We start from the raw sequence: 113,710 nt of genomic DNA, 5'->3' as shown, positions 1-113,710 counted from the left end.
CATTTGGTCTCCACCTCGATCTGGTAGACAGGGATGCGCTCGGCCGGAGTGGCGGGTCTGTGCTGGTCGCGCTCGGCGACGAACTGGACGTCCGGATCGCGCTTGTCGCTGTTGATGAAGTGGCTGAAGCGCTGCAACGCTTCCTCTTCGTTGAGGGTGCGCGACCATTCGCACTCGTAGCTGTCGATGAGGGTCTGGATATCGCGCTCCAGCGTGTCGGCCAGCCCCAGCTTGTCATCGACGATCACTTCGCGCAGGTAGTCGACGCCCCCTTCCAGATTGCCGAGCCAGACCGAGGTGCGCTGCAGTTTGTCGGCGCTGGTGACGTAGAACATCATGAAGCGGTCGATCAGCTTGATCAGGGTCTCGCGGTCGAGGTCAGACGCCAGCAGGTCGGCGTGGCGCGGCTTCATGCCGCCGTTGCCGCCCACATAGAGGTTCCAGCCAGCATCGGTGGCGATGATGCCGACGTCCTTGCCCTGGGCTTCCGCACATTCGCGGGTACAGCCGGAGACGCCGAACTTCATCTTGTGCGGGGTGCGAATGCCCTTGTAGCGGTTCTCGAGGAAGACCCCGAGGCCAACGCTGTCCTGCACGCCGAAGCGGCACCAGGTGCTGCCGACGCAGGTTTTGGCCATGCGCAGTGCCTTGGCGTAGGCCTGACCGGTCTCGAAACCCGCCGCCAGCAGCTTGCGCCAGATGGCGGGCAGATCATCCTTCTGGGCCCCGAACAGACCGATACGCTGGGCACCGGTGATCTTGGTGTAGAGCTGGTAGTCGCGGGCCACTTCGGCCACCGCCAGCAGCCCTTCCGGGGTCACCTCACCACCGGCCATGCGCGGGATGACGGAGTAGCTGCCGTCTTTTTGCATGTTGCCGAGGAAGATGTCGTTGGTGTCCTGCAGCGGGATGTTGCGCGGGCTCAGCACATGCTCGTTCCAGCAGGATGCGAGGATGGAGCCGACGGTCGGTTTGCACACCTCGCAGCCATAGCCGTGACCATGCTTGGCCAGCAGCTCGTCGAAGCTCTTGATCCCTTCCACCTTGACCAGATGGAACAGCTCCTGACGGGAGTGGGGGAAGTGGGCGCAGAGGTGGTTGTTGACCTCTATGCCCTGCTTCACCAATTCGGCGTTGAGCACCTGGCTGATGAGGGGCACGCAGCCGCCGCAGCCGGTACCGGCCTTGGTGTGCTGCTTGATGGCGGCCAGGGTGGTGTGGCCCTCGGCCACCGCCTTGGCGATGTCACCCTTGGAGACGTCGAAGCAGGAGCAGATCTGGGCGCTCTCAGGCAGGGCATCCACCCCCAGGGTCGGTTTGGCCCCGGCGTAGGCGGGCAGGATCAGGGTGTCCGGGTGGCTCGGCAGCGGCAGGGCATTGAGCATCATCTGCAGCAGGTTGCCGTAATCTTCCACGTCACCCACCAGCACGGCGCCGAGCAATCGGCTGTTGTCTTCGCTCACCACTATCTTCTTGTAGACGCCGGCCTGATCGTCCTGAAACACATAGCTGTGGCTGCCCGGGGTGCGGCCGTGGGCATCACCGATGGAGCCGACGGAGACGCCGAGCAGCTTGAGCTTGGCGCTCATGTCTGCCCCCTCAAAACGGCTGTCGCCGCCGAGCAGATGGTCGACGGTGATCTGGGCCATCTTGTAGCCCGGTGCCACCAGCCCGAAGAAGCGGCCCTGCCAGGCGGCGCACTCGCCGATGGCATAGATGTCGGGGTCGGAGGTGAGGCAGTGATCGTCGATGACGATGCCGCCACGGTCGGCGATGGCGAGATCACCGTAACGGCCCAGGGTATCTTGCGGGCGAATGCCGGTGGAGAAGACCACCACATCCACTTCCAGCTGGCTGCCGTCGGCAAAGGCGAGGCGGTGTTTCGCCTGCTCGCCGCCATGCATCAGGATCTCGCTGGTGCTCTTGCTGGTGTGTACCTGCACGCCCATGGATTCAATCTTACGGCGCAACAGCTGGCCGCCCTGACCGTCGAGCTGCTCGGCCATCAGCACAGGAGCAAACTCCACCACGTGGGTTTCGAGACCCAGCGCCTTGAGGGCGCCGGCGGCTTCGAGGCCAAGCAGACCGCCCCCGATCACCACCCCGCTCTTGCCGCTCTTGGCGGCGCTGCGGATGGCTTTCAGATCCTCGATGGTGCGATAGACGAAGCACTCGTGGTGCTGACTGCCCGCAATGGGCGGCACCCAGGGGTAGGAGCCGGTGGCCAGCACCAGCTTGTCGTACTCGACCACTGTGCCCTTGTTGGAATGCACTTCGCGGTTGGCCCTGTCGATTTTTTTCACCGCTTCGCCGAGCAGCAGGCGGATGCCGTGCTTGTCGTAGAAGCCGGGTTTGACGAGGGAGAGATCTTCGCTGGTGTGATGGGTGAAGTAGGAGGAGAGATGGACGCGATCGTAGGCGGGACGGGGTTCTGCACCGAAGACGGTGATCTCGTAGCGGCCCGGATCGGCCCGCTCGATCAGCTCTTCGATGAAGCGGTGCCCCACCATGCCGTTGCCCACAACGACCAGTCTGACTTTGCTCATAGTTGCCTCAAGTTTGGAGTAATAAAACATCATTCTGGGGCTAGGCTACCCAGTCGGCAGAGGTGGGCGATTGATGCAAATCAAGTGTCTATTTATATATCTCCTTAGGGGTAATTCGAGAAAATTCAGTACTATGCAAAAATAGGTATACCAGTTAATGATTTCTGCGTTAGCTCGGGGTGAGGGATGGTGGAGGGTAAGCCCGGTTTACCAACTGCCGGGGAGTGAAAACTTATGTCGGAAAAAGGCCGGTCTCGCACTGGGCGAGACCGGCATCAGCTGATCAAGGCGGCACGTCAGGCGATATGGCGGCGGAACATGGCGAGCGCCAGCGACAGGGTGACGCCGGCGATGGCGAGCAGCGGCCAGAGCAGGGGCCAGGCGGCCGACCAGTCGAACCCCTTGAGGAAGACCCCCTTGAGCAGCACGATGAAGTGGGTGAGGGGGTCGATGGATGCCAGCCACTGGAACACCTGCGGCATGTTCTCCACCGGCGAGATGTAGCCCGAGAGGATCACCGCCGGGACGGTGAAGGAGAAGACCCCGAGAAAGGCCTGCTGCTGGGTCGAGCAGAACGAGGAGATGAAGAGCCCGATCCCGGCCAGTGCCAGCCCGTAGCAGACCATGCCCGCCATCAGCAGGCTGAGGCTGCCGGCAAAGGGGAGGTGAAAGACAAAACGGGCGGCCAGCGCGACTATGCATCCTTGCCCCACCGCCACCATGATGCCGGGCACCGCCTTGCCCGCCATGATCCAGCCCGCGGTGAGGGGCGAGACCAGCAGCTGATCAAAGGTGCCCTCTTCCCGCTCCCGCGCCACCGAGAGGGCGGTGACGATAAGACAGCCGGTGGTGGTGATGATGGCCACCAGCGCCGGCAGGATATGCCAGTGGAACTCGACGTTGGGGTTGTAGAGGTTACGTACCGCCAGCTCGGGTTGCCCCTTGCCCTCACTTTGCCAGCGGGCGATCACCTGACTGATGTAGCCCGCCGCCACCTGACCACCGTTGGAGCGGCGGCCATCGATAATCAGCTGCACCTTGGCCGGTTCGCCCCGCGCCAATCGGCGCGAAAAATCCCCCGGAATAATCAGCCCGAGCAGTGCCTGTTGCCCGGTGATGGCCGCGGTCATGCCCGCCTCGCCTTGCACCGGGATGATGGTGGTGAAGGCGGGCATATGGGTGAGGCGCTCCAGCAGCTCGCGGCTCTGGGCACCGCCATCCTGGTTGTAGATGGCCAGCGTGTTGCCGGTCACCTCCAGAGTGGCGGCGAACGGGAAGAGGGCGGTTTGCAGCAGCACCGGCATGATGAGCAGAAAGCGCCCCTGAGTATTGCCCATCAGGGCCTGCAGCTCTTTTCGGATCAGCCACCAGAGTCGGATCAGCATGGGTTACTCCAGGGTGCGCCGCGTCTTGCGGGCGGTCAGGGCTAGCCAGAAACCCGCCAGCAGCAGCAGACAGAAACCGTTGACCAGCAGGATCGAGAAGACGCTGCCCGCCTGATAGAGGGTCTGCAGGGAGCTCGCGAAGTAGCGGGCCGGAATGAGGTGGGTGATGGCCCGAAGCCAAGGCGGCATGCTGGCGATCTCGAACACGAAGCCCGACAGCATCACGGCGGGCAAAAAGGCGGCGATCAGCGCCGCCTGCGCGGCATTGAACTGGCTGCGCATCACGGTAGAGAGGAACAGCCCGAGCCCGAGGGCGCTGCCGAGAAAGACGCTGGTGACCAGAAAGAGCAGCAGCAGGGAGCCGCGCCACGGCACCGCCATCACCGCCACCGAGAAGAGCAGGCAGAGCAGCATGGCGATGATGCCAAGGCCATAGTAGGGCAGCAGCTTGGAGAGCAGCAGCTCCCCCTTGGTGACCGGGGTGGCGAGCAGCGCCTCCATGGTGCCGCGCTCCCACTCCCGCGCCACCACCAGCGAGGTGAGCAGGGCCCCAATGATGGTCATTACCACCGCAATGGAGCCCGGCACCAGAAAGTTGCGGCTCACCAGCGCCGGGTTGAACCAGGCGCGGCTCTCTATCGACACGGGCATGGCGACCCCTTCGCCCGCGAGCCACCCCTGCCAGATCCCCTGCACATAGTTGGTGACGAAGTTGGCGGTGTTGGGCTCGGAGCCGTCGGTCAGCAGCAGCGCCTGCGGCGTGCCATTGTCCTGACCGGCCAGCGCGCGGGAGAAGCCGTCATCGATCACCAGCAGGCCGCGGATCTCGCCACGGGCCAGACTGGCGAGCAGGGACTCCTTGCTCGGCCCGCTGTGGATCTCCAGCGCGGTAGAGCCGCGCAAGGCCTGCTCCAGCCGTACCGCCGGGGCGCCGCTGTCGGTGCGCCAGATGCCGAGGCGCAGATGGTCCACATCCAGATTGATGGCGTAACCCATCACCACCAGCAGTACCACCGGCATGATGAAGGCAATGAGGATGCTGCTCGGGTCACGGACGATTTGCAGCGTCTCCTTGCGGCAGAGGGCCAGCAGTCGCCGACGGTTGATGCTCATGCGTCCTCCTCGCTGGCCCGCTCGACCAGGGTGATAAAGGCCTCTTCCATTGTTGGCAAAGAACAGGTCGGCAAGGAACCGGTTGGCAAAGAGGTCGCCGCCTCTTTGGCGGCCAGCCCCTTGAGATCGTCCGGGGTGCCGAGCGCCAGCAGCTTGCCGCGATAGATGAGGGCGATGCGGTCGCAATACTCCGCCTCATCCATAAAGTGGGTGGTGACCAGCACGGTGACGCCGTGGTCGGCCAGCGCGTTGATGTGCGACCAGAACTCGCGCCGGGTTACCGGATCGACCCCGGAGGTGGGCTCGTCGAGGAACAGCAGCGGCGGCTCGTGCAGCAGGGCGCAGGCCAGCGATAAGCGCTGGCGCAGGCCGAGCGGCAGGGATTCCGCCTTCTGATCGAGCCAGGGGGCGAGGGCAAAAGCGGTCACCATGGCGTCGATCCGCGTCTGCTGGTGGCGGCCGAACAGGCCGTAGATACCGGCGAAGAAGGAGAGGTTCTGGGCCACGGTGAGCTGCTTGTAGAGGGAGAACTTCTGCGCCATGTAGCCGAGGCGCTGGCGCGCCGCCGAGGGGCTGTGGGCCAGATCGATGCCGGTCACCAGCGCCTGTCCCTCGCTCGGGCGCAGCAGGCCGCACTCCATCTTGAAGGTGGTGGACTTGCCCGCCCCGTTGGGGCCGAGCAGGCCGAAGATCTCGCCGCGGCGCACCGCAAAGCTGACGTCATCGGTGGCGGCAAAATCGCCGAACCGCTTGGTGAGGTGGCGCGCCTCGATCACCGCCTCGGGGGAGACCCCCTGCGGCAGTTCGGCTTCCCGCATCCCGGCTGCCAGACTCGACTCTCCGCCGGGGCCGCCGCCGAGCAGGTCGATAAAGGCATCCTCCAGCCGCGGCTGGGCCGGTTGAAAAGCGCCGTTGGCCAGCTGCAGCGGCGGGGGCGTCATGCCCGGGTGCAGCAGCAGGCGAACCCGCTCCCCCGCCACTGCGCCATCCATCACCGCCGGGTGAGCCAGTGCCCGGCGCAGCAGGGCGCGCCGCTCGCGGCCATCCAGTTGCCCCGCCTCCAGCAGCCAGCAGCGGCTGGCCATGGCCCCCATCAGATCGGCCGGCGTGCCGCTGGTGCGCACCTCGCCATCCGCCATCAGCAGCACGTGGTCGCACAGCTCCGCCTCGTCGAGATAGGCGGTACTCCAGAGCACCGTCATTCCCCCCTTGGCCAGCTCGCGCACCATCTGCCAGAGGGCGCGGCGGGAGATGGGATCGACCCCGACCCCGGGTTCGTCGAGCAGCAGCACATCCGGGGTGCCGAGCAGGGCGCAGGCCAGCCCGAGTTTCTGCTTCATCCCGCCAGAGAGCTTGCCTGCCGGTCGTGCGGTGAAGCGCGCGAGATCGGTGAAGGCGAGCAGCCTCGCGAAGGTGGGCGTGCGTTCGGGCTCCAGTACGCCGCGCAAGTCAGCGTAGAGGGTGAGGTTCTCCAGCACGCTGAGATCCTCGTAGAGGCCGAACTGCTGGGGCATGTAGCCGAGGCGCTGACGCAGCAGATCCCCCTCGCTCACCGGGTCCAGCCCCAGCACCCGGATGGTGCCTGCTTCCGGGATCAGCAGACCGGCCAGCAGGCGCAGCAAAGTGCTCTTGCCCGCGCCGTCGGGGCCGACCAGCCCGGTGATGCCACCGGTCGGAATGGTGGCCGAGATGGCGTTGAGGGCGACCCGCTCGCCAAAGCGTTTGGTGAGCCCCTCAAGGGAGATGGCGCTGTTCATGGAGCCAGCCTGACGGTGACCGGCATCCCTTGGCGCAGGGCCGGGTCGGGATCCTGCACCACGATACGTAGCCGGTAGACGAGGTGAGTGCGCAGGTCCGGCGTCTCCACCGATTTCGGGGTGAACTCGGCGGTGGGCGAGACAAAGCCCACCACCCCGTGATAGGGCTGGTCCGGCCGCGAGTCGGTGGTTAGGGTCACCTTGGCGCCGCTCGGGAAGTGGCCGAGCCAGGGCTCCTCCACATAGGCGCGCACCCAGACCGGCGCGGTCAGGGAGAGGTTGAAGGCGGTCGCTCCGCTCTGCACCATGCTGCCGTTCTCGATGGCGCGGCTGATGATGATGCCGTCGCTGGGGGCGGTCAGGCTGGCATCGGCCAGCGCCAGCTCGGCACTGGCGAGCGCCGCTTTGGCCCCTTCCAGCTGGGCATCGGACTGGGCAATTTCCTCCGGGCGGTAGCCGGTTTCGAGCTGGGCGAGCTGTTCGCGTGCCGAGCGTACCTGCGCCTGGGTCTGATCCCGCTGGGAGCGGGCAGTATCGAGCTGACCGCGGGAGATGGCGCCGGTGGCCGCCAATGCGCTCTGGCGGCGCCACTGCTGGTCGGCTTCCAGTGCAGCGGCGTCTGCGGCGGCAAGTGCGGCCCGGGCGCGGTCGGTCTCTTCGCTGCGATAGCCTTTGTGGATCAAGGTGTTGGCGGCAGTGAGCGCGGCCAGATTGGCGCGGGCGCTGTCGCGGCTGTGGGTGAGGGGGGCCGGATCCAGGCGGGCCAGCAGTTGACCCGCTTTCACGCTATCCCCCTCATCGACCAGCACCTGATCGACGCGTCCGCCGACCCGAAAGGCCAGATTGACGTCGCGAATATCGACGTTGCCGTACAGGATGGAGCCGTCGGCCGGGCGCCCCTGCCACCAGAGGTAGCCACCGATAACGGTTAGCAGCAGGGCCACGATTGCAATGCGTTGTTTCATGCTGCTTCTCCTTGAGGATGGCTCTGCAGCCAGAGGTCACCACCGAGAACGGCCAGCAGCAGAGCTAGCATCGCGATGCGTTGTTTCATGCCGTTTCTCCTTCTTTCATGTCGGTGGGGCGCAGGCCGCGCAGTGCCCATACCAGCCGCTGTCTGGCGGCCTCGGGGTTGTCTATCTGGGCGAGAAAGGGGGCGGCCTGTTCGGGCAGCCAGCCGAGCTGGCGACCGCTGCCGGCGATCACCAGCGGCAGGCCGACCGACCCCATGATGAAGATCATCAGCTGGAGCGGGTGACCCGCGACCAGCGACCCTTCCGCCTGTGCCATCCGTACCTGTTCGATCAGCAGCAGGGGATGACGGCGCGGCAGGCTGAGCAGAAAGCGCTGGGCCGCCCCTTCACCCGCCAGGGCATCGCCAAACAGGTGGTTGATGAAGCCGCGCTGGCGGGCCACCAGCCCGATCAGCGCCTCCATGGTCGCCTCGAACATGGCGATGGCAGAGGAGTAGGAGCCTTTGGCTGCCACCGCCTTGAGCTCGTCATAGAGGGGGGCGTACCAGAGCTCGACCAACTCGTCGATAAAGGCGTCGCGGTTGCCGAAGTGGTAGGCGAAGGAGCCGAGGTTCACCTCGGCCGCCGCCGCCAGCTCGCGCACCGTCAGGCCACGCAGCCCCTTCTCGGTGGCGATGGCGAGGCCGGTATCGAGCAGTTTCTGACGGGTGGGGTGCATCTGGCTGGTGCTCCTGGTGTATGCATTTTGTACGCAATTATACGTCCGTATAAAAAATGCGGAAGCGGGCGACAGGATCTTTTTGCCCGCAATGTGATCTGCCCCGCTCTGAGGGGCCGTGATCCCCGTCCGGCAGGGGGAAGGATCCACCACTTGTGCCCAAGCCACAGGCATGTCGGTGTGACGGGGTGGTGACAGGCGCTTCAGGCCCCGGGTGCGGGTGCCCGGGCCACAAGAGGCTGGTGATGGAGCCGGGAGCTGCCTGACCCGGATCAGGGGGTGTCGGTGGCCCCGGTGTGATAGGGGGGCCGGGCACAGGTGTCCCGTATCAGGGCGCGCAGCCAGCGGTGGCCCGGATCGGCATCCTGACTGGGGTGCCAGAGCAGGGCGACCCGGATCCCTGGCAGAGCGAAGGGCAGGGGCAGGGTGACCAGATCGCCGAGCAGGCTGGCGCAGTGCAGGTGCGGCACCGTCGCCACCAGATTGCTCTCCCTGACCAGGGCCAGCGCCGTCGCAAACCCGGGAACCAGGGTGGTGATGGTGCGTCTCTTCCCCTGGCCTGCGAGGATCTCGTCGATGGGGCTGTGAGGCTGGCCCCGGCGGGAGACCAGCACGTGGCGCGCGGCGGCATAGCGCGCCACGGTCAGGGTGCCGTCGCAGAGGGGGTGGTCCGGGTGCACCACGGCGACGAAGTGGTCCTGGAACAGGGCTTGGGTGCGCAGCTCAGGGGCCGTGGTGGTGCCGATGACCCCGGTCTCGAAGTCCAGCTCGCCACGGCGCAGGGGGCCGCTCTCCTTGTCGGGTTTGGCCAGAAAGTGCAGGCGCACCCCGGGGGCCTCGACGGCGAGGCGCGCCAGCAGGGCGGGGCCCACCGCCTCCACGAAGCCGTCGCTGGATCGCAGGCGGAAGGTGCGCTCCAGGCTCGCCGGATCTACTTCCTGCTGGGGGCGCAGCACGGCCCGGGTCTCCTGAACAAGGCGGGCGACCTCATCCCGCAGGATCTGCGCCCGGGGGGTGGGGATCAGGCCGCGTCCCGCCCGCACCAGCAGCGGATCCCCCGTGGTCTCCCGCAGCCTTGCCAGGGCCCGGCTCATGGCGGAAGCACTCAGGCCTAGCCGTCTGGCGGCGCCCGCCACACTGCCCTCTTCCAGCAGGGCATCCAGGGTGATCAGCAGGTTGAAATCCGGGGTCATGGTCGTCTCCTCGCAGGCGGCGCCTGACGGGCCGACCCCTTCATGATACGCGAGTTGCCGTCTCTTCATATGGCGTCTGATGCAACTATAAGCTGCAATCCGTGCGTCTTCCGCCTTGTCATCTCCCCCGCTAGCCTGAGTGCATCATCACTTGCCGGAGAGACTGCCATGTCCACACCACTTCTTGTTTCCCCTCCCGTGACGCGCCGTCTTGGTCTCGCGGGGCTCGGGCTCGCCACCCTGCTGCCCATGCTGGCGGGCAGCATGGCCAACCTGGTGCTGCCTGCCCTGGGGCAGGACTTCGGCGTGCCCTTCGCCAGCCTGCAATGGGTGCTGGTGGCCTACCTGCTTGGGATCACCAGTCTGACGGTGGTGGCGGGCCGGCTCGGCGATCGTCTGGGGCGGCGTCGCGTGCTGCTCTGGGGGACCGGGGTCTTTGCGCTGGCTTCCCTGCTGTGCGCCCTGGCCCCTTCCATTGGCTGGCTCATTGCCGCTCGCACCCTGCAAGGGGCGGGTGCGGCCTGCATGCTGGTGCTCTCGCTGGCCATGGCAGGAGAGCTGGTGCCGCCAGCCCGACGGGGCTGGAGCATGGGATTGCTCGGCACCCTGTCGGCCTGCGGCACGGCGCTCGGCCCCTCCTTTGGCGGCCTGTTGATCGGCGGATTTGGCTGGCAGGCTCCCTTCCTGCTGCTGCTCCCCCTGACGTTGCTTGCGCTGGGGTGTGCCTGGCGGGATCTGCCCCGGGATGAGGCGGGCTCTGCCGAGGGAGGCCTCCCGCTCACCAGTCTGTTGCTGCTGGTGACGGCGCTGCTCTGCTACGGGCTGGCACTGACCCGGGGCAGCCCGCTCGGGGTCTGGCCGGGGATAGGGGCGCTCGTCGCCATGGCGCTCTTCGTGCGTGCCGACTCGGGCGCCCGTCGCCCCCTGCTGCCCCTGGCGTTGCTGGGGGCGTCCAGGCGAAGAGGCGGGATCATCGCCAGTGCGCTGGTGGCCAGCGTCATGGTGGCGACTCTGCTGATCGGTCCTTTCTACCTGCACGGCGCCTTTGCCCTCGACATGGGGACGGTGGGGCTGATGATCTCCATGGGCCCCCTGCTGGCGGCGCTGTCCGGCATGCCCGCCGGCTGGCTGGTGGACAGGGTGGGGGCGAACCCTGTGGTGCGCCTCGGCCTGGGACTCATGGTGGTGGCCGCCGTCTTGCTGGCCTTGCTGGACAGGGCGCTCGGGCCCCTCGGCTACCTGCTGCCCATCCTGCTGCTCACCGCCGGTTATGCCCTGTTCCAGACCGCCAACAACAGCGCCGTGGTGGGGGAGGCGGAGGGGGCGAGCCGTGGCGCCGTGGCCGGGCTGCTGACCCTGTCGCGCAACCTGGGCCAGCTGACGGGGGCGGCGGGGCTGGGGGGCCTGTTCGCCGCCCTGGCGGGGCGGCCCGATCTCGCCCTCGCGACGGCGGACGAGCTGGCGTTTGCCACCCGGGTCACCTTCGCCCTGACGGCCTTGTTGCTGATGAGTGCGCTCTGGTTGGCGGGAAGGGAGGAGCGTGCCGTGCAGGGTGATGTGGCCCGGGACGGCTGCGAGTCGGGAGAACGCTGAAAACGAAGACGCCTCCAGAGGGGAGGCGTCTTGCTATGGGATTGAGCAGGATAGTAAACCGCTCAGCTCCTCGTTATCGATCAACCGGTTACAGAATGAAGCGGCTCAGATCCTCGTCTTCAATCAGCTTGCCGAGGTGGGCGTTGACGTAGTCGGTGTTGATGACGAAGGTCTCGCCTGACTTCTCGGAGGCGTCATAGGAGATGTCTTCCATCAGCCGCTCCATCACGGTGTGCAGACGACGGGCGCCGATGTTCTCGGTGCGCTCGTTGACCTGCCAGGCCGCTTCGGCCAGACGGCGGATGCCATCCTGGGTGAACTCGATGCTGACCCCTTCGGTGGCCATCAGCGCCTTGTACTGATCGGTCAGGGAGGCGTTCGGCTCGGTCAGGATGCGCTCGAAGTCTTCGGTGGTCAGGGCGGTCAGCTCGACCCGGATCGGCAGACGGCCCTGCAGCTCGGGGATGAGGTCGGACGGCTTGGCGATCTGGAAGGCACCGGAGGCGACAAACAGGATGTGATCGGTCTTGACCATGCCGTGCTTGGTGTTGACGGTGCAGCCCTCGACCAGCGGCAGCAGGTCGCGCTGAACCCCTTCACGGGAAACGTCCGGGCCCGAGCTCTCGCCGCGCTTGCAGATCTTGTCGATCTCGTCGAGGAAGACGATGCCATTGTTCTCGACGGAGGCGATGGCCTTCTGCTTCAGCTCTTCCGGGTTGACCAGGCGGGCCGCTTCCTCTTCGATCAGCGCCTTCATGGCCTCCTTGACCTTGATCTTGCGCTTCTTCTTCTGGTTCTGGCCCAGGTTCTGGAACAGTCCCTGCAACTGGTTGGCCATCTCTTCCATGCCCGGCGGGGTCATGATTTCGACACCCATGGGGGAGGCGGCCAGATCCAGCTCGATCTCTTTGTCATCCAGCTGACCTTCCCGCAGTTTCTTGCGGAAAATCTGGCGGGTGTTGGAGTTGTCGGCTTTCTCTTCCTCACCCCAGCTGTTGCGCGGGTTGGGCAGCAGGGCGTCGAGGATGCGCTCTTCGGCGGCTTCCTCGGCGCGGTATTTCATCTTCTCCATCTCGGTCTCGCGCACCAGCTTGATGGCGACATCGGTCAGATCGCGGATGATGCTGTCCACTTCCTTGCCCACATAGCCCACTTCGGTGAACTTGGTCGCTTCCACCTTGATGAAGGGGGCGTTGGCCAGCTTGGCCAGGCGACGGGCGATCTCGGTCTTGCCGACGCCGGTCGGGCCGATCATCAGGATGTTCTTCGGGGTCACCTCGTGGCGCATCTCCTCGGAGAGCTGCATCCGGCGCCAGCGGTTGCGCAGGGCGACGGCGACCGCGCGCTTGGCGTCGGCCTGACCAATGATGTGTCTGTCCAGCTCGTGGACGATTTCTCTCGGGGTCATCTCGGACATGATGGCGTTCCTGTATCCGGGGCGGGCAGGGCCCACCCCTTGGAAAATGGGGTTTGGCTGGCGGCCTTATTTGGCAGCCCTATTTCGCCGGCTTATTTGGCTGAATAATCCAGCACTTCGATGGTGTGGTTGCCGTTGGTGAAGACGCAGATGTCGCCCGCAATCTTGAGGGACTTCTCGACAATGCTCTTGGCGTCGAGCTCGGTGTTCTCCAGCAGGGCGATGGCGGCGGACTGGGCGAAGTTGCCGCCGCTGCCGATGGCGATGAGATCGTGCTCCGGCTGCACCACGTCACCGTTGCCGGTGATGATGAAGGATTTGTGCTCGTCGGCGACGGCCAGCAGGGCCTCGAGGCGGCGCAGTGCGCGATCGGTGCGCCAGTCCTTGGCCAGCGCCACGGCGGCGCGCTCCAGATTGCCCTGATGGGCCTGCAGTTTGGCTTCGAAGCGCTCGAGCAGGGTGAAGGCGTCGGCGGTGCCGCCGGCGAAACCAGCCAGTACCTTGCCGTTGTAGAGGCGATGAACCTTGCGGGCGTTGCCCTTCATGACGGTGTTGCCAAGAGAAACCTGGCCATCGCCACCGATGACGACCTGACCGTTGCGGCGAACTGAAACTATGGTAGTCACTTTACTTACCTCGCTTGAGCCGAATGACGGCCTGACTGTGCATGGAGGAAAAGATGGGGATGGCAAAACGGCTTTTCAAGCCTGTGCCGAGCACGGATCGCGGGGGAGGGATCGGGTGGGCGCGGGATGGCGCCAAAAGAAACAGGGCCGGGTGTTGCCACCCGGCCCTGTGCATGGACGCAGCGATCACCCCTTCTTGGGGATGCAGCCGCTGATGCCCGAGCCCTGCAGCTTGCGGTTGGCCGCGTCGGCCGCCGCCTTGCCGTTGAAGGGGCCCACCATCACCTTGTAGACGGCGCCACCGGCCCCGTTCACCACCTGCAGGCTGGAGGAGAGCCCGGCGGTGAAGGCGATGCGCGCCTTGAGGGATTCTGCGGAATCCTGGGAGCGCAGGGCGGCACACTGCATCATGTAGCGGCCGCCGTCGGCGGCTGCGGTCTGTGCAGTCTGGGTCGCTGCCTTGGCCCTGGCGGCCTCGGCACGCTCCCGCTCCAGTTCGGCGCGGATCTCCCGCTCCATCCGCTCACGCTCGGCCTTCTGGTCGATCACCTGCTCCCGGGCGCTGGCGACCGGGGCACCGGTGGCCGGCTTGGCCGGTTGCACCGGTTGCGGCTGATAGGGCTTCACCTGACCGATGGGGGTTCCCGGCTGGGGAATGTCGGTCGCGACCGGCTTGGGCAGCTTCTCCGGTTGCAGGGTCATGGTCTCGGCAGGCGGGGGCGGCAGCACGCCCGGCTGGGGCGGCGGCTCTATGATGTCAACCTGCTTGTTCTCCAGCCGCTCGATGTAGCTCCACTTCTCCTGGGGCAGGGTATTGCCCTGTGCCTTGGGTTTGTTGGCCTTCACCTGCTCTTCGATGGTGGGGGCATCGGCGCCCTTGCCGTTGATGAGGTAGAGGAAGGCGCCAAAACCGACGACCAGGGCCCCGGCCAGCAGTGCCGGGATAACAGGAAAGCGGCGAGGGGCCGCTTTCTTGATGTTACGGCCACCCGCCCGTCGTCTCGGGCTGTTGCCGACGTAATCCCGGGTCGCCATCTATTACATGCGCTCCAGGGTGTGGATGCCCAGCACGCCCAGGCCCAGCTTGAGCACCTTGGCGGTGGCGGCGCACAGCAGCAGACGGCTCTGGCGGGTCGCCTCGTCCACGCCGTCCTTGTTGATCGGGCAGGCTTCGTAGAAGGTCATAAAGTTGCCGGACAGCTCATACAGATAGGTACAGAGCAGGTGCGGCATCCCCTTGTCCGCCACGCCGTTGACCGCGTCGGAGAACTGGATCAGCTTCTGGGCCAGGGTCTCTTCGGCGTCTTCGCTCAGGACCACCTTGCCGCTCAGGGTATCGGCATCGACGCCAGCCTTGCGGAAGATGGACTGGATACGGGTGTAGGCGTATTGCAGGTACGGCGCCGTGTTGCCTTCAAAGGAGAGCATCAGATCCCAGTCGAAGATGTAGTCGGTGGTGCGGTTCTTGGAGAGATCCGCATACTTGACCGCGCCCATGGCGATGGCGTGCACCACCTGGGCCTTCTCTTCGGCAGAGAGGTCGCTGTTGCGGCTCTCCAGCAGGGCGCTGGCGCGCTCTTCCGCTTCGTTCAGCAGGTCAACCAGCTTGACGGTGCCGCCGGAGCGGGTCTTGTAGGGACGGCCGTCCTTGCCCAGCATCATGCCGAAGGCGTGGTGCTCGAGGGGCACGGACTCCGGCACATAGCCCGCCTTGCGGGTGATGGTCCAGGCCTGCATCAGGTGCTGGTGCTGACGGGAGTCGATGAAGTACATGACCCGGTCGGCGCCCAGGTTCTCGTAACGGTATTTGGCGCAGGCGATGTCGGTGGTGGTGTAGAGGAAACCGCCGTCGCTCTTCTGGATGATGACGCCCATGGGCTCGCCATCCTTGTTCTTGAACTCGTCCAGGAAGACCACGGTGGCCCCTTCGCTCTCGACCGCCAGCCCCTTGGCTTTCAGGTCGGCAACGATCTGCGGCAGCATGTCGTTGTACATGGACTCGCCCATGATGTCCTTGTTGGACAGGGATATGTTCAGGCGGTCGTAGTTGCGCTGGTTCTGCTCCATGGTCATGTCGACCAGCTTCTTCCACATGGTGCGGCAGTACTCATCGCCACCTTGCAGTTTCACCACGTAGTTGCGGGCGCGCTCGGCGAAGGCTTCGTCTTCGTCGTAGTGACGCTTGGCCTGGGTGTAGAAGGCTTCCAGGTCCTTGAGCTCCATGTCGGAGGCGTGCTCGTTGGCCATCTTCTCCAGATAGGCGATCAGCATGCCGAACTGGGTGCCCCAGTCGCCGATGTGGTTGGCACGCACCACCTTGTGGCCCAGGAATTCGAGGGCGCGGGCGGCCACGTCACCGAGCACGGTGGAGCGGATGTGGTGCACCGCCATCTCCTTGGCCACGTTGGGGGCGGAGTAGTCCACCACCACGGTCTGCGGCGCCGGCAGCTTCACGTTGGCGTTGTCGGAGGTCACCATGGCTTCCACCTGACCGGCCAGCCAGCTCGGGTCGAAGAAGAAGTTGATGAAGCCGGGGCCGGCGATCTCGACCTTGGCGATCAGATCGGAGGCAGGCAGGTGCTCGATGATGGCAGCGGCCAGCTCGCGGGGGTTCTTGCGGGCCGGTTTGGCCAGCAGCATGGCCAGGTTGGTGGCCAGGTCGCCGTGAGCCTTCTCCTTGCATCGGTCTACTTGCACCCGGGCTTCCAGGTCGGCCGGCAAGACGCCTGCGGACTTGAGATTGGCTACCGTTTGTTCAAGTAGATGATGAATATGCTCTTTCATAACTGACCACCGAGGTTGCGCGTCGAAAAGTGACTGACTGGATAAGGGCGTGAATTTTACCCGCATCGGGCCGAGAAAACTATAGGAACGGCCCGCACCCGTAGGTGTGGCGGATATTTCACTGCATTTTCCACCACATTGCAGGATATTGATTTGGGTAAGTGGTGGTTATCCATTTCTACTGCATAACGAAACGGCTTGTCCAGGCTATTTTCCCCTGATTATGACAGGGTTATTTATACCGATTCGATCTGAATGATCCCGCTTCCCGTGGCGGTCGTATCCTTTGAGGACGCCGTTGGAGGATGATTCCCATGACACTGGTACTGTTTCCACTCTCCGCTCACCTGCTGCCGGGCGGCATCATGCCGATGCGCATCTTCGAGCCCAGATACCAGCGCATGATCGCCGAGTCCCGGGAGCGGGAGTTCGCGCTCTGCATGCTGGACCCCCGCCAGCCCGACGCGCTGCGCAACATGTACCCCATCGCCACCCGGGTGCGCATCATCGATTTCGATCTGCTGCCCGATGGTTTGCTCGGCATCACGGTACTCGGGGTGGAGCGGGTGCGCATCACGGATCTCTGGCAGGAAGAGGACGGTCTGCGGGTCGGCGAGGTGGAGCCCCTGCCCCCCTGGCAGAGCGGCAGGCTCCAGGCGGATCAGCACTCCCTGGCCAAGGCGTTGCAGGACGTGTTCAACGACTATCCGGAGTACGCGGCCCTCTATCCGGAGCCGGACTGGGAGGATGCGAGCTGGGTCGCCCAGCGCTGGCTGGAGGTGCTGCCCATCCCGGTGGAACAAAAACAGTGGCTGGTGGCGGCCAAGGACAACCAGCCCACCCTCTCCCTGCTGAGCGGTCTGCTGGTCGCGAGCCATTGAATTCCCTTTCCCGGTGATCCATTTTCCTCGCTCACCGTATTGGGGGTGAACACCACACGCGAGGGATGGCGCAATGGCATATACTGGCCAACCACAATCGGCTCCACGCAGGACATCGCCCCCCATGGACAACCCAGACGGCGACCTCACATCTTTGCTGGTCCGGGTGGCCGAGCGGGCCGACAAGGCTGCCTTCGCCACCCTGTTCCACCACTTCGCGCCGCGCATCCGCAGCTACGGGCTGCGCCACCTCGGCAGCGAAGCCAACGCCATGGAACTGGTGCAGGAGACCATGCTGCTGGTCTGGCAGAAGGCACGGCTCTATCACCCCGACAAGGGCGCCGCCACCACCTGGATCTACACAGTGATGCGCAACCAGAGCTTTGACATGCTGCGCCGCCGCCGCGCCAGCAAGGAGGAGCTCTGCGCCGAGGAGATCTGGCCGTTGCTGGAGTTCCGGGCCGAAGAGGAGCACCTGAGCGGCGGTGAAGACGCGGTGCTGACCCGCCAGATGGCCCACTATGTCGCCACGCTGCCGGAGCCGCAGCAGCAGGTGGTGCGCGGCATCTACCTGCAGGAGCTCTCCCAGCAGGAGCTGGCCGACCGGCTCGGCGTGCCCCTTGGCACCATCAAGTCCCGGCTGCGGCTGGCACTACAGAAACTGAAGGAACAAGTGGAGCAAGGCCATGATTAAGACCCATCCGACTGAACCCATGCTGCGCGCCTTCGCCGCCGACGAGCTGCCCCTGCCGCTGGCCGTCGGTGTCTCCGCCCATTGCGAGTTCTGCCCCGAGTGCGCCGCCCGGGTGAAGGAATTTGAAGAGGCGCTGGCGTGCCAGCATCTCGCCCCTGACGCGCCGGACGAGGCGCTGCCCGCCGGATTCGATGCCATGCTGGCGGGCATACTGCAACAGCCGGTGGTGACGGAGGCGGCGCTCGCCCTTCCCGAGAGCCCGAGGCCAGAGCTCAGGGTGGCGGGTCACAGTTACCGGCTGCCGCGGGCATTGGCTCGGCATCATGCCCCCAGGTGGCGTCATCTCGGGGCCATCCGTCAGGTCAGCCTGCCCCTGGACGAGATGGGGGCGCGGGCCAACCTGCTCCACATCGAGGCGGGGGGGCGGATCCCGGAGCACACCCACAAGGGATATGAGCTGACCCTGCTGCTGGCGGGCACCATCGAGGATGGCGACACCCGCTATCAGGCGGGGGATTTCATCTGGCGTGACGCCAGCCACGCCCACAGCCCCCGTACCCCGGACGGCTGCCTCTGCTACACGGTGCAGGATGCCCCCGTGCAGTTCACCAAGGGGCTGTCACGGCTGCTCAACGGCATCAGTCAGCACCTCTATTGAGTTGGGCTCACGGCGGCTCGGTGATCGCGGGCTGCCGCGCGACTGAGGCGGTATCACGGCAACAAAAAAGGGACCCTCGGGTCCCTTTTGTGTTGCTTGGCGGCGAAGCCCATCAGGCCACGAAGACCAGGTAGACGACGAAGGCCAGCAGGAAGCGGTAGATGGCGAACGGGATGAAGTCGAGACGACGGATCAGCGCCAGGAAGGTCTTGATGGCGACCATGGCCACCACGAAGGCGGTGACGAAGCCCACCGCAAACATGGGGAAGTCCGCCATGGAGAGGAAATCGCGGCTCTTGTAGAGATCCAGGCCGCTGGCCGCGATCATCATGGGTACCGCCATGATGAAGGAGAATTCCGCTGCCGCGTGGCGGCTGATGCCCATCAGCATGCCGCCGCTGATGGTGGCGCCGGAGCGGGAGAAACCGGGCCAGAGTGCCAGGCACTGGAACAGGCCGATGCCGAAGGCCTGCTTGTAGCTGATGTCGTCCAGGGTCTCCGCGGTCACGGCGGGGCGGAACTTTTCGGCGATGATGAGCAGGATGCCACCGGCCACCAGGGCATACATCACGGTTTCCGGCCCGAACAGATTGGCCTTGATCCAGCTGTGGATAGCCAGCCCGACGACCACGGCGGGCAGCATGCCGAGGATGACGTGCACCAGGGAGAGGGTCGCGTGGCCCGGGGTCGGTTTCTGACCGAAGTGAATGCCGATGAGTCCGAACAGGCGGCGCCAGAACATGACGACCACTGCCAGGATGGAGCCGAGCTGGATCACCACCTCGAAGGTGGCGGCCTTGGGTCCTTCAAACCCGAGGAGGTGGCCGACGATGATCATGTGGCCGGTGGATGAGACGGGGAGGAACTCGGTCAGGCCTTCCACTATGCCCAGCACAAAGGCGACGAACAGGGCGTAGGATTCGGTCATGGTGCAGATCTCTTGGTTATGGGGTCTGGATAAAATCAACCCCGAACGGGTCGGGGCGGCCAATGATGGCGGAAAATCGCGCGGGCAACCAGTGAATATTGGGGATTTCAGCGCCCTGTTCCGGCCGGGAAAGGGCGCTGGCGGACCATGCAGGGCGCGGCTTGAAGCATGTTGTCAGAAACCATGACTGCCCCGTCACGTTCTGACAGGGCAGTCACGCCAGATGCCCTCGTCTTTATGACCTTTTTGTGCGGTCAGGCCAGTATGGACAGGATTTTCTGTTGAAGATCATCGTCCAGAGGGGGCTGCCCCAGGGCGTCGACGGCGCTCGTTATCTGTTGGGGATGGCTGGCGCCGATCAGGGCGCAGCTCACCACGGGGTCGCGCAGCACCCATTGCAGTGCGAGTTGCGACAGGGACTGACCCCGTTGCAGGGCCAGTGCATGCAGGGCGCGGACGGTGGCGAGCTTCTCCTCGGTGATTTGGTCCGCCGTGAGGAAGGGGCTGGCACTGGCGGCGCGGGAATCCGCGGGAATGCCCGCCAGGTAGCGATCGCTCAGCAGCCCCCCCGCCAGGGGCGAGAAGGCGACCACCCCCATGCCGTGCTCCCGGCAGGCTGGCAGGGTGTCGGGCTCAATATCGCGTTGGAACAGGGAGTATTTGAGCTGGTTGACCAGGCAGGGGGTGCCGAGCTCCGCCAGCCGGGCGGCAGCCTTGGCCGCGAGCGGGGCCGGGTAGTTGGAGAGGCCGATGTAGAGCGCCTTACCCTGGCGCACCATCAGGGCCAGGGCCTGGCAGGTCTCCTCGAGCGGGGTGCGGGGATCCGGCCTGTGGTGATAGAAGATGTCCACGTAGTCGAGGCCCAGACGGCGCAGGCTCTGGTGCAGGCTGGCGAAGAGGTACTTGGCGCTGCCGCCATCGCCGTAGGGGCCGTCCCACATCACGTAGCCCGCCTTGCTGGCGATGATGAGCTCGTCCCGATAGGGAGCCAGGCTCCTCTTGAGCAGCGTGCCGAAGGTCAGTTCGGCAGATCCCGGCGGCGGCCCGTAGTTGTTGGCGAGATCGAAGTGGGTGATCCCCAGATCGAACGCCTGATGCACCATGGCCTTCGCGGTGGCGGGATCGCTCCCGGCGCCGAAGTTGTGCCAAAGGCCCAGACCGATGCCGGGCAGGCGCAGGCCGTGGCGGCCCGCCGGTCGGTAGGGCTGGCGCTGGTAGCGGTCGGGGGCGGCGAGGTAGTTGTCATCCATCACGGTGCGGTTCCTTGGCTGGTGTGCAATGAGGAGCGACGGGCCCTGCGGCGGGCCTCACTCCGGCTGATTCGGCGGTGCCATCGGGGCCGCCATGACGTGGCGGCGCGCCCGGGCCCCTTCGTCTGCCCGAGCGGGGCTGTCAGGGGGCAGGAATAAAGCGATAACGGGTCTGGTGGCGATAACGCTGCCCCGGCAGCAACCAGGGATCGCCGAGGGCGGGCCGGTTCGGGCTGTCGGGCAATTGCTGGGCCTCCAGGCAGAAGCCGTCGTAATCCCGGTAGGGTCGGCCCTGACGATCCGGTGTGCCGGTCAGCCAGTTGCCGCTGTAGAACTGCAGGGAGGGCTGATTGGTGTAGACCGCCATGGTCAGCTTGCCATCCCCCGAGATCACCCGGGCGGCCCATGGCTGGCTGGACCCACCAAACGGCTCATCAGCAGGCACAAAAACGCTGTTGTTGAGCAGAAATGCGTGATCGTACCCCTTGGCCAACTGCTGCTGGGGGTGGTCCAGCCACGCCTGGCCGATGGGGCGGGGGGCGCGCAGATCGAAGGGGCCTTCCACCGGGGCGATGGCCAGCGGCAGGCTCTGGTCATCCGTGGGCAGGTAGCGGTCGGCGTCGAGGCTGATGGTGTGCTGGCGGATGTCGCCACCGCCATCCAGGTTGAAGTAGGCGTGGCTGGTGAGGCTGACCGGACTGGGGGCGTCCGTGCTGGCGCAGAAGTCGACCACCAGATCGCACTGCTCCAGCCGATACTCCAGGCTCACCCTCAGATTGCCGGGAAAGCCCTGATCCCCCGCCCGGGAGAGGAGCGCCAGCTTGACCCTGTCCGCCTCCTGCTCCTTGATCTGCCAGGTGCGGCGATGGAACCCGTCGCGCCCGCCGTGCAGGCAGTTGGCCCCCTGGTTGGCGTCCAGCGTCCAGCACTGGCCTTCCCGCTCAAGGCGGGCGCCGCCGATGCGGTTGGCAAAGCGCCCCGCCACGGCCCCCAGCCATACCTGCTGGGTGAGGTAGGCCTCGTCGGCGCAGCCCAGCAGCACCTCCCGCCGCTCTCCCGCCACCGGCAGGGTGAGGGAGGTGAGGGTGGCCCCGTATGCGAGACCGCGCAGCCGCAGTCCCTCCTCGTTTTCCAGCTCGAATCTCATCATGGTTTGCGGTTCCCCGTCGTGATCCCGTCGCCCCCTGTCGGCGTCGCAAGTGCCGGGCAGGGGGCGTCACCCGTTGTCAGGCGTGCGTTACAGTCTGCCTGCCCCTGCGCTGGCACGGCAGACGTAGCAGTCCGCCTTGAGGCCGAAGCGTGCCGGGTATTCCGCCTCCACCACGGCGATCACCTCGGCCACCTTCTCGGGGCGCAGCAGGGCGACCACGCAGCCACCAAAACCGCCGCCGGTCATGCGCACACCGCCTTCGCTGCCGAGCCGGGCCTTGATGATCTCCACCAGGCCGTCGATGGGGGGCACGGTGATCTCGAAGTCATCCCGCATGGCGGCGTGGGACTGGCCCATCAGCTCGCCGAGGCGCACCAGATCGCCCTGTGCCAGCGCATCGGCCGCCGCCAGAGTGCGGGCATTCTCGCCGACCACGTGGCGGGCACGGCGATAGCAGGCCTCGTCCAGACCGGCCTTGCCCGCTTCCAGAGTCGCCAGATCCAGGTCGCGCAGGGCCTTGACCCCGTAGTGACGGGCGGCGGTTTCGCACTGCTGACGACGGGTGTTGTATTCGCTGTCCACCAGGCCGCGGCGCACGTTGGAGTTGACGATGAGCACCGCCAGATCGGTGGGCATGGGGATGAGCCGGGTCTCCAGGGAGCGGCAATCGAGCAGCAGGGCGTGATCCTGCTTGCCGCTCGCGGAGATCATCTGATCCATGATGCCGCAGTTGCAGCCGACGAACTGGTTCTCCGCCTGCTGGCCGTTGAGGGCGATTTCCGCCTGGCTGATGGCCAGCCCCTGGGCCTCCTTGAAGGCCTGGCCGATGGCCACCTCCAGGGAAGCAGAGGAGGAGAGACCCGTACCCTGGGGCACGTTGCCGGAGACCACCAGATTGAGGCCACGCAGGGCGTGGCCCCGTGCCTGCAGGTGTTTCACCACGCCGCGGATATAGTCGCTCCAGCGCTGGCTGGGGTGGTGCTCGATGGGTTGATCGAGACTGAACCGGTCGCGCTGGTTGTCGTAGTCGGCGGCGATCACTTCGACCAGGTTGTCGCCGCGCAGGCCGATGGCGACGCAGGTCTCGTAGTCGATGGCGCAGGGCAGCACGAAGCCGTCGTTGTAGTCGGTGTGCTCGCCGATGAGGTTGACGCGGCCTGGAGCCCGTACCAGCAGGTCGGGTTGTTGCTCAAACTGCTCGGCAAACACGGCGCTGACGCGCTGGCTCGGGGTCATAGGGCCTCCTCGTTGGACTGGTTCTGGTCGTTGTAGTGGATGGGACTGAGGGCGCGCAGCCGTTCCGCCGCCTGTTCCGGGGTGAGATCGCGCTGGGTTTCGGCCAGCATCTCGAAGCCCACCATGAATTTGCGCACCGTGGCGGAGCGCAGCAGGGGCGGATAGAAGTGGGCGTGCAGTTGCCACGCCTCGGGGCAGTCGGAACGGGGCGGGGCGAAGTGCCAGCCCATGGAGTAGGGGAAGCTGCACTGGAACAGGTTGTCGTAGCGGCTGGTGAGCTCCTTGAGCGCGATGGCCAGGTCCTGTTGCTGTTCCCGGGTGAGATCCAGCATGGAGGGGGCATGGGCCTTGGGCAGCAGCAGGGTCTCGAACGGCCAGGCCGCCCAGAAGGGCACTACCGCCAGCCAGTGGGCGGTCTCCACCACGATGCGGGAGCGATCCGCCAGCTCCCGCTCCACATAGTCCAGCAGCAGGGGGCGGCCGTGTTCGGCCAGCCAGGCGCGCTGGTGCGCCTCTTCCCGGGCAATCTCGTTGGGCAGGAAGTCGCTGCCCCAGAGCTGGCCGTGAGGGTGCGGGTTGGAGCAGCCCATGACGGCGCCCTTGTTTTCAAAGACTTGCACCCATTCCCACTGGTCAGAGAGCTCGGCCACCTGGTCCATCCAGGTGGTGATCACCCCTTCGATGGCGGGCAGGGGCAGCTCGGGCAGGGTCTTGCCGTGATCCGGCGAGAAGCAGATGACCCGGCTGGTGCCCCGGGCGGCTTCCAGCTTCAGCAGGGGATCCGGCGCCGCGTCGGCGGCCGGGGTGTCCTGCATCAGGGCGGCGAAGTCGTTGGTAAAGACGAAGGTGCCCTGATAGTCGGGGTTGATATCGCCGGTCACCCGGGTGTTGCCCGCACAGAGGAAGCAGTCGGGAACATGGGCCTGGCTCGGCGCCAGGCTCACCTTCTCGACCTGGCCTTGCCAGGGGCGCTTGGCCCTGTGAGGGGAGACCAGCACGTACTGGCCGGTGAGCGGGTTGAAGCGGCGGTGGGGGTGATCAACGGGGTTGAACATCATCACTCCAGTGTGTGAGTTGAATACATCCGAAGGCGCAGGCCAGGGCCTACGCCTCGTAACCATTGGGGTTGGCTGACTGCCAGCGCCAGCTGTCGGCGCACATGGCGGCGAGATCCCGGCTGGCGTGCCAGTCCAGTTCCCGAGCGGCCTTGGCGGGATCGGCCCAGCACTCGGCGATGTCGCCGGGGCGCCGTGGCTCGATCCGGTAGGGAAGGGGCCGACCGCAGGCAGCCTCGAACGCCGCGACCATCTGCAACACGCTCTGGCCCTGGCCCGTGCCCAGGTTGTAGGCGTGGACACCGCCCCGTCCGGCGCAGTGTTCCAGAGCCTTGACGTGCCCTTCGGCGAGATCCATCACGTGGATGTAGTCGCGTACCCCGGTGCCGTCGACGGTTGGGTAATCGTTACCAAAGACCGAGAGGCAGTCGCGTCGGCCGATGGCGACCTGGGTCAAAAACGGCATCAGATTGTTGGGGATGCCCTGGGGATCCTCCCCCAGGGTGCCGGACTCGTGGGCGCCGACGGGATTGAAATAGCGCAGCAGGGTCATGCTCCAGTGGGGCTCGGCCCGCTGCAGATCCTCGAGGATCTCCTCGATGATCAGCTTGGATCGGCCGTATGGGTTGGTGGCGCTGCGGGGGAAATCCTCCCGGATCGGGGTGCTGGCGGGATCGCCGTAGACGGTGGCCGACGAGCTGAACACCAGATTGCGTACCCCGGCCCGTTTCATCGCCTGCAGCAATACCAGGGTGCCGCTCAGGTTGTGCTCGTAGTAGTCCAGCGGGATGCGGGTCGACTCGCCGACCGCCTTGAGGGCGGCGAAGTGGATCACGGCGTCGATGTGCTGCTCCCTGAAGATGCGATCCAGCAGGGCCGGGTCACGGATGTCCCCTTCGTAGAAGCGGGGCTCGCGCCCGCTGATGGCGGCGACACGGGTCAGGACGCCCGCCTTGCTGTTGCAGAGGTTGTCCACCACCACGGGCTCCATGCCTGCGGCCTGCAAGGCCAGACAGGTGTGGCTGCCGATGTAGCCGCAACCGCCGGTGACCAGTACTTTCATCCGTTGTTCCACCCTCAACTCCTCGCATCAGGAAAGCCTGAGCAGGAGTCTAGCCGAGGGGCTGACGGGCAAACTGTGAGCTGCTTAACAAATATGTGTAAACGATTACACTTGTTTTCATCGACCAATGTGGCAAGTTCTGATTTTTCCCCCTGTTATCAGTGACATTGAACGGTATAATGCGGCCAGTTGCAGCGTGAAATAAGTGAAAACAGCATGAGCACCATCAAGGATGTCGCCCGTTTGGCCAATGTGTCAGTGGCAACGGTTTCACGGGTGATGAACAACTCACCCAAGGCCAGTGCCGCCTCCCGCGAGGTGGTGCTGAAGGCCATGGCCGAGCTGGGCTATACCCCCAACGCCAACGCGCGGGCCCTGGTCAGCCAGACCTGTGACACCATGGGAGTGGTGGTGGGCGACGTGGCGGATCCTTTCTTCGGCGCCCTGGTAAAAGGGGTCGCGGCGGTGGCGGTGGAGCAGGGCTTGCATCTGTTGATGGGTAATGGTTTTCACCGCGCCCAGCAGGAGCGGGAGGCCATCGAGCTGCTCATCGGTAAACGCTGCGAGGCACTGGTGGTGCACAGCAAGGCGCTCGGCGACGAGGAGCTGGTCGACTACGCCCTGCGCGCCCCCGGCATGGTGCTGATCAACCGCGACATTCCGAGTCTGAGGGGGCGCTGCATCGCTCTCAACAACCGCCAGGGTGCGGCGACCGCCACCCGTCATCTGCTGGATCTCGGCCACCGCCATATCGCCTTCCTGAGCTCGGATCACGCCATCGAGGATGCGCTGTTGCGCCACCAGGGCTATCAGGATGCCCTGGCGGAGGCGGAGGTCTTCGCCGATCCCGAGCTGGTGGAGAGCGGCATGCCCAATGAAGAGGGGGGCGAGCGCGCCATGCTCAACCTGCTGGCCAAGGGGTTGCCCATCACGGCGGTGGTGGCTTACAACGACGCCATGGCGGCAGGGGCCATCTCTGTGTTGGCGGACAACGGCCTCAAGGTGCCGGAAGAGGTGTCTGTGGTGGGCTTCGATGACATCATCTACGCCAGATACCTGAGACCCAAGCTCTCCACCATGCGCTATCCCATCGAGCTGATGGCGGCCCAGGCGGCCAAGCTGGCGCTGCAACTCGCCGCAGGGGAGAGCGAATCGGTGCAGAGCCGCATCTATACCCCCACCCTGATCAACCGCCATTCGGTCGCTCCCGTCAGGTCCTGATCGCAGCGCTTGCGCCCCGTCGGCGCAAGCGCTGCACCTGGCGAACCCGTACTGCAGCATATAAAGCGCCCCCATAGCTCAGACGATAGGTAGCTTAGAGCATGGCTAGCGCAGACCATAAAGGACTGTCTGAGGAGTGAGAACCGTCCCCTCACGCTCCCTGCCTGCCGAACTCGGCAGCTCTTCCCGCTCGTCTGTCACGAGCCCCTCTCCCCCGGCCTGCCGAGCCTCACTTCCTGCCGGAACCTGCCAGACGCCCGCCATGGCTTTTCTCTGCGCCGGGCAGGGGCTCTCGTGGCCTCTGCGCGCTCCTTCGAGAGGCCGGGCTGCGTGCCCGGAACTGGGTTGGGGCGAGGGGGCACGATGTCGGGTCTTTGCCATGGCTTGCTCCGCTGGTTCGGCCATTGCCTCCCGGTTTCACACTCCCGGGCATCTTTTGCCCTTCCGAAGGTCCGCTTTTCCCCCCTTGGGGTCATTTACCCGGATTTATCCGATTTTTACTCCGTTTTACTTAACAAAACGAGTGTAATCGTTTACATCTGTGTGAGCGGGATCGCCGATCACCGGGCAAAACTCTCCTACACTGCAGTGGTTTTCAGCGTGAATGCAGGGAGAAGTGAAGCATGCTCAGGGAGATAGTGGCCCGTCAGGATTGGCAGACCCAGGGGATCACCGCCGTGAACCGGTTGCCAGCCCATACCCCCTTGTCCAGTTGGCGCAGTGAAGGGGAAGCCAGGATGGGGGGGTTGTCACCTTCCCGCCTGCTGCTGGACGGCGAGTGGCAGTTCTCCTGGTTCGAGGCCCCGGAGCGGGTGCCGGAGCAGTGGCTGGTGGAGGATCTGCCGGATGCCTGCCCCATCAAGGTGCCGGGCAACTGGCAACTGGCTGCGGCCTATCCGGGGGCGCGGCCCGTCACGGATGTGCCCATCTACACCAACATCAAGTACCCCTTTCCCTGCGACCCGCCCCGGGTGCCTGCCGAGAACCCCACCGGTTGCTACTCCCGCGAGTTCACCGTTGCTGCAGACTGGCTGGCCGAGGGGCAGACCCGGATCATCTTCGACGGGGTGGACAGCGCGTTTCATCTCTTCTGCAACGGCCGCTGGGTCGGTTACTCCCAGGACAGCCGGCTGCCGGCGGAATTCGATCTGACCCCCTTCCTCCAGGCCGGGGCCAACCGCCTCGCCGTCCTGGTGCTGCGCTGGTCTGACGGCTCCTATCTGGAAGATCAGGACATGTGGCGCATGAGCGGCATCTTCCGCTCCGTCAGCCTGCTGCACAAACCGACCCGTCATCTGATGGATATCCGGGTGACGCCCGAGCTCGACGCCTGCTACCGGGATGCCCGCCTCAAGGTTGAATTGCAGGCGGCCAACGGAGCCGGTCTGTCGGTGGAGGCCAACCTCTATGATGGCGACGAGCGGGTCGCGACCCTGCGCCAGCGGATCGGCACCCAGGCCATCGACGAGAAAGGGGTGTATGACGATCGCGCCGAGCTGTGGCTGATGGTAACGGCGCCACACAAGTGGAGCGCCGAGACCCCGCACCTCTATCGCCTGACCCTGACCCTGCTGGACGAGCAAGGAAGCGTCCTCGAGAGCGAGGCCCATGACGTGGGCTTTCGGGCGGTGGAGATCCGTGGCGGCCTGCTGCGGGTCAACGGCCAACCCCTGCTGATTCGTGGTGCCAATCGCCATGAACACCATCCCGCCACGGGTCACGTGGTGACCCCGGCCGACATGGAGCAGGATCTGCTGCTGATGAAGCGGCACAACTTCAACGCGGTGCGCTGCTCCCACTATCCCAATCACCCCGAGCTCTATCGCCTGTGCGACCGGCTCGGCCTCTATGTGGTGGACGAGGCGAACCTGGAGACCCACGGCATGACCCCCATGGGGCGGCTGGCGCGGGATCCCGCCTGGAGCAACGCCTTCCTGGAGCGTGTTACCCGCATGGTGGCCCGGGACTTCAACCACCCCTGCATCATCATCTGGTCCCTGGGGAACGAATCCGGTTATGGCCCGGCCCACGACGCCATGTATCGCTGGGTGAAGGGGGCGGATCCCTGCCGTCCGGTGCAGTACGAAGGGGGCGGGGCCGACACCCCGGCCACCGACATCATCTGCCCCATGTATGCCCGTACCCATCAGGATCAACCCTTCCCGGCGGTGCCCAAGTGGGCGCTGGCCAAGTGGATCGGCCTGCCGGAAGAGACCCGGCCGCTGATCCTGTGCGAATACGCCCACGCCATGGGCAACAGCCTGGGGGGCTATGCCCATTACTGGCAGGCATTTCGCGATCATCCGCGGCTGCAGGGTGGGTTTGTCTGGGATTGGGTCGATCAGGGGCTGGACAAGCAGACCGACGATGGCCGCCATTTCTGGGCCTATGGTGGCGACTTCGGCGACACTCCCAACGATCGCCAGTTCTGCTGCAACGGCCTGCTGTTCCCCGATCGCACCCCCCATCCCTCCCTGTTTGAAGCCCGGCGTGCCCAGCAGCCCTTTGTTCTTACCCTGCAGGGTCGCCAGCCGCTGACGGTGGAGATCCGCAGCGAATACCTGTTCCGCGAGACGGACAACGAACGCCTGCAGTGGCGTCTGTGTGAAGACGGCGTGGTGGTGAGCCAGGGTGAATACCCGCTCGAGCTGGCCCCCCGGGAGAGCGTGACGCTGACCCTGCTGGAGCAATTGCCGGCCTTTGCGCCGGGGGCGCTTGCCTGGCTGGATCTCGCCATCGTGCAGCCCACCGCCACGGCCTGGGCCGGAGCGGGTCACGAGGTGGCTCGCCAGCAATGCCTGTTGCCTGCGCCCCTGGCGCTGCCGTCGGCCTGCCCGGCGGTCAGCCTGACCGAGCAGCGCGATCACTGGGTGCTTGGCGCCGCAGATTCCCTGTGGCAGCTCGACAAGGCCAGTGGTCGCATCGTCAGCTGGCAGAAGCAGGGCCGCGAGCGGCTGCGCGACGCCATCGCCGATCATTTCTATCGGGCGCCGCTCGACAACGATATCGGCACCAGCGAGGCGGATCATGCCGATCCCAACGCCTGGATTGCCCGCTGGCAGGAGGCCGGACTCAATGATCTGCAGCACCGCTGTCTCGGCCTGGAGGCGAGTCCGGAGCAGGGTCTCATCACGGCGCACCACGGCTACTTCGTGGGTGACGAGCCGAAGATCCTGACCCGCTGGCATCACAGGATGGACGGGGAGGGCGCCATGCACCTCGCCATCGAGGTGGAGGTGGCCGCCGACATGCCCTCCCTGCCGCGCATCGGTGCCCGGCTCTGGCTGGCCGATGAACCGGCCGAAGGTGCCCCGGTGAGCTGGCTGGGGCTTGGCCCCCACGAGAATTACCCGGATCGCCGGCTCGCCGCCGATCTCGGTCGCTGGCAATTGCCCATCGAGGCGTTGCACACCCCTTATGTCTTCCCCACCGACAACGGCCTGCGCTGCGATACCCGCGCACTGCAACTGGGGGATCTGGCGGTGGAGGGGCGCTTCCACTTCAGCGTCAGCCGCTACAGTCAGCAGCAACTGGCCGAAGCCCGTCACCAGACCGATCTGGTGGCCCTGGGGGGCACGCACCTGTGCCTCGATGGCTTCCACATGGGGGTGGGAGGCGACGACTCCTGGAGCCAGAGCGTGCGGCCCGAGTTCTGGCTGTTGCCGGGGCGTTATCACTGGCACTGCCGTCTGAGCTAGCCGGACCCGCCGTCGCGAGATGGCGAGACCCAAAGGCAGTTTCTCACGTAACTATTTAATTTTTAACAATATTACGGCTATGTAACAGAGTGTAAACGTTTTCATTTTGTTGCCAGGATCACAGACCGCCTCACAACAAACTGATTACATTAGGCTGGCGCCAGTTCAAACGGTGTACAGCATTCCCTACAAAAAACAGATAGAGATCGGAGCATAACAATGAAAAAACTCACGACAGTTGCCACCTTGCTGATGGGACTGATGGCGGGAGCCCAAGCCCAGGCCGATACCCGTATCGGGGTCACCGTCTACAAGTACGACGACAACTTCATGGCCGTGGTGCGCAAGGCCATCGAGAAAGAAGCGGCGGCCACCCCGGGTGTGGAACTGCTGATGAACGACTCCCAGAACGACCAGTCCAAGCAGAACGACCAGATCGACGTGCTGCTGGCCAAGGGCGTGAAGGCCCTGGCCATCAACCTGGTTGACCCGGCGGCGGCCCCTGTCGTGATTGAGAAAGCCCGTGCGGACGAGATCCCCGTGGTCTTCTACAACAAGGAACCGAGCGCGGCCGACCTGGCCAGCTATGACAAGGCCTACTACGTGGGCACCGACTCCAAGGAGTCCGGCATCATCCAGGGCCAGCTGATCGCCAAGCACTGGAAAGCGCACCCCGAGTGGGATCTGAACAAGGATGGCGTCATCCAGTTCGTGCTGCTCAAGGGTGAGCCTGGTCACCCGGATGCGGAAGCCCGCACCACCTACGTCGTCAAGACCTTGAACGATGGCGGCATCAAGACCGAGCAGCTGCACATGGATACCGGTATGTGGGATACCGCCATGGCCAAGGACAAGATGGACGCCTGGATCTCCGGTCCGAACGCCAACAAGATCGAAGTGGTCATCGCCAACAACGACGGCATGGCGATGGGCGCCGTGGAATCCCTGAAGGCCCAGGGCAAGACCGCCATCCCGGTGTTCGGTGTTGACGCCCTGCCGGAAGCCCTGGCCATGGTCAAGAGCGGTGCCATGGCCGGTACCGTGCTGAACGATGCTGCCAACCAGGCCAAGGCCACCTTCGAGCTGACCAAGAACCTGGCCGAAGGCAAGCCGGCCGGTGAAGGCACCAACTGGAAGATCGACAACAAGGTCGTCCGCGTTGCCTACGTGGGCGTAGACAAAGACAACCTGTCCCAATTCGAGTAATTCCTCCCCTCAGGGCAAGGGAGATCCCCTTGCCCTCTTTTCAACCAGATGTGATGGCTGATATGACAACACGGCAACAATCAGAATGGCTGTTGGAGATGATTGACGTCAGTAAGAGCTTTCCTGGCGTCAAGGCACTCGATAATGTCAATTTACGGGTCCGTCCTCATTCTGTGCATGCGTTGATGGGCGAGAATGGCGCAGGGAAGTCCACGCTGCTCAAGTGCCTGTTCGGCATCTACGAGAAGGATCAGGGCAAGATCTTCTTCAAGGGACAGGAGATCAACTTCACCTCGTCCAAAGAGGCGCTGGAGAATGGCGTTTCCATGGTGCACCAGGAGCTGAACCTGGTACTGCAACGCACCGTGATGGACAACATGTGGCTCGGCCGCTATCCCACCAAGGGACTGTTTGTCGACCACGGCAAGATGTATCAGGACACCAAGCATATCTTCGAGGAGCTGGACATCGACATCGACCCCAGGGTCAAGGTCGGCACCCTGTCGGTTTCCCAGATGCAGATGATCGAGATTGCCAAAGCATTCTCCTATGACGCCAAGATCGTCATCATGGACGAACCCACCTCCTCCCTGACCGAGAAAGAGGTCAACCATCTCTTCAAGATCATCAACAAGCTCAAGGAGAAGGGGTGCGGCATCGTCTACATCTCCCACAAGATGGAAGAGATCTTCCAGCTCTGTGACGAGATCACCATATTGCGGGATGGCCAGTGGGTGGCGACCCAGCCCCTCAAGGGCATGACCATGGATCAGATCATCGGCATGATGGTCGGCCGCGAGCTCACCCAGCGCTTCCCGGAAAAAACCAACCAGCCCAAAGAGGTGATCCTCGAGGTCGAGCACCTGACGGCCAAGAACCAGCCTTCCATCAAGGACGTGACCTTCAACCTGCACAAGGGGGAGATCCTCGGCATCGCCGGTCTGGTGGGGGCCAAGCGCACCGACATCGTGGAGACCCTGTTCGGCATCCGCGATCGCAGCGAAGGGACCATCAAGCTGCACGGCAAAGAGGTGGCGAACCACAACGCCCACGAGGCGATCCAGAATGGCTTCGCCCTGGTGACCGAGGAGCGCCGCTCCACCGGGATCTATTCACGCCTCGACATCGCCTTCAACTCCCTGATCGCCAACATGGACAACTACAAGGGATCCATGGGGCTGCTCAGCGACAACAAGATGAAGAGCGATACCCAGTGGGTCATCGACTCCATGCGGGTCAAGACACCGACCCAGCAGACCCAGATCGGCTCCCTCTCCGGTGGCAACCAGCAGAAGGTGATCATCGGTCGCTGGCTGCTGACCCAGCCCGAGATCCTGATGCTGGATGAACCGACCCGGGGTATCGACGTCGGCGCCAAGTTCGAGATCTACCAGCTCATTCTGGAGCTGGCGAAGAAGGACAAGGGCATCGTCATCATCTCCTCCGAAATGCCGGAACTGCTCGGCATCACGGACCGCATCATGGTCATGAGCAATGGCCGGGTCGCGGGGATCGTCAACACCAAAGAAACTGACCAGAGCGAGATCCTGCGCCTGGCATCTCTGTACCTATAAAGACAGGAAGACATTATGGAGTCGGCTAAAAATTTCAATCTGATGCAGGCGCTCAAAGAGAACGGCATCTATGTGGTGTTGCTGGTGTTGCTCATGATCATCGTGATCAAGGAGCCCTCCTTCCTCAGCCTCACCAACCTCAGCAACATCCTGACCCAGTCCTCGGTACGGGTCATCATCGCCCTCGGGGTGGCGGGCATCATCATCACCCAGGGTACAGACCTGTCCGCCGGTCGTCAGGTCGGTCTGGCGGCGCTGATCGCGGCCACCATGTTGCAGGCCCTGACCAACGTCAACAAGGTCTTCCCCACCCTGGGGGAGGTGCCCATTCCGGCGGTGATCCTGCTGGTGTGCGTGGTGGGGGCCCTGATTGGTCTGGTCAACGGCCTGATTGTCGCCTACCTGAACGTGACGCCCTTCATCACCACCCTGGGCACCATGATCATCGTCTACGGCATCAACTCCCTCTATTTCGACTCCGTGGGGGCCTCCCCGGTGGCCGGGTTTGATCCTCGCTTCTCCAACTTTGCGCAGGGCTTCATCCGGATTGGCGGGTTCAAGCTCTCGTACCTGACCTTCTATGCGGCCATCGCCAGCGTCTTCGTCTGGGTGCTGTGGAACAAGACCCGCTTTGGCAAGAACATCTTCGCCATCGGCGGCAACCCGGAAGCGGCCAAGGTGTCCGGCGTCAACGTCGCCGTCAACCTGGTGGTCATCTATGCCCTGGCCGGTGTCTTCTACGCCTTCGGCGGCATGCTGGAAGCGGGGCGGATCGGCAGTGCCACCAACAACCTCGGCTTCATGTACGAGCTGGATGCCATCGCGGCCTGCGTGGTGGGCGGGGTGTCGTTTGCCGGCGGTGTGGGAACTGTCGCGGGTGTGATCACCGGCGTACTTATCTTCACGCTGATCAACTATGGTTTGACCTACATCGGTGTCAGCCCTTACTGGCAGTTCATCATCAAGGGCGGCATCATCATCCTGGCGGTAGCCCTGGACTCCATGAAGTACGCCAAGAAGAAGTAAGCATTGGCAGGGAGGGCCGGGTCATCCCGGCCCTTTCTCTTTGGAGGGACCCATACCATGGCATTCAAAGTCAAAATCAACGTGCTGTTGCTGCTCGCCATTCTGGTCACCATCGGTACCGCCTGGTTCAGCGTCAACCACTTCATCAGCGGCTACATCCGCACCCAGGCCACCCAGAACATCAACGAGCAGATCACCCTGGTCAGGGAGAAGCTGGCGGGTGACATCAACCAGAAGGTGCTGCTGGCCGCCAACCTCAACCTCGGGGTGACCAGCGTCAAGAAGGCGCTGCAGGAGACCGGCTTTCACAACATCGTCAAGCTCATTGGCGACATGGCATTCGACGCGAACGGGGTCATCGACGACAAGGCCAGGGTGGACGCCCTGCGCAAGCTGATCCCCGCCGCCAACAATCAGATCACCGTCAGCCCGCTGGAGCAGCTGGACGGCAAACCCGTCATCTCCATCCTGGTGCCGCGCGGTGCCGACTCCGCCTACCTCTACTACCTCGACATGAGCGAGTTCAAGACGCTGCTGACCAAGGTAAGCGGGGAAGGGCGTTACTTCTCCCTCACCGACAGTCAGGGACAGGTGCTCTACAGCAGCAAGCCCCAGGGAGAGAGCGAGAGCCGCCCCAACAAGCTGGATATTCGCGGCAGCGAGTGGACCCTGACCGGTTATGTGGATCTCGACTATATCCGGGCCATGACCCAGGCGCTCAACGGCAAGATCACCCTGGCCCTGCTCGGAGTGGCGGCGCTGGTACTGGCCCTCTCCATGGTGGCCCTCAACCTGGCCTATAGACCCATCCTCTCCCTGCGCGACCTGGTGCAGGAGCTCTCCCAGGGCAATGGGGATCTGACCCGCCGGCTCACGGTGACCAGCAAGGATGATCTCGGCCAGATCTCGGCGGGCATCAACCGTTTCATCGAGCAGTTGCAGGGCATGATGGGGGAGGTGAGACAAGCGAGCGGCCAGCTCAATGAAGGGATATCGGCATTGGCGAGGCAGACGGGGTCGGCCCAGGGCCTGCTGGCGGAGCATGTGCGGGAGACCGAACAGGTTGTCACCGCCATCAACGAGATGAGCCGTACTGCCGTCTCGGTATCGGAGAGCGCGGCCAATACTGCCCAGCTGACCGGCCAGAGCCAGCAACTGGCCAACCAGTCGCGTCAGGTGGTGGATCAGGCCATGGCCAGCGTCACTGCGCTGGTGACGGAGGTGGAGGCCACGGCACACTCCATCGAAGCCATGCAGCAGGATGTGCAGCAGATAGGCTCGATTCTCGGGGTCATCGGTGGCATCGCAGAGCAGACCAACTTGCTGGCCCTCAACGCCGCCATCGAGGCGGCCCGGGCTGGTGAACAGGGGCGGGGGTTTGCGGTGGTGGCGGACGAAGTGCGCTCTCTGGCGGGACGCACCCAGAAGAGCACTGCCGAGATCCAGACCATGCTGACCCGGCTGCAACGGGGCACCCAGACCGTGGTGGCCGCCATGGGCAACACCCGGCAGAGTTGCCAGGATGCGGCGGAAAACACCAGCAAGGTGAATGCGTCACTGGATCTGATGGCAGGAGAAGTGGTGGAGATCAACGATCTCATCAGCCATATCGCCACGGCCGCGGAGGAGCAGAGTGCCGTTGCCGAGGAGATCAATCGCAACATGAGTGCCATCGCCGAGGTGATCACCCAGCTCAAGGGGAATGGCGAGCGCACAGTGGACAGCTCGAACGCCATGCAGCGCACCTATGACAGGCTGCGGGAGATAGTGGGGCACTTCCGGCTGGAATAGCGCCGGCTGGGCGAGTCCCGGGTACCCTGGCCAGCAATATCGTGGCCGGGGTGACCCATCAGCGGGCAGACGTGAAAAATACCCAAAAAAGATGGGGGCGACTTGCGTCGCCCCCGATAGTCTTATCGCTCATATCCTTGAACGAAGTTGCTCCCTGCAATCCCTGACTATACCTCTTCCTTTAGGTTTCCCCTTCCCAATCCTTTGAGGTGTCCTTTAGCCATCATGGCCTGACGAGTCATCCGTTCCCGTCGCACTTTCTCCGTCCTGGGAGGTGTCCTTTACCACATCCTGTGGTGAGTCCATTTGCCCAACCCTGGCAGCCAGTCTTCCTGACCGACTTCATTGCGTCCGTGCAGGAGTAACTATAAGGATTTCGCGCAGGGCGACAATGACATGCTGAAAAACGTTTTATTCAAACTGGTTTCCCGCGAAAGGATAATGAAGTTATCTTTTTTAAAATCATGGTTTTAATGATCTCTCATGCTGTTTTTTTACGCGCATCTTCCGACTATGGCGAGAATTTTGTTGGCACTTTGCTTACGCAGTCGATGGCGAATATCTCACAAGGCGTTTAACTGCGGTTCAGAATCCGGGGAGACCGGTCAGTGTCGATCGCAGATGAGGGTGGAGGAGGGCAACGGGCATGATGCAGGTGGCGTGGTCCGGATCCCATTCAGGAGATAAAGGAGGGAAAGCGGGGGTGACCCAAGAGGAGATCGCCTCCCCTTGGGCGAGAGGGTCAGGGGTGCTGGCTGCCACCGTACCATTGGCATAGGTAGGCGGGTACCAGCATCTGGGGTGCCTGGTCAACGTGACAGACCACCAGCGGCATGGCGGGGGCTCCCTGGGCATGCACCAGGGCCGGTGTCATGGGCAGGACCAGGGCGACGAGCAGAAACAGCGACGGGATCTTCATGGTTATCTCCTTGGTGACGGGAACGAATGTGACAAGCATCACTTTTTGAGTTAAGGCGAACCCGAAATCGGTGCAAGGTGACTGAAAAAATTCAACTAATGAAAAAACTTTGAATCCCGGTTGCACACCGGTCGGTGAAAAAGTCGCCATCAGGATGCGTGCAAAATGCATATCCATATAAAAGAGATAGTGCACACGACTTGGCGATGAGGCTCGCCATCTGGCCCGGACGGGCCGCCATGATCTGGGACAAGAGATGGATTATTCAGCGATAAAGGAGCAGGTGATTATTTATGTGAGAGCAAACGGGATGATAAGCGAGGATAAATTCAAAGGTGGGTGAACTTTATTCAAAAAATGAGTGTTTTGGTTTTAATGCATTGATTTATTTGATTTTTTTATTGGTGGCTATCCATTTGTGGATACCGTAGATGAATGAAATTGCGCTCTTTGTGGAATATGTTGGGGCTTTATTGCGTATTTATGCCGGATGGAGGGTGAGGGAAATGTCAGATATGTAAACTCCATCATAAATTAACTTCTGAATTTATGCAGTCTAGGGTGAATGTGATCAATGTCCAAGTTTGGTGGAGTTGCCAGACCTAATCTCTGCGTCGAAAGGCAAGGGCAGGATAGAACACAAGCCGAGTACCATACATAAAGAATATCCCGCCTTAGCCACGAGCCTGAATAGAAGGAATCTATTCAATCACTCGCAGGGACCACTGCTAGACGGAATATCATCATGAGCAAATTTTATGTGGGTTCTGAAGTTGGCCAGTTGCGCCGTGTCATGTTGCACCGCCCCAACCTCAGTCTGAAGCGTCTGACCCCTTCCAACTGCCAGGATCTGCTGTTTGACGACGTCCTGTCCGTGGAACGTGCCGGTCAGGAGCACGACAAATTCGCTCAGGTACTGCGCGATCAGAATGTCGAAGTCTTCCTCCTGACCAATCTGCTGGCGGAAACCCTGGACGTGCCGGAAGCCAAAGCCTGGCTGCTGCAACACCAGGTCTCCGACTATCGCCTCGGCACTGCCCTGGCCAACGACGTGCGCTGCTTCCTGGCGGACATGCCCCACCGCGAGCTGGCCCGCATCCTCTCCGGCGGCCTCACCTACTCCGAGATGCCCTACAGCGGCGTCAACATGGTGGTCGGCATGCATGCCCCGACCGATTTCATCATCGAACCGCTGCCCAACCACCTCTTCACCCGCGATACCTCCTGCTGGGTCTATGGCGGCGTCTCCATCAACCCCATGGCCAAGGCCGCCCGTCGTCGCGAGACCAACCACGTGAAGGCCATCTACCGCTGGCACCCGCAGTTTGCCGGTCAGGAGTTCATCAAGTACTTCGGTGACGAGGAGCGCGACTACGACAACTCCACCATCGAAGGGGGCGACGTCCTGGTCATCGGCCGTGGCGCCGTGCTCATCGGCATGTCCGAGCGCACCACGCCGCAAGGGGTGGAGCATCTGGCCCGCAGCCTGTTCAAGCACGGTCAGGCCAAGCAGGTCATCGCCATGGAGCTGCCGAAACACCGTAGCTGCATGCACCTCGACACCGTCATGACCCACATGGATGTCGACACCTTCTCCGTCTATCCGGAAGTCATCCGCAAGGATGTGAACTGCTGGAGCCTGACCCCGGGCGGTGCCACCGGGATGAACATCAAGGAAGAGGGTTACTTCGTGACCGCCATCGAGAAGGCGCTGGGGGTGGATCAGCTCAGGCTCATCACCACCGGCGGCGACAGCTTCGAGGCCGAGCGGGAGCAGTGGAACGACGCCAACAACGTGCTGACCGTGCGCCCCGGCGTGGTGGTGGGTTACGAGCGCAACACCTACACCAACGAGAAGTACGACAAGGCCGGCATCACTGTGCTGCCCATCCCGGGTGAAGAGCTGGGACGTGGCCGCGGCGGCGCCCGCTGCATGAGCTGCCCGATGGAACGTGACGGCATCTGACAAGACGGCGTGGCGCCGGCAGAGGCTGGCGCCACACACACCCGAACTCGAGAGTAACACCCATGAAAAAACCAACTGTCGTCGTCGCCCTGGGGGGCAATGCCCTGCTCCGCCGCGGTGAACCTCTGGAAGCCGACATCCAGCGCAAGAACATCGCCACCGCCGCCAAGACCATCGCCCGCATCGCCGAGGATTACAACGTGGTGCTGGTGCACGGCAACGGCCCGCAAGTCGGCCTGCTGGCCCTGCAGAACAGCGCCTACACCAAGGTCTCCCCCTATCCCCTGGATGTGCTGGGTGCCGAGTCCCAGGGCATGATCGGCTACATGCTGATCCAGGAGTTGAAGAACCTGATGCCGAGCCGCAACGTCACCGCCCTGCTGACCCAGGTGCAGGTCGATCCCCAGGATCCGGCGTTTGCCAACCCGACCAAGTTCATCGGCCCCGTCTACGAAGAGGCGGAAGCACGCACCCTGGCAGAAGAGAAGCACTGGGTGGTCAAGGCAGACGGCAAGTTCTTCCGCCGCGTGGTGCCGTCCCCGCTGCCCCAGCGCATCGTCGAAGGCGACGCCATCGAAACCCTGATTGCCCAGGGTCACCTCATCATCTGTACCGGTGGTGGTGGCATCCCGGTGACCTGGGATGGCCAGAGCCTGACCGGCATCGAGGCCGTCATCGACAAGGACATGTCTGCCGCCTACCTGGCCAAGCAGATCAAGGCCGACGCCCTGCTGATCCTGACCGACGCCGATGCCGTCTATCTGGATTGGGGCAAGCCGACCCAGCGTCCGCTGCGGGTCACCAGCCCGGACGAGCTGGCTGGCGTCAAGTTCGATGCCGGCTCCATGGGGCCCAAGGTCGAAGCCTCCTGCGAATTCGTCAAGGCGACCGGCGGCATGGTCGGCATCGGCTCCCTGGAAGATGGCCTCGCCATCCTCAAGGGGGAAGCCGGCACCAACATCGTCGCCACCAATACCGTCAATGCCTGAGCCAAGGCTCTGGTCTGAACAACTGCGTAGTCAATGACACTGCCAAATTGGTCTGAACAAATATAGAGAGAACTCATCATGGCTTTTAATCTGCGTAACCGTAACTTCCTGAAACTGCTGGACTTCACCCCACGCGAAATCCAATACATGATCGATCTGGCCATCGACCTGAAGAAAGCCAAATACGGTGGCTATGAGCGCAAACACCTGACCGGCAAAAACATTGCCCTGATCTTCGAGAAGACTTCCACCCGCACCCGCTGTGCCTTCGAAGTGGCGGCCTTCGACCAGGGCGCCCAGGTCTCCTACCTCGGCCCGAGCGGTTCCCAAATCGGTCACAAGGAGTCCATGAAGGACACCGCCCGGGTGCTGGGCCGCATGTATGACGGCATCGAATACCGCGGCTACGGCCAGGAGATCGTCGAAGAGCTGGGGGCCCACGCCGGTGTGCCGGTCTGGAACGGCCTGACCAACGAATTCCACCCGACCCAGATCCTGGCGGACTTCATGACCATGCTGGAGCACGGCAAGGGCAAACGTCTGGATCAGATCAAGTTCGCCTACCTGGGTGACGCCCGCAACAACATGGGCAACTCCCTGATGGTGGGTGCCGCCAAGATGGGTATGGACATCCGCCTGGTGGCGCCGAAAGCCTTCTGGCCGGAAGAGGAGCTGGTTGCCACCTGCCGCCTCATCGCCGAAGAGACCGGTGCGCGCATCCACCTGACCGAAGACGTGAAAGAGGGTGTGCTGGGTGCCGACTTCCTCTACACCGACGTCTGGGTTTCCATGGGTGAAGCGAAGGAAGCCTGGGATCAACGGGTCAAACTGATGACCCCGTATCAGGTCAACATGGATGTCATCAACGCGACCAAGAACCCGGATGTGAGGTTCATGCACTGCCTGCCGGCGTTCCACAACGACGAGACCACCATGGGCAAGGAAGTGGCCGACAAATATGGCATGAAGGGCCTGGAAGTGACCGAGGACGTGTTCGAATCCGAGCACAGCATCGTGTTCGACGAGGCGGAAAACCGGATGCACACCATCAAGGCAGTGATGGTGGCTACGCTGGGCGACTGACGTCGTCAGTGGTGCCGGGGGGTGACCCCCGGCTTTTCAACCATGTGACAGCGGCATAATACCTCCAACCCTACGACCCGCAGCCTGCATGGATACCACACCCACAGAAGGAAGCTGGACCATGACCAAATTCAAGTTCCCGTCAGCCTACACGATACTGTTTGTGCTGATCGCCCTGGTGGCCGCCCTGAGCTGGATAGTGCCGGCCGGCAAATACGAGATGACCATGAACGAGGCCCTCGGCAAGGAAGTGCCGGTGGCCGGTACCTACAAACTGGTGGATGCCAATCCCCAGGGGATCGTCGACGTGCTGCTGGCACCCATCGACGGTCTCTACAACCACGACACCTACGAGGCTGGCGCCATCGACGTCTCCCTCTTCATCCTGATCATCGGTGGCTTCCTTGGCATCGTGACCAAGACAGGTGCCATCGATGCCGGCATCGAGCGCGTCACCGATCGCCTGCGTGGCCGTGAAGAGTGGATGATCCCCATCCTGATGGCGCTGTTCGCCGCAGGGGGCACCATCTACGGCATGGCGGAAGAGTCCCTGCCGTTCTACACCCTGCTGGTGCCGGTGATGATGGCCGCCCGCTTCGACCCCGTGGTCGCTGCCGCGACCGTGCTGCTGGGGGCCGGTATCGGTACCCTGGGCTCCACCATCAACCCGTTCGCCACCGTGATCGCTGCCAACGCGGCCGGCATCTCCTTCACCGACGGCATCTGGTTGCGGGTCGCCATGCTGGTGGCCGGCTGGCTGATCTGCGTGGCCTATGTGATGCGTTACGCCAAGATGGTGAGAAGCGATCCCAGCAAGTCCCTGGTGGCCGACAAGTGGGAAGAGAACCGTGCCCACTTCCTTGGCAACAAGAGCGACCAGATGCTGGAGTTCACCACCACCCGCAAGATCGTGCTGGGCATCTTCGTCGCCGCCTTCGCCGTGATGATCTACGGGGTGGCCGTGCTGGGCTGGTGGATGGCGCAGATCTCCGGCGTGTTCCTGGCTGCCGCCATCATCGTCGGCGTCATCTCCCGCATGAGCGAGGAGGAGCTGACCTCCAACTTCATCGACGGTGCCCGCGATCTGCTCGGTGTGGCCCTCATCATCGGTATCGCCCGCGGTATCGTGGTGGTGATGGACAACGGCATGATCACCCACACCATTTTGCACAGTGCAGAGGGGATAGTGACCGGCCTCTCCACCATCGTCTTCATCAACGTGATGTTCGTGCTGGAAGTGGTGCTCTCCTTCCTGGTGCCCTCTTCCTCCGGTCTGGCGGTGCTGACCATGCCGATCATGGCGCCGCTCGCCGACTTCGCCAACGTGGGTCGCGAGCTGGTGGTCACCGCCTACCAGTCCGCTTCCGGCCTGGTGAACCTGGTGACCCCGACCTCCGCCGTGGTCATGGGGGGGCTGGCCATCGCCAAGGTGCCCTATGTGCGCTGGCTGAAGTGGGTGGCCCCGCTGCTCGGCATGCTGACCGTGCTGATCGTGCTCTGCCTGAGCCTGGGCGCCGTGCTGGCATGAATGCCGACAGACATAGGGACAACAACGGGAGCCTGGGGCTCCCGTTTTTTATGGCAGGCAAGGCGGGGCGCCCGGCCTCTCCGGTGGCCTGACTCCTTGCCGCGCGGGCAACAAAAAGGCGACCCCGGGGTCGCCTTCTGGCATCCAGCAGGGGTCAGCGGGCGTTTTCCAGGGTGCGCACCACGGCAGCGTGAGCCTGGCGGGTTCGGCTGATGTGGCGCGGGGCGATCAGTACCACGTCGTTGCCGGCCACGGCCCCCAGGATCTCGGGATTGGCGTTGCGATCCAGCAGGCGAGCCACCACGGTAGCGGCCCCCGGGGTGGTATGCACCAGCACCATCTGCTGGTTGTGGACCACGGCGCGCACCATGTCGTGGATGGAGCGGGTGCTGCCGGCGGGCTCCAGCTGCTCGTCCACCAGGGTGTAGACCTTCTTGCCGTTGGCGTTCTGGGCCTTGGCGACCCCGAGACGGCGCAGCAGGCGGGAGATGGTGGACTGGCTGATGTCCGCAAAACCGCGGGCGGAGAGCTCGCGGCGGATCTCCTCCTGGGTGCTGTAGCAGTGCTGACCGATGATCTGGCGGCAGGCGTCGAGCTGGGCCAGATCGGACTCTGGTTCTGCTGGGCGGCTGAGGGTGTTGACCATGGCGACTTCCTTTGGCGATGAGCGATGGCGGTCTCGCCCAGTCTGTCGTTCCGGCTTTTCATAGCGAAAAACACTAATGAGGAGCACTCAAGCAGGGGATGAGCGAGGTATATCCATTACGGGATGGCAAATTATAACCAAAGGGGGAATAAGTGATGTGACAGGGTTCAAAAATGGGCCCGATGGGGCCCACATGGATATCCTTTGTCGGCAGGAAATCAGTAGCGTTCGCTGACGATGTCCTGGGTGAAGGACTTCTCGCAGTATTTGCACTTCATCCGCACCGCCCCTTTCACCTCGCGCACCCGGAAGTAGCTCTCCACCGGTTCGTTGTGGGAGATGCAGTTGGAGTTGGGGCAGTGGAAGACCCCTTCGATGAACTCCGGCAGCGCCAGCTGGTGCTTCTTCACCACCACGAAGTCTTCGATGATGTTGACGGTGGCCTTGGGGGCGAACAGGGCGAGCTGGTTGGCCTGCTGCTCGGTCAGACGGGTGTTCTCGATCTTGATGAGATCCTTCTTGCCGAGGGCGCCGGATTTGAGGTTGAAGCCGACGGTGATCCGCTCCTGGGTCTCGATCAGCTGGAACAGCTTGAGGATCTTGATGCCCTGGCCGGCGGGGACGTGGTCGATGACGGAGCCGTGACGGATGGCTTCGACTTGCAGTTGGTTCTTCTCGGACATGATGTTCCCCTTTCCCTTAGACGGTTTCGTTCAGTACCAGTGCCAGCAGTGCCTGGCGGGCATAGACCCCGTTCTCCGCCTGCTGGAAGTAGTAGGCGTGGGGGGTCTTGTCGACGGCGACCTCGATCTCGTCAACCCGGGGCAGGGGATGGAGGATCTTCATGGTGGGCTTGGCCCCTTCCAGGGTCGCCAGCTCCAGCACGAACTTGGCGGCCATGTGCTTGTACTCGGTCTCGTCGAAGCGCTCCTTCTGGACGCGGGTCATGTAGAGGATGTCGAGCTCCGGCATCACCTCTTCCATGGTCTCGTGCACGCTGAAGCGGATGCCCTTCTCTTCCAGCTCCTCGCAGAGGTAGTCCGGCATGGCCAGCGCCTCCGGGGAGATGAAGAAGAAGCGGCAGTTGAACAGGCTCAGGGCCTGGGCCAGGGAGTGGACGGTGCGGCCGTACTTCAGGTCACCGACGAAGGCGACGTTGAGGCCGTCCAGCTTGCCTTGGGTCTCGTGGATGGAGAAGAGGTCGAGCAGGGTCTGGGTGGGATGCTGGTTGGAGCCGTCACCGCCGTTGATGACCGGCACCCGGGAGAACTCGGAGGCCAGACGGGCTGCCCCTTCCTTCGGGTGGCGCATCACCACCGCATCGGTGTAGGAGCTGATGATCTTGATGGAGTCGGCCAGAGTCTCGCCCTTCTTGGCGCTGGTGTTGCCGCCGTCGGCGAAGCCGATGATGTTGCCGCCCAGGCGCTGGACCGCGGTCTCGAAGGAGAGACGGGTGCGGGTGGAGGCTTCGAAGAAGCAACTGGCGACCAGCTTGTCTTTCAGCAGGCGGCTGTCGGGTTCGGCCTTCAACCGCTGTGCGGTGGCGACCACCAGTTCCATGTCGGACCGGGTCAGATCCGAGATGGAGATGACGTGTTTGTTATAGAGTGGATTGGTCATCGTCTGCATTCCCTTTGGCATCAATGAAGGTTTTTCCGGCACAAAAAAAAGCCCCTGAAACAGGGGCTCTTTTCAAAAAAAACGGGGGATCTGTGGGACGGGAACCGGAAACAACGGGGCCGCTCTGGTGCGCTCCACCCGTCTGCAAGGCTGCTTTTTTCATCAAAAACGGCATTGTCCTGTCCCGACCTTTTTCAAAACCGCACCGATTATAGGGCTGGTTTTTGAATTGTCAAAAATTTATTTCAGAGGCAGGATTTGGCCGGAAAAACGTTTAAGTGTCGCGAACGGGTCGACAAATCCAGAGTGCGTGCTGCGCCTGCAAGGGGGCGCCATCGGCGGCCATGCTGCGCAGGTAGCCGAGCCTGTGGTGCCCCTCCAGCAGGCAGTAGGGATGGGGCAGGGGGTGACCGTCCGGGTAGCTGCTGCCCGCCTCCGATGCCAGCACTATGATGGGTTCGGACCAGGTGCCGAGACTCAGCATCTTCTCCCCGAGCCAGGAGCGGCGCACGTAGCGGTTGCTGCGCAGCATCTCGCCCCAGCGATCGATCACCTCCATGTGGCGGGAGTCTATCTGCTCGATAATCTGCGCGGTGGGCCAGTGCTCGCACTCGAACTGGTGGCTGGCGAGATCGATAAAGCTCCAGTTGGATTCAAAACCGCGCCAATGACGGTAAATCCACTGGGCGAGCACATTGGAGGGAATGGAGGGCACCAGGGGAGAGACTCTGTCCAGATAGTCGGCCAGGGTCTCCGTCTTGCGCTCATCCCGGAAGTTGAGGGGCGCAAGCTGTTGCAGCAGTCGGTAATTGAGCATGGGCAGCCTCCCTGAGCCTGGTTTCACCCTACCCCCATTTGTGTCCCATTCCTACCCCGCCGGGGCTGCAAATACAGCAGCTTACCCCCGCTCCTTGTTGGAATTGCGGGGATCTGCTCGTCATTTGTTCGATCGCATCGAAAGTGAGAAAAAAAGCCTTTACCTTTGACCTCCGCTTTGTATACTACGCCTCGTTTGTTGCAGGGGCGTAGTTCCAATTGGTAGAACAGCGGTCTCCAAAACCGATGGTTGCGGGTTCGAGTCCTGCCGCCCCTGCCATTTTTCAGAAAGGCCAGCTCATTGAGCTGGCCTTTCGCATTTCCGGCGTTTGCCACCGCCTCCGTTAGCCTCTTTTTCCCCGCTTCGCCGCTGCCATTTCTGCCAATGGAGGCCGCTTTTCCCCTGTGCTACACCTTGCTTCCTGCCAGATGGCGCCCTCAGGCGCATCGCATCCGGCGGGCCCAAGGCGCTTCAACAAGGAGAGAGCGATGAACAAGGCAGTGGATACGCGTCACCCCCATGCCCATGCCGGTGGCTGGGTCCCCCGGGATCAGGCCCATGTGGCGCGCTGGGTACAGCGGCTGCGTCAGGCGGTCACCCGCCAGCCTCGCCCGCTGGTGGCCCCGATCGCCGGATTGAAGGCGCTGGTGGAGCAGGATCCTCTCCTGCATCAGCAGGCCCAGGGGATGTTTGACGAGGCGTGGCAGCACGAGCACAGCACGCCGCTCGGCCAGGTCCAGGTGCGCAGCTTCGATGAGTTCCTGCAACTGCTCAACGGCATCATGACCACGGCCCCGGAAGCCTATCAGGATGTGCAGACCCAGGAGCCCGCCGGGCTGATCGGATTCCCCATCAATGCCCTGCTCAACTGGCCCATGGCGACGGCCGCCGGGTATGACTTCTTTGCCAATGCGCTGGTGAACCAGCAACTGCGCAAGATCCTCGGTTACTGGGCCGACTTCCTGCAAAGTTCCGCGTCCCGTTATGTGCTGACGGGGTCGGTGAGCCCCCTGGATCGCCAGGCCCTGATCGTCCCCTGGCTCGGGGAGGTGGCGAAACGGGAGATGGTCAAGGTGGCGCAGGGGGCGCTCGGGGCCGGCGACAACCCCACCCCAGAGCGCTTCGAGGGGATCTTCCACACCGTGCCGGGAGAGGAATACGAGGGCTTCGCCAGCTGGGACGACTTCTTCACCCGCCGCTTCTGCCCCGGCGTGCGGCCGGTGACGGCCCCGGACGATGACAGCGTGATCGCCAACGCCTGCGAGTCGGCCCCGCTGCAGGTGGTGACCGGGGTAAGGCGGCAGGACGCCTTCTGGCTCAAGGGGCAGCCCTATTCTCTGGACAACCTGCTGGACTTCGACCCGCGCGCCGCCGCGTTCGAGGGGGGCACCCTCTATCAGGCCTTCCTCAGCGCCCTCAGCTATCACCGCTGGCACAGCCCGGTGAGCGGCACGGTGCGCTCGGTCAAGGTGGTCAACGGCAGCTACTACCTGGCCAACCGCCACCAGGGTTTCGACAGCCCGGCGGGGCCCGACCCCAGCGCCCCGAACCAGTCCCAGCCCTTCCTCACCGCGGTGGCGACCCGGGCACTCATCTTCATCGAGGCGGACAACCCCAAAATCGGCCTGATGTGCGTGGTGCCAGTGGGCATGGCGGAGGTGTCGAGCTGCGAGGTGACGGTGCAGCCGGGGCAGCGGATCGCGAAGGGGGAGCAGCTCGGCATGTTCCACTTCGGCGGCTCCACCCACTGCCTGCTGTTTCGCCCCGGTGTCGAGCTGGCGTTCGACTTTTACGGCCAGCCGCCGGGGCTGGAGGCGACCAACCTGAGGATCAACACGGCGCTGGCGCGGGTGACATAACCCTGCTCCCTGATGGTACAAGGCCGCCCTTGAGGCGGCCTTGTTGTTTGTCCATCAGATGGCGCCGACCTGCGTCTTGAGGGTTTCCACCAGCCGCTGGTGGCGGGCGGGGAGCGGCCACTCGGCGCGGTAGATCAGCCAGAGGGTGTCGATCACCTCAATGCTGCTCTGGATCACCCGGATCTGCTCCTGTTGGGCAAAGGCGGTGACGGCGAAGCGGGGCAGCACGGTAAAGCCGAGGCCGCGGGCGACTGGATCCAGGATCAGGCCGATCTGGTTGGTAAAGCCGCGCAGCGGGATCTCGTCGAAGCGCTGGCCGGGATAGCGTCGTCCCAGCAGGCGCTGAGCCATGCTGCGGCCATCCGGGTGGTCAATAAAGCCGAGCTGACAGAGGTGCTGCCAGCTCGGCTCCTCGCCGTCGTTGGGTACTACCAGACAGAGGGGTTCGCGGGCGAAGGGCTCGGCGGCTATGCTGGGGTGCTCCGGCGGTTGATCCACCAGTCCCAGATCGCTGCGCCCCGCCAGTACCGCCTGCACTATGTCGGGGGTGGGGGCAAAGCGGTGCTGGATGGTGAGTCCGGGATGCTCCTGTTGCTGATCGAGCAGCAGGGGATAGAGCAGCAGGCCGATGCTGCCGGGGGTGGTGAGGGTGATGGCGCCGCGGTGAGGGTCGTCATCAGAGAGACGGGCTCGCAGCTGTTCGGCGGCCTGCGCCTGCTGGCGGGCGAAGTCGAGCAGCACCAGCCCGCGCGGGGTGAGCTCCAGCTGACGGGGCTTGCGTAGCAGCAGGGGGCCGAATTCGGCCTCGAGGCGCGAGATATGCTGACTGACGGCGGCCTGAGTGAGATCCAGCCGATCGGCGGCACGGGTAAAACTGCCGGTTTCATGCACCACCACCAGGGTGTGGAGCCAGAGTGGATTAACCATAAATTTAATTTATGTATTCCATTAGTTTGACCTTATTTTTCATTATGGCGTCTCTTCCTATCATGTCACCTGTTTCCCACACACAATTTCAAAGTGACTTATGACTTACCCGCGCAACTTCTCCCACATCGGCATCACGGTGACTGACCTCGACAAGGCAGTCGAGTTCTATACCAAGGTGATGGGCTGGTATCTCATCATGCCGGCGACCACCATCACCGAGGATGACTCCGCCATCGGCGTGATGTGCAACGACGTATTTGGCCCGGGCTGGGGCTCTTTCCGCATCGCTCATCTCTCCACCGGCGACAAGATCGGCATCGAGCTGTTCGAGTTCCCCAACAGCGAGCAGCGCGAAAACAACTTCGAATTCTGGAAGACCGGGGTGTTCCACTTCAGCGTGCAGGATCCGGATGTCGAGGGGCTGGCGGCGCGCATCGTCGCAGCGGGTGGCAAGCAGCGGATGCCGGTGCGCGAGTACTATCCGGGCGAGAAGCCCTACCGCATGGTCTACATGGAAGATCCCTTCGGCAACATCATCGAGATCTACAGCCACAGCTATGAGCTGACCTACTCCGCCGGTGCATATCAGGGGTAAGTGACAGGCCGCCTTAGGGCGGCCTTGTGGTGTCTGCGGGTGTCAGCATGGAATAGTGAACAGTCTGTTGCTGGTAGTGCGTTCTGTTGTTGATAGATGAAAAAATATCAGGATTCACTAAAGACCGTTCATGATTGTGCCGACAGAACTACCAAGATGGGGGTATTCCCGGCCCCCGGCTACCACAAGGATTCGTTGTCATGACTCTCTCGTTGCGCGGCAAGCTGCTCGCGGCCAGCCTGGGGGTAGTGCTGCTGATGGCAGCCCTGCTCGGTATCGTCGCCTTCCACACCCTCAAATCCCGCACCCTTGACGCCATCCAGAGCGAGGCGGTCAACTACGGCCACGCCCACTCGGTGGCCATCGGCAACTGGCTGGCGGATCGCAAGCACGCGGTCGACGCCCTGGCCGCCGTCATTGCGCGCGACCCCGACACGGCCCTGGTGCCCCACCTGTTGCAGACCCGCACCTCCGGCGGTTTCGGCCTCACCTATTTTGGTTCGGCGCAGGGGGAGATGACCCGCCACGATCCCGCCCTCAACACCGCCAACTATGACCCCAGGGCCCGCCCCTGGTACCAGAACGCCGACAAGGCGGGCAAGCTCATCGTCACGCCGCCCTATGTCAGCGTGACCATGCAGCAGATGGTGGTGACCCTGGCCGAGCCGGTGAGCCATCAGGGCCGGGTGATTGGGGTGGCCGGGGCGGATCTCTCCCTCGACGCCCTCATCGACGAGGTGCTGGCCATGAAGGTGCAGGGGGAGGGCTACGCCATGCTGCTCGATCGCACCGGCCTCATCGTCGGCCACCCGAACAAGGAGCTGGCGCTCAAGCAGGTGGCGGAGCTGGATCCCGGTCTCACCGGGGCGGCGCTGGATGCGTGGAGCCGCGACGGCGAACTGCACGGCGCCAACCTGAACGGGCGCGAGGTGCTGCTCTCGGTGCAGGGCGTGCCCGGCACCGACTGGCTGCTCGCCATGGTGATGTACAAGGAGGTGCTGGAGGCGCCGCTCGCCTCCCTGCTGTGGCAACTGGTGGGGCTGACCCTGGTACTGCTGCTGGTGTTCGGTGCCCTGCTCATCGCCATGTTCAACTACCTGTTCGCGGATCTGGGACGGGTCTCCAGGGCGCTCGCCGACATCGCCCACGGGGAGGGGGATCTCACGGTGCAGATCGCTACCCGCAGCCAGGATGAGGTGGGGCAGCTGGCCCAGAACTTCAACCAGTTCGTGGCGCGACTGCACGGCATCGTCAGCCGGTTGCGGGACGTCACCGTCGAGCTGGCGGCCCAGTCCCGCACTCAGGCGGCGGGGGCCGAGGCCCGCAGCCAGCGGGTGCGCCAGCAGCAGGACGAGATCGTCATGGTGGCGACCGCGGTGACCGAGATGGCCTCCGCCACCCAGGAGATCGCCGGCAACGCCGAGTTTGCCGCCAACACCGCCGGCGATGCGGTGCGCCTCGCGGTGGCCGGCCAGTCCCAGGTCGGCCAGAGCCAGCGGAGCATCACGGGGCTGGCGGGGGAGGTCTCCGACGCCAGCCAGACCATCCACGAGCTGGATGGCCACGCCCAGCAGATCAGCGGCATTCTGGCCACCATCAGCGGCATCGCCGAGCAGACCAATCTGCTGGCCCTGAACGCCGCCATCGAGGCGGCCCGGGCCGGGGAGCAGGGGCGCGGCTTTGCCGTGGTGGCTGACGAGGTGCGGGTGCTGTCGCGCCGCACCCACGACTCCACCGCCGAGATCCAGCAGATGATCGAGGCGCTGCAGCAGACCACCCGCAAGGCGGTGGGCGGCATGGAGACCAGTCGCCAGCTGGCGGGCACCAGCGTGGAGGACGCCGAAGCGGCGAATCTCAGCCTGGGCAGGATCAACGAGGCCATCGGCGCCATCAGCGACATGGCGACCCAGATCGCGGCGGCGGCCGAGGAGCAGACCTCGGTGACCGGCGAGATCAGCCGCAACACCGAGAATATCCGCCACGTCTCCCAGGCGCTGGCGGCCCAGGCCGGCGAAGAGGCCGCCCAGGCGGCCCAGCTCAAGTCTCTCACCGAGCGGCTGGAGCAGGAGATCGGGCGCTTCCGGCTCTAGGCTGCGACCCGGATGTGACAAAGGCGACCCCGGGGTCGCCTTTATTCATTCTGTGTATGGATATTATTTCGCCATGCACCCGCTGAATAATGCCGGGTCCTGGCCCGGCAATCGGCCAGGCCAGGGGCTCAAAGGGGCTTGATGTAGCTGTAGAACTCGATATCCCGCTGGTAGCCGTGCCCTTCGTAGAGGGCCTGAGCCTGCCCAGATGTGACAAAGGCGACCCCGGGGTCGCCTTTATTCATCCTGTGTATGAATATTATTTCACCATGCACCCGCTGAATAATGCCGGGTCCTGGCCCTGCAACGGGCGCAGGCAGAGGCTCAGAGGGGCTTGATGTAGCTGTAGAATTCGTTGTCCCGCTGGTAGCCGTGCCCTTCGTAGAGGGCCTGAGCCTGCCGGTTGTCGGTGGCGGTGCTCAGCATCAGGAAGGCGGCGCCCGTCTCCTGGCCGTGGCGATCGGCCCGCGCCAGCAGCGCCTGGGCCACCCCCTGCTGGCGGGCCGCCGGCGCCACGAACAGATCGTACAGCAGCCAGATGGGCTTCAGGGCGAGGGAGCAGAACAGGGGATAGAGGTGGGCAAATCCCAGCACCTCTCCCGCCTCGCTCTGGGCCACGAAGAGCACCGACTCCCCGGCGGTGCAGCGCTCCAGCAGGAAGGCTTCGGCGGCCTCGGGCCGGGCAGGCAGCCGGTAGAACGCCCGGTATTCCACGAACAGGGGGGTGACCCGGGGAATGTCCCCGGGGGTGGCCTGGAAGATCCTCATGGGGCGTTCCCCGCCGGATCCTGGCTGACCCAGATCAGCCGGTCGGTGGCAAAGCCGAGCCCCCGGGCCCGCTCGACCAGGGCCTCTACCTTCTCTTTGGGGGGATGGGGCGTGCGGGAGAGGATCCAGAGGTACTGGAGGTTGTAACTGCTCACCAGGGAGAGCTCATAGTCCGTCGCCAGCACGTTGTAGCTGCCGTAGAAGGGGCCGAAGAAGCTCACCTTGAGGCGCCCCTCGTCGCTGTCGCCCACGAAGTAGGCGCGCCCCTCGGCCTCGCGCCACTCCCCCTGTTCGTCCTGCCCCCGGTTGATCACCCTGACACCGCCGTCATCCCGCAGGCTGTAGGTGGCGGTGACCCGGTTCAGGCCGCGCTCGAAACCGTGATCGAGGCGGGCCACCTCGTACCAGGTGCCCAGGTAGCGGTCGAGCTGGAACGGCTTGACCACCTGGTGGCCGGGGGGAATGCCGGTGCAGGCGGTGGCCAGCAGGGTCAGAACGAGCAGGATCAGTGTGCGCATGTCATCCCTCCACGATACGCAGTTGTCCCGAGCGAAAGCGTGCCGCGTGTTCGCTCGGGGTGTTGCCAAAGAAGCGTTTGTATTCGCGGCTGAACTGGGAGCCGCTCTCGTAGCCTACCTTGTCCGCCGCCACCCCGGCCTTGAGGCCGTCGTGCAGCATCATCAGCCGCGCCCGGTGCAGGCGCAGGGTCTTGATGTACTGCAGGGGCGAGGTGGCGGTGGCCGCCTTGAAGTGGTGGTGGAAGGCCGAGACGCTCATGTTCGCTTCCCGGGCCAGCTCCTCCACCGTCAGGTTCTCGGTAAAGCGCTGCTCCATGATACGCAGCACCCGGGCTATCTGGCTCACCTGGCTGTGACGGCTGGCCATGGCCAGCAGGGCGGGGGCACCCCCTTCGTGCAGGGCGTGGAACAGGATCTCGCGCACTATCTGGGGCCCCAGCACCCGGGCGTGGAGCGGTTTGTCCATCACGTCGATGAGGCGCTCCACCGCGCAGAGCATGGTCTCGGAGAGGGGCACGGAGACGACGCCGCGACCCGGCTCCGCCGGGGCGGGGGCCGCGTCCCCCATCTCCAGCAGCAGGGCCTGCAGCGCCGCCACGTCGATCTCCACCGAGAGCCCCACCAGAGGGGATTCGGGGGAGGCGAAGCACTCGCACTCGCAGGGCAGCGGCAGGGTCATCATCAGGTAGTGCTCGGGGTCGTAGCGGAAGGTGAAGTCCGAGAGATAGCCCACCTTGTGCCCCTGCAGGATGATGATCATGCGCGGGCGGTAGAGCACCGGGATGCGGTCGTGATGCTCCGTGGTGTAGATGAGATGCACGCCGGGCACGGGGGCGGCGGTGATCCCCGGGTGGGGTGCCAGGGCGGCGAGTCGGCTGGCGAGGGCGGACTGGTGGGTCGCCGCGATGGGCTGATTTGTACTCATTTATCCAGGCTCAGTAGAAATAGGCAAGAAATCGGCAGAAAGCTCCCTTGATGGTAGGGGGTTATAAGAGAAAAATGCAACCCATACCTTACCGACTACGACCACCCCGGGAGATCCCATGAACAACTTCATCCTGCACACCCCCACCAAGGTGCTGTTCGGCAAGGGCCAGGTGGCCCAGCTGCGCGGCCAGATCCCCAGCGACGCCCGCATCCTCGTCACCTACGGCGGTGGCAGCGTGGTGCGCAGCGGCCTGCTGGACCAGATCCGCAGCGAGCTGGCCGGCCTGACCCTGTTTGAATTTGGCGGCATCGAGCCCAACCCCACCTACGAGACCCTGATGGGTGCCGTCGAACTGGCCCGCGCCGAGAAGATCGACTTCCTGCTGGCGGTGGGTGGCGGCTCCGTGCTGGACGGCTCCAAGTTCATCGCCGCGGCCGCTCACTACGATCCGGCCAGGGATCCCTGGCACATCCTCGAGACCGTCGGGGGCGAGGTGGCCTCCGCCATTCCTCTGGGCAGCGTGCTGACCCTGCCGGCCACCGGTTCCGAGATGAACATGGGCGCCGTCATCACCCGCAAGAGCACAGGGGACAAGCAGCACTTCTTCTCGCCCTTCGTGATGCCGCGCTTCGCCGTGCTCGACCCCGTGCTCACCTACACCCTGCCCGCCCGTCAGGTGGCCAATGGGGTGGTGGATGCCTTCATCCACACCCTGGAGCAGTACCTCACCTACCCGGTGGATGCCAAGGTGCAGGATCGCTTTGCAGAAGGGCTGCTGCTGACCCTGGCGGAAGAGGGGCCCAAGGCGCTGGTGGAGCCGGAAAACTACGACGTGCGTGCCAACATCATGTGGAGCGCCACCCTGGCGCTGAACGGCCTGATCGGAGCCGGCGTGCCCCAGGACTGGGCCACCCACATGCTGGGCCACGAGATCACCGCCCTGCACGGTCTGGACCACGCCCAGACCCTGGCGGTGGTGCTGCCCGCCTTGCTGCAGGCCAAGCGCGAGCAGAAGCGCGCCAAGCTGCTGCAATACGCCGAGCGGGTCTGGGATCTGCGCAGCGGCAGTGACGAGGCGCGTATCGACGGGGCCATCGCCGCCACCCGCGATTTCTTCGAGCGGATGGGGATCAAGACCCGGCTGCGGGATTACGTGGCCGACGCCCGGATCGACGCCCTGCTGGCCAAGCTCGAAGAGCACGGCATGACCGCCCTGGGTGAGCACGGCGACATCGACCTGGCCCAGAGCCGGCATATTTATGAGGCGGCCTGGTAAGCAGAGCGTGCCTGAAACGGGCCCAAGGCCCGGTTGCACCAGGGGGCCCGAACCCGCCAGCAGGCGGGGACGCGGCCCCCTGATCGTTGCAAAATGGTTACTTTTTCCCTTTTCATCTCATCAGATGAGCCAACGGCAGATTTCGTAAGAACAAAAAACGCTAAGGTAGAGGCTGGGTTAAACATTTTTTTTGACTGGTTGGATCACTTTTTTTAGCGCTTTTTGCTGGTATAAGCCCCTAATTTGGTTTGTTTTTTTTAATCATGGTCCGGGATGGGCTGAATTCTGTACCCGCCCGCCCGGGGTCGTGGTTGTAATAAAACTCCAAAATTTGATACTAATCACCCTCGCGCCTGAAAAGCGGGGGCCTGACCGTGACAGGAGGTCGAGGTGAAGCCTGCTGATTTTCATAACAAAGGGCCCGTGACCTGCACTTTGATCATGCCTTGTCCCCTCAGACATGAGAGACTTGGCGATGATTGTTTATTAACCATCAGGGAATAGTCATGCAGATTGGAATACCGAGAGAGAGTCTCGCCGGTGAGACCCGGGTCGCAGCGACCCCGGCCACTGTCGAGCAGCTGAAAAAGCTCGGCTTCGAGGTTGCCATCGAGGCCGGTGCCGGCCTGCGAGCCAGCTTCGATGATGCCGCCTTCGAGGCTGCCGGTGCCAGCGTGGTACCGAACGTCTGGCAAGCCGACCTTGTCTTCAAGGTCAACGCGCCGACCGAGGCCGAAATCGCACAAATTAAGGATGGTGCCACCCTGGTGAGCTTCATCTGGCCCGCCCAGAACCCCGAGCTGGTCAAGAAGCTTTCCGAGCGCAACATCAATGTGATGGCGATGGACATGGTGCCGCGGATCTCCCGTGCCCAGTCCCTCGACGCCCTCTCTTCCATGGCCAACATCGGTGGCTATCGCGCCGTCGTGGAAGCCGCGCACCAGTTCGGTCGCTTCTTCACCGGCCAGATCACCGCCGCCGGTAAAGTTCCGCCCGCCAAGGTGCTGGTCATCGGTGCCGGTGTGGCCGGTCTGGCCGCCATCGGGACCGCCGGTTCCCTCGGTGCCATCGTGCGTGCCTTCGATACCCGTCTGGAAGTGGCCGAGCAGATCGAGTCCATGGGTGGGGAATTCCTCAAGCTGGACTTCGGCGGCGAAGATGGCGCTTCCAGCGACGGTTACGCCAAGGTGATGAGCGAAGAGTTCATCAAGGCCGAGATGGAGCTGTTCGCCCAGCAGGCCAAGGAAGTGGACATCATCATCACTACCGCCCTGATCCCGGGCAAGCCGGCACCCAAGCTCATCACCAAGGAAATGGTGGACAGCATGAAGCCGGGCTCCGTCATCGTGGACATGGCGGCCCAGGCCGGCGGCAACTGCGAATACACGGTACCGGGTGAACTGCATGTCACCGACAACGGCGTCAAGGTGATCGGTTACACCGATCTGCCGGGCCGCCTGCCTGCCCAATCCTCCCAGCTCTACGGCACCAACCTGGTGAACCTGATGAAGCTGATGTGCAAGGAGAAGGACGGCAACGTCGCCATCGACTTCGAAGACGTGGTACAGCGCAACATGACGGTGGTCCAGGCCGGTGAAGTGACCTTCCCGCCCCCCGCCATCTCCGTCTCTGCCGCCCCGCAGAAACCGGCTGCCGCCAAACCGGCCGCCAAGAAGGAAGAGGCCAAGCCCTCCAACAAGAAGTTCGTGTTCGGTGCCCTCGGCATCGCCGCCTTCGGTTGGGTGGCCGCCGTGGCGCCTGCCGCCTTCCTCTCCCACTTCACCGTCTTCATCCTGGCCTGCGTGGTCGGTTACTACGTGGTGTGGAACGTCTCTCACGCCCTGCACACGCCGCTGATGTCGGTCACCAATGCCATCTCCGGCATCATCGTGGTCGGTGCGCTGTTGCAGATTGGACAAGGGTCGACCCTGGTCACCGTGCTGGCCTTTGTCGCCGTGCTGATTGCCAGTATCAACATCTTCGGTGGCTTCACCGTCACTCAGCGCATGCTGAAGATGTTCCGTAAGGATTAAGGGGGTTTAACGTGTCTCAAGGACTGGTAACAGCATCCTATATCGTTGCCGCCGTGCTCTTCATCCTCAGTCTCGCGGGACTGTCGAAGCAAGAAACGGCCAAGCATGGCAACCTGTTCGGTATCGCGGGGATGGCCATCGCCCTGCTCGCCACCGTCTTCAACCCGGAAACCAGTGGCGTCCACTGGATCATCCTGGCCATGGCCATCGGTGGCGCCATCGGCGTGCGGCTGGCCCTCAAGGTCGAGATGACCGAGATGCCCGAGCTGGTGGCCGTGCTGCACAGCTTCGTGGGCATGGCAGCGGTGCTGGTGGGCTTCAACAGCTTCATCGATCTGCACCCCTCCGCCCCCGCTGAAGTGGTGGTCTCCGTCGGCTCCAACCTGGATGCGACCCTGGCAGCCGCCCGGGCGGCGTTCGAGCAGGCGGCAAGCGTCGCCCAGGTCGAGCACCTCTCCGGCGCCATGCTGAACATCCACCTGGTGGAAGTGTTCCTGGGCGTCTTCATCGGTGCCGTGACCTTCACCGGTTCCGTGGTGGCGTTCGGCAAGCTGCGTGGCCTCATCTCTTCCAAGCCGCTGATGCTGCCCCACCGCCACAAGCTGAACCTGCTGGCCGTGGTGGTCTCCATCGCGCTGATGATCCACTTCGTCAACGCCGGTGGCTCCACCTTCGCCCTGCTGGTGATGACCCTGATCGCCTTCGCCTTCGGCTGGCACCTGGTCGCCTCCATCGGGGGTGCGGACATGCCGGTGGTGGTCTCCATGCTGAACTCCTACTCCGGTTGGGCGGCGGCGGCGGCGGGCTTCATGCTCTCCAATGACCTGCTGATCGTCACCGGTGCCCTGGTGGGTTCCTCCGGTGCCATCCTCTCCTACATCATGTGCAAGGCGATGAACCGCTCCTTCATCTCCGTGATCGCAGGAGGCTTTGGCTCCGACGGCGTGGCCTCCACCGCCGAGCAGGAGCTGGGCGAATACCGCGAGACCAACGCCGAAGACGTGGCCGACATGCTGAAGAACGCCAGCTCCGTCATCATCACCCCGGGCTACGGCATGGCGGTGGCGCAGGCCCAGTACCCGGTGGCCGAGATTACCCAGAAGCTGCGTGATCGCGGCGTCAAGGTGCGCTTCGGTATCCACCCGGTGGCCGGTCGTCTGCCTGGTCACATGAACGTGCTGCTGGCGGAAGCGAAAGTCCCCTATGACATCGTGCTGGAAATGGACGAGATCAACGATGACTTCGCCGACACCGACGTGGTGCTGGTGATCGGTGCCAACGACACCGTCAACCCGGCCGCCATGGAAGATCCGGGCAGCCCCATCGCCGGTATGCCGGTGCTGGAAGTGTGGAAGGCGCAGAATGTCATCGGCTTCAAGCGCTCCATGAACACTGGCTACGCCGGTGTCCAGAACCCGCTGTTCTTCAAGGAGAACACCCAGATGCTGTTTGGCGATGCCAAGGCCAGCGTCGAGGCCATCCTGAAGGCGCTGTAAGCGTTGACCGGATGAGACAAAAAGGGGGCTTCGGCCCCCTTTTTTTATGACCAGAGTGGATGACCGTGGCAGGGAACAGACAGGCGGTGGTGCCTGCCTGTCCGGACTGACTGGCGAGCCCTGGCTCAATTAAAGTTGAGCAAAAGCACCAAAAAACCACCTTGAAGGCCTCTCATGGGGCCTTTTTGTCATTTCAGTCGTGATTTTGCTCACATTTTGTGGTGTTGTCTCACCAGTCGGGCATAATGTCCGCGCAAAAAGCGGATTTGCTCAATTTTATTTGAGTCCGCTTTGAATATCCTTACCCAACGTTGACCGGATGACCCCATGACCGAGGTAGCTCCCTTGCGCGACGCCAGCACACTGACCGATGAAGAGCGCCATCTGATTGCCAGCTTCGAGCCTGCGGTGGCGGCGCTGTCCGCCCTGTTTGGCCCGGGCTGCGAGGTGGTGCTGCACGCCTTTGACAGTCTGCACGCCTCCGTCATCAAGATTGCCAACGGCCACATCACCGGCCGCCAGGAGGGAGCGCCGGTCACCGACTTCGCGCTCGACAAGTTGCACAGTGCCGCCGGCAGCCAGTGGAGCAGCTATTTTTCCCGCACCCGGGGGGGCTCCCTGCTGAAGTCCTCGTCCATCACCATCAGCAACCGCGAGGGCAAACCCATCGGTATGCTGTGCGTGAATTTCAGCCTGGACACGCCCCTTGGCAGCCTGCTCGACACCTTTGCTCCGCCCGCAGTGCCCACTGCCCACGGCACCGAGACTTTCGCCAGCTCGGTGGATGATCTGGTGGTGCAGGTGATCGCCAAGGTGGACAGGGATCCCGGGCTGGGCAGCAGCGTGCGCAACAAGGCGATCGTGCACCGGCTCTACGACATGGGCATCTTCGAGATCAAGGATGCCGCCCAACTGGTGGCCGAGCTGCTCGGTATCTCCCGCCATACCGTTTACCTGCATATCCGCAATCACAAGGCGGAACTGGCCGAACAACAATGACGAGCCCGCACGCGGGCGCCATGAACATGAGACACATCGCAATGAACGCACAATGGACCGACTTTATTACCCTGCTCAAGCGTGAAGTGGTGCCGGCCCTCGGCTGCACCGAGCCCATGTCGGTCGCCCTGGCGGCGGCCAACTGCCGCAAGCTGCTGGGGCAGGTACCGACTCGCACCCGCGTCTGGGTCAGCGGCAATCTGTTCAAGAACGGCATGGGGGTCGGCGTGCCCGGCACCGGCATGATCGGCCTGCCGGTGGCCGCCGCCGTCGGCATCACCGGTGGCAACCCGGATGCCGGGCTGGAGGTGCTCAAGAGCCTCACGCCGGATCAGGTCGAGGCGGCCAAGGGGCTGCTGCCCACCATAGAGGTGGATGTGAAGGATGTGCCCGACGTGCTCTACGCCGAGGTGCTGGCCGAAGTGGAGGGGCACAGCGCCCGGGTGGTGATCTGTACGGACCATACCCGCATCGTGCTGATGGAGAAGGATGGCGAGGTGCTGATGGTGCAGGACAGCGCCCCCGGGGTGCAGATCCAGCCCGCCAAGGCCGACAAGCCCGCCATGACCCTGAAGGAAATCGTGGCCTTCGCCCTGGAGGTGCCGCTGGCCGAGATCGACTTCATCCGCGAGGCGGCCACCATGAACCAGGCGCTGGCGGACGAAGGGCTGCAGGGCTATGGCCTGCGCATCGGCATGATCCTCACCGATCAGGTGGAGCGCAAGCTGCTTTCCGACGACCTGATGACCCTGGCCATGCGCCTGTCGTCTGCCGCCTCCGATGCGCGGATGGATGGCGCCATGCTGCCCGCCATGTCCAACTCCGGTTCCGGCAACCAGGGCATTGCCGCCACCATGCCGGTGGTCGCCGCCGCCCGCTTCCTCAAGGCCGATGACGAGCAGCTGGCCCGTGCCCTGGTGATGAGCCATCTGGTGGCCATCTACATCAAGGCCTACCAGAACAAGCTCTCCGCCCTGTGTGCCGCCAGTACCGCCGCCATGGGATCGGGGGCCGCCATCACCTGGCTGCTGGGAGGCCAGTTCGAGCAGATCAGCCACTGCATCAACAACATGATTGGGGATGTTTCCGGCATCATCTGCGACGGCGCCGGCAGCGCCTGCTCCATGAAGGTCTCCACCTCCACCTCGGCGGCGGTGAAATCCTCGCTGATGGCCATCAACAACCTGCGCGTGCCCCAGAGCGAGGGGATCGTCTCGGACGATGTGGACCAGACCATCGCCAACCTGGGTCGCCTCTCCAGGGAGGGGATGCTGGATACCGACATCGAGATCATCAACATCATGCGGGCCAAGCAGCAGGGTAAGCACCAGTGACCCCGGAGTGCCGCCGTCGGCCATAAAAAAACCGGAGCCAGTGGCTCCGGTTTTTCATTGTCCGTTCGCTACTCAGCCGCGACCGAGACGGTTGTCCGGGTAGTTCTTGGCCAGCACTTCTCGGGCATGCTGGGCCAGGGTCGGCATCTTCAGGGTGTCATAGGCGTTGACCATGATTTCCAGTGCCTTCTCGGTTTCCATCGTGTCGGGATAGGTCTCGACGATCAGCTTGGCGCGGTTGGCGGCGGCGATCAGGGCGTCACGCTTGACGTAGTACTCGGCTACCCCCAGGTCATAGCGGGCAAGACGGTTCTTCAGGCCGATCATGCGGGCACGGGCATCGGCTGCATAGCTGCTGTTGGGGTAGTTCTGCAGCAGGGTCTTGAAGTCCTGGAAGGCCTGACGGGCGTAGGAGGGGTCCTTGTCATCCCGATTGATGCCGAGGAAATCCTGGAAGAAGTTGTAATCCGCCGCCATGTTGGTCAGGCCGCGCATATAGAAGACGTAATCGATGTTCTTGTGCGCCGGGTTCAGGCGGATGAAACGGTCGATGTTGGCGATCGCCTGGGCGGTATCATCCTGCTTGTAGTAGGCATAGATGAGATCGAGCTGAACCTGGTTGGAGTAGGCGCCGAACGGGTAACGAGAGTCCAGCGCTTCCAGCAGTTCGATGGCATTGAGGTAGTTGCCGGTATCCAGTTTGATGCGGGCTTTCTGGTACAGAACTTCCGGCGGTTCGTCGGGAACCTTGGGTTTGGTGCTGGAACAGCCAGTGATCAGGGTAGCGACCAAGGCGAGCGACATCAGCAGGTGAGACTTCTTTCCCATCAACAACATCCGGTCCATTTCCACGAAATTGGCAAAGTATCCGTTATGCTTGGCTAAAAGAAAAGCTAGAATACCCGGATTATTTCGAATTGATACCCCCGCTCAAGAGACCATACATGAGCCAGCATATTGAACTGACAGGCGAATTTCAGGATCACCAATTCGGGCAACGACTCGACCAGGCCCTGGCCGAATTGTTTCCCGACTACTCCCGGACCCGCATCAAGGAGTGGATTTTACAGGACAGAGTGACCCTGGACGGTCAGGTTGCCAATACCCCGCGCGAGAAAGTGGTGGCCGGGCAGCAGGTACATGTGAATGTGGAACTGGCAGACGACACCCGCTGGGATGCCCAGAACATCGAGCTGAACATCGTCTATGAAGATGAACACATCCTGGTGATCGACAAGCCGGCCGGCCTGGTGGTTCACCCGGGCGCCGGTACGCCGGACGGCACCGTGCTCAACGCCCTGCTGCACCGCTACCCCGGCATCGCCGAGGTGCCTCGCGCCGGTATCGTGCACCGTCTGGATAAAGACACCACGGGGCTGATGGTGGTCGCCAAGACCATTCCGGCCCAGACCCACCTGGTGGAAGCCCTGCAGGCGCGCCAGATCACCCGTGAGTACGAAGCCATCGCCATCGGTCACATGACCGCCGGCGGCACCGTCGATGCCCCCATCGGTCGTCACCCGACCCAGCGTACCCACATGGCAGTGGTGCCCAACGGGCGCGAGTCCGTCACCCACTACCGGGTGCACGAGAAGTTCCGTGGTCACACCCGTCTGCGGTTGCGGCTGGAGACCGGCCGTACGCACCAGATCCGTGTCCACATGGCCCACATCAAGCATCCGCTGGTGGGGGATCCCGCCTACGGCGGTCGTCTGCGTCTGCTGCGCAACGCCACCCCCGAACTGACCGAGGCCCTGCGAGGTTTCCACCGTCAGGCGCTGCACGCCACCATGCTGAAGCTGGCGCACCCCATCACGGGTGAAGTGATGGAGTGGCACTCCCCCACGCCGCAGGACATGGTGGCGCTGATGGAAGTGCTGCGGGCGGATACCCTGGCCAATCCGGACGATCTGGTCTGGAACTGATCCCGGGGGCGGCCTTGCGACGATTCCTGCCGTAACCTGCCCTCCATGATCTGATGCGGGGCCCCTTGACTGGTTGCAGCCAAGGGGCCCCGTTTTCATATGAACGAAAGGAGCCACAGATGAACTGGATCGCACCCGACTGGCCCGCACCGGGCAATGTCAGGGCTCTCTCGACCACCCGGGACGGCGGTATCAGCGAAGGGGTCTTTGCCGGCCTGAACCTCGGGGCCCATGTGGGCGATGAACCGGCCAGGGTCGAGGCCAACCGCGCCCGGCTGCAGCAGGTGGCGGGGATCCCCGGCACTCTCAACTGGCTCAACCAGGTACATGGCATCGCCGTCCATCCGGTGAGCGACCGTTATGAGCGCGTACCGGATGCCGATGCCGCCTGTGCTCATGAGGCGGGGCAGGCCTGCATCGTGATGACTGCCGACTGCCTGCCGGTGCTGTTCTGCGATCGGGCAGGCACCGTAGTGGCGGCGGCCCATGCCGGTTGGCGCGGATTGCTGGGGGGCGTATTGGAGGCAAGCATCGCCGCCATGGGCTGCGAGCCTGGCGAGATCCTGGCCTGGCTGGGCCCGGCCATCGGTCCCGCCGCGTTCGAAGTGGGTGGCGAAGTGCGTGAGGCCTTCATGACGGAGCAGGCGGAAGCGGCGACTGCATTCGTGCCATCCCTCAACGAAGGTAAATGGCTGGCGGATATCTACCAGCTGGCCCGACTGCGCCTCGCCCGCGCCAGCGTCACCGCCATCTATGGCGGCGAATACTGCACCTTCAACGACAGCGAGCGCTTCTACTCCTATCGCCGCGATGGACAGACGGGTCGCATGGCCTCCCTTGTGTGGCTGGAAAAATAGCCGAAGAGGCGCTCGCGAGTGGCCGCAAGCGCCTCCTCACTCTCTGGTGATGGCCCTCCGCGACCATGTCTTGCTGCCGAGCAGGCTCAGGGTGCAGGCTGCCATTGCGAGGTCGTTTTCCCCCGGTCACCACTATTGAGGGAAAAATAAACAGCCACCCCTTGAAATTGCCCTTCAAGACCACATCTTCCTTGTCAGAAAGCGATGTTGTTGCCGCGCATGCGGCGTCTGTCTTGAAGGGGGAGTGCAATGCGCCTCGATCGCCTGACCAGCAAATTCCAGATTGCCATTTCCGATGCCCAGTCTCTTGCACTGGGTCGTGACCACCAATTCATCGAACCCGTCCATCTGATGAGCGCCTTGCTCAATCAGGACGGCGGATCCATTCGTCCGCTGCTCACCCTGACCGGGCTCGACATCAATACCCTGCGCTCGCGCCTCGGCGAGGAGCTGGATCGCCTGCCCCGCGTCAGTGGGGTGGAAGGGGACGTACAGCTCTCCAACGGCCTCGGCCGCCTGCTCAACGTCTGCGACAAGCTGGCCCAGCAGCGCAAGGATCAGTTCATCTCGTCCGAGCTGTTCGTGCTGGCGGCCCTGGACGAGAAGGGGACGCTGGGCGAGCTGCTGCGTGCCCAGGGGCTGACCAAGGAAAAACTCGAGGCAGCCATCGACAAGGTCCGTGGCGGCAAGAAGGTGGAGGATGCCAACGCCGAGGAGAATCGCCAGGCGCTGGAGAAGTACACCATCGATCTCACCGAGCGGGCCGAACTCGGCAAGCTCGACCCGGTGATCGGCCGGGATGACGAAATTCGCCGCACCATCCAGGTGCTGCAACGCCGCACCAAGAACAACCCGGTGCTGATCGGTGCCCCCGGCGTCGGCAAGACCGCCATCGTCGAGGGGCTGGCCCAGCGCATCATCAATGGCGAAGTGCCGGAAGGGCTCAAGAACAAGCGGGTGCTGTCGCTCGACATGGGGGCCCTGGTGGCCGGAGCCAAGTATCGCGGCGAGTTCGAGGAGCGGCTCAAGGCGGTTCTGAACGATCTGGCCAAGGAGGAGGGCAGCGTCATCCTCTTCGTGGACGAGCTGCACACCATGGTCGGTGCCGGCAAGGGCGAGGGTGCCATGGATGCGGGCAACATGCTCAAGCCCGCCCTGGCCCGCGGCGAGCTGCACTGCGTCGGGGCCACCACCCTCGATGAGTACAGGCAGTACGTGGAGAAGGATGCCGCGCTGGAGCGCCGTTTCCAGAAGGTGCTGGTGGAGGAGCCCTCGGTGGAGGACACCATCGCCATCCTGCGTGGCCTGAAGGAGCGCTACGAGCTGCACCACCATGTGCAGATCACCGACCCCGCCATCGTCGCGGCGGCCCAGCTCTCCCACCGCTACATCGCGGATCGCCAGCTGCCTGACAAGGCCATCGACCTTATCGACGAGGCGGCGGCCAGCATCCGGCTCCAGATCGACTCCAAGCCGGAATCCCTGGACCGGCTCGAGCGGCGCATCATCCAGCTCAAGCTGGAGCAGCAGGCGCTGATGAAGGAGGACGATGACGCCAGCCGCAAGCGCCTCGATCTGCTCAATCAGGAGCTGACGGAAAAAGAGCGGGAATACAACGAGCTGGAAGAGGTGTGGAAGGCCGAGAAGGCTGCCCTCGCCGGGACCCAGCACATCAAGGCGGCACTGGAGCAGGCCCGTCAGGATCTCGAGGTGGCGCGCCGCGCAGGGGACTTGGGCCGCATGTCCGAGTTGCAGTACGGCCGCATCCCTGAACTGGAGAAACAGCTGGATCTCGCCACCCAGGCCGAGATGCAGGAGACCAGCCTGCTGCGCAACCGGGTCACCGACGTGGAGATCGCCGACGTCCTGGCCCGCTGGACCGGCATTCCGGTGGCCCGCATGCTGGAAGGGGAACGGGAGAAGTTGCTGCGGATGGAGGATCAGCTGCACAGCCGGGTGATCGGCCAGGAAGAGGCGGTGGACGCCGTCTCCAACGCCATTCGCCGCTCTCGTGCCGGGCTGTCCGACCCGAACCGCCCCATCGGCTCCTTCCTCTTCCTCGGCCCCACCGGGGTGGGCAAGACCGAGCTGTGCAAGGCGCTGGCGGAGTTCCTGTTCGATACCCAGGACGCCATGGTGCGGATCGACATGTCCGAGTTCATGGAGAAACACAGCGTGGCCCGTCTGGTGGGGGCGCCTCCGGGATACGTGGGTTACGAGGAAGGGGGGTATCTCACCGAGGCGGTGCGCCGTCGCCCCTATTCGGTGATCCTGCTGGACGAGGTGGAGAAGGCGCATCCCGATGTCTTCAACATCCTGTTGCAGGTGCTGGACGATGGCCGCCTGACCGACGGTCAGGGGCGTACCGTGGACTTCCGCAACACCGTGGTGATCATGACCTCCAACCTCGGGTCGGATCTCATCCAGGAGCACCACTCCGAGAAGGATTACGACGAGATGAAGGCCATGCTGATGGAGGTGCTGACCCGCAGCTTCCGGCCGGAGTTCATCAACCGGATCGACGAGACCGTGGTGTTCCACCCGCTCGGTGAGGAGCACATCAAGTCCATCGCCCGCATCCAGCTCAAGAGCCTGATGAGCCGTCTGGAGTCCCAGGGCTTCGAGGTGGAGGTGAGCGAGGAGCTGCTGACCAAGCTGGTTCATGCCGGGTTCGATCCCGTCTACGGGGCGCGTCCCCTCAAGCGGGCGATCCAGCAGAAGGTGGAGAACCCGCTGGCCCAGGCCCTGCTCAGCGGTCGGGTCATCCCGGGCAAGACACTGCGGCTGGGGGCCGACAGCAACGGCCTCACCATGACCCAGTAATGGGATTGTCGATGAAAAACGCAGGCCTCGTGCCTGCGTTTTGTTTTCAGGGTGATTGAGATGCTGACGTTTTCCGTTTTGGTGGATGATGATGTTCATCTACCCGGCTGCCTGCCTGAAAAGGGACTGTCGTTGCTGTTGGAGTGCGATGGACTCAAGGTGCTGTTCGACAGCGGCCGTGGCCGGGCGCTGCGGCACAATGCCGAGGTGATGGGGGTAGATCTTGGCTCTCTCACCCATGTGGTGCTGTCCCACGGTCATTACGACCATGTGGGAGGCATCGGCTCCCTGCCCGTCTATTCCGATCCTATTCCATTGATCGCTTGTCCGGATGTGTTCAATGAGCGGGGCTACTTCCTGCCGTTGCTGCCCCGACGCTACAACCTCTACCGCCTCTCGGGCGACCTGGATCCGCGACAACTGGCGACGAGAGGGCTGCTCCCTCACTGTTCAGCTGAGCCGGTCTGGCTGTCCGAGCGGCTGGTGTTCCTGGGAACCATACTGCGACGGGAGCAGGCCAAACCCTCCTTGCTTGGTTACATGGTGCGGGGCGGGCGAGTGGAGAAAGACCTTATCAGCGATGATTCGGCGCTGGTCTACAAGAGCGAGCAGGGGCTCATCGTCTTTATCGGCTGTGGTCACGCCGGGGCCGAGAACATCATCGCGCGGGCCAAGGAGGTGTGTGGCGATGAGCGGATCCACGCCGTCATCGGCGGCCTGCATCTGAAATTTTCCGGCCCGCAGCGGGCGGTGGCGCTCGGCACTTATCTGCAGGAGGAGGCGGTAGAGAAGCTGTTTGCCTGTCATTGCACCGGCAAACGGAAGGCGGTGCTGCCGCGGCAGCGCCAGATCGGGGCCGGTTTCGAGTACCGATTTCCTGCATAAAAAAACGGCAATCCGAAGATTGCCGGGAGGAATGTATTCGATGCGATCTGACGTGGGTTGAGCGGATCGCAGGGGCAAGCCCCAGGGTCGGCAGGCACAGTCAGCGACCATGCCCGCCTTACAGTCAGTCGGGATACGCTCTCCACCCCGGCTGACCAGCTTCGCTATCGCGTCTGTCCCGCGCCGTGTTGCCGCGATAGGAGGACAGATGCAATCAAATCAATTCGTTACAGCATGCCTGGGATGGCAGCCTTCATTTCAGATGGCCAGACGCCGACCTGGACCTGACCGATGTGCTCTTTTTGCAGCAGCAGCATGGCGAGGCGGGATTGGCCGATGCCGCCGCCGATGGTTTGCGGCATCCGTGCTGCCAGCAGATCCTGATGCCAGTCGTACTGCAGGCGATCCTCGTCCCCGGTGATGGCGAGCTGGCGGCGCAGGGCCTCTGCGTCCACCCGGATCCCCATGGAGGAGATCTCGAAGCTGTCTTCCAGCACCGGGTTCCACACCAGGATGTCACCGTTCAGACCCGCCAGCCCCAGCTCGCTCTCGCTGCTCCAGTCGTCGTAGTCCGGGGCACGGACGTCGTGGCGTTCGCCGTGAGAGAGGGCGCCACCGATACCGATGAGGAAGACCGCTCCCAGCTCTTTGGCGATGGCGCGCTCGCGTCCCTTGGCATCGAGGTCCGGGTAGCGGGTCAGCAGCTCTTCACTGTGCAGGAACTGGATATCCGCCGGCAGGAAGGGGGTCAGCTCATGCTCGGCACAGACCGCGCGCTCGGTGGCCTTGATGGCGGCCCAGATGCCGCGCACCGTCTCCTGCAGATAGGCCAGATCCCGGCGCTCGCCCGGCATCACCTTCTCCCAGTCCCACTGGTCGACGTAGACGGAGTGAATGGGGCTGAGACGATCCTCGTCCGGACGCAGTGCCTTCATGTGGGTGTAGATGCCTTCACCCGGGCCGAAACCGAAGCGGCCCAGAGTCTGGCGCTTCCACTTGGCCAGGGAGTGGACCACCTCATAGCTGTGCTCCGGCAGGGTTTTCACCTTGACCTGCACTGCATGCTCGCAGCCGGAGAGGTTGTCCTGGGTGCCGTCACCGACCCGGCTCAGAATGGGGGCTTGTACCTCCATCAGGCCGAGTTGCAGTGCGAGTTGGCGGGAGAACATCTCCTTGACGAAGCTGATCTGCTGTTGGCTGCGGATGTAGTGCTGTTTCATGCTGAATTACCTGTCGTGAATCCGTTGAATGCGGTGATTCTTCAACAGAACGCCAACTAAATTCAATATTCGATAATTGAAATAGGCTTTGTGTGTTTTTTTCTTCAAAATAAGCCATCAATTAATGATGAATCATTAAAAGGAGTGCAAAAAAGTGTCAGAAAATTATCGGATCGATAATCTCGATCAGGCCATCCTCACCGCCCTGATGGAGAATGCGCGCCTGCCTTACGCCGAGCTGGCCAAACAACTGCTGGTGAGCCCGGGCACCATCCACGTGCGGGTAGAGAAGATGAAGCAGGCGGGCATCATCGAGGGAACGCGGGTGCAGGTGAACCCCAAGAAGCTGGGCTACGACGTCTGCTGCTTCATCGGGATCAACCTCAAGAGCGCCAAGGATTACCCGTCGGCCCTGGCCAAACTGCAGGCGCTGGACGAGGTGGTGGAGGCCTACTACACCACGGGCCACTACAGCATCTTCATGAAGGTGATGACCCGCTCCATCGACGAGTTGCAGACGGTACTGATCCACAAGATCCAGACCATCGACGAGATCCAGTCCACCGAGACGCTGATTTCGCTGCAAAACCCGATCCTGCGGGATGTGAAGCCTTGAGTCGGGTGGTCTGAGGGGGGCGTAGAGATCCCTCTCCCGTGCGAGACCCTGTTCGCGCAGCAGAATTTGACCCTGCGGGATAGGGCACCCTGACCGGTGGATCAGGGTTCGATATAGGGGATGCCGTATTTGTCGTAGAGGGCCTTGAGCCGGCCGTCCCGCTTCATGTGCAGCAGTTCGGCATCATAGGCGGCCATCAGGGCCGGGGTGTCGGCATCGGCCCGGGAACGGGTCCAGACATTGAAGTAGGGGCTGGTCTTGAGGGGTTTTGGCAGGTAGTCGAGCTTGCCTTCCAGTCCCTCCTCTCTTATCTGGGTGAAGGCGGTGACCAGGGACATGGGCACCACGTCGATGCGACCGGCGATGAGTTTGCGCAGTTGCAGCTGGTTGATGGGGATCTCCTGGAAGTGATAGCTCGGGTCTGTCATGGCCGCCGCGAGCTCGGGGGTATAGGAGAAGTCCCGGGTGACACCGATACGCCAGGGTTTGAGATCCGTCAGATGGTCATAATGGATCCGGCCCGCGGACTCCTTGCGTATGAAGAAGTGCCAGCTATGGAGCATATGGGCCTGTTTGGGGTAGAGCAGATAGGCCTCCCGCTCCGGTTTGTAGGAGTGGGTCAGCAGCAGGTCATAGAAGCCGCTTTCGGCATTGCGGGTGAGCCTGGCCCCCGAATCGATGAGCTCAATCCTGATGGGGGTATGGAGCGTGCCGAAGATGGCGGTGACGAGATCCACATCCAACCCGCGAGGGTGTCCCTGTGCATCCAGCCACTTGAGAGGGGGCTCCAGGATGCCACCAATGACCAGCTCCCTGGCTGACAGCCAGCAGGGCAGCAGCAAGCAGAATACGAGCAAGCGTCGCACGTTACATCTCCTGAGCACTCGGGACGGGGTCGCATCCGGCAGGGACTGTGACCGGCACCTATCTAACTAGAGACGACCACGGATGGCAAACCCTGAAATGGGGAGGGGACAAACGAACTGTGCCGGTGGGAGGGGGGCGGGCTGCCTCGACAGGCCGCCCCGTGGCAGAGTCGGGTGGGGTGGACCAGCCACTCGCCGGCTGTGGACGGGAGGGGGGTCTGCATGACACGTGTGCGAGGTGGCCTGCCTCAGGTTGCCTGACACTGTTTCATCTGGGTGTTGAGGGCCTTCATCACCTGACGACGGCTGATGATGCCCGTCACCTTGCCTCCCTCCATCACTGGATAGACCTTGGGTCTGGCCCCGGCCATCTGGCGGGCGAGATCCACGATGCTGTCATCAGGAGAGACGAACAGCGGGGCCCGGCTCATCAGATCTTCGACCAGAGTACGGGTGTCGCAGTGATAGCTGCCCGTGAGCAGGGCGGGAATGCAATCCTGCTCGGAGAGAAATCCGACGAGGTGCTGATGGTCATCCAGTACCGGCAGGCCCCCCAGGTTTGCCCGATGGAGTCTGTCCAGCGCCTCGGCCAGACCGAGGCCGGGATGCAGTGAGTGGGTCAATGGCTGCATATGATCGCGAATTTGTAGCATGATAGTGGCTCCATGGGGGTCGATGGGGCCACTATGCCCGGTGGCTGTGACAGGGGGCCAATGGGTTTTGCCTCGGACATCGATAGGTCATGGCCGATGAATGGGCCCTCCGTGCGATCCTGCATGGATCGGGGAGGGCGACAACCACAAGGAGAGGGTATGCGTGCATTGGTAACGGGCTGTGGCCGTCGCCTGGGATTCTATCTGTGCGAGCAGCTGGTGGCCGCTGGCTGGCAGGTGACGGGCAGCTATCGCAGCGAACGGCCCGAGCTGGATCGTCTGCGAGACGTGGGCGTCGAGCTGGTACAGGCGGACTTCACCCGGGAAGAGGAGGTAGGCGCCGTGGTGACGGCGCTGGCGGCCCATGAGGATCTTGCCCTGATCATCCACAATGCCTCCGCCTTCGAGCCCCAGGCGGCGGATCCTGCGGTGCAGCTGGCCCAGTTTGATCAGTTCTACCGGGTACACATGGCGGCTCCCTTCCAGCTCAACCGGGCGCTGGCCCCCGCCCTTGCCCGCCAGCCCAACGGGGGCATCATCCACATCACCGATATCTACATCCATGCCCCGGCGCCCCAGTTTGCCGCCTACGTGGCCACCAAGGCGGGAGCCCATTCCCTGGCCATGAGCTTTGCCCGCGAACTGGCACCGGCCGTGCGGGTCAACACCATAGAGCCTGGCCCCATCCTGTTTCTCGACGAGCACGGGGATGACTGGCGCCAGCAGGTGCTGGCGAAGACGCCGCTGGCGCGGGAAGGGGGTCTGGAGCCCATCTGGCAGGCGGTACAGATGCTGATGAAGAACGACTACATGACCGGGGCCAGCATCCGGGTGGACGGGGGGCGCGCCCTCGCCGTCATCTAGGGCAAGGCGGGCCGCCATGACATGAGGCGCCTTTGGGCGCCTCATGTGTGTGAACGGCTCAAGGGTGCCGGATGGCGGCGTGCCGGGAAGGGGGGCCGGGGTGGCCGCTGCCGGGAAGCAGGGCCTCGTCTTGCTGGCAGAGATGGATGGGGGCCTGGCCGATGCGCTGCTTCGCAAACACCTTGCTGCCCGGCAGGCCGAGGGTCACCTTGCCGGAGTCCACACTGCCGCCCTGATACATCTCCGCCAGCAGATCCCCCAGGTAGGCATCCACCCCGGCCTCGGCGAAGTCATCCCGTTCGCCGCAGGCCAGTATGTCGATGTCCAGTGGCCTGTCCGCCACCTTGCACAGGGGGTTGCTGCGATCCCGGCCATGGGCCAGCTCCATGGTGACAAACTCGGTCTTGAGCTGGACGGGGGAGAGGTCGCTCTGGACGACGAACAGGCAGTTGAGGAAGTCGTGGCGCGAATGCATGCCCACGGGCTTGGTCTGGATGACGGAACTCAGGTGAAGGCGACCAAAGCGGGCCAGCAATTCGGCGACGGCCTGACTGACGTGCAGGGCGGGGTCGAGATTGGATCCAATGCTACAGAGGTAAAACATGCTTTCCATTCCTTGGGTTGGGCTCGTCTGAAATATATACGCAGCTCACGGTTATGGGATTCACTATGAATTAACATGTCGTTATCTGTTGTGATCCAACGCTGATTGGCAGAAAGGAGGTTTGCATGAGCGTAGAAATGAAATGGGCACTGTTGGCCGCGTCAGGGGCCCTTGCCATGATCATTGTCATCTGTGTGGCGTCCGTCGGCCTGGCGTGAATCCGGCCTCGGTGAGCAATCAAACCGGCTTTATGGCCGGTTTTGCTTTTTGGGGCTGTGCGGATATGCTGGCTCCCCCATGACGAATCGAGACCGCAGAAGATGACCAAGGTTCGGCCCCGCTCCCTGCTCCAGGTAGTACTGATGGGCTTCGTGCTGGTGCTGATGCCCCTGGGGGGCATGATCTGGCACGACAGTCAGGCTCTCTCCCACCTGGGCCAGCTCACCAGCGACGAGATGGAACGTGCGGTGCGGGACACTCGCCGGGCGACGCTGCTCTCCACTCAGGCCATCGATCTCGAGCGCACCCTGCGCCGCTATGCGGTCCTGGGTGATGACCGCATCCTGGCCAGCTATCGGCAGCAGCTGGTGCGCTACCGGGAACTGCTCGCGACCCATCAGGACTCCATTCCGGATGCCGAGGTCTACGGAGATCTCGAGGCGGCGCTGGTCTGGCTCGACGGCCTGCAGGATCTGCGCAAGGCCAGGCAGGAGGCGACCAGCCCCCGTTTCACCGATTTCAACGAACTGAACCAGCAACTGGAGGTGGTCACCCGCAGCCAGGTGGATGATCACGTGACCCGCATGCGGGGCGCCATCGTGGAGCTGAAACAGCAGATCTGGTGGGTCAGCGGCTTCGTGGCCGGGCTCAGCCTGCTGCTGGTGTTGCTCTTTACCTACCTCATCATCCATCCGGTACGTCAGATTGAGTCGCGGATCCTGAGCCTGGGCGCCGGTGTCGAACCGGATCAGCGCCCGGTGGATGGCCCGGCCGAACTGGTGCTGCTGGGGGAGCGGATCAGCTGGCTGCACGACAAGCTCAAGGAGCTGGAACAGCAGAAATACCAGTTCCTGCGCCACGTATCCCACGAGCTGAAAACCCCCCTTGCCGTGCTGCGGGAGGGGGCTGATCTGCTCTCGGAGCAGCTAGTGGGGCCCCTCAACGGGGATCAGCAGGAGATCTGCCAGATGCTGGAGGAGAACAGCCGCCGTCTGCAGACCCTGATCGAGCGGCTGCTCGACTTCAATCGCCTCAGCCAGCAGGAGGTGTTCACCCTGTCCGAGGTGCCCCTGGCGCCCTTGTTGTCAGACTTGTCCGAAGAGTACCGGCTCGCGCTGGAATCCAAGCAAATCAGTGTACACTTGCCGCCCGAGCCCATCAGCCTGCGGGCAGAGCCCTACCGCCTGCGACTCATCCTCGACAATCTCTTTTCCAACGCGGTCAGCTATGGCGCCAGGGGCGGACAGATCTGGATCCGCGCCGGGGCGGGGGCGGGCGGCGGCTGGCTGGAGGTGGCCAACGAAGGGCCTGTCATCCCGCCAGACGAGCGGGAGCGCATCTTCGAGCCCTTTGAACAGGGCAGCATAGTGCGCCAGGGATTGCTGAAAGGCTCCGGCATGGGCCTCTCCATTGCCCGTGAGTCTGCCATGAGTCTGGGTGGCGAGCTCAGGCTGATCGAGGATGCCCAGGCGGATGTCTGTTTCCGGCTGGATTTGAACGTGCGCCCGAGCTGACGGGCGTGGCGGCGACCCCGCAGGTGCGGGTGGCGCCTTGACACCGAATATTGAGAGGAGCGGGCAGGTGCCTCTTCCCCACCAGGATCTGAAGTGACATTCAAGATGAAACGATTTGTGATTCCCGTATTGATGATAGGCCTGCTCGCTGGCTGTTCCCTGCTGCCTTCTACCAGCCTCACCGAGCCTTCCCAGGAGGCGATTGCCAGGCGGATGGAGTTTGCCAACAAGGAGATGCAGGTGCGCCTGCAATACTCGGACTGGCTGCTGGCCAGCCATCCCCAGCAGCGGATGCAGGAGCGCCAGCGACTGGCCGGCGCCACCGACCTCGAGAGCCGGGTCAGCCTGGCCATGGTCAACACCCACCCGTCCGAATCGGTGGCCAGCCGCCGGGCCGGGCTGGATCAGCTGAAGGCTCTGTTGCCGGAGCTCGGTCTCGATGCCCAGGCCTTCCTGCGCAGCTGGATCGCCCTCGGGGAGGAGCTGCTGGTGCGAGACAGCCGCCGCGACGATCAGAGTCAGGAGGTGAAGCGTCTGCGCCAGCAGATAGAGCAGCTCTCCGCCATCGACGAGCAGCTCAACCAGCGTAAGCTCAATGGGGGAGGTCAGCCATGACAGCTTCGGACCGCGCCGCAATGACCGCGTTTTTCGCCAAGAGGGGGTGAGAGCATGAGCCGTATTCTGCTGGTGGACGATGATGCCAGCCTGCTCAAGCTGATGAGCATGCGCCTGCGCAGCCAGGGTTACGAGGTGGATACCGCCGACAGCGCCGAAGGAGCGCTGGACAGGCTGCGCCAGCAACGGGCCGACCTGGTGCTGAGCGATCTGCGCATGGGGGGCATGGACGGGCTGGCGCTGTTCGAGCGGATCCAGTCCCAGTGGCTCGGCATGCCGGTGATCATCATGACCGCCCATGGCACCATTCCCGACGCCATCCAGGCGACCCGCTCCGGGGTATTCAGCTTCCTCACCAAGCCCATCGACAAGGACGAGCTGCTGGTCACCATAGAACATGCTCTCAGCCTGACCCGTCCGAAGCAGCAGCAGGAGTGGCAGTCCCTCATCCAGACCCGCAACCCGCAGATGGAGCAGTTGCTGATCCAGGCGAGCAGCATCGCCACCATGGACGTGCCCGTGCTGATCCTGGGCCCCTCCGGCGCCGGCAAGGGGGTGATGACCCAGGCGCTGCACCAGGCCAGCCACCGCCGCGACAAGCCGCTGCATACCATCAACTGTGCGGCTCTGCCCTGGCCCGTGCTGGACTTGCAGCTGTTTGGCGAGGATGGCCAGTCCGGCCTGTTTGCCGAGGCCAAAGGCGGCACCCTCTTCCTCGACGAGATAGGGGATCTGTCGGAGTCACTCCAGGCCAAGTTGCTCCAGGTGCTGGCGGAGTATGGTCAGGGTACCCCCGAGGTGCGGGTCATCAGCTCCAGCCATCAGGATCTGGTGACCGCCATGGAAGAGGGGCGTTTTCGCGAGGATCTCTTCTACCGCCTCAACGTGGCCAACATCACCCTGCCGCCGCTGAGCGCCCGCAGCGAGGACATCCCCCTGCTGGCCCGTCAGGCGCTGGACGATTACCGCAACCGTCACCCCGATTGCGCTGCCCTCGGCTTCTCGCCGGAGGCGCTGGCCCTGCTGGCCGCCGCGGCCTGGCCGGGCAACGTGCGCCAGCTCTGCGGGGTGGTGGAGCAGCTCGCCAGCCTCTGCTGCAGCCCGGTGATAGGCGCGGCCATGGTGGAGTCGGCCCTGAGTGGCGGCGGTGGCGGTATTCCCTCGTTCAACGAGGCGCGGGCCGAGTTCGAGAAGGAGTATCTGATCCGGCTGCTGCGCACCACGGAGGGGAACGTGACCCTGGCGGCCAACATGGCGGGGAGAAACCGCACCGACTTCTACAAGCTATTGAATCGGCACGGCATCGAGGCGGCAAATTTCAAGTCGAAGGGATAAATGACAGAGGGGCGGCCCGTCGATGACGGGCCGCCCCTCTGGTTTCCGACAGAATCGGCCTCAGGCCGGATCGCTGACGCCGCCGGTGGAGAGGGTCTTCTGGGAGAGCCAGAGGCCGCTCGCCTTCATCAGATAGCCAAACAGGGCGCCGATGATGAGGGAGGGCAGAATGAGCCGCCACTCGCCTGCGGCGCCGAAGGTGGCACAGCACCCGGCGAAGGTGCCGGGAATGTAGGCGAGCCACTGCTGCCGGGCCTGCACGCACATCAGGGTGGCCACCACCCCTGTCATCAGATAGCCCGCCATGCCAGCCCCCCACCAGGTCTCCCCGTGGATCAGCAGGAGTGCCCACAGCATGCCGGTGGTGTTGCACAGCAGGGTCTGCAACAGCGCCTTGTAACCGCCACTCGAGGCGAAGTAGCTGGTGCAGCCGAGGAAACCGACCCAGGAGATGAGACCGAGTGCGGCGGCCAGTCCACCCCAGACGGCGGAGAGGATCCCGGTCGTGATGGCGATGGCGAACAGTGGGCTCATGGGGTGACTCTCAGTGGTTGAATCCGGAAAAGGAGGCAGCCTACTCCGCGGTAGAGCGGCAGCAAGCGGGGGCCGGATTGTGTGTGATCACGATCACTCTTTGCAACTCTGGAATACGCTTGCGCTCGCGAAAAAAATTCATTGGAGGCGCCGCAGACCTTGTTCCATAGTTAGAGGCCCTGTCCTGCTCATGGAGTGAGTCTGATGGTGCCAAACGTGATCGTTCCTCTGCTGGTGTTCGTAGTGCTCTTCCTGGCCGGTACCATGGCCAAGGCACTGCCCCTTAACCAACTCATGTAATTCTGTGTGAAATAAAACTCGGCCGGGGCGGGTCTTATGGTTGTCAACCTCATCGTCCCGGGAGTTTTTTCATGTTGATCAAGCGCCGTACTTCTCATCACCCCACCGAACAGGATGTCACGCCGGAAACCGTCTATCAGGATCGTCGCCGCATCCTGAAAGGGCTGGGCCTGGGCGTCGGTGCCGCCACCCTGGCGTTTCCGGTGAAGGCCAGCCTGCTGGATCTCTTCGCACCGGACAAGCCGGCCACCGTGGCCCCCACCAGACCCCTTGACATCCGTGCCGCGACCCGGCCAGAGGGATTGATCCTCACCCCGGAGGAGAAGGCCACCACCCACAACAATTTCTACGAGCTGGGGACCGACAAGGGGGATCCGGCCCGCAACGGCCATTACCTCAAGCCCGAGCCCTGGACCCTGAAGGTGGAAGGGGAGGTAGCCAAACCCTTCACCCTGGATGTGTGGGATCTCATCAACAAGAGCACGCTGGAGGAGCGCATCTATCGGCTGCGCTGCGTGGAGGCCTGGTCCATGGTGCTGCCCTGGAGCGGCATTGCGCTGGCGGATCTGATCCGCCGTGCCAAGCCCACCAGTCGCGCCAAGTTCGTGGCCTTCGAGACGCTCTATGATCCGGAACAGTTGCCGGGGCAGGCCTCCCGTGCTCTGGGGGGCGGCATCGAATATCCCTATGTGGAGGGCTTGCGCCTCGACGAGGCCATGCACCCCCTCTCCTTCCTCGCCATGGGGCTCTATGGCAAGACCCTGCCCGCCCAGAACGGGGCTCCCATCCGGCTGGTGGTGCCCTGGAAGTACGGCTTCAAGAGTATCAAGAGCATCGTCTCCATCCGCCTGGTGGAGGAGATGCCCCCCACCACCTGGAACCTGCTGGCCCCCAACGAATATGGTTTCTATGCCAACGTCAATCCGCAAGTGGATCACCCGCGCTGGAGCCAGGCGAGCGAGCGTTTCATCGGCGAGGGGGGCATCTTCGGTGCCAAGCGCCAGCCGACCCTGATGTTCAACGGCTACGGGGACGAGGTGGCGTCCCTCTATCAGGGGATGGATCTGCGTAAATGGTATTGAGACTGACGCTCTGTCCGAATGATCTCTTGCCTCCTTCTCCCCCGGTGGGAGAGGGGATGAGAAGCGGGAAAAACATGACGGGAACTGCAATATGATGCCGAGACTGAAAACAGCCCATGTCAACGGCTTGCGGGCGCTGGTGCACCTTGGTTCGCTCGGCTTTCTGCTCTGGCTGGGCTATGCCGTGCCAGCCGGGCTGCTGGGGGGGGATCCGGTCCAGGGGCTGACCCATTACCTTGGCAAGGGGGCCCTCCACCTGCTGTTGCTGACCCTGCTGGTGTCGCCGCTCGCCAAGCGCTGGCGCCAGGGGCAGCTCATCAAGCTGCGCCGCCCCCTCGGGCTCTGGTGCGCCGCCTGGGCGTCCCTGCACTTCATGGTCTGGCTGGGGCTGGATCTGCAGTTCGACTGGGGGCTGATTGGCGGCGAGCTGGTCAAGCGCAGCTACATAGTGGTGGGCATGGTGGCGCTGCTGCTGTTGCTGGCGCTCGGCATCACCTCGATCCCGGCCCTGTTGCGGCGCATGGGGCCGGCCTGGCAGAAGCTGCACAACTGGATCTACGGGGTGGCTCTGCTGGTGCCGGTACACTACTGGTGGTCGGTCAAGAGCGGCTGGCAGGAGCCGCTCATCTATCTGGTGCTGGCGGGCGCCCTGCTGTGGCCACGGCGGGAAAAGCTGCTGCGCCCCTGGCGCAGGCGAGCACAAGTAGCCGGGAGGGGGGCGGCGCAACAGCCGTCACGCCCATAGCAAAAGAGGCCTATTCGGCCTCTTTTTTGGTGATCTCGCCGGTGTTGGCATCGACCTGCAACTGGACGCGCTGATCGTCGGCATTCAGGGTATCGACCTCGAATTTGTCCCCTTCCAGCTCCACTTCCCGAATGTCGTGATACCCTTGTGCCAGCAACAACTTGACCAGTCCGGCCATGTCGAGACGTGTCTGCGCCGCCCAGCCAAAGGTGGAAAAGAGGCACAAGATCAGCAGGATACTGCGTGGGATCATATTCATTCCGGATTCATGGCTGGCACACTATAAACGGCATTATGTTAGGTTTTGAGAGATGAATCACCCATGAATAGCGCGCTGCCCCTGCTTGGATTGTTGCTGCCGATGCTGGTTCAGGCGGCCCAGCCGAACGAGGCCTTGCTGCAACAGGCGGTCAGCGAGGGGCGGGTCCGCCCTTTTCATGAGTTGATGGAGGTGGCCTCCCGCCTGCCGGTGCGCGTGCTGCGCGTCGATCTGGGTGAGGAGGATGGCGTCTGGCTCTACGAGCTCAGGCTCATCGACGAGGAGAACAGCGTCATCAAGGTGGGCTACCGGGCTGACAATCTGGAGATGGTGTGGCTCAAGGGTCACCATCTGGAGCGCCTGTTCGCTCCGCGCCCGCCCCCGGAAGAGGAGTAACGGCGTGAGTCCGCGAACCTGCCGTCGTCCGGTTCGTCCCCCCAACCGTTGCCGGTGCCGGCACAACTCTGTTTTGGATACCCATGTATGCGCATTCTGATAGTTGAAGATGAAAAGATCCTCGCGGGCCAGCTGGCGGAACAGCTGCGTCTGTCCGGTTTCGTCACCGATCTCTGCCACGATGGCAACGAGGCGGGCTTTCTCGGCGAGACCGAACCCTATGACGCCATCATCCTGGATCTCGGCCTGCCCGGTCGCGACGGCCTGAGCGTACTGAAGGAGTGGCGCAGCAAGGGGATGGACACCCCGGTGCTGGTGCTGACCGCCCGTGGACAGTTGCACGAGAAGATTGAAGGGCTCAACGCCGGGGCGGACGACTACCTCACCAAGCCCTTCCAGGTGGCGGAGCTGGTGGCCAGGGTGCAGGCGCTGGTGCGCCGGGCGGCGGGGAACGCCAGCTCCATCCTCGAGATCGGTGGCGTGCGTCTCGACATGGCGGCCTCCCAGGTGTGGTACGAAGGGACCCCCATCAAGCTCACCGCCCACGAGTTCCGGGTGCTGGGCTACCTGATGCAGCACAGGGGCAAGGTGGTGTCGCGCAGCGAGCTGATCGACCACATCTATGCCCAGGATTTCGATCGCGACTCCAACACCGTAGAAGTGTTCATCGGCCGCATTCGCAAGAAGACCCACGCCGATCTCATCGAGACGGTGCGCGGCCTCGGCTACCGGATCAACGAATGAGCCGGATCCCGATGCCGTTGTGTGCCGGAGCGACTGAATGAGGCTGGTGCGTACCCTGCGGGGACGGCTGGTGGTCATCGCCATGGTCTGGTGCGGCCTATTCCTGTTCGCTACCGGCTTCAGCCTGCAGACCATGATGCGCAACTACTGGCAGGAGGCGGAGGCCGATGGCCTGCGCCTGCAGCTCTACGATCTGCTCTCCCGCCTCGAGATCCAGCCGGACGGCATGCCGGTGGTCACCGAGCCCATGGCCGACCCCCGTTATCGCCAGCCCTACTCCGGCTACTACTGGCAACTGGAGCTGGGGGAGACGGTGGTCAGTCGCTCCCGCTCCCTGTGGGATGCCCATTTGAGCGCCCACGGCCTGAAGTCGGCCTTCGGCGATCCGGACCTCTTCGTCGGCAAGGGGCCCAACAAGGAGCCCCTGCTCATCATGACCCGTACCGTGCTGCTGCCGGGGTCTGATCGGGTCTTCACCCTGGTGATGGCCAAGGACAGCAGCGCCCTGACCCAGACCCTGAAGAAGACCCGCATCAGCCTGTTCCTCGGCCTCGGCTTCGCCGCCACCGGCCTGGTGCTCGGCTTCATGTTCCAGATCCTCTACGGTCTGCGCCCGCTGCACCTGCTGCGCCGCGAGCTGAGCCGCGTCCATCAGGGTCATCAGGAGGGGTTCCGGCTGCGCTACCCCCTGGAGATCCAGCCGCTGGTGGAGGACATCAACCGTCTGCTGCACCACTATGGCGAGCTGCTGCAACGAGCCCGCTCCCACACCGGCAACCTGGCCCACGCCCTCAAGACGCCGCTCAGCATCATGCGCAACCAGGTGACCCAGTTGCCGCCGGAGGATCAGGCCGCCCTCGGCGAGCAGCTCGACCAGATCCAGCGCCACATCGACTACCACCTCGGCAAGGCGCGGGTGACCGGCGCCGCCAAGATCCTCGGGGTGTCGACCCCGGTGCGGGCCCGGGTGGAGTACATCTGCCGCGCCTTCTCCCGCCTCTATCCCGGCAAGACGGTGGACTTGCAGGTGCCGGTCAATCTGGCGGTCGGGGTGGAGGAGCAGGACTTCGACGAGATGGTGGGCAACCTGCTGGAGAACGCCTTCAAGTGGTCCGCCAGCGAGCTGCGCATCTCCAGTGCCGAGCTGGGGGGCTGGATCACCCTGCGCATCGAGGACGACGGCCCCGGCATGAGCGAGGATCAGATCGCCAAGGCGGTGCTGCGGGGGGTGCGCCTCGACGAGAAGGTGCCGGGCTCGGGCCTTGGCCTCAACATCGTTTCGGATCTCGCGGAAGCCTATCGCGGCAGTCTCATCATGGGGCGGGCCGAGCTGGGGGGGCTCGCCGCTTCCCTCTCCCTGCCCAAGGTGGCCAGGGTCGAGTGACGGGGCTCCCCGTCGGGGCCCCTTTTGTGCCGCCGTGCTGGCAAGGGTGCGGCACCCGGCATAAGATACGTCTCTTGTTTCAGGTGTAGGAAGGGTAGCAATGACTGACGATCCTTGGGCTTTGTGCCATCTCGATGATTCGTTCGATGCCTCGGTGCTGGGCACCAAGGGGGCCCAGATCCAGTGGTTCGAGGACAGGGATGCCCTGATCCAGTTCCTGCTGGAGGATTTTGTCGACCTGCTGGCCGACGTGGGCGAGCTGGACGAGGATCAGACCGAGAGCGCCCGCGAGCGCTTCACCCTGCTGGTGGAGCAGAGCCTGGATGATCGCACCCTGATGGATGCCATCAACGATCTCGCCTCCGGCCTGCGCCGCATTGCCTGGCTGGGGCCCCTCTCCGAACTGGCTGAGTTGAGCGACGACTTCGCAAGCGGGCTGCGAGCCTTCTTCTGGAGCCAGTATGACGGTGACGAGGATGACCCCGAGGCCTGGGTGCCGGAAGATCTCTGGCCCCAGCTGGTGGAGTGTGCCGAAGAGTACATGGTGGAAGGAGACTTCTGAGCCACCTTGTCCGCGCTCTGGCTGCAAGGCGGGTGGAGTGTGCCGAAGAGTACAGGGTGGAAGGAGACTTCTGAGCCACCTTGTCCGCGCTCTGGCTGCAAAGCGGGTGGAGTGTGCCGAAGAGTACATGGTGGAAGGAGACTTCTGAGCCACCTTGTCCGCGCTCTGGCTGCAAGGCGGGTGGAGTGTGCCGAAGAGTACATGGTGGAAGGAGACTTCTGAGCCACCTTGTCCGCGCTCTGGCTGCAAGGCGGGTGGAGTGTGCCGAAGAGTACAGGGTGGAAGGAGACTTCTGAGCCACCTTGTCCCCACTCTGGCTGCAAGGCGGGTGGAGTATGCGGAAGAGTATATGGTTGAGGGTGACTTGTGATTCAGAGCCACACCACAAACTGCGATAAGAAAACGGCGCCTTGATGGCGCCGTTTTTGTTGCTCAGTCCTCTACTCAGCCGTTGGCCGGTACCTCGTGCGCCGTGTTGGCGAGCACTGGCCCGATATACTTCTCTATCTGCAATTGGGCCATGTGGCCGCAGTTGCCCTGGGCCAGACTGGACGAGCCCTCGTCGAAGGTGAGGCAGTTGACGTTGCCGTTCTTGCAGATGCTGCCCGCTTCCCCCGGCTTGGCCGGATCGTACCAGGCCCCTTCACACACCCGCACTACCCCGGGCCGGATATCGGCGGAGATCAGGGCCCCCACCAGGATCTGGCCGCGCTCGTTGAAGGCCCGCACCAGATCCCCCTGAGCGATGCCACGGGCCTTGGCGTCGGCGGGATGGATCAGGATCGCCTCGCGGTCGGCGATGGCGAACTTGTCTCGCAGCGGGGTGTTGTCGAGCTGGGAGTGCAGCCGCTGGGTCGGGTGGGAGGTGTTGAGCGACAGCGGATAGCGCGCCGCCACCTCGCTCTTCACCCACTCCTTGGGCTCATACCACTTGGGATGACCGGTGCAGTCGGCATAACCCATCCCCGCCACCGTGTTGGAGAAGATCTCGATCTTGCCGGACGGGGTACCGAGCGGGTTGAGCAGCGGGTTTTCGCGAAAATCGGCGTGACGGATCCACTGGCGGTTGGCTTCCGGGATCGGGAAGCGGATGTAGTTGTTGGACTCCCAGAACATGTTGAACGGCGGCAGTGCCACCCGGGCGCCACGGGCCTGGGCCGCCATGCCGTCGTACATCTGCTTGAGCCACAGCATCTCGTCCTTCCCTTCGGTGTACTGCTCCTGCACGCCCAGCTTGGCGGCGATGGCGCTGAAGATGTCGAAGTCGTTGCGGGCTTCAAACTGGGGTGGCACGCACTGGTGCATCGGGAACACATAGCGCTGGGAGTAGTCGCCCCCCATCTCCAGATCGTTGCGCTCGTAGCTGGTGGTGACCGGCAGCACGATATCGGCGTGCTTGGCGGTAGCGGTCCAGTAGGGTTCGTGCACGATCACGGTCTGCGGCTTGCGCCACGCCTGCAGCAGATTGTTGGTGTCCTGATGGTGGTGGAAGGGGTTGCCGCCCGCCACGTAGACCAGTTTGATGTCCGGATAGGTCACCTTGCGGCCGTTGAAGTCGATGGTCTTGCCCGGGTTGGCGAGACAATCGGCGATACGGGCCACCGGGATCGGTGCCGGGCTGTTCTTCGGTGCGTTGCCGGCGGAGATACCCGCCAGAATGCCGCCCTTGGCGGTGGGGCTGCCACCGGAGGAGTAGTGGTAGCTGAAGCCGTAGCCACCACCCGGCAGACCGATCTGGCCCAGCATGGAGGCCAGGGTCACCAGCATCCAGTTCGGCTGTTCGCCATGTTGCTGACGCTGCATGCCCCAACCGGCCATGATCATGGTGCGCTTGGACGCCATGTCGAGGGCCAGCTGGTGGATCACCTTGGCATCGACGCCGCAGACGCTGCTCGCCCACTCCGCGCTCTTCGGTTGGCCGTCATCCTTGCCGAGCAGGTAGGCGAGGAACTTGTCGAAGCCGACGGTGTAGCGATAGAGGAAGGCCTGATCGTGCTTCTTCTCGCTGTAGAGGGTGTGAGCCACACCCAGCATCATGGCCACGTCGGTGTAGGCGTTCGGCGCAATCCACTCGGCGCCGACCAGCTTGGCGGTCTCGTTGTAGATGGGATCGATGCTGATGACGCGGGTGCCTTTCTCTTTCAGCGCCTTGAAGCCAGCCTGACCCTCGTGATCCGGCATGTTCCAGCTGTTTTTCAGGGTGACTTGGGCGTTGACCCCCCACAGCACCACCAGTTCGGCGTTCTCCACCACGTTGGGCCAGGCGGTCTGCTGCTCGTACACCTCGATGGAGCCCATCACGTGGGACATGATCACCTGGGCCGCGCCGGTGGAGTAGTCACCGGCATAACCGGTAAAGCCGCCGGAGAGGTTCATCAGGCGGTGCAGCAGGGTGCGGCTGTTGTGGAACATGCCCACGCTCTTCCAGCCGTAGGATCCGGCGTGGATCGCCTGGGGGCCGAAATCAGACTGGACGCGCTGGATCTCGCCGGCCACCAGTTCGATGGCCTTCTCCCAGCTCACTCGCACCCACTCGTCGGCACCGCGCAGCTCCGGTCTGGCACCCGGGCCGTGCTCCAGCCAGCTCTTGCGCACCATGGGGTACTTGATGCGGTTCTTGGCGTGGACCTGGAACGGCGCCATATCGATGAGGTCATTCGGTGCCGGATCGTCGGCCACCGGCTGGACCCGCACCATGCGGCCCTCGGAGACGATGGCCTCGAAGGCCCCCCAGTGGGCGCCGGTCAGGATGCCCTTCTGGGCGGGCACCAGGGTGGGGAACTGCTCAAGGGCCGTGCTGACGGCCTTGGCCAGGGCGCTTTTCGGGAAGAGACCGGCCAGCAGGGGCAGAGCGGCACAGGCCCCCAGCCCCTTGAGCAGAGTACGGCGGGAGAGGTTGGTCTGTTGGTCATTGAAAAAAGTCATGGGAGAGTCCTCTGTTCCTGCCTTAATGGGCCGCGCTCATGTCGCTGGCATGTTTCTGCACGTATTGGGTGAGCATGCGCGCCTGCTCCGGGGTGAGGGAGGTACGAGACTCCATCCCCTTGATGACGCCGATCCACTGGTTGGCGTTGAAGTGATCCAGCGCGGTGAGGCCGTGACAGCCGGTGCAGTTGTTGGACATCAGGGTGGAGGCGTATTGCCACAGCTTGCCCTGATCGCCGATGAGCTGGCTCTGGTCGACCCAGGCGGTCAGGCTGACCTGATGCCAGGTGAGGTTGGTGGCGCTGTCGGTCTCGCTCTTGCCGGTCACGAGGGCTTTTCTGGCGGCTTCGCCGACCAGCACGCTCAGGATCCGTTTGCCGGGGGCGGCGTAGAACACCTCGCTCACCCCGTCCTGCTGCCAGCCGTCGATGCGCACCTGGGCGCGGCCGTTGTCGTTGGCCAGCACTTCCACCTGGGTGGAGGGCATCAGGGTACCTTCGTCAGTCTTGGCGCCGGCATCCAGATAGAGCGGGATGGTGGCGATGGCATAGCGGGTGGTGACGGTGGCCGGGGTCTGGGCGGCGGCTTGCGCCAGCTCGCTGGCACCGGCGGCGGCCAGGCCGCTCATGTCCGGCATGATGTGGGCGACGCCGCGGTGGCAGTCGATGCAGGTCTGACCCTCCTTGATGGCGACCGGGTGCTCGGCGCGGGCATTGGGGCGCTGGGCCAGGATGTCCATGGCAGCGTAGCTGTGGCAACTGCGACAGGTGGCGGAGTCATTGGCCTTGAGCTGATCCCACACGGTCTGGGCCATGCGCAGCTTGTGGGCCTCGTATTTTTCCGGGGTGTCGAGGGTGCCGATCGCCTCGTGATAGATGTCTTTCACGGCGCGGATCTTGGTCCAGAGATAGGCGGCGGGTTCACTGGGGATGTGGCAGTCGGCGCACTCGGCGCGGATCCCCTTCACGTTCTGGAAGTGGACACTGCCCTGATATTCGGCGAGGGGGGTCTGCATGGAGTGGCAGGAGACGCAGAACTCGGTGGAGCTGGTCTTGTGCAGCACGGTGACGGTGACGCCCAGTGCAGCGACCCCCAGCAGGGCCCCGAGCAGCAGAAGCCAGAACCAGGTCTTTCTCAACAGTTTTCCAAGCATGGTGACGGTGTCCTTCGAATTCGGGTATTACCAATATAGTAGTAGTCCCAAGATTCGATGGGTTGACCTCGGTCATGATTTTTATTTCGACATGCAAGTAATTTTTGGTTTTGTTTTTTGTTTGGACATGCTTTTTTGAATTTTAATCGCACTTTTACCCTTCAACGGGAGCGGGATGTCCTGTGATGGGGGCGATGCCCAAGCCGGGGCGGGGAGGCCGCGCACCACCCCGGGGCTTGGGGTTTGCGGTGAGAGGATTGTATACTGTTCACATATACAGTATTCAGGTGTATCCATCATGCGACTCTTTATCGCCGAGAAACCCAGCCTTGGCCGCGCCATCGCCGATGTCCTCCCCAAACCTCACAAGAAGGGGGAGGGTTTCATCGAGACGGCGCAGGGAGACGTGGTGACCTGGTGCATCGGCCACCTGTTGGAGCAGGCCGAGCCCGATGCCTACGATGCCGCCTACAAGCAGTGGCGCATGGAATCCCTCCCCATTGTCCCGACCCAGTGGCAGCTGGTGGCCAAACCCAAGACCAAGGCCCAGCTGGCCGTCATCAAGGGGCTCATCAAGCAGGCGGACTGCGTGGTCAACGCCGGTGACCCGGACAGGGAAGGGCAACTGCTGGTGGACGAGGTGATCGACTTTCTCGGTTATCCCAAGACCAAACCGGTTCAGCGCTGCCTCATCAGCGATCTCAATCCCCCCGCCGTGCGCCGCGCCCTCGACAAGCTCAGGGACAACAAGGAGTTCGTGCCGCTGGCGGTGTCGGCGCTGGCCCGTAGCCGTGCCGACTGGCTCTATGGCATCAACATGACCCGGGCCTATACCCTGCTTGGCCGCAGGGGGGGCTGCAGCGAACTGCTGTCGGTGGGCCGGGTACAGACCCCCTTGCTCGGTCTGGTGGTGCGCCGGGATCTCGAGATCGAGGCCTTCGTTCCCAAGCCGTTCTACGAGGTGATGGCCCATCTGCTGACCCAGGGCAACGAACGTTTCACCGCCAGGTGGCTGCCATCGGAGGCCTGCCTGCCCTGGCAGGATGAGGAGGGACGGGTGCTCAACCGGGCGCTGGCCGCCAAGGTGGTGGAGCGGATCCAGGGGCAGCCTGCCTGGGTGGAGGCGGTGGAGGAGCAGGCGCGCAAGCAGGCGGCGCCGCTCCCCTACAACCTCTCCAGCCTGCAGATCGATGCGGCCAAGCGCTTTGGCATGGATGCCAAGCGGGTGCTGGACGTCTGCCAGAGTCTCTACGAGCGGCACAAGCTCATCACCTACCCCAGATCCGACAGCCGTTATCTGCCAAGCGATCACTTCCATCGGGCGCCCCAGGTGCGGGAGGCCATAGCCGCCACGGCGCCGGCCCTGGCGAAGGCGGTGGCCGAGGCGGACGGCAAGATCCGCAGCAAGGCGTGGAATGACGGCAAGGTGGATGCCCATCACGCCATCATCCCCACCGAGAAGCACGGCAACCTGGCCAGCCTCTCCGCCGACGAGGGCAAGCTCTATGGCCTGGTCGCCCGCCAGTACCTGCTGCAGTTCTATCCCCCGTTCGAGTACAACGACAGCAAGGTGTTGCTGCGCATCGCCGGGGGCCTGTTCCAGGCCAAGGCGCGCCGCATCCTCAAGGCGGGCTGGAAGGCGCTGCTCGGAGTGGAAGAGGATGACGAGGAGGAGGCGGGAACCCTGCCTGCCCTGAAAGAGGGGGAGGAACTGCTGTGCGAGCGGGGGGAGCTGCTGGAGAAGATGACCCAGCCCCCCAAGCCGTTTACCGATGCCACCCTGCTGGCCGCCATGACTGGCATCGCTCGTTATGTGCAGGATCCCGAGATCCGCAAGACCCTGCGGGAGACCGATGGCCTCGGCACCGAGGCGACCCGGGCCGGGATCATCGATCTGCTGTTCAAGCGCCGCTTCCTGGTGCGCCAGGGCAAGAGCATCAAGGCCACCCCGACCGGGCGAGCCCTGGTCCAGGCGCTGCCCGCGACCGCCACGACACCGGACATGACGGCACTGTGGGAGCAGAGTCTGGGCCAGATCGCTGAACGTCACGGCAGCTACCAGCAGTTCATGGGGCCGCTCACCGAGCAGCTCAACGGCCTGATCGAGGGGGCCCGGCAGGATTCCGGCGCCAGCTTCAGCGCGCTGCTCAAGGCGGCGCCCGGTGACAGCAAGCAGCGCTTTGCCCGCCGCAAGCGGACTGCGTCCACCGCCGCACGCCCCCGTACGAGCACGGGCAAGAGTGCTCGTGCGGGGAAGAGCCCTGGAAAGAGCACTGGCAAGGGGACGACCAGGGGCAAGGCGGCCTGAGGCCGGCGAGCGCTGTGATCACATAAAAATTAAGAAGAGAGGCCAGTGGCCCCTCTTTGCATGGATGGAGCGGCTTACCCCGTATAGACGCTCTCTTCCGGATAACGGATGCGGGTCTCCACCGGGCGGGCCAGCATGATCGCCAGGGTGAGGGGCCCCAGACGGCCGCAGATCATCACCAGCACCAGGATCAGTTTGCCCGGTTCGCTCAGTGAGGCGGTGATGCCGGTGGACAGTCCCACGGTGGCAAAGGCCGAGATGGTCTCGAACATGATCTTGTCGAATGATTGCGACTCCGTGAGCATCAGCAGGAACATCGCCAGCATCAGCACCATGGTACTGACGATGATGATGGCCAGGGAGCGGGTCACTATCTGGGGTGACAGGGTGCGGCCGAAGGCGGTGACATGGGGGCGCTTGGTCAGAAACGCCCGGGTCGCCAGCAGGACGACGGCAAAGGTGGTGACCTTGATACCGCCCCCGGTCGAGGTTGCCCCGGCACCGATGAACATCAGCATCATCATGAACAGCAGGGAGGCCGGCACCATCTGGCCGATATCCACCGTGTTGAAGCCCGCCGTGCGCGCGGTGGCCGACTGGAAGAAGGCTGCCAGCCACTGGCTCCCGAAGGAGGCGTTGCACAGGGTGCCCGGGTTGTTGTGCTCCAGCAGCCAGAACATCAGGGTCCCCAGCAGCAGCAGGGCAGGGGTCATCAGCAGCATCAGCTTGCTGTGCAGTTTCAGCTTGCGCCAGCGGCGGTTGCGCACCAGGTCGACGATGACGGTGAAGCCTACCCCCCCCAGGATCAGCAGGGCCGGTATGGTCAGGCTGATGATGGGGTCATCCCGGTAGTCCATGAGGTTGTTGGCAAACAGCGAGAAGCCGGCGTTGTTGAAAGCCGACACCGCGTGGAAGAAGCTGACGTAGAGGCCGTGGCCCCAGCCCATGTCGGGCACCCAGCGAATGGCCATGATGGCGGTGCCGATCAGCTGGGCAATCAGGGCGAACAGGACGATGCGCTTCACCAGCTGGACGATGTTGACGGATCCCTCCTGGCCCAGCGCCTCCTTGGCCAGCACCTGCTGGCGCAGCCCGACCCGCTTGCTGAACATGGCGATGAGCAGCAGTGTCATGGTCATCTGGCCGAGACCACCAATCTCCATCAATATCAACAGGATGATCTGCCCCTGCAGGGTGAAGGCGGTACCGGTATCCACCACCCCGAGGCCGGTCACGCTGATGGCGGAGGTGGCGGTGAACAGGGCGTTGATGACGGTGACCTCACCCTTGTGGCTGGAGGGCTGGACCAGAAACAGGGTGCCAACCAGCAGGATGATGAGGAAACTGCCCAGGATGAGCTTGGCCTCGCTCCAGCGGGAGTTGTCTTCCCGATGCAGGGTGAAGGCGTAGTTGCTGCGCCAGTTGATCATAGGGTGTCGAGCCAGTGATCGATGGCGTGCTTGTTGCCGGCCAGGATCAGGATGTCACCGAGTTGCAGCTCCATCTTGCCGGTCAGGACGTTGTGCAGCACCTCACCCCGCTTGATGGCCAACAGCTGGAAATCGCTTTGCAGCAGCAGGCGCAAGTCGGCCAGGGTGCGGGTGTTTTGCTGCAAGCCGATCACGAACTCGGTCAGCACCATGTCGTGACCCAGCTCCAGGTAGTCGAACAGCCGGTTGTCCAGCATGCTCTGGGCTACCCGGCGGCCCATGTCCCACTCCGGGTTGATCACCTTGTCCGCGCCCACCTTCTGCAGGATCTTGGCGTGGAACTTGTCGCGGGCCTTGACCCAGACCTTCTTCACGCCCGCCTCTTTCAGCACCAGCGTGGTCAGGATGCTGGTCTCCAGGTTGTCGCCGATGGCGACAAAGACGATGTCGAAATTCGCCAGGCCCAGTTCGGCGACCGTGGCCTCGTCGGTGGCATCGGCCACGATGACGTGGTTGCAGAGGGTGGCTATCTGGCGGGTCTTGCTCTCGTCGATGTCGATGGCCAGTACCTCGGCATTCTGGCGCTGCAACTCTTCGCACAAGGCGCTGCCAAACAGGCCCAGGCCGATGACGGCGAATTGATTGTTCATGCATGCTTCCTCAGCGGGATGAAGGGATTACTCTACTCCAGCGCCGTGAGTCCGAAAAGTGTCCGGGTTTTTTGTCCCGGGGGATCTGGGGTAAACTGCGCCCTTGTCCTTGTCGGAACACACAGATGAAACTCACCCCCCATGCCTCCCTGTCGACCCTCAATACTCTGGGCCTGGACGCACACTGCCTCTGGCTGGCCGATGTGACCGGGCCGGATGATCTCGCGCAGCTGCGGACCAACCCGGAGTTGGCCCCCTTGCCGCGTCTGGTGCTGGGAGGAGGAAGCAACATCCTGTTCTGCGATGACTTTGCCGGTCTGGTGGTCCACAACGGCCTGAAAGGGATCACGCTGCACGAGGAGTCCGAGCATTGGCTGCTGCACGTGGCGGCAGGTGAAAACTGGCACGAGCTGGTATGCCACGCCCTGCAACAGGGCTGGCACGGGCTGGAGAACCTGGCACTCATTCCTGGGACGGTCGGGGCGGCCCCGGTACAGAACATCGGTGCCTACGGGGTCGAGCTGGCCAGCGTCTGTACCTACGTGGAGGCGTTCAACTGGCAGAGTGGCGAGGTTGAGCGCATCGCGGCGGCCGACTGCCGGTTCGGTTACCGTGACAGCATCTTCAAGCACGACTATCAGGACTCCCACTTCATCACCGCCGTCGGTCTGCGCCTGCCCAAGGCATGGCGCCCGGTCGCCGGCTATGGCCCGCTGGCGGCGCTGGGAGATGCCCCTTCGCCACAGGCCATTTTCGACACCGTCTGTGCCACCCGCATGGCCAAGCTGCCGGATCCGGCGTTGCTGGGCAACGCGGGCAGTTTCTTCAAAAACCCTGTGGTGCCCGCCGCCCTGGCCGAGACCCTGAAACAGCAATACCCGCAGATGCCCTGCTACCCCGCAGCAGAAGGGCAGGCAAAGCTGGCGGCTGGCTGGCTCATTGATCAATGCGGTCTCAAGGGGTTTGCCATCGGTCGTGCCGCCGTCCATCAGGAGCAGGCGCTGGTGCTGGTGAATCTGGGGGGCGCCAGCGCCATGGAGCTCATCGCGCTGGCGGCCCACGTCCGCGACAGCGTGGAACACCAGTTCGGTGTGGTGCTGGAACATGAGGTGCGCTTCATGGGGCGCAGCGGTGAAACCTGGCTCGACGAGGTACTGGCATGACCCTGACCCCCGTCAGACAGACCCTGATCACCCTGCTCAGCGACGGCCAGTTCCATTCCGGTGAGCAGCTGGGCGAGCGCCTTGGCATCAGCCGGGCGGCGGTGAGCAAGCACATGGCCGCGCTCAAGGATCTGGGGCTGGATCTCTTCAGCCTGACCGGCAAGGGCTATCGGCTGGCGGTGCCCATGGCCCTCTATGACGAGGGGCGGCTGCAGGCAGAGGCACCGATGGCACCGGTGCACTGCTTCCCTGTCATCGACTCCACCAACCAGTACCTGCTGGAGCGGGTCAACACCCTGAGCTCCGGGGAAAGCTGTCTGGCCGAGTGCCAGACCGCCGGGCGGGGACGTCGTGGCAAACCCTGGGTTTCTCCCTTCGGTTGCCAGCTGATCCTGAGCATGTACTGGCGGCTTGAGCAGGGCATGGCGGCCGCCATGGGACTGAGTCTCGCGGTCGGCGTGGCGGTGGTCGAGGCGCTGGAGTCCCTCGGTTATCCCGGGGTGGAGCTCAAGTGGCCGAACGACCTCTATTACCAGGGCCGCAAGTTGGCGGGCATCCTGGTGGAGATGAGCGGCAGTGCGGGTGCCAGCTGCCATCTGGTGATCGGGGTCGGCCTCAATCTGGCGATGCCGAGTCGGGAGGGAGAGAAGATCGATCAGGCCTGGTCCGAGCTGCGCCATATCCAGCCCGAGCTGGTGGATCGCAACGAGCTGGCCGCCTGCGTGCTGCTGCACCTGCAACAGGCCATGCAAACCTTCGAACAGACGGGGTTGGCGAGTTTTGTCGAGAGCTGGAACCGGCTCGACCACTTCGCCGGCCAGCCGGTGAAGCTGCTGATGGGAGAGCAGGTGATCCGCGGGATTGCCCGGGGGATCGACGAACGCGGAGCCCTGCGTCTGGAGACGGAAGAGGGGCTCAAGCTCTATCTGGGAGGGGAACTCTCCCTGCGGCGGGGGGACTGAACCCATACGCTCATGAGGACTGAATGGAAGAGGGGGCCTGCGGGCCCCCTCTTCCATGTATGCACTGCGACAGTGGTCACTTGCGCAGCTTGATCTGCTCGATGGCGTGCTCATTGCCCTTGGTGAGGATGAGGTTGGCCCGCTCCCGGGTCGGCAAGATGTTCTCTTGCAGATTCAGGTAGTTGATATCCTGCCAGATGTTGTTGGCGATCTCGGTCGCCTCGCTCTCGGCCAGCTTGGCGTAGTGGTGGAAATAGGAGTCGGGATCCGAGAAGGCGCCGCTGCGGAATTTGAGAAAACGATCGATGTACCAGGTGCGCAGCAGCTCGGCGTCGGCATCCACATAGATGGAGAAGTCGACGAAGTCCGACACGAACACGCGATGAGGGTCCTGGGGATAGTCCATGCCGCTTTGCAGCACATTGAGCCCCTCCAGGATCAGGATGTCCGGCTGCTCCACCACCTTCTTCTCGTCGGGCAGGATGTCATAGATGAGGTGGGAGTAGACGGGGGCCTCGACCTTCTCGTGGCCGGCGCGGATATTGGCGACAAATTCCACCAGATGGCGGATGTCATAAGACTCGGGGAACCCCTTGCGACGCATCAGGCCACGGGCTTCCAGCTCCTTGTTGGGAAACAGGAAGCCGTCGGTGGTGACCAGCTCCACCCTGGGGTGCTCCGGCCAGCGCTCCAGCAATGCCTGAAGGATACGGGCCGTGGTGCTCTTTCCCCCCGCCACGCTGCCGGCAATGCTGATGATATAGGTGCCCTTGCCGCGGGACTGACCGAGAAACTGCTCCAGCACCCGGCTGCGGCGCTGCTTGGCCTTGACGTAGAGATTGAGGAGACGGGAGAGGGGCAGGTAGATCTCTTCCACTTCTCGCAATGACACCTTCTCATTGATCCCGCGCAGGGTCTGCAGATCGTGCTCGGTCAGGGTCAGGGGGACCGCATCGCGCAATAACGCCCATTGTTCGCGGGTGAATTGCAAATAGGGGTTATGCTCTGTCGTCATGGTGTCATCACTGTTTCTTGGGCAGGGCGACCATACACCAAGGGATCGGGAGCGACAAGGGACGCGTCCGGTCGGGACGGAGAAGGAGCGTTTTTTTGCCTGGAACCCGGCATAAATGCACATTTTGCAAGGTGCAATGGTTGCATCCCCAAAATCCTTACCATAAAATGCGCGACGCTTGGATGTCTGTCGTCTATTTGCCGAGCAAAAGCGACAAAAACAACGGGTGCAAGCAGAATTACCGTTGTGGCATTTATGCAACTGGAGGGGTTCCCGAGCGGCCAAAGGGATCAGACTGTAAATCTGACGGCTCTGCCTTCGAAGGTTCGAATCCTTCTCCCTCCACCATATTTCTCTGCGGTTTGAGTTCTTTGGGTTAGAGAAATGCGGGCATCGTATAATGGCTATTACCTCAGCCTTCCAAGCTGATGATGCGGGTTCGATTCCCGCTGCCCGCTCCAAGATGCTGATATGGCTCAGGTAATTCTGAGAGCCACACCTTAGGGTGAGTTCGGCAATCGAACCAGCCTGTCAGCACCAACCTCTCTACTCCCCTTGATTCAAATCCATCATATAAACTGTTCTGTGGTTAGCTTGCCACCGCGTACTCAGCGTTAGTTTAGAGGGACGATCATGTCTAAAGAAAAATTTGAGCGTAATAAACCGCACGTTAACGTGGGTACCATCGGCCACGTTGACCACGGTAAAACCACCCTGACCGCCGCCATCACCAACGTGCTGGCCAAGCACTTCGGTGGTAAAGCTTTCGCCTTCGACCAGATCGACAAGGCACCGGAAGAGCGTGAGCGTGGTATCACCATCAACACCTCCCACGTAGAATACGACACTGCTACCCGCCACTACGCCCACGTAGATTGCCCGGGTCACGCCGACTACGTTAAAAACATGATCACCGGTGCTGCCCAGATGGACGGCGCAATCCTGGTAGTAGCAGCGACTGACGGCCCGATGCCGCAGACTCGTGAGCACATCCTGCTGGGTCGTCAGGTAGGCGTTCCGTACATCATCGTGTTCATGAACAAGTGCGACATGGTAGATGACGAAGAGCTGCTGGAACTGGTCGAGATGGAAGTTCGCGAACTGCTGTCCGAGTACGACTTCCCGGGTGATGACCTGCCGGTAGTCCGTGGTTCCGCACTGAAAGCGCTGGAAGGCGAAGCTCAGTGGGAAGAGAAGATCCTGGAACTGGCTGGCCACCTGGACACCTACATTCCGGAGCCGGAGCGTGCCATCGACCAGCCGTTCCTGATGCCTATCGAAGACGTCTTCTCCATCGCAGGCCGTGGTACCGTAGTTACCGGTCGTGTAGAGCGCGGTATCGTCAAGGTTGGTGAAGAAGTGGAAATCGTTGGTATCAAAGATACCACCAAGACCACCTGTACCGGCGTTGAAATGTTCCGCAAACTGCTGGACGAAGGTCGTGCAGGTGAGAACGTTGGCGCGCTGCTGCGTGGCGTGAAGCGTGAAGACGTAGAGCGTGGTCAGGTACTGGCCAAGCCGGGCACCATCAAGCCGCACACCAAGTTCGAATCCGAAGTGTACGTGCTGTCCAAAGAAGAAGGTGGTCGTCACACCCCGTTCTTCAAGGGCTACCGTCCGCAGTTCTACTTCCGTACTACCGACGTGACCGGTACCATCGAACTGCCGGAAGGCGTAGAGATGGTCATGCCGGGCGACAACATCAAGATGGTTGTTACCCTGATTGCCCCGATCGCGATGGACGACGGCCTGCGTTTCGCCATCCGTGAAGGTGGCCGTACCGTAGGTGCTGGTGTTGTAGCCAAAGTTATCGCTTAATCTTGGCTTACATAAATAAAGCAAAGCCCCTATAATAGGGGCTTTCTTATGCAGGGGCGTAGTTCGAATTGGTAGAACAGCGGTCTCCAAAACCGATGGTTGCGGGTTCGAGTCCTGCCGCCCCTGCCATATACCTCGTCTCGTACGGGGCTTTTGTGTCTTTGGTTACGTCAGATACAGGTGGGTTGTATGAGTGTTAGTTCTGAGGGTCAGGGCGGAAGCAAGGATACCCTGCTTTGGGGCCTGGTTTTCATTATCCTGGCGGCCGCTGTAGTGGGCAATTACCTGCTGAGCGACGTTATTGCTGCCGTCCGCGCCCTGGGTGTGGTCGTTGTCATCGCCGCTGCCGGTGCAGTGGCCCTGCAAACCACCAAGGGCAAGGCAACACTGGCGTTTGCCCGTGAGTCTCGCCTGGAAGTCCGCAAGGTCGTATGGCCGACCCGTCAGGAAGCCATTCAGACAACCCTGATTGTGCTGGCGGTGACTGCCGTGATGGGGCTGCTGCTGTTCGTGTTGGACGGCGCCTTGGTCTGGTTGGTCAACCTGATTACCGGTGTGTAAGGATAAGCCATGACTGAACAACGTGAACAGCGTATGAGATGGTATGTCGTGCAGGCATTTTCCGGCTACGAAGGCCGTGTTGCCAAATCCCTGCGTGAACATATCAAGATGCATGGCATGGAAGAGCTGTTTGGTGAAGTGCTGGTCCCGACCGAAGAAGTGGTCGAGATGCGTGCTGGCCAGAAGCGCAAGAGTGAGCGCAAATTTTTCCCAGGATACGTCCTGGTCCAGATGGTGATGGATGAAACCACATGGCACTTGGTACGCAATGTACCGCGCGTCATGGGCTTCATCGGCGGTACTTCCGACCGTCCGGCTCCGATCTCCGATAAAGAAGCGGATGCCATCCTCAACCGTCTGCAAGATGCCCACGACAAACCGCGTCCGAAAACCCTGTTTGAACCGGGTGAGATGGTCCGGGTTGCCGATGGTCCGTTCGCCGACTTCAACGGTACCGTTGAAGAGGTAGACTACGAAAAGAGCCGCGTGAAGGTCTCCGTACTGATCTTCGGCCGCTCAACGCCGGTAGAACTGGATTTTGGTCAGGTCGAAAAAGGCTGATTAATCTCTGTACGTTTAACGGTTGTCAGGGGCAGCGATTATCTCTATAATTCGCTGCCCCTTTATTTGTTGGGGAGCCGTTTGCAGGAGCATGTCTCCGAGGCGTTAGAACCCATTTTTGAGGTATTTTTGTAATGGCTAAGAAAGTCACAGCTTATATCAAGCTGCAAGTTAAGGCTGGCAGTGCTAACCCCAGCCCTCCCGTTGGTCCTGCTCTGGGTCAGCACGGTGTGAACATCATGGAATTCTGTAAGGCATTCAACGCCCGTACAGAAAAGCTGGAAAAAGGTTCTCCGACTCCGGTCGTGATCACCGTTTACAGCGACCGTTCCTTCACCTTCGAAACCAAGACTCCGCCCGCTTCCTTCCTGCTGAAGAAAGCCGCTGGTATCCAGTCTGGTTCCGCCAAGCCGAACAAAGACAAGGTTGGTAAGGTGACTGTGGCTCAGCTGCAAGAAATCGCCAAGACCAAAGAGCCGGATATGACTGGTGCCGATCTGGATGCAAAAGTACGTTGCATCGCCGGTTCCGCTCGTTCCATGGGCCTGGTAGTGGAGGAGTAAGACAATGGCTAAACTGTCCAAGCGTATGCGCGTTATTCGCGAAAAAGTTGACGGTACCAAAGAGTACTCCATCAACGAAGCCATTGCCCTGCTGAAAGAACTGGCTACTGCCAAGTTCGTTGAAAGCGTTGACGTTGCCGTTAACCTGGGTATCGATGCTCGTAAATCCGACCAGAACGTACGTGGTGCAACTGTACTGCCGCACGGTACCGGTCGTGACATCCGTGTCGCCGTGTTCACCCAGGGTGCCAACGCCGAAGCCGCCAAGGCTGCCGGTGCTGAACTGGTTGGTATGGATGACCTGGCTGAGCTGGTCAAGAAAGGCGAGATGAACTTCGACGTCGTCATCGCATCCCCGGATGCCATGCGTGTTGTTGGTCAACTGGGTCAAATCCTGGGCCCGCGCGGTCTGATGCCGAACCCGAAAGTGGGTACCGTCACTCCGAACGTAGCCGAAGCCGTCAAGAACGCCAAGGCTGGTCAGGTTCGTTACCGTAACGATAAGAACGGTATCATTCATACCACTCTGGGCAAGGTCTCTTTCAACGAAGTTCAGCTGAAAGAAAACCTGGAAGCTCTGCTGGTTGCCTTGAAGAAGGCCAAGCCGTCCTCCGCCAAGGGTGTATTCATCAAGAAAGTCAGCATCTCCACCACCATGGGTGCCGGTGTTGCCGTAGACCAAGCTTCCCTGGAAGCTCAGGCCTAATTGATGGGTTTTACAAGGCGCAAAATTTAATCTATAATTTTGCGCCTTGATTGGTTGGGGGTTTCGACCTCCGTCCAAGACCGCAGGAGGCCGCAAAGCCTTAATTTTTCCTGCGTAGACGGTGCCGGAAACCCAGCGAGAAAGATTCTTTCTCTTCTGGAATCCTGCTACCGCATCGTTCCCCTCTGTTGTAAAGGTAGGGGGGATGTGTCAGTACTGGGTCAACAGACCCGGATTCAATCCAGGAGTTAAGCCAATGGCATTGGGACTCGAAGACAAAAAGGCAATTGTTGCTGAAGTCAACGAAGCTGCCAAAGGCGCTCTTTCTGCAGTTGTAGCCGATTCTCGCGGCGTCACTGTAGACAAGATGACCGTCCTGCGTAAGACCGCTCGTGAAGCTGGTGTGTACATGCGCGTTGTGCGTAACACCCTGCTGCGTCGCGCGGTAGAAGGTACCGAATACGAGTGCCTGAACGACGCATTTACCGGTCCTACCTTGATTGCTTTCTCTAACGAACACCCGGGCGCTGCCGCTCGTCTGTTCAAAGAGTTTGCCAAAGCGAACCAAAAGTTCGAAATCAAGGCTGGCGCTTTTAACGGTGAGTTTATCGCCGCAGCACAAATTGATCGTCTGGCCACGCTGCCGACTTACGAAGAAGCAATTGCGAAGTTGATGGCTACCATGAAGGAAGCCTCTGCTGGCAAGCTGGTTCGTACTATCGCTGCTGTTCGCGACCAGAAACAAGCTGCTGCTTGATTCTCGCCTATCTAGGCTGTTTGAGTTTATTCAACATCAGGAATTTTTGTCATGTCTATCACTAAAGACCAAATCATCGAAGCCGTTGCTTCCATGTCCGTAATGGAAGTTGTTGAGCTGATCGAAGCTATGGAAGAGAAGTTCGGTGTTTCTGCCGCTGCTGCCGTCATGGCCGGCCCGGCTGCTGCTGAAGCAGTAGAAGAGAAGACCGAGTTCGACGTAGTTCTGACTGCTGCTGGCGCCAACAAAGTTGCCGTCATCAAGGCCGTTCGTGGCGCTACCGGTCTGGGCCTGAAAGAAGCCAAGGACCTGGTAGAAGCTGCTCCGACCAATCTGAAAGAAGCCGTGTCCAAGGACGAAGCTGAAGCTCTGAAGAAAGAGCTGGAAGCTGCCGGTGCTTCTGTTGAGATCAAATAATCTGCATTTATGTAGATTAGCCTGATAAAACAGGCTAAGGCTGGTGAATCTTTATTCACCAGCCTTTTTGCGCTGTAGACTGAGAGTATTTCACACCGTTCACGACTCTCGGTGCACCAGCAATCCGGACCGCCTCATCGTCCGGGCCAACACAAAACGGTGTTGAGACAGAGCTGTCCCGTGGGGACAGAGTGGGTCACTTATCAGCGAGCTGAGGAACCCTATGGTTTACTCTTATACCGAAAAAAAACGCATACGTAAGGACTTCGGTAAGCGAGACCAGGTACTGGACACGCCTTATCTGTTGTCCATTCAGCTGGACTCCTTCAAGCAGTTCATCGAGGCTGACCCGGAAGGTGAGTACGGCCTAGAAGCCGCCTTCCGTAGCGTTTTCCCGATCACCAGTTACTCCGGTAGTGCTGAGCTTCAGTATGTCAGCTATCGCCTGGGTGAGCCGGTATTTGACGTAAAAGAATGCCAGATCCGTGGAGTGACCTACTCCGCGCCGCTGCGTGTCAAGCTTCGTATGGTTCTGTACGACCGTGAAGCAGCTGCCGGCACCGTCAAAGACATCAAGGAACAAGAAGTTTACATGGGCGAAATTCCGCTCATGACCGAAAACGGCACCTTTGTCATCAATGGTACCGAGCGGGTCATCGTCTCCCAGCTGCACCGCAGCCCGGGGGTCTTCTTCGACCACGATAAAGGCAAAACACATTCATCCGGTAAGGTGCTTTATAACGCTCGCGTTATCCCCTACCGTGGCTCCTGGCTGGACTTCGAGTTCGATGCGAAAGACAACCTGTTTGTCCGTATCGACCGTCGTCGCAAACTGCCAGCCTCCATTATTCTGCGCGCCCTGGACTTCAGTTCCGAAGAAATCCTGGCCACCTTCTTCGAGACCATCGGTTTCGAAGTCAAGGATGGCAAGTTGATGATGGATCTGGTGCCCGAGCGCCTGCGTGGCGAGACCGCGACCTTCGACATCATTGCCAATGGCGCCGTGGTGGTTGAAACCGGTCGTCGTGTCACTGCACGTCACATCCGTCAGCTGGAAAAAGACGGCATCACCCAGATCGAGGTGCCGGTAGAGTATGTTGTTGGCAAAGTTGCTGCCAAGAATTACCCGCACCCGCAGACTGGTGAGATGGTTGTCACTGCCAACCAGGCGCTGAGCCTGGAAGCGGTTGCCAACCTGTCCCAAGCCGGCTTCAAGCATTTCGAGGTTCTGTTCACCAACGAACTGGATCACGGTGCCTACATGTCCGAGACCCTGCGTATCGACTCCAGCTCCAGCCGCCTGGAAGCCCTGGTCGAGATCTATCGCATGATGCGTCCGGGCGAGCCGCCCACTCGCGAAGCGGCCGAGCAGCTGTTCGAGAACCTGTTCTTCTCTTCCGAGCGTTACGACCTTTCTACCGTAGGTCGGATGAAGTTCAACCGCCGTTTGGGTCGTGAAGACGAGACTGGCGTTGGCGTGCTGACCAAGGACGATATCGTCGAGGTCATGAAGCGCCTGATCGACATCCGTAACGGTAACGACGAAGTGGACGATATCGACCACCTTGGTAACCGTCGTATCCGTTCCGTCGGTGAAATGGCCGAGAACCAGTTCCGTGTCGGTCTGGTCCGTGTCGAGCGTGCGGTGAAGGAGCGCCTGTCTCTGGGCGATCTGGACACCCTGATGCCGCAGGATCTGATCAACGCCAAGCCGATCTCCGCCGCGGTCAAAGAGTTCTTCGGTTCCAGCCAGCTGTCCCAGTTCATGGACCAGAACAACCCGCTGTCCGAAGTGACCCACAAGCGCCGTATCTCCGCGCTGGGCCCGGGTGGTCTGACCCGTGAGCGTGCCGGCTTCGAAGTTCGAGACGTACACCCGACCCACTACGGTCGTCTGTGCCCCATCGAAACGCCGGAAGGTCCGAACATCGGTCTGATCAACTCGCTGTCCGTGTATTCCCGCACCAACGAGTACGGTTTCCTCGAGACCCCGTACCGCAAGGTGATCGACGGTGTGATCACCGACGAAGTGGATTACCTGTCTGCGATTGAAGAAGGCAAGTACGTGATCGCACAGGCCAACGCCGCGACCACCGAAGATGGCCGTCTGAAAGATGAATTGATCCCGTGCCGTCACAAAGGTGAATCCACCTTTATGAACGCCGACCAGATCCAGTACATGGACGTGAGCCCGCAACAGATCGTCTCTGTGGCAGCGGCCCTGATCCCGTTCCTGGAACACGATGACGCGAACCGCGCATTGATGGGTTCAAACATGCAACGTCAGGCTGTACCGACCCTGCGCGCTGACAAGCCGCTGGTAGGTACCGGTATGGAACGCGCAGTGGCCGTTGACTCCGGTGTGACCGTAGTGGCCAAGCGTGGCGGTATGATCGACTATGTCGATGCCTCCCGTATCGTTATCAAGGTCAACGAAGATGAGCTGCTGCCTGGCGAAGCTGGCATCGACATCTACAGTCTGACCAAATACACCCGTTCCAACCAGAACACCTGTATCAACCAGCGTCCGTGCGTGATGTTGGGTGAGCCGGTCATGGCTGGCGACGTACTGGCTGACGGCCCGTCCACCGATCTCGGTGAACTGGCGCTGGGTCAGAACCTGCGCGTCGCGTTCATGCCGTGGAACGGTTACAACTTCGAAGACTCGATCCTGGTGAACGAGCGTGTTGTTCAGGAAGATCGCCTGACCACCATTCACATCCAGGAACTGGCCTGTATCTCCCGTGACACCAAGTTGGGTCCGGAAGAGATCACTGCTGACATCCCGAACGTGGGTGAAGCCGCTCTGTCCAAGCTGGACGAGTCCGGCATCGTCTACGTGGGTGCCGAAGTGAAGGGCGGCGACATTCTGGTCGGCAAGGTGACTCCGAAAGGTGAAACCCAGCTGACTCCGGAAGAGAAGCTGCTGCGCGCCATCTTCGGTGAGAAGGCGTCCGACGTGAAGGACTCTTCCCTGCGAGTGCCGAACGGTGTGTACGGTACCGTGGTTGACGTGCAGGTCTTTACCCGCGATGGCGTGGAAAAAGACAAGCGCGCCAAAGAAATCGAAGAGATGCAGTTGAAGGAAGCGAAGAAGGACTTGACCGAAGAGTTCAAGATCCTGGAAGACGGCATTTTCGGCCGTTCCCGCAACCTGCTGCTGGCCGCCGGTTACAGCGAAGATCGTCTGAACAAGCTCGATCGTTCCAAGTGGTTTGAGCTGGCCATCGAAGATGAAGCCAAGCAAATCGAGCTGGAGCAGATCGCTGAACAGCACGTTGAGCTGAAGGCCGAGTTCGACAAGAAATTCGAGAACAAGCGTCGCAAGATCATCCAGGGCGATGACCTGGCGCCGGGCGTACTGAAGATCGTCAAGGTCTATCTGGCCGTCAAGCGTCGCATCCAGCCGGGTGACAAGATGGCGGGCCGTCACGGTAACAAGGGTGTTATCTCCAAGATCTGTCCGGTCGAGGATATGCCCCATGACGAGTACGGCCGTCCGGTCGACATCGTACTGAACCCGCTGGGTGTACCGTCTCGTATGAACATCGGTCAGATCCTCGAAGTGCACCTGGGCCTCGCGGCCAAGGGCATCGGCGAGAAGATCGACCGCATGATCAAAGAACAGCGCGAGCTGCACGAGATGCGCGAGTTCCTGCAACAGGTCTATGACCTGGGCGAGAAGGACTCCCAGCAAGTGAACATTGCTGAACTGTCTGACGACGACGTGCGTACCCTGGTGGGTAACCTGCGTAAGGGTCTGCCGGTGGCTACACCTGTCTTTGATGGTGCCAAAGAGCGCGAAATCAAAGCCTTGCTGAAGCTGGCCGATCTGCCGGAATCCGGTCAGATCTCCCTGTTCGACGGTCGTACCGGTAACGCCTTCGAGCGCAAGGTCACCGTGGGTTACATGTACATGCTGAAGCTGAACCACCTGGTAGACGACAAGATGCACGCGCGTTCTACCGGTTCCTACAGCCTGGTTACCCAGCAGCCGCTGGGTGGTAAGGCGCAGTTCGGTGGTCAGCGGTTCGGTGAGATGGAAGTGTGGGCCCTGGAGGCTTACGGTGCGGCATATACCCTGCAGGAAATGCTGACCGTCAAGTCTGACGATGTGAACGGCCGTACCAAGATGTACAAGAACATCGTGGATGGCGACCACCGTATGGAGCCGGGCATGCCCGAATCCTTCAACGTATTGCTGAAGGAAATCCGCTCTCTGGGTATCAACATCGAGCTGGACGAAGAGTAAGAGCTCGCTCTTATTGTTCGAGAATTGACGTGGGCGCCCCGCTGTTTCGGCAGCCGGGGCGCCGAGGTTAGACTCCTGACAGGGGAAACACGTGAAAGACTTACTCAAGTTTTTGAAGGCTCAGACCAAGACCGAAGAGTTTGACAGTATCAAGATCGGTCTGGCCTCTCCTGACATGATCCGCTCCTGGTCATTCGGTGAGGTCAAAAAGCCTGAGACCATCAACTACCGGACTTTCAAGCCGGAGCGTGATGGTCTGTTCTGCGCCCGTATCTTCGGACCGGTGAAGGACTACGAGTGTCTGTGCGGCAAGTACAAGCGCCTGAAACACCGTGGTGTGATCTGCGAGAAGTGCGGTGTAGAAGTGACCCAGACCAAGGTCCGTCGTGAGCGCATGGGCCACATCGAGCTGGCCAGCCCGACTGCCCACATCTGGTTCCTGAAGTCCCTGCCGTCCCGTATCGGTCTGCTGCTGGACATGACCCTGCGTGACATCGAGCGCGTGCTGTATTTCGAATCCTATGTAGTGATCGAACCCGGCATGACCAACCTCGAGCGCAGCCAGATGCTCTCCGAAGAGAACTATCTGGACGCACTGGAAGAGTGGGGCGACGAATTCGACGCCAAGATGGGTGCCGAGGCCATTCTGGCTCTGCTGCGCGCCATCGATCTGGAAGGCGAAGTCAAAGCCATGCGTGAGGAGCTGGATCAGACCAACTCCGAGACCAAGCGCAAGAAGACCACCAAGCGTCTGAAGCTGATGGAAGCCTTCCTGCAATCCGGCAACAAGCCGGAGTGGATGATCATGACAGTGCTGCCCGTGCTGCCGCCGGACCTGCGTCCGCTGGTACCGCTGGACGGCGGTCGTTTCGCGACCTCCGATCTGAACGATCTGTACCGTCGCGTGATCAACCGTAACAACCGCTTGAAGCGTCTGCTGGATCTGGCTGCGCCTGACATCATCGTGCGCAACGAAAAGCGCATGCTGCAAGAGTCCGTGGATGCCCTGCTGGACAACGGCCGTCGTGGTCGTGCCATCACCGGTTCCAACAAGCGCCCGCTGAAATCCCTGGCCGACATGATCAAGGGTAAGCAAGGTCGTTTCCGTCAGAACCTGCTGGGTAAGCGTGTCGACTACTCCGGTCGTTCCGTTATCACCGTAGGTCCGACCCTGCGTCTGCATCAGTGCGGTCTGCCGAAGAAGATGGCACTTGAGCTGTTCAAGCCCTTCATCTACGGCAAGCTGGAATCCCGCGGTCTGGCGACCACCATCAAGGCCGCCAAGAAGATGGTGGAGCGCGAAGAAGCCGTCGTTTGGGACATCCTGGACGAAGTGATCCGCGAACACCCGGTTCTGTTGAACCGTGCACCGACCCTGCACCGTCTGGGTATCCAGGCGTTTGAACCGACCCTGATCGAAGGCAAGGCCATCCAGCTGCACCCGCTCGTCTGTGCCGCCTATAACGCGGACTTCGACGGTGACCAGATGGCGGTCCACGTACCGCTGACCCTGGAAGCCCAGCTGGAAGCGCGCGCCCTGATGATGTCCACCAACAACATCCTGTCGCCTGCCTCCGGTGAGCCGATCATCGTTCCTTCCCAGGACGTGGTCTTGGGTCTGTACTACATGACCCGTGCCCGTATCAACGCCAAGGGCGAAGGTATGGTGCTGTCCGGCCCGAAAGAGGCCGAGAAGGTCTACCGTGCCGGTCTGGCCGACCTGCATGCTCGCGTCAAGTGCCGCATCACCGAGTACGTGAAGAACGAAGCCGGTGAACTGGTTGCCAAGACCGAGATGAAGAACACCACCGTTGGTCGTGCGATCCTGAGCCTGATCCTGCCCAAAGGCATGGAATACGCCCTGATCGACGAGCCCAAGGTACTGACTGCTGCAGAACAGGCTGACCTGGACGCCAACCCGCAGAACTGGATCAAGTGCGTCTCCAACAAGGCGCTGGGCAAAAAGCTCATCTCCCGTCTGCTGAACACCTGCTATCGCAAGCAGGGCCTGAAGGATACCGTCATCTTCGCTGACCAGCTGATGTATACCGGTTTCCACTACGCGGCCCTGTCTGGTGCCTCTGTTGGTATCGATGACATGGTCATCCCGGATGCCAAGAAAGACATCATCGCTGCTGCAGAAGCCGAAGTCGCCGAGATCCAGGACCAGTTCCTGTCCGGTCTGGTGACCGCGGGCGAACGTTACAACAAGGTTATCGATATCTGGGCCAGCGCGAACGATCGCGTCTCCAAGGCCATGATGGACAACCTTTCCAAGGAGCGTAACGTCAACTCCCTGGGCGATGAGGAAGAGCAAGCCTCCTTCAACAGCATCTTCATGATGGCCGACTCTGGTGCGCGGGGCTCCGCCGCCCAGATCCGTCAGCTGGCCGGTATGCGTGGCCTGATGGCGAAGCCGGATGGCTCCATCATCGAAACGCCGATCGTGGCGAACTTCCGTGAAGGCCTGAACGTACTGCAGTACTTCATCTCCACTCACGGTGCTCGTAAAGGTCTGGCGGATACCGCACTGAAGACAGCGAACTCCGGTTACCTGACCCGTCGTCTGGTTGACGTGGCCCAGGACATGGTGATCACCGAGGACGATTGCGGCACTACCGACGGTCTGTGGATGACTCCGCTGATCGAGGGTGGCGACGTGGTCGAGCCGCTGCGTGAGCGCGTGCTGGGTCGTGTGGTGGCCGAAGACGTGATCAAGCCGGGTACCGAGGATGAAGTGCTGGTAGCGCGCAACACCCTGCTCGACGAGCAGCTGTGTGACCTGCTGGAGCGCAACTCCGTCGACCGCGTGAAGGTACGTTCTGCCATCACCTGTGAGACCGACTTCGGTAACTGTGCTCACTGCTACGGCCGTGATCTGGCCCGTGGTCACCTGGTTAACAAGGGTGAGGCTGTCGGTGTTATCGCCGCTCAGTCCATCGGTGAACCGGGTACCCAGCTGACGATGCGTACCTTCCACATCGGTGGTGCCGCATCCCGAGCGGCTGCCGAGAGCAGCATCCAGGTGAAGAACACCGGTAGCATCAAGTTGCAGAACGCCAAGTTCGTTCTGAACAACTCTGACAAGCTGGTTATCACCTCCCGTTCTACCGAGCTGACCATCATGGACGAGATGGGCCGTACCAAGGAAAGCCACAAGCTGCCTTACGGTTCCGTGCTGGAAGTGAAGGATGGCGAAGCGGTGAACGCCGGTGATACCGTCGCGAACTGGGACCCGCACACCCACCCGATCATCACCGAAGTGGCGGGTCGTCTGCACTTCGAACACATGATCGACGGTGTGACCATCACTCGTCAGACTGACGAGCTGACCGGCCTATCTTCCATCGTCGTACTGGATGTCAACGAGCGTCCGAGCGCCGGTAAAGAGATGCGTCCGACCGTGAAACTGGTCGACCTGAACGGCAAGGATGTGATGATCCCGGGCACCGACGTTCCCGCCCAGTACTTCCTGCCGGGCAAGGCGATCGTGAACCTGGAAGATGGTGCCAACGTGGGCGTGGGTGACGCGGTTGCGCGTATCCCGCAAGAGTCCAGCGGTACCAAGGACATCACCGGTGGTCTGCCGCGCGTTGCGGATCTGTTCGAAGCACGTCAGCCGAAAGAGCCGGCCATCCTGGCCGAGATCTCCGGTACCATCTCCTTCGGGAAAGAGACCAAGGGCAAACGCCGTCTGGTCATCACCCCGACCGATGGTGGCGAGATCTACGAAGAGATGATTCCGAAATGGCGTCACCTCAACGTGTTCGAAGGTGAAAAAGTTGAGAAGGGTGAAGTGCTGGCGGACGGTCCCGAGTCTGCTCATGACATCCTGCGCCTGCGCGGTATCAGCCCGGTCGCCAACTACATCGCCAACGAAGTGCAGGACGTTTACCGTCTGCAAGGCGTTAAGATCAACGACAAGCACATCGAAGTCATCGTGCGTCAGATGCTTCGCAAGTGCGAGATCCTGAGCGCTGGCGACACCGACCTGATCGAAGGTGAACAGGTTGAAGTGGCCCGTGTGAAGATTGCCAACCGTAAACTGGTTGCCGAAGGGAAGACCCCGGCTACCTACCGTCATATCCTGATGGGTATTACCAAGGCATCTCTGAGCACCGAGTCCTTCATCTCCGCAGCTTCCTTCCAGGAGACCACCCGCGTGCTGACCGAAGCAGCCGTTGGTGGCAAGCGTGATGAACTGCGCGGCCTGAAAGAGAACGTGATCGTGGGTCGTCTGATCCCGGCGGGTACCGGCTTTGCCTACCACCACAGCCGCATCAACCAGCGTGCCGCCGCAGCCCGTGCTGTCGGTGTGCCGCAGGTGACTGCCGATGAAGCTCAGCAAAACCTGGCGGATCTGCTCAACGCAGCCGGCAGTTTTGACGAAGAGTAATCTTCCGCAGCAGTGATGAGAAAGGGCCCCTTCTAGGGGCCCTTTTTTTATTTCCCATCCGGCGCCCAGCGTGCACTGGGCTGGGGCAGGGGGATGATCCAGTGCAAGGTTATAGAGCAAAAAATCAAAAAAAGTTGACATTGCCCCGTCGCAACTGAAAACTCGGGAAAGTTGAATGGGTATTACAGGGGTAGAACATGGCTGTCGGTATCGAGGAAGTACTGCTTCCCGAAGAGCAACTGAGCGGTCGCGCTTTTACAGACGAAGACAGGGAGCTGTTGCGTTCATATGGGGGCCTTATCGAAGGCTTGGCCGATCTGTTCGGCAAGCACTGCGAGGTGGTGCTCCACTCCCTGGAAAATCTGCATGAGTCCGTGATCCAAATCGCGAATGGTTTCAATACGGGTCGAACTCTGGGGGCGCCGATCACCGATCTCGCCCTGCGGATGCTCAAGGACATCGAGAGCACGGGTCAGGATCACACCCAGAGTTATTTTGCCCGCAGTCGGACCGGTGCCTTGATGAAGTCGAGCACCATCGCCATCCGTAACCGCGACAAGCAGGTGATCGGCCTTATCTGCATCAATTTGCACATCAATGCGCCTTTCCACGAGTTCGTGGCCGAATTCTTCCCGACACCACAGCAGGTGGAGCGGCAATCACCGGAGACCTTCGCCAACAGCGTCGAAGAGCTGGTTGCCCAGACGGTGGACAACACCATCGACGAGATCAATCGTGATCCCTCCGTGGCCAACAATGCCAAGAACCGTTTTATCGTGACCCAGTTGTTCGAGAAGGGCATATTTGATATCAAGGATTCGATCAACCTGGTCGCCGACAAGCTGAATATTTCCAAACATACCGTGTATCTCTACATCCGACAGCGCAAGCAGGGTGAAGAAGAGAGCGAGTAAGCGCCATAGATAGGGGATAGATAACAATGGCTAAAGAAGTGATTGCAACCGACAAGGCGCCTGCCGCAATTGGCCCTTATGTCCAGGCTACCAAGCTGGGTGAGCTGGTCTTTACCTCCGGGCAGATCCCGCTCGATCCGGCCACCATGGACATCGTTGCCGGTGGCATCGAGGCTCAGGCAGAGCAGGTGATGAAGAATCTGGTTGCCGTCTTGAAAGCCGCAGGGGCCGATACCAGCAAGGTGCTGAAGACCACCTGCTTCCTGAGTGACATGAACAACTTCGTGGCCTTCAACCAGGTGTATGCCCGCTACTTTGGCGAGTCCGCCCCGGCACGTTCCTGTGTGGAGGTCGCTCGTCTGCCCAAGGATGTGCTGGTCGAAGTCGAAGCCATCGCCTACGTCTGAGCCTGTTTCATTGGAAAAGCCCCTCCCAGGAGGGGCTTTTGCGTCTGTGAGGTAGAATGGATGCACCGCTGTGCAGGAGTGCGATCATGAGTCTGAATTTTGCTCTGCTGGTCACCGGGCCCGCCTATGGCACCCAGACGGCCAGCACGGCCTATCGTTTTGCCCTGAGTCTGGTCGAGCAGGGACACCGCTTGTCCCACCTCTTCTTCTATCAGGAGGGGGTGTGCAATGCCAATGGCCTCCATGCGCCAGCCAGCGATGAGACCGACCTGGTGGCGTTGTGGCGCGAGTTGGCCATCCAGCAGGGTATCCGCATCGATGTGTGTGTGGCTGCGGCCATGCGCCGTGGCGTGCTGGATGAGCAGGAGGCCAAGGAAATGGGACGGGAGCATTTCAATCTGGAAGCGCCATTCTGCCTGAGCGGGCTCGGTCAGTTGGCGGAAGCCGCACTGATCGCTGATCGCTTCGTTCAGTTCTAGGGGGACAAAATGACCAGAATAGCGTTTATCTCACGGCGTGGTCCCCATGGTTCGGCGAGTGGTCGGGAGGGGCTGGATGCTCTGCTGGCCACCTCTGCATTGACGGAGTCCTTGGCACTCTTTCTGGTGGGGGATGGCGTGATGCAACTGGTGAGGGAGCAATCACCACACGCCATATTGCAGCGTCACTACGCCCCGACCTTCAAGATGCTGGAACTGTATGACATCGAAGAGATCTATGTCTGTGCGGTGTCACTGGCTGAGCGAGGACTGACGGCGGCGGATCTGCTAATCCCAGTGATTCCGCTCTCTCCTGCGGAAATTCGCCGTAGCTGGGCGGGTTTCACCACCCACATCTGCTTCTGAGGTGCCCGTGATACAGCTGATATTGAACTCTCCCTTCATGAGCCAGGATCTCGAGTTGGCGTTGCGTTACCGCATGGAAGGGGATCTGGTGGTGTTGATGCAGGATGCCGTGATGGCGGCGGCTGCCCCCGGGTGGTGCGAGCGCTTGGCAGACGTCCCCCTGTACGTCATGAAGGAAGACCTGCAAGCGAGAGGCTTGTCATCCGGGATCGGGATGGAACTCGATATGCCGGGTTTGATCAGGTTGATCGTCGAGCACGGATCACCGCAGACCTGGGGCGGTTAGGCTTGTTTTTCCTTTTTATCTCAGTTGCTTAACATAATGTCATTCGACTGTCATTTGCCATTTCGGTGTGCAAATTGTATAAATCTTGACTCCCCAGACAACAGGGCATAAAATTTCGCGTCCCCGTATCTGCGGGGAGGATTTTTCACACGTTTATGAAGTCATTATCAGGAGCCTTTTGATGGCAACTATTAACCAGTTGGTTCGCAAGCCACGCATCAAGCTCGTTGTGAAAAGCAACGTGCCGGCGCTGGAAGCGTGCCCTCAGAAGCGTGGCGTATGCACCCGTGTATACACCACCACCCCGAAGAAGCCTAACTCTGCACTGCGTAAAGTATGCCGTGTACGTCTGACCAACGGCTTCGAAGTCACCTCCTACATCGGTGGTGAAGGTCACAACCTGCAAGAGCACTCTGTTGTTCTGATCCGTGGCGGTCGTGTAAAAGACTTGCCAGGTGTTCGTTATCACACCGTTCGTGGTGCGTTGGACTGTGCCGGTGTTAAAGACCGTAAGCAGGCTCGCTCCAAGTACGGCGTGAAGCGTCCGAAAGCTTAATGGTTCTCCGTTAAGTAAGGCCAAACGTTAATTCGTTTCTAGTTAGATAACTTTCTAGTTTTGGGTAACCCCTGAAGTTACGGAGAATTTGAAATGCCAAGACGTCGTGTTGTTGGTCAGCGTAAAATCCTGCCGGATCCCAAGTTCGGATCTGAGCTGCTGGCTAAATTTGTCAACGTAGTAATGGTTGACGGTAAGAAATCTGTTGCAGAAGCCATCGTTTATGGCGCCCTGGACATCATTGCCACCAAATCTGGCAAAGAGCACCTGGCCCTGTTCGAAGTCGCTCTGGACAACATTCGTCCGGCGGTCGAGGTTAAATCTCGTCGCGTCGGTGGTGCAACCTATCAGGTGCCGGTAGAAGTTCGTCCGGTACGTCGCAATGCTCTGGCAATGCGCTGGTTGGTTGATGCCGCTCGTAAACGTGGTGAAAAATCAATGGCTCAGCGTTTGGCTGGCGAGCTGCTGGATGCCGCTGACAATAAGGGTTCGTCTGTCAAGAAACGTGAAGACGTTCACCGTATGGCTGAAGCGAACAAGGCCTTCGCTCACTTCCGCTGGTAATCCGCTTGCGCAGGGTCTTATGACTCTGCGCACCTTTAATTATCTGGGGACAAGCGCCCTAGTAAGAGGATGACAATGGCTCGTACAACCCCCATTGAGCGTTATCGTAATATCGGTATCTCCGCTCACATCGACGCCGGTAAGACTACTACTACCGAGCGCGTTCTGTTTTACACCGGTGTAAGTCACAAGATCGGTGAAGTTCACGATGGCGCCGCCACCATGGACTGGATGGAACAGGAACAAGAGCGTGGTATCACCATCACCTCCGCCGCGACCACCGCTTTCTGGTCCGGTATGGGTAAACAGTTCCAACCGCACCGTATCAACATCATCGATACCCCGGGCCACGTTGACTTTACTATCGAAGTAGAGCGTTCCATGCGTGTTCTGGATGGCGCCGTGATGGTGTACTGTGCCGTAGGTGGCGTACAGCCCCAGTCTGAAACCGTATGGCGTCAGGCTAACAAGTACAAGGTTCCCCGTATCGCGTTCGTCAACAAGATGGACCGTACCGGTGCCAACTTCCTGCGCTGCGTTGAGCACATCAAGACCCGTCTGAAAGGTAACCCGGTTCCTCTGCAACTGAACATCGGTTCCGAAGAGAACTTCAAGGGCGTTATCGATCTGGTCAAGATGAAAGCCATCAACTGGAGCGAAGCTGACCAGGGCGTATCCTTCGACTACGAAGACGTCCCGGCCGAGCTGCTGGAACAGGCGCAAGAAATGCGCATGAACCTGGTTGAAGCCGCTGCTGAAGCGTCTGAAGACCTGATGGAAAAATACCTGGGTGGTGAAGAACTGACTGAAGAAGAGATCAAGAAAGCTCTGCGTCAGCGTGTTCTGAACAACGAAATCATCCTGGTTACCTGTGGCTCCGCGTTCAAGAACAAGGGCGTACAGGCCATGCTGGATGCCGTGGTCGAGTACCTGCCGGCTCCGACCGACGTTGCTGCTATCGACGGTCTGAAGCTGGATGGCGAGACCAAGGACGAGCGTCACGCTTCCGATGACGAGCCGTTCTCTGCTCTGGCATTCAAGATTGCTACCGACCCGTTCGTGGGCAACCTGACCTTCTTCCGTGTTTACTCCGGTGTGGTCAACTCCGGTGACTCCGTGCTGAACTCCGTTAAAGAGAAGCGCGAGCGTTTCGGCCGTATCGTTCAGATGCATGCCAACAAGCGTGAAGAGATCAAAGAAGTTCGCGCAGGCGACATCGCTGCTGCCATCGGCCTGAAGGACGTCACCACCGGTGATACCCTGTGTGACGAAAGCGCACCGATCATCCTGGAGCGTATGGAATTCCCGGAGCCGGTAATCTCCATCGCCGTTGAGCCGAAATCCAAGGCTGACCAGGAGAAGATGGGTCTGGCTCTGGGCCGTCTGGCTCAGGAAGATCCGTCCTTCCGCGTATGGACCGACGAAGAATCTGGTCAAACCATCATCGCCGGTATGGGTGAGCTGCACCTGGACATCATCGTTGACCGTATGCGTCGCGAGTTCAAGGTAGAAGCCAACGTAGGTAAGCCGCAGGTTGCCTACCGTGAAACCATCCGCAACACCGTCAAGGACATCGAAGGCAAGCATGCCAAGCAGTCCGGTGGTCGTGGTCAGTACGGTCACGTCGTTATCGACATGTACCCGCTGGAAGAAGGCAAAGCCTACGAATTCGTCAACGACATCAAGGGTGGCGTGATTCCGGGCGAATTCATCCCGGGTGTTGACAAGGGTATCCGCGAGCAGCTGAAGTCCGGCCCGCTGGCAGGCTATCCGGTAATGGATCTGGGTGTGCGTCTGCACTTCGGTTCCTACCACGATGTCGACTCTTCCGAACTGGCGTTCAAGATCGCTGCTTCTCTGGCGTTCAAGGCTGGCTTCATGAAGGCCAACCCGGTACTGCTCGAGCCGATCATGAAGGTCGAAGTCGAGACTCCGGAAGACTACATGGGCGACGTGATCGGTGACCTGAACCGTCGTCGCGGCCTGATCGAAGGCATGGAAGATGGCCCGTCCGGCAAGATCGTACGTGCGCTGGTGCCGCTGGCCGAAATGTTCGGTTACGCCACCTCCCTGCGTTCTGCTACCCAGGGTCGTGCTTCCTACGCCATGGAATTCGCCAAGTATCACGATGCCCCGACCAACGTCGCCCAGGCCGTGATCGAAGAGCGCAAATCCAAGTAATTTAAGATTCCCCGCCTACGACGGTAGGCGGGTTTAACCTAGAAGGACTACGTCGTGTCTAAAGAAAAATTTGAGCGTAATAAACCGCACGTAAACGTCGGCACCATCGGCCACGTTGACCACGGTAAAACCACCCTGACCGCCGCCATCACCAACGTGCTGGCCAAGCACTTCGGTGGTAAAGCTTTCGCCTTCGACCAGATCGACAAGGCACCGGAAGAGCGTGAGCGTGGTATCACCATCAACACCTCCCACGTAGAATACGACACTGCTACCCGCCACTACGCTCACGTAGATTGCCCGGGTCACGCCGACTACGTTAAAAACATGATCACCGGTGCTGCCCAGATGGACGGCGCAATCCTGGTAGTAGCAGCGACTGACGGCCCGATGCCGCAGACTCGTGAGCACATCCTGCTGGGTCGTCAGGTAGGCGTTCCGTACATCATCGTGTTCATGAACAAGTGCGACATGGTAGATGACGAAGAGCTGCTGGAACTGGTCGAGATGGAAGTTCGCGAACTGCTGTCCGAGTACGACTTCCCGGGTGATGACCTGCCGGTAGTCCGTGGTTCCGCACTGAAAGCGCTGGAAGGCGAAGCTCAGTGGGAAGAGAAGATCCTGGAACTGGCTGGCCACCTGGACACCTACATTCCGGAGCCGGAGCGTGCCATCGACCAGCCGTTCCTGATGCCTATCGAAGACGTCTTCTCCATCGCAGGCCGTGGTACCGTAGTTACCGGTCGTGTAGAGCGCGGTATCGTCAAGGTTGGTGAAGAAGTGGAAATCGTTGGTATCAAAGATACCACCAAGACCACCTGTACCGGCGTTGAAATGTTCCGCAAACTGCTGGACGAAGGTCGTGCAGGTGAGAACGTTGGCGCGCTGCTGCGTGGCGTGAAGCGTGAAGACGTAGAGCGTGGTCAGGTACTGGCCAAGCCGGGCACCATCAAGCCGCACACCAAGTTCGAATCCGAAGTGTACGTGCTGTCCAAGGAAGAAGGTGGTCGTCACACCCCGTTCTTCAAGGGCTACCGTCCGCAGTTCTACTTCCGTACTACCGACGTGACCGGTACCATCGAACTGCCGGAAGGCGTAGAGATGGTAATGCCGGGCGACAACATCAAGATGGTTGTTACCCTGATTGCCCCGATCGCGATGGACGACGGCCTGCGTTTCGCCATCCGTGAAGGTGGCCGTACCGTAGGTGCTGGTGTTGTAGCTAAAGTTATCGCTTAATCGATACTTTATATGCACACATGAAAGGGGTGGCTTCGGCCACCCCTTTTACTTTTGGGGCTTTAATTGGCCTGTGAGATACTTTTGCGAAATCATCTATAGAGGTAGCTGCTGTGAGTAAACCCGCCATTTTTCTGGATCGCGATGG

General features: G+C 62.2%; 98 protein-coding genes and 4 tRNA genes (2 of these 102 only partly in view). 64 read left to right on the top strand and 38 right to left on the bottom strand.

Annotated elements, in window-relative coordinates; translation table 11 throughout:
- The 7 genes from nirB to H7R73_RS21685 form a co-directional block, all read right to left on the bottom strand.
- On the bottom strand, nucleotides 1-2,546 hold the 5' portion of the coding sequence (gene nirB / locus H7R73_RS21715; protein WP_182951411.1) for a nitrite reductase large subunit NirB. 1 nt of this gene lie to the left of the window's left edge; only the first 2,546 of its 2,547 coding nucleotides appear in the window; the start codon lies at nucleotides 2,544-2,546; the stop codon is cut by the window's left edge — 2 of its three bases fall inside, at nucleotides 1-2.
- Between the two features lie 296 nt (nucleotides 2,547-2,842).
- Nucleotides 2,843-3,931 carry an ABC transporter permease gene (locus tag H7R73_RS21710; protein WP_103260948.1) on the bottom strand — a complete coding sequence of 363 codons (1,089 nt, stop codon included), beginning with the start codon at nucleotides 3,929-3,931 and terminating at the stop codon, nucleotides 2,843-2,845.
- 3 nt (nucleotides 3,932-3,934) lie between these two features.
- The gene (locus H7R73_RS21705; protein WP_103260947.1) at nucleotides 3,935-5,044 is read right to left on the bottom strand and encodes an ABC transporter permease; all 1,110 of its coding nucleotides are present in this window, start codon (nucleotides 5,042-5,044) and stop codon (nucleotides 3,935-3,937) included.
- Nucleotides 5,041-6,801 carry an ATP-binding cassette domain-containing protein gene (locus H7R73_RS21700; protein WP_103260946.1) on the bottom strand — a complete coding sequence of 587 codons (1,761 nt, stop codon included), beginning with the start codon at nucleotides 6,799-6,801 and terminating at the stop codon, nucleotides 5,041-5,043. The genes H7R73_RS21705 and H7R73_RS21700 overlap by 4 nt, the downstream gene beginning before the upstream one ends.
- A complete protein-coding gene (hlyD, locus tag H7R73_RS21695; protein ID WP_103260945.1) occupies nucleotides 6,798-7,766 on the bottom strand; it encodes a secretion protein HlyD in 969 nt (322 codons plus the stop codon). Before hlyD ends, H7R73_RS21700 begins: the two co-directional genes overlap by 4 nt.
- 85 nt (nucleotides 7,767-7,851) lie before the next feature.
- Entirely contained in the window at nucleotides 7,852-8,493 is a 642-nt protein-coding gene (locus H7R73_RS21690) for a TetR/AcrR family transcriptional regulator (RefSeq protein ID WP_182951410.1), read from the bottom strand.
- Nucleotides 8,494-8,765: 272 nt separating this feature from the next.
- Nucleotides 8,766-9,686 carry a LysR family transcriptional regulator gene (locus H7R73_RS21685; protein ID WP_103260943.1) on the bottom strand — a complete coding sequence of 307 codons (921 nt, stop codon included), beginning with the start codon at nucleotides 9,684-9,686 and terminating at the stop codon, nucleotides 8,766-8,768.
- Between the two features lie 168 nt (nucleotides 9,687-9,854).
- Here H7R73_RS21685 and H7R73_RS21680 point away from each other — a divergent pair, with 168 nt between their 5' ends.
- The gene (locus H7R73_RS21680) at nucleotides 9,855-11,279 is read left to right on the top strand and encodes an MFS transporter (protein ID WP_103260942.1); all 1,425 of its coding nucleotides are present in this window, start codon (nucleotides 9,855-9,857) and stop codon (nucleotides 11,277-11,279) included.
- Between the two features lie 88 nt (nucleotides 11,280-11,367).
- On the opposite strand, the gene hslU is transcribed toward H7R73_RS21680, so the two are convergent.
- The 4 genes from hslU to argS all read right to left on the bottom strand — a co-directional run bounded on the left by hslU (nucleotide 11,368) and on the right by argS (nucleotide 16,106).
- Complete coding sequence (hslU, locus tag H7R73_RS21675; protein WP_103260941.1) at nucleotides 11,368-12,696, bottom strand: HslU--HslV peptidase ATPase subunit; 1,329 nt, start codon at nucleotides 12,694-12,696, stop codon at nucleotides 11,368-11,370.
- A 92-nt stretch (nucleotides 12,697-12,788) separates the two neighbouring features.
- A complete protein-coding gene (hslV, locus tag H7R73_RS21670) occupies nucleotides 12,789-13,322 on the bottom strand; it encodes an ATP-dependent protease subunit HslV (RefSeq protein WP_005306539.1) in 534 nt (177 codons plus the stop codon).
- 186 nt (nucleotides 13,323-13,508) lie between these two features.
- Nucleotides 13,509-14,357, bottom strand: a complete 849-nt coding sequence (locus H7R73_RS21665) for an SPOR domain-containing protein (protein ID WP_069784953.1) — start codon at nucleotides 14,355-14,357, stop codon at nucleotides 13,509-13,511.
- Nucleotides 14,358-14,360: 3 nt separating this feature from the next.
- Nucleotides 14,361-16,106, bottom strand: coding sequence for an arginine--tRNA ligase (gene argS, locus H7R73_RS21660; protein WP_010676028.1), 1,746 nt, complete (start codon nucleotides 16,104-16,106; stop codon nucleotides 14,361-14,363).
- Nucleotides 16,107-16,420: 314 nt separating this feature from the next.
- Between argS and H7R73_RS21655 the strand changes: the two genes are divergently transcribed.
- From H7R73_RS21655 to H7R73_RS21645, 3 genes are all read left to right on the top strand, one after another.
- Nucleotides 16,421-16,987 carry an LON peptidase substrate-binding domain-containing protein gene (locus H7R73_RS21655; RefSeq protein WP_103260940.1) on the top strand — a complete coding sequence of 189 codons (567 nt, stop codon included), beginning with the start codon at nucleotides 16,421-16,423 and terminating at the stop codon, nucleotides 16,985-16,987.
- A 124-nt stretch (nucleotides 16,988-17,111) separates the two neighbouring features.
- Nucleotides 17,112-17,681: a sigma-70 family RNA polymerase sigma factor gene (locus H7R73_RS21650; RefSeq protein WP_010676026.1), complete on the top strand. Its 570-nt coding sequence runs from the start codon at nucleotides 17,112-17,114 to the stop codon at nucleotides 17,679-17,681.
- The gene (locus H7R73_RS21645; protein WP_103260938.1) at nucleotides 17,674-18,339 is read left to right on the top strand and encodes a ChrR family anti-sigma-E factor; all 666 of its coding nucleotides are present in this window, start codon (nucleotides 17,674-17,676) and stop codon (nucleotides 18,337-18,339) included. Before H7R73_RS21650 ends, H7R73_RS21645 begins: the two co-directional genes overlap by 8 nt.
- Nucleotides 18,340-18,451: 112 nt before the next feature.
- On the opposite strand, the gene bacA is transcribed toward H7R73_RS21645, so the two are convergent.
- From bacA to galE, 6 genes are all read right to left on the bottom strand, one after another.
- Nucleotides 18,452-19,267, bottom strand: a complete 816-nt coding sequence (gene bacA / locus H7R73_RS21640) for an undecaprenyl-diphosphate phosphatase (RefSeq protein WP_010676024.1) — start codon at nucleotides 19,265-19,267, stop codon at nucleotides 18,452-18,454.
- Nucleotides 19,268-19,521: 254 nt separating this feature from the next.
- Complete coding sequence (locus tag H7R73_RS21635) at nucleotides 19,522-20,517, bottom strand: aldo/keto reductase (RefSeq protein WP_010676023.1); 996 nt, start codon at nucleotides 20,515-20,517, stop codon at nucleotides 19,522-19,524.
- Between the two features lie 142 nt (nucleotides 20,518-20,659).
- Nucleotides 20,660-21,727, bottom strand: a complete 1,068-nt coding sequence (locus tag H7R73_RS21630) for a galactose-1-epimerase (protein WP_442859282.1) — start codon at nucleotides 21,725-21,727, stop codon at nucleotides 20,660-20,662.
- Nucleotides 21,728-21,754: 27 nt separating this feature from the next.
- Complete coding sequence (galK, locus tag H7R73_RS21625) at nucleotides 21,755-22,903, bottom strand: galactokinase (protein WP_043153961.1); 1,149 nt, start codon at nucleotides 22,901-22,903, stop codon at nucleotides 21,755-21,757.
- The gene (locus H7R73_RS21620) at nucleotides 22,900-23,958 is read right to left on the bottom strand and encodes a UDP-glucose--hexose-1-phosphate uridylyltransferase (protein WP_103260936.1); all 1,059 of its coding nucleotides are present in this window, start codon (nucleotides 23,956-23,958) and stop codon (nucleotides 22,900-22,902) included. The genes galK and H7R73_RS21620 overlap by 4 nt, the downstream gene beginning before the upstream one ends.
- Nucleotides 23,959-24,007: 49 nt before the next feature.
- Entirely contained in the window at nucleotides 24,008-25,021 is a 1,014-nt protein-coding gene (galE, locus tag H7R73_RS21615) for a UDP-glucose 4-epimerase GalE (protein WP_103260935.1), read from the bottom strand.
- 216 nt (nucleotides 25,022-25,237) lie between these two features.
- On the opposite strand from galE, the gene H7R73_RS21610 reads away from it, so the two are divergent.
- The 6 genes from H7R73_RS21610 to H7R73_RS21585 all read left to right on the top strand — a co-directional run bounded on the left by H7R73_RS21610 (nucleotide 25,238) and on the right by H7R73_RS21585 (nucleotide 35,537).
- Complete coding sequence (locus H7R73_RS21610; RefSeq protein ID WP_010676018.1) at nucleotides 25,238-26,242, top strand: substrate-binding domain-containing protein; 1,005 nt, start codon at nucleotides 25,238-25,240, stop codon at nucleotides 26,240-26,242.
- Nucleotides 26,243-26,865: 623 nt separating this feature from the next.
- Entirely contained in the window at nucleotides 26,866-29,940 is a 3,075-nt protein-coding gene (locus H7R73_RS21605; protein WP_103260934.1) for a beta-galactosidase, read from the top strand.
- Between the two features lie 219 nt (nucleotides 29,941-30,159).
- Nucleotides 30,160-31,146, top strand: a complete 987-nt coding sequence (mglB, locus tag H7R73_RS21600) for a galactose/glucose ABC transporter substrate-binding protein MglB (protein ID WP_010676016.1) — start codon at nucleotides 30,160-30,162, stop codon at nucleotides 31,144-31,146.
- 53 nt (nucleotides 31,147-31,199) lie between these two features.
- A complete protein-coding gene (gene mglA / locus H7R73_RS21595) occupies nucleotides 31,200-32,720 on the top strand; it encodes a galactose/methyl galactoside ABC transporter ATP-binding protein MglA (RefSeq protein ID WP_010676015.1) in 1,521 nt (506 codons plus the stop codon).
- 15 nt (nucleotides 32,721-32,735) lie between these two features.
- Entirely contained in the window at nucleotides 32,736-33,746 is a 1,011-nt protein-coding gene (gene mglC, locus H7R73_RS21590; protein WP_010676014.1) for a galactose/methyl galactoside ABC transporter permease MglC, read from the top strand.
- 57 nt (nucleotides 33,747-33,803) lie between these two features.
- Nucleotides 33,804-35,537 (top strand): methyl-accepting chemotaxis protein, encoded by a 1,734-nt coding sequence (locus H7R73_RS21585; protein WP_039039635.1) that lies wholly within the window; start codon nucleotides 33,804-33,806, stop codon nucleotides 35,535-35,537.
- Nucleotides 35,538-36,279: 742 nt separating this feature from the next.
- Here H7R73_RS21585 and H7R73_RS21580 read toward each other — a convergent pair.
- Nucleotides 36,280-36,456: a hypothetical protein gene (locus H7R73_RS21580; protein ID WP_010676012.1), complete on the bottom strand. Its 177-nt coding sequence runs from the start codon at nucleotides 36,454-36,456 to the stop codon at nucleotides 36,280-36,282.
- A 745-nt stretch (nucleotides 36,457-37,201) separates the two neighbouring features.
- Between H7R73_RS21580 and arcA the strand changes: the two genes are divergently transcribed.
- The 4 genes from arcA to H7R73_RS21560 all read left to right on the top strand — a co-directional run bounded on the left by arcA (nucleotide 37,202) and on the right by H7R73_RS21560 (nucleotide 42,022).
- Nucleotides 37,202-38,422 carry an arginine deiminase gene (arcA, locus tag H7R73_RS21575; protein WP_010676011.1) on the top strand — a complete coding sequence of 407 codons (1,221 nt, stop codon included), beginning with the start codon at nucleotides 37,202-37,204 and terminating at the stop codon, nucleotides 38,420-38,422.
- 62 nt (nucleotides 38,423-38,484) lie between these two features.
- Entirely contained in the window at nucleotides 38,485-39,411 is a 927-nt protein-coding gene (gene arcC, locus H7R73_RS21570) for a carbamate kinase (RefSeq protein WP_103260933.1), read from the top strand.
- 78 nt (nucleotides 39,412-39,489) lie between these two features.
- Nucleotides 39,490-40,494: an ornithine carbamoyltransferase gene (argF, locus tag H7R73_RS21565; RefSeq protein WP_103260932.1), complete on the top strand. Its 1,005-nt coding sequence runs from the start codon at nucleotides 39,490-39,492 to the stop codon at nucleotides 40,492-40,494.
- A gap of 121 nt (nucleotides 40,495-40,615) precedes the next feature.
- Entirely contained in the window at nucleotides 40,616-42,022 is a 1,407-nt protein-coding gene (locus tag H7R73_RS21560; protein ID WP_010676008.1) for a YfcC family protein, read from the top strand.
- Between the two features lie 154 nt (nucleotides 42,023-42,176).
- On the opposite strand, the gene H7R73_RS21555 is transcribed toward H7R73_RS21560, so the two are convergent.
- The 4 genes from H7R73_RS21555 to H7R73_RS21540 all read right to left on the bottom strand — a co-directional run bounded on the left by H7R73_RS21555 (nucleotide 42,177) and on the right by H7R73_RS21540 (nucleotide 45,105).
- Complete coding sequence (locus tag H7R73_RS21555) at nucleotides 42,177-42,668, bottom strand: arginine repressor (RefSeq protein WP_039039633.1); 492 nt, start codon at nucleotides 42,666-42,668, stop codon at nucleotides 42,177-42,179.
- Nucleotides 42,669-42,886: 218 nt separating this feature from the next.
- The gene (gene pyrI / locus H7R73_RS21550; RefSeq protein WP_010676006.1) at nucleotides 42,887-43,351 is read right to left on the bottom strand and encodes an aspartate carbamoyltransferase regulatory subunit; all 465 of its coding nucleotides are present in this window, start codon (nucleotides 43,349-43,351) and stop codon (nucleotides 42,887-42,889) included.
- A gap of 16 nt (nucleotides 43,352-43,367) precedes the next feature.
- Entirely contained in the window at nucleotides 43,368-44,288 is a 921-nt protein-coding gene (gene pyrB, locus H7R73_RS21545; protein ID WP_010676005.1) for an aspartate carbamoyltransferase, read from the bottom strand.
- 274 nt (nucleotides 44,289-44,562) lie between these two features.
- The gene (locus H7R73_RS21540; protein WP_103260930.1) at nucleotides 44,563-45,105 is read right to left on the bottom strand and encodes a hypothetical protein; all 543 of its coding nucleotides are present in this window, start codon (nucleotides 45,103-45,105) and stop codon (nucleotides 44,563-44,565) included.
- A 202-nt stretch (nucleotides 45,106-45,307) separates the two neighbouring features.
- Here H7R73_RS21540 and H7R73_RS21535 point away from each other — a divergent pair.
- Both H7R73_RS21535 and H7R73_RS21530 read left to right on the top strand, forming a co-directional pair.
- A tRNA-Trp gene (locus tag H7R73_RS21535) sits at nucleotides 45,308-45,384 on the top strand.
- Nucleotides 45,385-45,593: 209 nt separating this feature from the next.
- A complete protein-coding gene (locus tag H7R73_RS21530; RefSeq protein WP_182951409.1) occupies nucleotides 45,594-46,964 on the top strand; it encodes a phosphatidylserine decarboxylase family protein in 1,371 nt (456 codons plus the stop codon).
- A gap of 54 nt (nucleotides 46,965-47,018) precedes the next feature.
- Here the strand turns inward: H7R73_RS21530 and H7R73_RS21525 are convergent, their stop codons facing one another.
- Nucleotides 47,019-47,891, bottom strand: coding sequence for a LysR family transcriptional regulator (locus tag H7R73_RS21525; protein WP_103260928.1), 873 nt, complete (start codon nucleotides 47,889-47,891; stop codon nucleotides 47,019-47,021).
- Nucleotides 47,892-47,991: 100 nt separating this feature from the next.
- On the opposite strand from H7R73_RS21525, the gene H7R73_RS21520 reads away from it, so the two are divergent.
- Nucleotides 47,992-48,489: a lactoylglutathione lyase family protein gene (locus H7R73_RS21520; protein ID WP_041209527.1), complete on the top strand. Its 498-nt coding sequence runs from the start codon at nucleotides 47,992-47,994 to the stop codon at nucleotides 48,487-48,489.
- A gap of 200 nt (nucleotides 48,490-48,689) precedes the next feature.
- Nucleotides 48,690-50,579, top strand: coding sequence for a methyl-accepting chemotaxis protein (locus tag H7R73_RS21515; protein ID WP_103260927.1), 1,890 nt, complete (start codon nucleotides 48,690-48,692; stop codon nucleotides 50,577-50,579).
- 324 nt (nucleotides 50,580-50,903) lie between these two features.
- Here H7R73_RS21515 and H7R73_RS21510 read toward each other — a convergent pair whose 3' ends face one another.
- Genes H7R73_RS21510 through H7R73_RS21500 form a run of 3 tightly spaced genes read right to left on the bottom strand, consistent with a single transcriptional unit; the run spans nucleotide 50,904 to nucleotide 52,790 of the window.
- Complete coding sequence (locus tag H7R73_RS21510; protein WP_042015636.1) at nucleotides 50,904-51,347, bottom strand: GNAT family N-acetyltransferase; 444 nt, start codon at nucleotides 51,345-51,347, stop codon at nucleotides 50,904-50,906.
- Nucleotides 51,344-51,865 carry a lipocalin family protein gene (locus H7R73_RS21505; protein WP_041211937.1) on the bottom strand — a complete coding sequence of 174 codons (522 nt, stop codon included), beginning with the start codon at nucleotides 51,863-51,865 and terminating at the stop codon, nucleotides 51,344-51,346. Before H7R73_RS21505 ends, H7R73_RS21510 begins: the two co-directional genes overlap by 4 nt.
- A 1-nt stretch (nucleotide 51,866) precedes the next feature.
- Entirely contained in the window at nucleotides 51,867-52,790 is a 924-nt protein-coding gene (locus tag H7R73_RS21500) for an AraC family transcriptional regulator (protein ID WP_010675998.1), read from the bottom strand.
- Between the two features lie 118 nt (nucleotides 52,791-52,908).
- Here H7R73_RS21500 and yqhD point away from each other — a divergent pair, with 118 nt between their 5' ends.
- From yqhD to H7R73_RS21475, 5 genes are all read left to right on the top strand, one after another.
- A complete protein-coding gene (yqhD, locus tag H7R73_RS21495) occupies nucleotides 52,909-54,069 on the top strand; it encodes an alcohol dehydrogenase (RefSeq protein ID WP_010675997.1) in 1,161 nt (386 codons plus the stop codon).
- 506 nt (nucleotides 54,070-54,575) lie between these two features.
- The gene (locus H7R73_RS21490) at nucleotides 54,576-56,102 is read left to right on the top strand and encodes a Re/Si-specific NAD(P)(+) transhydrogenase subunit alpha (protein ID WP_010675996.1); all 1,527 of its coding nucleotides are present in this window, start codon (nucleotides 54,576-54,578) and stop codon (nucleotides 56,100-56,102) included.
- Nucleotides 56,103-56,113: 11 nt separating this feature from the next.
- Nucleotides 56,114-57,598 (top strand): Re/Si-specific NAD(P)(+) transhydrogenase subunit beta, encoded by a 1,485-nt coding sequence (gene pntB / locus H7R73_RS21485; protein ID WP_010675995.1) that lies wholly within the window; start codon nucleotides 56,114-56,116, stop codon nucleotides 57,596-57,598.
- A 327-nt stretch (nucleotides 57,599-57,925) separates the two neighbouring features.
- Nucleotides 57,926-58,597, top strand: a complete 672-nt coding sequence (locus H7R73_RS21480; RefSeq protein WP_103260926.1) for a helix-turn-helix transcriptional regulator — start codon at nucleotides 57,926-57,928, stop codon at nucleotides 58,595-58,597.
- A gap of 26 nt (nucleotides 58,598-58,623) precedes the next feature.
- Nucleotides 58,624-59,931: an L-cysteine desulfidase family protein gene (locus tag H7R73_RS21475; RefSeq protein WP_182951408.1), complete on the top strand. Its 1,308-nt coding sequence runs from the start codon at nucleotides 58,624-58,626 to the stop codon at nucleotides 59,929-59,931.
- A gap of 72 nt (nucleotides 59,932-60,003) precedes the next feature.
- On the opposite strand, the gene H7R73_RS21470 is transcribed toward H7R73_RS21475, so the two are convergent.
- On the bottom strand, nucleotides 60,004-60,759 hold the full coding sequence (locus tag H7R73_RS21470) for an outer membrane protein assembly factor BamD (RefSeq protein WP_029314864.1): 756 nt from the start codon (nucleotides 60,757-60,759) through the stop codon (nucleotides 60,004-60,006).
- 116 nt (nucleotides 60,760-60,875) lie between these two features.
- Here H7R73_RS21470 and rluD point away from each other — a divergent pair, with 116 nt between their 5' ends.
- The 4 genes from rluD (at nucleotide 60,876) to H7R73_RS21450 (ending at nucleotide 66,421) form a co-directional block, all read left to right on the top strand.
- Nucleotides 60,876-61,856, top strand: coding sequence for a 23S rRNA pseudouridine(1911/1915/1917) synthase RluD (gene rluD / locus H7R73_RS21465; RefSeq protein ID WP_010675991.1), 981 nt, complete (start codon nucleotides 60,876-60,878; stop codon nucleotides 61,854-61,856).
- A 119-nt stretch (nucleotides 61,857-61,975) separates the two neighbouring features.
- The gene (gene pgeF, locus H7R73_RS21460) at nucleotides 61,976-62,713 is read left to right on the top strand and encodes a peptidoglycan editing factor PgeF (protein WP_103260924.1); all 738 of its coding nucleotides are present in this window, start codon (nucleotides 61,976-61,978) and stop codon (nucleotides 62,711-62,713) included.
- 249 nt (nucleotides 62,714-62,962) lie between these two features.
- The gene (gene clpB / locus H7R73_RS21455) at nucleotides 62,963-65,536 is read left to right on the top strand and encodes an ATP-dependent chaperone ClpB (protein ID WP_039039623.1); all 2,574 of its coding nucleotides are present in this window, start codon (nucleotides 62,963-62,965) and stop codon (nucleotides 65,534-65,536) included.
- A gap of 60 nt (nucleotides 65,537-65,596) precedes the next feature.
- Entirely contained in the window at nucleotides 65,597-66,421 is an 825-nt protein-coding gene (locus H7R73_RS21450; protein ID WP_103260923.1) for an MBL fold metallo-hydrolase, read from the top strand.
- 227 nt (nucleotides 66,422-66,648) lie between these two features.
- Here H7R73_RS21450 and asnA read toward each other — a convergent pair whose 3' ends face one another.
- Complete coding sequence (gene asnA, locus H7R73_RS21445; RefSeq protein ID WP_010675987.1) at nucleotides 66,649-67,641, bottom strand: aspartate--ammonia ligase; 993 nt, start codon at nucleotides 67,639-67,641, stop codon at nucleotides 66,649-66,651.
- Between the two features lie 154 nt (nucleotides 67,642-67,795).
- Here asnA and asnC point away from each other — a divergent pair, with 154 nt between their 5' ends.
- Entirely contained in the window at nucleotides 67,796-68,257 is a 462-nt protein-coding gene (gene asnC / locus H7R73_RS21440; protein ID WP_010675986.1) for a transcriptional regulator AsnC, read from the top strand.
- A 101-nt stretch (nucleotides 68,258-68,358) separates the two neighbouring features.
- On the opposite strand, the gene H7R73_RS21435 is transcribed toward asnC, so the two are convergent.
- Nucleotides 68,359-69,114 (bottom strand): substrate-binding periplasmic protein, encoded by a 756-nt coding sequence (locus H7R73_RS21435; RefSeq protein WP_233466804.1) that lies wholly within the window; start codon nucleotides 69,112-69,114, stop codon nucleotides 68,359-68,361.
- Nucleotides 69,115-69,371: 257 nt separating this feature from the next.
- Nucleotides 69,372-69,776 (bottom strand): CBS domain-containing protein, encoded by a 405-nt coding sequence (locus H7R73_RS21430; protein WP_103260922.1) that lies wholly within the window; start codon nucleotides 69,774-69,776, stop codon nucleotides 69,372-69,374.
- Between the two features lie 159 nt (nucleotides 69,777-69,935).
- On the opposite strand from H7R73_RS21430, the gene H7R73_RS21425 reads away from it, so the two are divergent.
- Complete coding sequence (locus H7R73_RS21425; RefSeq protein WP_039039618.1) at nucleotides 69,936-70,640, top strand: SDR family oxidoreductase; 705 nt, start codon at nucleotides 69,936-69,938, stop codon at nucleotides 70,638-70,640.
- Between the two features lie 58 nt (nucleotides 70,641-70,698).
- On the opposite strand, the gene folK is transcribed toward H7R73_RS21425, so the two are convergent.
- Nucleotides 70,699-71,244 carry a 2-amino-4-hydroxy-6-hydroxymethyldihydropteridine diphosphokinase gene (gene folK, locus H7R73_RS21420; protein ID WP_103260921.1) on the bottom strand — a complete coding sequence of 182 codons (546 nt, stop codon included), beginning with the start codon at nucleotides 71,242-71,244 and terminating at the stop codon, nucleotides 70,699-70,701.
- Between the two features lie 125 nt (nucleotides 71,245-71,369).
- Between folK and cydH the strand changes: the two genes are divergently transcribed.
- The 4 genes from cydH to H7R73_RS21400 all read left to right on the top strand — a co-directional run bounded on the left by cydH (nucleotide 71,370) and on the right by H7R73_RS21400 (nucleotide 74,927).
- Complete coding sequence (gene cydH, locus H7R73_RS21415; RefSeq protein WP_010675981.1) at nucleotides 71,370-71,462, top strand: cytochrome bd-I oxidase subunit CydH; 93 nt, start codon at nucleotides 71,370-71,372, stop codon at nucleotides 71,460-71,462.
- Nucleotides 71,463-71,564: 102 nt separating this feature from the next.
- Complete coding sequence (locus H7R73_RS21410) at nucleotides 71,565-72,977, top strand: sensor histidine kinase (protein WP_039039616.1); 1,413 nt, start codon at nucleotides 71,565-71,567, stop codon at nucleotides 72,975-72,977.
- Nucleotides 72,978-73,082: 105 nt separating this feature from the next.
- Nucleotides 73,083-73,592, top strand: coding sequence for a hypothetical protein (locus H7R73_RS21405; RefSeq protein WP_039039694.1), 510 nt, complete (start codon nucleotides 73,083-73,085; stop codon nucleotides 73,590-73,592).
- A 54-nt stretch (nucleotides 73,593-73,646) separates the two neighbouring features.
- A complete protein-coding gene (locus H7R73_RS21400; RefSeq protein WP_041214273.1) occupies nucleotides 73,647-74,927 on the top strand; it encodes a sigma 54-interacting transcriptional regulator in 1,281 nt (426 codons plus the stop codon).
- 60 nt (nucleotides 74,928-74,987) lie between these two features.
- Here H7R73_RS21400 and H7R73_RS21395 read toward each other — a convergent pair whose 3' ends face one another.
- Nucleotides 74,988-75,461: a DUF1097 domain-containing protein gene (locus H7R73_RS21395; protein ID WP_042014355.1), complete on the bottom strand. Its 474-nt coding sequence runs from the start codon at nucleotides 75,459-75,461 to the stop codon at nucleotides 74,988-74,990.
- 371 nt (nucleotides 75,462-75,832) lie between these two features.
- On the opposite strand from H7R73_RS21395, the gene msrP reads away from it, so the two are divergent.
- Together msrP and H7R73_RS21385 are read left to right on the top strand one after the other, a co-directional pair.
- The gene (msrP, locus tag H7R73_RS21390; protein ID WP_103260920.1) at nucleotides 75,833-76,843 is read left to right on the top strand and encodes a protein-methionine-sulfoxide reductase catalytic subunit MsrP; all 1,011 of its coding nucleotides are present in this window, start codon (nucleotides 75,833-75,835) and stop codon (nucleotides 76,841-76,843) included.
- A 91-nt stretch (nucleotides 76,844-76,934) separates the two neighbouring features.
- Nucleotides 76,935-77,588 (top strand): protein-methionine-sulfoxide reductase heme-binding subunit MsrQ, encoded by a 654-nt coding sequence (locus H7R73_RS21385; protein WP_103260919.1) that lies wholly within the window; start codon nucleotides 76,935-76,937, stop codon nucleotides 77,586-77,588.
- A gap of 10 nt (nucleotides 77,589-77,598) precedes the next feature.
- Here the strand turns inward: H7R73_RS21385 and H7R73_RS21380 are convergent, their stop codons facing one another.
- Complete coding sequence (locus H7R73_RS21380) at nucleotides 77,599-77,847, bottom strand: PepSY domain-containing protein (RefSeq protein ID WP_010675973.1); 249 nt, start codon at nucleotides 77,845-77,847, stop codon at nucleotides 77,599-77,601.
- A gap of 63 nt (nucleotides 77,848-77,910) precedes the next feature.
- On the opposite strand from H7R73_RS21380, the gene H7R73_RS21375 reads away from it, so the two are divergent.
- From H7R73_RS21375 to H7R73_RS21360, 4 genes are all read left to right on the top strand, one after another.
- Nucleotides 77,911-78,243 (top strand): PepSY domain-containing protein, encoded by a 333-nt coding sequence (locus H7R73_RS21375; protein WP_010675972.1) that lies wholly within the window; start codon nucleotides 77,911-77,913, stop codon nucleotides 78,241-78,243.
- An 87-nt stretch (nucleotides 78,244-78,330) separates the two neighbouring features.
- Nucleotides 78,331-78,987 carry a response regulator transcription factor gene (locus H7R73_RS21370; RefSeq protein ID WP_005332666.1) on the top strand — a complete coding sequence of 219 codons (657 nt, stop codon included), beginning with the start codon at nucleotides 78,331-78,333 and terminating at the stop codon, nucleotides 78,985-78,987.
- Nucleotides 78,988-79,024: 37 nt separating this feature from the next.
- Nucleotides 79,025-80,371 carry a sensor histidine kinase gene (locus H7R73_RS21365; protein ID WP_010675971.1) on the top strand — a complete coding sequence of 449 codons (1,347 nt, stop codon included), beginning with the start codon at nucleotides 79,025-79,027 and terminating at the stop codon, nucleotides 80,369-80,371.
- Between the two features lie 100 nt (nucleotides 80,372-80,471).
- On the top strand, nucleotides 80,472-80,933 hold the full coding sequence (locus H7R73_RS21360) for a hypothetical protein (protein WP_010675970.1): 462 nt from the start codon (nucleotides 80,472-80,474) through the stop codon (nucleotides 80,931-80,933).
- A 444-nt stretch (nucleotides 80,934-81,377) separates the two neighbouring features.
- Here H7R73_RS21360 and torA read toward each other — a convergent pair whose 3' ends face one another.
- Entirely contained in the window at nucleotides 81,378-83,858 is a 2,481-nt protein-coding gene (gene torA / locus H7R73_RS21355; RefSeq protein WP_103260918.1) for a trimethylamine-N-oxide reductase TorA, read from the bottom strand.
- Between the two features lie 22 nt (nucleotides 83,859-83,880).
- Nucleotides 83,881-85,011, bottom strand: a complete 1,131-nt coding sequence (locus H7R73_RS21350) for a NapC/NirT family cytochrome c (protein WP_182951407.1) — start codon at nucleotides 85,009-85,011, stop codon at nucleotides 83,881-83,883.
- Between the two features lie 298 nt (nucleotides 85,012-85,309).
- Here H7R73_RS21350 and H7R73_RS21345 point away from each other — a divergent pair, with 298 nt between their 5' ends.
- Entirely contained in the window at nucleotides 85,310-87,319 is a 2,010-nt protein-coding gene (locus H7R73_RS21345) for a DNA topoisomerase III (protein WP_103260917.1), read from the top strand.
- Between the two features lie 74 nt (nucleotides 87,320-87,393).
- Here H7R73_RS21345 and H7R73_RS21340 read toward each other — a convergent pair whose 3' ends face one another.
- The gene (locus tag H7R73_RS21340) at nucleotides 87,394-88,749 is read right to left on the bottom strand and encodes a TrkH family potassium uptake protein (RefSeq protein ID WP_103260916.1); all 1,356 of its coding nucleotides are present in this window, start codon (nucleotides 88,747-88,749) and stop codon (nucleotides 87,394-87,396) included.
- On the bottom strand, nucleotides 88,746-89,399 hold the full coding sequence (locus tag H7R73_RS21335; protein WP_103260915.1) for a potassium channel family protein: 654 nt from the start codon (nucleotides 89,397-89,399) through the stop codon (nucleotides 88,746-88,748). Before H7R73_RS21335 ends, H7R73_RS21340 begins: the two co-directional genes overlap by 4 nt.
- A 125-nt stretch (nucleotides 89,400-89,524) precedes the next feature.
- Here H7R73_RS21335 and murB point away from each other — a divergent pair, with 125 nt between their 5' ends.
- Nucleotides 89,525-90,562 (top strand): UDP-N-acetylmuramate dehydrogenase, encoded by a 1,038-nt coding sequence (gene murB / locus H7R73_RS21330; RefSeq protein ID WP_103260914.1) that lies wholly within the window; start codon nucleotides 89,525-89,527, stop codon nucleotides 90,560-90,562.
- Complete coding sequence (gene birA, locus H7R73_RS21325; RefSeq protein ID WP_042864793.1) at nucleotides 90,559-91,524, top strand: bifunctional biotin--[acetyl-CoA-carboxylase] ligase/biotin operon repressor BirA; 966 nt, start codon at nucleotides 90,559-90,561, stop codon at nucleotides 91,522-91,524. The genes murB and birA overlap by 4 nt, the downstream gene beginning before the upstream one ends.
- 76 nt (nucleotides 91,525-91,600) lie before the next feature.
- Here birA and coaA read toward each other — a convergent pair whose 3' ends face one another.
- Nucleotides 91,601-92,539 (bottom strand): type I pantothenate kinase, encoded by a 939-nt coding sequence (coaA, locus tag H7R73_RS21320; protein WP_029314861.1) that lies wholly within the window; start codon nucleotides 92,537-92,539, stop codon nucleotides 91,601-91,603.
- Between the two features lie 263 nt (nucleotides 92,540-92,802).
- Between coaA and H7R73_RS21315 the strand changes: the two genes are divergently transcribed.
- The 22 genes from H7R73_RS21315 to gmhB form a co-directional block, all read left to right on the top strand.
- Nucleotides 92,803-92,887, top strand: a tRNA-Tyr gene (locus tag H7R73_RS21315).
- Nucleotides 92,888-92,925: 38 nt separating this feature from the next.
- A tRNA-Gly gene (locus H7R73_RS21310) sits at nucleotides 92,926-93,000 on the top strand.
- A 172-nt stretch (nucleotides 93,001-93,172) separates the two neighbouring features.
- Nucleotides 93,173-94,357, top strand: a complete 1,185-nt coding sequence (tuf, locus tag H7R73_RS21305) for an elongation factor Tu (RefSeq protein WP_005306325.1) — start codon at nucleotides 93,173-93,175, stop codon at nucleotides 94,355-94,357.
- A gap of 52 nt (nucleotides 94,358-94,409) precedes the next feature.
- Nucleotides 94,410-94,486, top strand: a tRNA-Trp gene (locus tag H7R73_RS21300).
- 60 nt (nucleotides 94,487-94,546) lie between these two features.
- A complete protein-coding gene (gene secE, locus H7R73_RS21295; protein ID WP_010675960.1) occupies nucleotides 94,547-94,918 on the top strand; it encodes a preprotein translocase subunit SecE in 372 nt (123 codons plus the stop codon).
- Nucleotides 94,919-94,927: 9 nt separating this feature from the next.
- Entirely contained in the window at nucleotides 94,928-95,479 is a 552-nt protein-coding gene (gene nusG / locus H7R73_RS21290; RefSeq protein ID WP_010675959.1) for a transcription termination/antitermination protein NusG, read from the top strand.
- 134 nt (nucleotides 95,480-95,613) lie between these two features.
- A complete protein-coding gene (rplK, locus tag H7R73_RS21285) occupies nucleotides 95,614-96,042 on the top strand; it encodes a 50S ribosomal protein L11 (RefSeq protein WP_005306313.1) in 429 nt (142 codons plus the stop codon).
- A 4-nt stretch (nucleotides 96,043-96,046) separates the two neighbouring features.
- The gene (gene rplA, locus H7R73_RS21280) at nucleotides 96,047-96,748 is read left to right on the top strand and encodes a 50S ribosomal protein L1 (RefSeq protein ID WP_010675958.1); all 702 of its coding nucleotides are present in this window, start codon (nucleotides 96,047-96,049) and stop codon (nucleotides 96,746-96,748) included.
- A gap of 256 nt (nucleotides 96,749-97,004) precedes the next feature.
- Complete coding sequence (gene rplJ, locus H7R73_RS21275) at nucleotides 97,005-97,505, top strand: 50S ribosomal protein L10 (RefSeq protein ID WP_005339895.1); 501 nt, start codon at nucleotides 97,005-97,007, stop codon at nucleotides 97,503-97,505.
- A 51-nt stretch (nucleotides 97,506-97,556) separates the two neighbouring features.
- Entirely contained in the window at nucleotides 97,557-97,922 is a 366-nt protein-coding gene (gene rplL, locus H7R73_RS21270; protein ID WP_010675957.1) for a 50S ribosomal protein L7/L12, read from the top strand.
- A gap of 223 nt (nucleotides 97,923-98,145) precedes the next feature.
- The gene (rpoB, locus tag H7R73_RS21265) at nucleotides 98,146-102,174 is read left to right on the top strand and encodes a DNA-directed RNA polymerase subunit beta (RefSeq protein WP_103260913.1); all 4,029 of its coding nucleotides are present in this window, start codon (nucleotides 98,146-98,148) and stop codon (nucleotides 102,172-102,174) included.
- 91 nt (nucleotides 102,175-102,265) lie between these two features.
- Nucleotides 102,266-106,570, top strand: coding sequence for a DNA-directed RNA polymerase subunit beta' (rpoC, locus tag H7R73_RS21260; protein WP_010675955.1), 4,305 nt, complete (start codon nucleotides 102,266-102,268; stop codon nucleotides 106,568-106,570).
- Between the two features lie 197 nt (nucleotides 106,571-106,767).
- The gene (locus H7R73_RS21255; protein WP_010675954.1) at nucleotides 106,768-107,484 is read left to right on the top strand and encodes a helix-turn-helix transcriptional regulator; all 717 of its coding nucleotides are present in this window, start codon (nucleotides 106,768-106,770) and stop codon (nucleotides 107,482-107,484) included.
- A 26-nt stretch (nucleotides 107,485-107,510) separates the two neighbouring features.
- Entirely contained in the window at nucleotides 107,511-107,891 is a 381-nt protein-coding gene (locus H7R73_RS21250) for a RidA family protein (protein ID WP_010675953.1), read from the top strand.
- A gap of 86 nt (nucleotides 107,892-107,977) precedes the next feature.
- Entirely contained in the window at nucleotides 107,978-108,370 is a 393-nt protein-coding gene (gene tusD / locus H7R73_RS21245) for a sulfurtransferase complex subunit TusD (protein WP_103260912.1), read from the top strand.
- A 9-nt stretch (nucleotides 108,371-108,379) separates the two neighbouring features.
- Nucleotides 108,380-108,736: a sulfurtransferase complex subunit TusC gene (tusC, locus tag H7R73_RS21240; RefSeq protein ID WP_029314860.1), complete on the top strand. Its 357-nt coding sequence runs from the start codon at nucleotides 108,380-108,382 to the stop codon at nucleotides 108,734-108,736.
- A gap of 7 nt (nucleotides 108,737-108,743) precedes the next feature.
- On the top strand, nucleotides 108,744-109,022 hold the full coding sequence (tusB, locus tag H7R73_RS21235) for a sulfurtransferase complex subunit TusB (RefSeq protein ID WP_029314859.1): 279 nt from the start codon (nucleotides 108,744-108,746) through the stop codon (nucleotides 109,020-109,022).
- Between the two features lie 181 nt (nucleotides 109,023-109,203).
- Nucleotides 109,204-109,578, top strand: a complete 375-nt coding sequence (gene rpsL, locus H7R73_RS21230; RefSeq protein ID WP_005306278.1) for a 30S ribosomal protein S12 — start codon at nucleotides 109,204-109,206, stop codon at nucleotides 109,576-109,578.
- A gap of 93 nt (nucleotides 109,579-109,671) precedes the next feature.
- Nucleotides 109,672-110,142 (top strand): 30S ribosomal protein S7, encoded by a 471-nt coding sequence (gene rpsG / locus H7R73_RS21225; RefSeq protein ID WP_010675949.1) that lies wholly within the window; start codon nucleotides 109,672-109,674, stop codon nucleotides 110,140-110,142.
- A gap of 75 nt (nucleotides 110,143-110,217) precedes the next feature.
- Entirely contained in the window at nucleotides 110,218-112,323 is a 2,106-nt protein-coding gene (gene fusA / locus H7R73_RS21220; RefSeq protein ID WP_010675948.1) for an elongation factor G, read from the top strand.
- Nucleotides 112,324-112,377: 54 nt separating this feature from the next.
- The gene (gene tuf / locus H7R73_RS21215; RefSeq protein ID WP_005306325.1) at nucleotides 112,378-113,562 is read left to right on the top strand and encodes an elongation factor Tu; all 1,185 of its coding nucleotides are present in this window, start codon (nucleotides 112,378-112,380) and stop codon (nucleotides 113,560-113,562) included.
- A 113-nt stretch (nucleotides 113,563-113,675) separates the two neighbouring features.
- Nucleotides 113,676-113,710 carry the 5' portion of a D-glycero-beta-D-manno-heptose 1,7-bisphosphate 7-phosphatase gene (gene gmhB, locus H7R73_RS21210; protein ID WP_010675946.1) on the top strand. The gene runs 508 nt beyond the window's last position, so the window shows 35 of its 543 coding nt (coding positions 1-35); it begins with the start codon at nucleotides 113,676-113,678; its stop codon lies beyond the right edge, outside the window.

Origin of the sequence: Aeromonas sp. WP2-W18-CRE-05 (genome assembly GCF_014168615.1) — a bacterium.
In the GTDB taxonomy this organism is placed as follows: Bacteria; Pseudomonadota; Gammaproteobacteria; order Enterobacterales; family Aeromonadaceae; genus Aeromonas; species Aeromonas caviae.
The sequence above is the reverse complement of the archived record's forward strand: the minus strand, read 5'-3'. Positions and strand labels throughout refer to the sequence as shown.

What these genes read in the sequence shown, in the direction of transcription:
- H7R73_RS21340 (WP_103260916.1), bottom strand. Translation starts at nt 88,749, where the DNA reads ATGATCAACTGGCGCAGCAACTACGCCTTCACCCTGCATCGGGAAGAC.
- H7R73_RS21335 (WP_103260915.1), bottom strand. Translation starts at nt 89,399, where the DNA reads ATGAACAATCAATTCGCCGTCATCGGCCTGGGCCTGTTTGGCAGCGCC.
- H7R73_RS21515 (WP_103260927.1), top strand. Translation starts at nt 48,690, where the DNA reads ATGACTCTCTCGTTGCGCGGCAAGCTGCTCGCGGCCAGCCTGGGGGTA.
- H7R73_RS21645 (WP_103260938.1), top strand. Translation starts at nt 17,674, where the DNA reads ATGATTAAGACCCATCCGACTGAACCCATGCTGCGCGCCTTCGCCGCC.
- H7R73_RS21345 (WP_103260917.1), top strand. Translation starts at nt 85,310, where the DNA reads ATGCGACTCTTTATCGCCGAGAAACCCAGCCTTGGCCGCGCCATCGCC.
- arcC (WP_103260933.1), top strand. Translation starts at nt 38,485, where the DNA reads ATGAAAAAACCAACTGTCGTCGTCGCCCTGGGGGGCAATGCCCTGCTC.
- pyrB (WP_010676005.1), bottom strand. Translation starts at nt 44,288, where the DNA reads ATGACCAATCCACTCTATAACAAACACGTCATCTCCATCTCGGATCTG.
- H7R73_RS21380 (WP_010675973.1), bottom strand. Translation starts at nt 77,847, where the DNA reads ATGAATATGATCCCACGCAGTATCCTGCTGATCTTGTGCCTCTTTTCC.
- H7R73_RS21605 (WP_103260934.1), top strand. Translation starts at nt 26,866, where the DNA reads ATGCTCAGGGAGATAGTGGCCCGTCAGGATTGGCAGACCCAGGGGATC.
- H7R73_RS21560 (WP_010676008.1), top strand. Translation starts at nt 40,616, where the DNA reads ATGACCAAATTCAAGTTCCCGTCAGCCTACACGATACTGTTTGTGCTG.
- hslU (WP_103260941.1), bottom strand. Translation starts at nt 12,696, where the DNA reads ATGTCCGAGATGACCCCGAGAGAAATCGTCCACGAGCTGGACAGACAC.
- H7R73_RS21250 (WP_010675953.1), top strand. Translation starts at nt 107,511, where the DNA reads ATGGCTAAAGAAGTGATTGCAACCGACAAGGCGCCTGCCGCAATTGGC.
- rpsL (WP_005306278.1), top strand. Translation starts at nt 109,204, where the DNA reads ATGGCAACTATTAACCAGTTGGTTCGCAAGCCACGCATCAAGCTCGTT.
- H7R73_RS21365 (WP_010675971.1), top strand. Translation starts at nt 79,025, where the DNA reads ATGAGGCTGGTGCGTACCCTGCGGGGACGGCTGGTGGTCATCGCCATG.
- H7R73_RS21255 (WP_010675954.1), top strand. Translation starts at nt 106,768, where the DNA reads ATGGCTGTCGGTATCGAGGAAGTACTGCTTCCCGAAGAGCAACTGAGC.
- H7R73_RS21685 (WP_103260943.1), bottom strand. Translation starts at nt 9,686, where the DNA reads ATGACCCCGGATTTCAACCTGCTGATCACCCTGGATGCCCTGCTGGAA.
- rplK (WP_005306313.1), top strand. Translation starts at nt 95,614, where the DNA reads ATGGCTAAGAAAGTCACAGCTTATATCAAGCTGCAAGTTAAGGCTGGC.
- folK (WP_103260921.1), bottom strand. Translation starts at nt 71,244, where the DNA reads ATGTTTTACCTCTGTAGCATTGGATCCAATCTCGACCCCGCCCTGCAC.
- cydH (WP_010675981.1), top strand. Translation starts at nt 71,370, where the DNA reads ATGAGCGTAGAAATGAAATGGGCACTGTTGGCCGCGTCAGGGGCCCTT.
- galE (WP_103260935.1), bottom strand. Translation starts at nt 25,021, where the DNA reads ATGAAAGTACTGGTCACCGGCGGTTGCGGCTACATCGGCAGCCACACC.
- mglB (WP_010676016.1), top strand. Translation starts at nt 30,160, where the DNA reads ATGAAAAAACTCACGACAGTTGCCACCTTGCTGATGGGACTGATGGCG.
- tuf (WP_005306325.1), top strand. Translation starts at nt 93,173, where the DNA reads ATGTCTAAAGAAAAATTTGAGCGTAATAAACCGCACGTTAACGTGGGT.
- H7R73_RS21530 (WP_182951409.1), top strand. Translation starts at nt 45,594, where the DNA reads ATGAACAAGGCAGTGGATACGCGTCACCCCCATGCCCATGCCGGTGGC.
- H7R73_RS21620 (WP_103260936.1), bottom strand. Translation starts at nt 23,958, where the DNA reads ATGTTCAACCCCGTTGATCACCCCCACCGCCGCTTCAACCCGCTCACC.
- H7R73_RS21375 (WP_010675972.1), top strand. Translation starts at nt 77,911, where the DNA reads ATGAATAGCGCGCTGCCCCTGCTTGGATTGTTGCTGCCGATGCTGGTT.
- H7R73_RS21520 (WP_041209527.1), top strand. Translation starts at nt 47,992, where the DNA reads ATGACTTACCCGCGCAACTTCTCCCACATCGGCATCACGGTGACTGAC.
- H7R73_RS21580 (WP_010676012.1), bottom strand. Translation starts at nt 36,456, where the DNA reads ATGAAGATCCCGTCGCTGTTTCTGCTCGTCGCCCTGGTCCTGCCCATG.
- tusC (WP_029314860.1), top strand. Translation starts at nt 108,380, where the DNA reads ATGACCAGAATAGCGTTTATCTCACGGCGTGGTCCCCATGGTTCGGCG.
- yqhD (WP_010675997.1), top strand. Translation starts at nt 52,909, where the DNA reads ATGAACAACTTCATCCTGCACACCCCCACCAAGGTGCTGTTCGGCAAG.
- mglA (WP_010676015.1), top strand. Translation starts at nt 31,200, where the DNA reads ATGGCTGATATGACAACACGGCAACAATCAGAATGGCTGTTGGAGATG.
- H7R73_RS21450 (WP_103260923.1), top strand. Translation starts at nt 65,597, where the DNA reads ATGCTGACGTTTTCCGTTTTGGTGGATGATGATGTTCATCTACCCGGC.
- rplA (WP_010675958.1), top strand. Translation starts at nt 96,047, where the DNA reads ATGGCTAAACTGTCCAAGCGTATGCGCGTTATTCGCGAAAAAGTTGAC.
- H7R73_RS21490 (WP_010675996.1), top strand. Translation starts at nt 54,576, where the DNA reads ATGCAGATTGGAATACCGAGAGAGAGTCTCGCCGGTGAGACCCGGGTC.
- H7R73_RS21635 (WP_010676023.1), bottom strand. Translation starts at nt 20,517, where the DNA reads ATGGATGACAACTACCTCGCCGCCCCCGACCGCTACCAGCGCCAGCCC.
- H7R73_RS21400 (WP_041214273.1), top strand. Translation starts at nt 73,647, where the DNA reads ATGAGCCGTATTCTGCTGGTGGACGATGATGCCAGCCTGCTCAAGCTG.
- argS (WP_010676028.1), bottom strand. Translation starts at nt 16,106, where the DNA reads ATGAAAGAGCATATTCATCATCTACTTGAACAAACGGTAGCCAATCTC.
- H7R73_RS21540 (WP_103260930.1), bottom strand. Translation starts at nt 45,105, where the DNA reads ATGCTCAATTACCGACTGCTGCAACAGCTTGCGCCCCTCAACTTCCGG.
- H7R73_RS21430 (WP_103260922.1), bottom strand. Translation starts at nt 69,776, where the DNA reads ATGCTACAAATTCGCGATCATATGCAGCCATTGACCCACTCACTGCAT.
- H7R73_RS21360 (WP_010675970.1), top strand. Translation starts at nt 80,472, where the DNA reads ATGACTGACGATCCTTGGGCTTTGTGCCATCTCGATGATTCGTTCGAT.
- pgeF (WP_103260924.1), top strand. Translation starts at nt 61,976, where the DNA reads ATGAACTGGATCGCACCCGACTGGCCCGCACCGGGCAATGTCAGGGCT.
- H7R73_RS21585 (WP_039039635.1), top strand. Translation starts at nt 33,804, where the DNA reads ATGGCATTCAAAGTCAAAATCAACGTGCTGTTGCTGCTCGCCATTCTG.
- H7R73_RS21395 (WP_042014355.1), bottom strand. Translation starts at nt 75,461, where the DNA reads ATGAGCCCACTGTTCGCCATCGCCATCACGACCGGGATCCTCTCCGCC.
- rpsG (WP_010675949.1), top strand. Translation starts at nt 109,672, where the DNA reads ATGCCAAGACGTCGTGTTGTTGGTCAGCGTAAAATCCTGCCGGATCCC.
- galK (WP_043153961.1), bottom strand. Translation starts at nt 22,903, where the DNA reads ATGACCCCGAGCCAGCGCGTCAGCGCCGTGTTTGCCGAGCAGTTTGAG.
- coaA (WP_029314861.1), bottom strand. Translation starts at nt 92,539, where the DNA reads ATGACGACAGAGCATAACCCCTATTTGCAATTCACCCGCGAACAATGG.
- H7R73_RS21480 (WP_103260926.1), top strand. Translation starts at nt 57,926, where the DNA reads ATGACCGAGGTAGCTCCCTTGCGCGACGCCAGCACACTGACCGATGAA.
- H7R73_RS21385 (WP_103260919.1), top strand. Translation starts at nt 76,935, where the DNA reads ATGATGCCGAGACTGAAAACAGCCCATGTCAACGGCTTGCGGGCGCTG.
- H7R73_RS21700 (WP_103260946.1), bottom strand. Translation starts at nt 6,801, where the DNA reads ATGAACAGCGCCATCTCCCTTGAGGGGCTCACCAAACGCTTTGGCGAG.
- murB (WP_103260914.1), top strand. Translation starts at nt 89,525, where the DNA reads ATGAAACTCACCCCCCATGCCTCCCTGTCGACCCTCAATACTCTGGGC.
- nusG (WP_010675959.1), top strand. Translation starts at nt 94,928, where the DNA reads ATGACTGAACAACGTGAACAGCGTATGAGATGGTATGTCGTGCAGGCA.
- H7R73_RS21610 (WP_010676018.1), top strand. Translation starts at nt 25,238, where the DNA reads ATGAGCACCATCAAGGATGTCGCCCGTTTGGCCAATGTGTCAGTGGCA.
- H7R73_RS21405 (WP_039039694.1), top strand. Translation starts at nt 73,083, where the DNA reads ATGAAACGATTTGTGATTCCCGTATTGATGATAGGCCTGCTCGCTGGC.
- clpB (WP_039039623.1), top strand. Translation starts at nt 62,963, where the DNA reads ATGCGCCTCGATCGCCTGACCAGCAAATTCCAGATTGCCATTTCCGAT.
- fusA (WP_010675948.1), top strand. Translation starts at nt 110,218, where the DNA reads ATGGCTCGTACAACCCCCATTGAGCGTTATCGTAATATCGGTATCTCC.
- H7R73_RS21505 (WP_041211937.1), bottom strand. Translation starts at nt 51,865, where the DNA reads ATGCGCACACTGATCCTGCTCGTTCTGACCCTGCTGGCCACCGCCTGC.
- bacA (WP_010676024.1), bottom strand. Translation starts at nt 19,267, where the DNA reads ATGACCGAATCCTACGCCCTGTTCGTCGCCTTTGTGCTGGGCATAGTG.
- H7R73_RS21370 (WP_005332666.1), top strand. Translation starts at nt 78,331, where the DNA reads ATGCGCATTCTGATAGTTGAAGATGAAAAGATCCTCGCGGGCCAGCTG.
- pyrI (WP_010676006.1), bottom strand. Translation starts at nt 43,351, where the DNA reads ATGTCCGAGAAGAACCAACTGCAAGTCGAAGCCATCCGTCACGGCTCC.
- mglC (WP_010676014.1), top strand. Translation starts at nt 32,736, where the DNA reads ATGGAGTCGGCTAAAAATTTCAATCTGATGCAGGCGCTCAAAGAGAAC.
- H7R73_RS21525 (WP_103260928.1), bottom strand. Translation starts at nt 47,891, where the DNA reads ATGGTTAATCCACTCTGGCTCCACACCCTGGTGGTGGTGCATGAAACC.
- tusD (WP_103260912.1), top strand. Translation starts at nt 107,978, where the DNA reads ATGAGTCTGAATTTTGCTCTGCTGGTCACCGGGCCCGCCTATGGCACC.
- H7R73_RS21655 (WP_103260940.1), top strand. Translation starts at nt 16,421, where the DNA reads ATGACACTGGTACTGTTTCCACTCTCCGCTCACCTGCTGCCGGGCGGC.
- H7R73_RS21410 (WP_039039616.1), top strand. Translation starts at nt 71,565, where the DNA reads ATGACCAAGGTTCGGCCCCGCTCCCTGCTCCAGGTAGTACTGATGGGC.
- rplJ (WP_005339895.1), top strand. Translation starts at nt 97,005, where the DNA reads ATGGCATTGGGACTCGAAGACAAAAAGGCAATTGTTGCTGAAGTCAAC.
- H7R73_RS21475 (WP_182951408.1), top strand. Translation starts at nt 58,624, where the DNA reads ATGAGACACATCGCAATGAACGCACAATGGACCGACTTTATTACCCTG.
- secE (WP_010675960.1), top strand. Translation starts at nt 94,547, where the DNA reads ATGAGTGTTAGTTCTGAGGGTCAGGGCGGAAGCAAGGATACCCTGCTT.
- torA (WP_103260918.1), bottom strand. Translation starts at nt 83,858, where the DNA reads ATGACTTTTTTCAATGACCAACAGACCAACCTCTCCCGCCGTACTCTG.
- H7R73_RS21425 (WP_039039618.1), top strand. Translation starts at nt 69,936, where the DNA reads ATGCGTGCATTGGTAACGGGCTGTGGCCGTCGCCTGGGATTCTATCTG.
- H7R73_RS21555 (WP_039039633.1), bottom strand. Translation starts at nt 42,668, where the DNA reads ATGGTCAACACCCTCAGCCGCCCAGCAGAACCAGAGTCCGATCTGGCC.
- H7R73_RS21680 (WP_103260942.1), top strand. Translation starts at nt 9,855, where the DNA reads ATGTCCACACCACTTCTTGTTTCCCCTCCCGTGACGCGCCGTCTTGGT.
- H7R73_RS21500 (WP_010675998.1), bottom strand. Translation starts at nt 52,790, where the DNA reads ATGAGTACAAATCAGCCCATCGCGGCGACCCACCAGTCCGCCCTCGCC.
- msrP (WP_103260920.1), top strand. Translation starts at nt 75,833, where the DNA reads ATGTTGATCAAGCGCCGTACTTCTCATCACCCCACCGAACAGGATGTC.
- birA (WP_042864793.1), top strand. Translation starts at nt 90,559, where the DNA reads ATGACCCTGACCCCCGTCAGACAGACCCTGATCACCCTGCTCAGCGAC.
- H7R73_RS21510 (WP_042015636.1), bottom strand. Translation starts at nt 51,347, where the DNA reads ATGAGGATCTTCCAGGCCACCCCCGGGGACATTCCCCGGGTCACCCCC.
- H7R73_RS21470 (WP_029314864.1), bottom strand. Translation starts at nt 60,759, where the DNA reads ATGGGAAAGAAGTCTCACCTGCTGATGTCGCTCGCCTTGGTCGCTACC.
- H7R73_RS21650 (WP_010676026.1), top strand. Translation starts at nt 17,112, where the DNA reads ATGGACAACCCAGACGGCGACCTCACATCTTTGCTGGTCCGGGTGGCC.
- H7R73_RS21705 (WP_103260947.1), bottom strand. Translation starts at nt 5,044, where the DNA reads ATGAGCATCAACCGTCGGCGACTGCTGGCCCTCTGCCGCAAGGAGACG.
- H7R73_RS21710 (WP_103260948.1), bottom strand. Translation starts at nt 3,931, where the DNA reads ATGCTGATCCGACTCTGGTGGCTGATCCGAAAAGAGCTGCAGGCCCTG.
- H7R73_RS21690 (WP_182951410.1), bottom strand. Translation starts at nt 8,493, where the DNA reads ATGCACCCCACCCGTCAGAAACTGCTCGATACCGGCCTCGCCATCGCC.
- rplL (WP_010675957.1), top strand. Translation starts at nt 97,557, where the DNA reads ATGTCTATCACTAAAGACCAAATCATCGAAGCCGTTGCTTCCATGTCC.
- rluD (WP_010675991.1), top strand. Translation starts at nt 60,876, where the DNA reads ATGAGCCAGCATATTGAACTGACAGGCGAATTTCAGGATCACCAATTC.
- hlyD (WP_103260945.1), bottom strand. Translation starts at nt 7,766, where the DNA reads ATGAAACAACGCATTGCAATCGTGGCCCTGCTGCTAACCGTTATCGGT.
- arcA (WP_010676011.1), top strand. Translation starts at nt 37,202, where the DNA reads ATGAGCAAATTTTATGTGGGTTCTGAAGTTGGCCAGTTGCGCCGTGTC.
- rpoB (WP_103260913.1), top strand. Translation starts at nt 98,146, where the DNA reads ATGGTTTACTCTTATACCGAAAAAAAACGCATACGTAAGGACTTCGGT.
- H7R73_RS21350 (WP_182951407.1), bottom strand. Translation starts at nt 85,011, where the DNA reads ATGCTTGGAAAACTGTTGAGAAAGACCTGGTTCTGGCTTCTGCTGCTC.
- asnA (WP_010675987.1), bottom strand. Translation starts at nt 67,641, where the DNA reads ATGAAACAGCACTACATCCGCAGCCAACAGCAGATCAGCTTCGTCAAG.
- argF (WP_103260932.1), top strand. Translation starts at nt 39,490, where the DNA reads ATGGCTTTTAATCTGCGTAACCGTAACTTCCTGAAACTGCTGGACTTC.
- H7R73_RS21665 (WP_069784953.1), bottom strand. Translation starts at nt 14,357, where the DNA reads ATGGCGACCCGGGATTACGTCGGCAACAGCCCGAGACGACGGGCGGGT.